We start from the raw sequence: 115,343 nt of genomic DNA on the forward strand, positions 1-115,343 counted from the left end.
ACACTTAGCTAAAATCGGTGTTGAATTAGATGTATTAGATCAACAACAAGCTGATTATATCGGTGTACCAGTTGAAGGTCCTTTCAAACCGGAAGCTTACAGATACTAGTCTTTTTAAACCCTTTAACAGGTTTTGACTATATAAAAGGGATGCACCGAAAAGGTCAGCATCCCTTTTTCTATGATTTATGATTACCAAATTCGTCTTCCAGGCTTTCGGTCAGGTCATACATCAGCCACTGCTTATTAGTTACATCGGCAGCTTTACTCTTTAAAAGTTTAATAAAATCAGCCACCCCTACCGGTTCATTTCCATTTCCATGAATCAGCACAATACTGCCGGCAGATGGCTTCTGACCTTTAGCCAGCCAGGCATCACTGCCTATCGGGATAATCCCATAAGCAAGTACTTTATCTACCATCTGCTGATCAGAAACCAGTCCTGGAAATCTGAAGAATACGGATGGGGTCAAACCATGCTGCAGCATAGCCAGTTCAGTACCTAATATCTCAAAATTCATATCTGTCCCAGGTTCCAGTAAAAAATTAGTCCTTAAAGGAGCTGTAGGACTTACATGATGATTAAAAGAGTGGTCTATCCAGGTGATATCAATTTCTTTTTTAGCGACCAGCTCTTTCAGCCAGTTTAAATCATCAATATGGGTTAACATCCACCTCCCGGTAATTGAAAGGGCAATGGGTACAGGCTGTTCAATTTTTGCAAACTCTTTAATCAATGAAGTGAAAATAATACGATCCAGAGGTTTGTGTGAAGGACAGAGATCTATGGTCAGTGTGATGCCCTTATCTTTAGGGAAACCATGCGTCACACCAGCATCCTGTAAAGCAATAGCTTGTCTGGCAGCAGCCGAATATGCTTTAAAATAGGCCGTCTGCTGAAAATAAGTTTTCGCATTCTCCCAGCTCATTTGTTTGAAACCGACACCCGAAGCAGGTAATAATTCTGTTGACAGCGTTTGAGGGTTCACGGTCAGATAAACTAACTGCTCATCTTTTTCCATTTTACGGATCACCAAAAGTTCAGCGTCTTTCACTTTAGCAACCCCGGTATAGACTGTGTAATTTTTAATTACCTGCTGTGCCACACAGACAGCTGACTCAAAAAACAGAAAACAACAAATAATTACACTTAATGTTAACCTGTTTACAATAATATTATACCTCTTCATCATTTATGGATTATCTTTGTACATGGCAAAACTATCAGTAAATATCAATAAAATAGCCACGTTACGCAACAGTCGCGGGGGAAACAATCCAGATCTGGTTAAGGTAGCACTTGACTGTGAACGTTTTGGTGCGGAAGGAATCACTGTACATCCAAGACCTGATGAACGACATATCCGTTATCAGGATGTATTCGATCTTAAAACAGCCATTTCAACAGAATTCAATATAGAAGGTAACTGCAGAGAACAAAAATTCATTGACCTTGTACTGGCAAACAAGCCTGCACAGGTTACACTGGTACCGGATACTGAAGGACAGATCACTTCCAATCATGGATGGGATACGATTAAACATCAGGCCTATCTTAAAGAAATGGTACAGCTGTTTCAAAAAGAAGGTATCAGAGTTTCTATTTTCACAGATCCGGTAAGAGAAATTATCGAAGCTGCACAAACTACAGGAACAAACCGTATAGAACTTTATACAGAATTTTATGCAGCTAATTATTCAAAAGATCCGCTTAAAGCAATAACGCCTTATACACAAGCAGCACATACAGCCAATAAATTAGGTTTAGGGATCAATGCAGGACATGATCTTGATCTGCATAACCTGAAATATTTTGCCGATAACATCCCTAATCTACTGGAAGTTTCTATCGGCCATGCTTTAATCAGCGATGCACTGTATTTAGGCCTTGAAAACACCATTCAGCTATATCTGAAACAATTGTAGAATATATTTAGTTCAGGCCATTCCATTGGAATAAAACTGAATTTTTAATACCTTTGCGCAAATTTATTGTTAACCGTCATGAGTTTAAACATCCATTACAAAGAAGACTTTAAAAACCGCCATATTGCTCCAAATCCGGAGGATACTGCGGCGATGTTAAGCACCCTTGGTCTGGGTTCTGTTGCCGAATTGATCGAACAAACTGTTCCTCAAAAAATCAGGTTAAAACAGCCCCTTAACTTACCTGCAGCGAAGTCTGAAAAAGAATACCTGGAAAGCCTTAGACAAACGGCTTCTCTAAACAAGGTTTTCAAATCTTATATCGGACAAGGATATTATGACACCACGACTCCAGGAGTGATTCTGAGAAATGTGATGGAGAATCCAGGATGGTATACTCAATATACTCCATATCAGGCTGAAATTGCACAAGGCCGCTTACAGGCTTTACTGAATTTTCAAACTATGGTCATTGACCTGACAGGTATGGAAATTGCAAATGCTTCATTGTTAGATGAAGGTACTGCAGCTGCCGAGGCTATGTTTATGCAATTCAGTTTGCGTAAAAACCAGCAGGCAAGAAAATTCTTTGTTTCAGAATTATTATTCGCACAAACTATAGATATCTTAAAAACCCGTGCAAATCCTTTCGGAATTGAACTGGTAATCGGTGATCACCAGACATTCGGGGCTACTGAAGATTTCTTTGGTGCTATCGTTCAGTATCCTGCTGGAAACGGCCAGGTATTTAACTACGCTTCATTTGCTGAAAAAGCACATGCTAAAAACGTTAAATTAACTGTTGTAGCTGATATTTTAAGTTTAACCTTGTTAACACCTCCCGGAGAATGGGGAGCTGATATCGTTGTAGGTACTACACAACGTTTTGGTGTACCAATGGGCTTTGGTGGTCCTCATGCTGCATTTTTCGCTACTAAGGATGAATACAAACGTTCTATTCCAGGCAGAATCATCGGTGTAACAATCGATAGTCATAACAACTACGCTTTACGTATGGCGCTGCAAACAAGAGAGCAGCACATCCGCAGAGATAAAGCAACATCAAATATTTGTACTGCACAGGCTTTACTGGCTATTATGGCTGGTTTCTATGCGGTATATCATGGCCCGAAAGGTCTTAAATTAATTGCTGAAAGAACTCACGGTTTAGCGGTAGCACTTTCACAATCCATTGAGCAAATCGGCTATAAACAATTAAACGACGTTTATTTTGACACTATCCGTGTTGATTTAGGAGATTTAAAAGATTCAATCCACAAAGAATGTATTGATAACGAAATCAACCTGAACTACAACGGTACTGTAGCAACGATTGCATTAGATGAAACGACTTCTATTGCAGACATTAAATTACTGAACAAAATCTTTTCTAAAGTAAAAGGCATCTCTGCTGACAGCGTTGAGCTGGCTGAAGAAAAAAACATTGAGACCGTAATCCCTGCTGCACAACAACGTACCTCAGCTTATTTAACTCACCCGGTATTTAATTCGCATCATTCAGAACATGAAATGCTGCGTTATATTAAATCTCTGGAGGCAAAAGATCTTTCTCTTTGTCACTCTATGATTGCTTTAGGTTCATGTACCATGAAATTAAATGCAACTACAGAAATGATTCCTGTGACCTGGCCTGAATTTGGCAGGGTCCACCCATTTGCTCCGGCAGATCAGGTAGCTGGTTATTATACTGTATTTAATGAGATTGACCGCTGGTTAAGTGAAATTACTGGTTTTGCAGCAATGAGCTTACAGCCAAATGCTGGTGCTCAGGGTGAATATGCTGGCTTAATGGTTATCAGAGCTTATCATCAGGACCGTGGTGACGATCAGCGTAATATCGCTTTAATTCCTTCTTCTGCACATGGTACTAATCCTGCATCAGCAGCCATGGCCGGTATGAAGATTGTGATTGTTAAATGTGATGCAAACGGTAATATTGACGTAGCTGATTTAAAAGCAAAAGCCGAAGAGCATAAAGCAAATCTTTCATGCTTCATGGTTACTTATCCATCAACACATGGTGTATTTGAAGAAAGTATCATTGAAATCTGTGAGATTATCCATGCTAATGGCGGACAGGTTTATATGGATGGTGCAAATATGAATGCCCAGGTAGGATTAACCAGCCCTGCAAACATTGGCGCTGACGTATGTCACCTGAACTTACATAAAACATTCTGTATCCCGCACGGTGGTGGTGGTCCTGGTATGGGCCCGATCGGTGTAGCTGCTCACCTGGTTAAATATTTACCCGGACATGCTGTTGTTGATATCAACAATGAAAAATCAATTCATGCGGTATCTTCTGCGCCATGGGGTTCTGCCTCTATCCTGATCATCTCTCATGCTTATATTGCAATGATGGGTGGCGAAGGATTGAAAAATGCTACTGAATACGCAATCTTAAACGCTAATTATATGAAAGCGCGTTTAGAGCAACACTATCCGGTACTTTATTCAGGAAGCAAAGGACGTTGTGCACATGAAATGATCCTTGACTGCCGTGAATTCAAAAACTTCGGTATTGAAGTAGTTGATATTGCGAAAAGATTAATGGATTATGGTTTCCACGCACCAACAGTATCTTTCCCGGTTGCTGGTACTTTAATGGTTGAACCAACAGAAAGTGAGCCTAAACATGAGCTGGACCGTTTCTGTGATGCATTAATTGCAATCAGAAATGAGATCACCCAGGTAGAAAAAGGTACACTGGATAAAATTGATAATCCACTGAAAAATGCACCGCATACTGCTGCTAAAGTTACTGGGGACGAATGGTCACATAGCTACAGCAGACAAATTGCAGCTTTCCCGTTAGCTTATGTTGCAGAACATAAATTCTGGCCTTCGGTAGGAAGAGTGAATGATTCATTTGGTGACAGGTCATTAGTTTGTGCCTGCCCTCCAATAGAAAGTTATATGGAAGAAGAAGTGGCTTCGTAAGCATTTCTTATTCCTTTTATTGAAAAGGAGGGTCATTTTAAAAGATGACCCTCCTTTTGTTAAATATATAAATTGTCAAATATTTACTTTACGTTTCTATTTTATATCTTTATATTAATCCTTGTGATCTTTTTATAACCTTAAGCTGATGAATACTAAAATTAACCTGCTGGTAATTGATGATGATGATATCAATATCTTCATTATTAAGAAAATCGTAGAGAAAACAGGCTATGAAGCTAAAATGGTTGCAAAGACAAATGGGCTAATGGCTATTGACTATCTGAAAGAGTTGATAGAAAGTGATCAGATATTACCACATCTGATTCTGATTGACATCAATATGCCAGTTTTAAATGGCTGGGAATTTTTAGATGCTTATGAAAAATTAGGCATTCAGAATGATATAGATATGTATATGCTGTCATCTTCAGTTTATGAGAATGATATTGAGAAAGCTAAAACCTATAAAACAGTAAAAGGGTTTATTTCTAAACCCCTTTCTATTGAACGTTTGGTTGAACTTTTTGAAGGTAAAAGTTCAGGCGCTATACAATCTTAAACTGCCCCTCATCTCCTGGTTCAATAAAGCCTGTAGCTTTACTCTTACCATGATAAAAAAGACAATTCCAATGTTCTTTCACGGCCTTATGCCCAAATTCTTCTCTTAATTCCATGGACTTGCGCCCATCATAGTCATATTTCGCAATAAATTTTTTAAGCAGCTCTTCTGGTTCAGGCAAAACATCACCACCAAAAAACACCATATCTTCTCCATCATCCAGTAACCATGCCTGGTGAAAAGGAGTATGTCCGCCAGTTAAGATATGTCTGATCCCTGGCATAAAATCTCCAGTTTCATCAACAAACTGCAAAGTGGCATTCCGCTGCAGAAAATCAAAAATCTCTGTTCTGTAAGAGGAAGAAGGATTGGTAAACGCCCCCTCCCATTCTCCACGCTGAATAACATAGGTTGCATTTGGAAAGCTAAGTTCCATTCCATTATTTTCTTTATGAACCATACCACCGGCATGATCAAAATGAAGATGCGACATTAAAACATAATCAACATCATCAGGATCAAAACCAGCTTTTCTGATATTTTCATGTAAAATCAATTGTCCCCCGTTGTTACTGTATCCCAATCCGGTGTCCAATACCAATAGCTTATCTCCCAGTTTAACAAGAAAAGGATTGACATTTATAAACAGAGATCCCGGTCTGTCTTTAGGGTTATCTGTCTGAGGATTAAAGGGAACAAATTTTTTGTCGGCTGCTACAGAATAAGAACCTTCATATAAAGTGAAAACTTGCAATGGCGTAGGTATTAGTCAAAAGAATAATTAATGATATATTTACAATCTGCTGCAAAGATAGGTAACCTGCTTGAAATACCTTCATGTTAACGTCATTACCGCTCTTGAAAGGGGCTTTGCAGCTAAAACAAAACAAAAATCAAAAAAACTAAATGAAGAAAAGATGGGTGCAAGCCGTAAAAGGTAAGACAGAAATAACAGATTCGCTTGCACAGCAATTAAATATAGACCTCAGTTTAGCGGAAATCTTAGTCCAGAGAGGGATTACTTCTTTTCAGGAAGCCAAAGATTTCTTTCGTCCGCAACTAACTCAGTTATATGATCCTTTTTTAATGAAGGATATGGATAAAGCTATAGCCAGGATTGATCTTGCATTAGCCGCCGGCGAGCATATCATGATTTATGGCGATTACGATGTGGACGGAACTACTTCAGTAGCACTTGCCTATAGTTTCTTCGGCCAGTTTACAAAAAACATAGAATACTATATTCCTGACAGACATAAAGAAGGATATGGGATTTCTACTGCAGGTATTGATCATGCAAAAGCTCAGGGGATTACGCTGATTATAGCTTTAGACTGTGGCATTAAATCAAATGATAAGATTGATTATGCCAATACGTTAAATATAGATTTTATCATTTGTGATCACCATTTACCTGGCGATGAACTACCCGCAGCAGCAGCTATACTTGATCCGAAACGCTTAGACTGTTCTTATCCTTTTAAAGAACTTGCAGGTTGCGGAATAGGCTTTAAACTGGCTCAGGCCTACTGTCAGACGCATCACCTGCCGGCAGAAAATTACGAACGATATCTGGATTTAGTCATGGTTTCTATTGCTGCAGATATTGTACCTATAGTAGATGAAAACCGTACCCTTGCCTATTTTGGACTGATCAAATTAAATACAAATCCCTGTACAGGATTGAAAGCTTTAATGGATAGCTGTGGTAAGAACAAGGATTTTACAATTACTGATGTCGTTTTCACCTTAGCCCCGCGCATTAACGCTGCAGGCCGTATGGATCATGGCAATCAGGCTGTTAAAATGCTGTTATGTACAGCGGATACCCTTGCAGCAGAACAAAGTCTTTTTATTAACCTGCAAAATACAGACCGTAAAACATCTGATCAGAGTATCACCGCAGAGGCATTGGCATTAATTGATGAGTCTGAGATTCTGATCAATAAAAAAACCACAGTCGTTTATAATGACCATTGGAACAAAGGTGTAATTGGTATCGTTGCCTCCCGTTTAACAGAGAAGTATTACAGACCAACAATCGTATTAACACTTTCTAACGGAATGCTGACAGGATCGGCCCGTTCGGTACCCGGTTATGATCTGTATGAAGCCTTATTAAGCTGTGCAGATTTACTAGAGCAATTTGGCGGACATAAGTTTGCCGCGGGTATGACTATCAAACCTGAAAATATTGAAGCTTTTGCCGACCGCTTTGAAAATATAGTAGCCGCAACCATAACAGAAAATTTACTTTGTCCGGAAATTTTAATTGACAATGAAATTTTATTGACGCAGATAGATGGCAAATTTCAGCGTATTCTTGCCCAAATGGCGCCTTTCGGGCCGATGAATCCTGCACCGGTATTTGTCAGTCATGATGTATATTATACAGGAAGACCTTATATTGTAGGTACAAAACATTTAAAGTTGAGTATTAAACAACAAAATTCCCCTATTTTTGAAACCATTGGATTCGGAATGGCAGAATTTGAACAACTATTACAACCTGATCAACCTTTCTCTATTTGCTATACGATAGAAGAAAATGTGTGGAAGGAACAGAAACGTTTACAACTGAATATTAAAGCAATAGAGATTAATAACCAATCATATAAATGATATTAAGAGCTGATAATCTTATAAAAAAGTACAAACAGCGGACTGTCGTTAATGACGTTTCGTTTAATGTGAGCCAGGGTGAAATCGTGGGTCTGTTAGGACCTAACGGAGCGGGAAAGACAACTTCCTTTTATATGATTGTGGGATTGATCAAGCCTAATGAAGGTAATATTTACCTGGGTGATGAGGATATTACCAAAGATGCCATGTACCGCAGGGCACAAAAAGGAATTGGGTATTTAGCACAGGAAGCTTCTGTTTTCAGAAAACTATCTGTTGAAGACAACATTCTCTCTATTCTGGAGATGACCTCCATGACCAGGGTAGAACGGGAAGAAAAACTAGAAGAATTAATTGATGAATTCAGTCTTCATAAAGTAAGAAGAAACCGGGGGGACCTTTTATCAGGAGGGGAACGCCGGAGGACAGAAATTGCCAGGGCACTGGCTGCAAGTCCTAATTTCATTTTACTGGATGAACCATTTGCAGGGGTAGATCCTATTGCTGTAGAAGAGATCCAGACTATTGTAGCAAAACTCAGAAACAAAAATATAGGTATCCTGATTACCGACCACAATGTTCAGGAAACACTTTCCATTACTGACAGAGCTTATTTATTATTTGAAGGCAAAATACTGGAGTCTGGTACTCCGGAAGTTCTTGCCGCTAATGAAATGGTAAGAAAAGTCTATTTAGGTTCCAATTTCGTACTTCGCAGTAAAAACTTATAAGCTAATAACATGGCAATTGTAAATTCTATTTTTACCTGGTATATGAAAAAGCGTGTCCATCAGATAGAGCTTTTCATGAAATATCCTATAGATGTCCAGGAAGAATGGTTCCATAACCTGATTTCGTCCGCTGAAAATACAGAGTGGGGAAAAAAATATGATTATAAGTCTATTGAAAACCTGGAACAGTTTAAACAGCGTGTTCCGTTACAAAACTACGATTCTTTAAAACCGTATATCGAGCGGATGCTTCAGGGTGAACAAAATATTCTCTGGCCATCTGAGATTAAATGGTTTGCTAAATCATCCGGAACAACCAGTGACCGGAGTAAATTTATCCCTGTCTCTCCCGAAGCATTGGAAGAATGCCATTTCAAAGGCGGAAAAGACATGATTTCCATCTTCTGTAATAACAAACCATCTAACCAGATCCTGACAGGAAAAGCATTGGTATTAGGAGGCAGTCATCAGATAAATCAGTTAAACGAAGATTCTTTTTACGGTGATCTTTCTGCTGTACTGATCAAAAACCTTCCAATGTGGGCCGAGTATTACAGGACACCGGATATTTCAATTGCCCTGATGGATGATTACGAACAAAAGATGGATAGAATGGCAGAAGCCACCATTAAAGAGAATGTAACCAATATATCAGGTGTACCTACATGGACAATCGTTCTGGCCAAGAAAGTTCTGGAAATTACCGGAAAGAAAAATCTGCTGGAAGTATGGCCTAATCTGGAACTTTATTTCCATGGAGCAGTTAATTTCAGCCCATACAGAGCGCAGTTTAAAGAATTGATCCCAAGGAATGATATGTATTATCTGGAAACATATAATGCTTCTGAAGGCTTCTTTGGTATTCAGGATCAGGTAAATTCGGAGGAGATGCTGTTAATGCTTGATTATGGTATCTATTATGAGTTTTTACCCTTAGAACAGCTTTGTGATGATAACCCGGTCACACTTAGTCTGGGTGAAGTAGAATTGTATAAAAACTATGCAATTATCATTTCTACCAATGCGGGTTTATGGCGCTATATTATTGGTGATACTGTTCAGTTTACCTCTCTGTCTCCTTTCAGAATCAAAATTACCGGCCGTACCAAACATTTTATCAATGCTTTTGGTGAGGAAGTAATTATTGATAATGCTGAACAGGCGATCAGTAAAGCATGCAGGGAAACCGGCGCCGCTTTCAAAGATTATACAGCCTGCCCTATTTATTTCAAAGGAAATGACGCAGGCGGACATGAATGGATTATAGAATTTGATCAGCAGCCTGATAACTTTGAGAAATTCGTAGATATCCTGGATCAGACACTCCGGGAAATTAATTCGGATTATGATGCCAAACGTTTTAATAATATGGCCCTTTGCAGACCTAAAGTCCACAATGCACCAAAAGATACTTTTTATAACTGGCTGAAATCAAAAGGTAAGTTAGGCGGACAGCATAAAGTCCCAAGACTGGCTAATGAAAGAAAGTATGTGGATGAAATTTTACCCTTATTAAGCGCTTAAGGAAAAGGTTGCATAGAGCCACAAGAGCATTTCCTGGAGTCAGTTAATCCGAACAACTGTAAATAGTGCTGATAATAACCAGCCCTGTTTTTCATTGCAGGTAACGCATCACCATGATTGCATTCGATTGCCCCATTGACAATATTGGTTACCATACCAAATCCGGCAGTCCAGCCCTTCGCCTGATCGGCGGCTGAGGGTTTCCATTTCCCAATAATTACATCATGTGCTGAGGGCTTAGTCCCCTGTGGGGTCATCCAGAAATAAATAGCCGTTTCGAAAGCAATCACGGGATCTTTAAGGATCAGGTCAGGATCAGCAAGTAATTTATTTTTGTCCCCGAAAATACAGTCTGAGGCAAAACCATAATTCCCATTATAACTCAGCTGAAGCGGCCCGCGGCCATAATATCTCTTACCTGCTATGGCAGGATAAAATACATTGGCAGCCACATAAGTATTCGTAGTATCCAATTCCCGTTTGAGCATTAAGCCATCATTGAAACGCCCATCCTGTCCATCCCTTGTTTCATGGGCAGCTTGTGCAAAAAAGGCTGCAAGCTCTCTCTGATTAATTTTCTGATCGCTGTGATTACAGAACAAACCGTAATCAATTATAGTACTGGTATATTCTTTTTGCTGCGCCCAGGGCTCATTCCAGTCCTTATCCTGACGAACAACAACTTGTTTTCCTGTATGTTTATCAAATCTGGTGATCTTATAAATAAACGGGCCTCTTTTCTCTATCTGAATTTTTATCTGTGCTAAATTCTGAACAGCCTGTACTAAAGAATTGTAGCTATAAAACTTATTTCTCAAAGGAAAAAGCTTATTAAAAACTATAGGAGAAAGCAATGAAGAAAATGAAACAGGAACTGCTTTGTGAATAGAATTGTTTAATTTGAATGCGGCACTTACAGGAAGCCCGGCACACAAACAGATTAAAAAAACAACAATAAGTTTAACGCTTTTTTGTTTCATCATATTCTTTCAGATTTGAACATGCATAGTTAAATACTATGCGGGTTCTTACACCTGAGAGAACAAAAATTTAATAAATCCCAGGCAAAGTCTAATTATACTCATAATTTATAAAAATGAATAATATTTATACATAAACATACACGGAGCAGTCATTATAAATGACCTATTATTATAGTCATCCAGAGGTTTATCCGGAAGACAAATGGTTTTAGTTCTATAGCTAATCAACATCATATTTATAAAACAACATTTTATACAACAATCAAACCAGTTTTTTGTTTAATACATAATATTATTCTCAAAACTATTTTCCTGGCCAGGCTGAAAACAGATAAAAGGGGTTCTATTATGAAAGAAAACAGATTCTGAAACAAAACTGATGACAAATATTAATACCCCGGACAATATTATTCCCGATAATGATGAGATAAGGTTAAAGAAACTTTATCAATATGAAATTCTGGACACCCATTCTGAAACGGATTTTGATACTATTGCTTTAATGGCGGCCGAAATATTTGGCACAAAGAAAGCTTTTGTAACTTTTGTTGACAAAGGACATGTTTTTGTCAAAGCAAGCAGCAGCAGAATTGAAGCAGACCATATATCAAGGGCTTATGGTCTCTGCTCCCTTAGTATTATGGAAGATGACTTAACAATATTCTATGATACGCATGAGTTTCCTGAATTAATGAAAAATCCATATATCGCAAGGGACGGTGGTGTAAGGTTTTATGCTGCAGCCCAGATCAGAACTGCTGACGGATTTGCGCTGGGGACAGTATGCGTACTTGATGCAGAACCCCGGACAACGGTTACAGAGCATCAGTCAAAAATGCTGCTGCTACTTTCCAAAATGGTTATGGAAAAGCTGGAAACACGGATGATCAATAGGAAAATAGTGAGAGCTTATGACGATCGGCTACATCGCCTTGCACATGATATGAAAAACCCGGTAACTTCGATTTCCCTATATGCACAATTGCTGAGCAGCAGAGAAATGACTAGCGAGAAAGTGTTTTCTATGGCAGCTAAGATCGAAAACTCTTCTAAAGGGATAGAAAAGAAACTAAACAACCTGCTGACAGATGCCAGGAGCGAGAACGCTGCGCTGGAATTAGTTCATGAACCAGTAATTATTACGAATCTGCTTTTACAGATGCAGCAGGCATTTGAACTTTCATTAGCCGCAAAAAAACAAACCCTTATAATCAACAATGATTTATCTGTTTTAATCTATGCAGATAAGGAACGTATTCTTGATGTATTGGACAACCTGTTAAGCAATGCAATGAAATATTCTTATGAAGGTGCCACAATTACAGTTAATACTTCGCTGGTAGAAGATGAACTGATTATTGAATTCAAAGATGAAGGATTGGGCCTGAGTGAAGAAGATAAGAAAAAACTCTTTTTTAAGTTTGCCAAGCTAAGTGCGATTCCCACTGCACATGAAAAATCTTATGGACTGGGTCTTTTCATCATTAAAATGCTTGTAGAAAGTCATAAAGGCAGATTATGGGCAGAAAGTGAGGGTAAGAATCTTGGAAGCTCCTTTTTCATCTCCCTGCCCGTATTTACACAATAGTTTTTACAGGATTCCGGCCATATAAGGATCTGTGATAGACTCTTCACCAGTTTCCACATGTCCGGCGTATTGTCTGCTATAGGTGTTATTTCCGGCAAATACAGTAAAATCATACCAGCCCGAATAGTTTTTAAGATTTAAAACTACTTGTTCTTTACTTCCCGGTTTCAACTGAATTTTACGGGCTGGTTCAGAGGCAGCATATACACCTTGTTTAATTTGTACATCTAAAGGTTTTGTACCTTTATTTTCCAGCAGGATGATTACATTGCCACTAAGTTTCTCTTTCAATAATCCCGATTTCTCTTCCATACAGGAGACACTAAATTCAGGGTCATTTTTATTGCCCTTAAAATGTCTGAAAAATCCATTAGGCCCTCTTAAAAGCAAATCATAGCTTTCAGTTTTGAATTTATTCAGTTCAAGCTGGTGGCTCACCTGATCCCCTGCATTTACCGCATAATCCCAATTTTTACCTGCTACTTCTGCATATGGATTTAAGGAAGTTACATTAAATGCAGCACCGACAGGTTCCAGTAATTGTCCAAAACCTGTTTTTCCGGATTCAAACCTTAATTCTACTGCCGTTTTATCTGAGTTCAGGTTGGCTTCTGCATACAACCGGTAGGGCAAAGCACAAGCCTTTCTTGTTCCTTTTTCCTGTACCGGCATAGCCACAGGAGATGCAGATGCAAATGGTAAATGATTATTGATTGCCGCTATTTCTGCTGGAGTTAATGCATCTGGTGTGACTTGTGCAGGTTTATTCTTCGCATTTTGTATACTGGTAACCACTTCATCTTTTTGCAATGATTTAGGGTTAACTATTTTTTCTCCATTATAAGGTCTGAATACAGAAGTCAGGTCGCCGCAAACCGCTCTTCTCCAATCGCTGATCTGATGGCTCCTGATTTTTTTACCCATCTTTTTACTAAGGAATTTTTCTAAAAATTGCTGTGAAGAAGTATGATCAAATACCTGTGAATTCACATAGCCCCCTTTACTCCATGGTGAAGCAATCAGCATAGGTACACGATATCCTAATCCTATAGGGCTTCCTTTTTTAGATTCCCATTCCACGTCAATATTCATTTTGGAAGAAACTTTTCCTGTATCCTGATCATTAGGGTTAGGCGCAACAAATGGTGGAATATGATCGAAGTAACCATCATTTTCATCATAGGTCAGCACAAAGATTGTCTTTTTCCAGACTTCAGGGTTCTTAGTCAGAATATCAATTGCCTCTGAGACGTACCATGTTCCATACAATGGAGAACTGGTATGGTCAGAGAAACGCTGAGGCGCAACCAGCCACGAAACAGTTGGTAATTTACCCTGATCAACATCAGTCCTGAACTGGTGAAAAATATCATTTTTGGGAATCTCTACAGTTTCCTTAACTCCCAGATCATTGGTATAGGTAAAAGGTTCCAGTTCCAGATAATCACCAGGTATATTGATGTTTGTAGCAAATGCCTTATCAATCAGATTCTTCTCCTTTTGACTTAGCTTATTGTATTTTGCGGTTACCTGTTCGGCTGTTAATATTTCTTTTTTATTGGTCCGGTCTCCATTCTTACGGAAATAAGCAGATAATTTAACATTGTAGCGTTTGATGTATTCCAGCGCATTATCCCCATAATTATCAACCCAGTCACCTACTCTTTTGTCCTGTAAATTGGCAGTCCAAAGTTCATTCTGATAAACCTTCCAGGATACATGATGATCTTCCAGCAGTTCAGGAAAAGTATCCCAGTCTACGAAAGTATTGGAATGTGATTCTGCCTGTGAGTTATCTACAGCAGCAATAGCTTTCCCATTTTGCTCAGGACGGATAGTTCCGGTCCAAAAAAACAATCTGTTTGGCGTTGTACCAGTTAATGAAGAACAGAAACTATGGTCACATATCGTAAAAGCATCTGCTAAAGCATAATAGAAAGGAATATCAGTACGCTCATAGTGACCCAAAGTCATTAAACTCTTAACTGGGACCCATTTATCGTACTTCCCTTTATTGCGTGCAGCAACCTGATCATTCCAGGAATGAGGTAATCCTCCCTGCCAGGTAATTTTGGTCTTATTAATATCAATATGGAATGGAGCAAAGGTATTTCCCGAAGCATCCTGCTGCAGCCATACTTTATTTTTATTAGGCAAAATAGCCGCACGGGGATCATTAAACCCGCGTACACCGCTCAATTTACCAAACATATGATCAAAAGAACGGTTCTCCTGCATCAGGAATACCACATGCTCTGCATCATAAAAAGTAGTTCCCGGATCAGCTTCAATTGCCATTGCCTTTTGTATAGACATCGGAATTACATTGGCTAAACCCGCTGCACCAGAAAACATTGCTGCTTTCTTCAAAAAATCTCTTCTGGAATTCATTATTGTTAATCAAATTATGTGTGTCACTCTTACCCGAAACGCATTTAGGTATTTTTATAATATTATAAATAATAGCTAAAATTAATACGTCTGTAACAAAGATATTGCCCGCATAATTCTTAATTGTAAAGCCTTTGTTAAGCAATAAGAATCAGTTATAAATTTCATTTTAAGACTGATTTCGGTTTGAATTTTAAATGAAATAATTATCTTGGTGCATTAATAGAGATACAACTAAAAGATAATATGGAATTACAAACGTTAATCAGCTCGATGCTGACTAAAAGAAGAACAAGAGTAACAGTTTTCACTATCCTCTTATCTATATATATGATTTATAAGTTCGGCTACTCAGTCGGAGAGTTTTTCTACTCTATTACAAATTAATTAAAACGGGCCTTTCTTTAGCCGAAAAGCCCATTTTTAATTTAAACTTCTGCCAGATATTTATGTACAAAACTTATAGCCATTGAACCTTCACCCACTGCTGAAGCAACTCTGTTCATTGCTCCGGAACGGACATCGCCTGCAGCAAAAATACCAGCACAACTGGTCTCCAATAAAAAAGGATCTCTTTTCAACTTCCATGTTTTATTGAAACCCTCGTAGCTTCTCAATTCACGGCCCGTTTCAATAAAGCCTTTTTCATCTTTCAGAATATCCAGTTTCAACCAGTCTGTATAAGGTTTTGCCCCTATAAAAATATAAAGTGCAGTCGCATCTTTTTCCGTTGTTTCTTTTGTTTTAACATTAATCAGCACCAGTTTTTCCAGACAGTTATCTCCCTTCGCTTCTATCACCTCTGTATTTCCTAAAACATGAATATTAGGAGTATGACCAATCTGATCAATCAGATAAGAAGACATCGTCGGGGTTAAATCATCTTTACGGATGACAATACTTACATCACACGCAAACTTAGAAAGGTACATTGCCGCCTGACCAGCAGAGTTGCCCCCGCCTATTATATAAACACTTTTACCTTTGCAGGCAGCAGCTTCTGTTGTTGCCGCACCATAATAAATACCTGCACCAGTTAGCTCTGAAACTCCCTTTACTTCCAGTTTCCGGTAGTCCACACCTGTGGTGATGATCACCGAACGGCTGATAATTTCAGGTCCGTCTTCCAGTATAATAGTTTTATAGCCATCTTTCTGTTTAATATCACTAACGGATTGAGGCGATAAAAATCCGGCACCTAAACGTACGGCCTGGCTGATTGCCCTTCTGGTCAGATCTGCTCCGCTTAATCCGGATGGGAAACCCAGATAATTTTCTATTCTTGAACTTGTCCCTGCCTGTCCGCCAGGCGCTTTACGCTCAATCATTAATGTTTTTAACCCTTCGGAAGCCCCATATACTGCTGCCGCCAGTCCGGCCGGGCCAGCACCAATAATCACCACATCATAAATATCATGGATGACTTCTGGGTTCTTACCTATTTTAGAAGCGATTTCCTTAATAGATGGTTTGGTTAAAAATGTCCCATCATCCATTAATACGATTGGCAAATCATCATTGGACAGCTTATTGAGTGTTAATAAAGCAGCTGCATCAGAATTTGTCCTTATATCCATCCAGCGATATGGGATCAAATTGCTCGCTAAATAATCTTTAACCACATGTGATAAAGGGGAAAACTGGAAGCCCACAACCCTTATCCCTTTAAACTCCGGAATATAATCCCCCTGCCAGTCATCCAGCAGATCATTGATTACGGGATATAGTTTGTCTTCTGGCGGGTCCCAGGGTTTAATGAGATAATAATCCAGTTTTACCTCATTGATAGCCTTAATTGCGGCCTCAGTGTCAGAATAAGCAGTCAGCAAGACACGTTTAGCATCCGGATAAATCAGCATTGCTTTTTCCAGGAATTCAACCCCCTCCATTTCAGGCATCCTCTGGTCACATAAAAACAAGGCAACTACATCAGCGCTGTTTTTCAGCTCTGTCAGCATATCCAGGGCCTCCCGGGCAGAAGTTGTACTTAATATTTTATATTCTTTACTATATTTTATTTTCAGGTCACGGCTGATAGAGCGCAAGACCTGCGGATCATCATCTATAGAAAAAATTATGGGTAGGTTCATTTTTTATAATTGTTTAAAATTTATTTAACAGCAGGATACTGCCGTTAATTCTCCAATGGAAAACATACCGTAAATTCCGTACGGCCCGGGACAGATTTAACTTTAACATTTCCATTATGCTGATGGATGATTCTTTGCACTACTTCAAGCCCCATTCCTGTGCCTTTTCCCATTGGTTTAGTGGTAAAAAAAGGATCGAATATACTAGACAGCACATCTGCCGGAATCCCCGGCCCGTCATCAATAATTGAAACATTCACAAATTCTCTGTCCTTTTCAGTTTTCAGGGTTAAAGTACCCTTAAGATTAGGTTCCATTGCATCTATAGCATTATCAATCAGATTAGTCCATACCTGATTAAGTTCACCAATCATTCCTTTGACCTGTGGAAGTGTTTCATCATAATCTTCCACTACTGTAATATTTCCTTTTTTGATTTTATAACCCAGCATGGTTAGTGTGTTACGGATACCAATATGAATATCTGCATATTCTTTTTCCATTCCTCTATCCATATGCGTGAATGTTTTCACAGAATTAACCAGATCGGCGATTCTTTTAGAAGATTCCTGAATATCTTCTACCATACGTTCTGTGACCAGTAAATTACTGATCCAGTTAAAAACAGGAGATAAATATTCTGCAATTGGTTCCGCACAGGCTTCCAGATCAGCAACACTGAAATTAAAGTCAACAAAATTCTCTGCAATAGTATAACTATTCTCTACATTCTTCTCTTCGAACCAGTCAGCAATCTCATCTTCGAGTACCATACGTTGTTTCAGAGATAAAAGAGGCTGTTCTTTTACACCTATGATCCTAAACAGTACTTCATTTAATTTGTCTATCTGCTCTTCTTTAATGGTAATGCCCACCACTTTCTTAAATACCTGCGGTCCCAGTCTTAAATGCTCTTTCAGCGAAATAGAATCACGAACAATTGCCGAGGCAGGATTATTTAACTCATGGGCCAGTCCGGCACTCAGTTTACCCAAAGCCATCATTTTTTCATTCTGCTGCTGCATTGCTGTAAATTCCCTGACCCGGTTATTCATCACATGCACAAGAGACTGTGTAAGCTCGAAATGATCTTTAATCATTTCCTGCATTTTTTCTGTCCGGAAGCTCAGTAACTGAACCTCACCAATTGCCTGTGCATAGCCCCCGGAAATTTTCCCTCTGGAATAAGGCAGGTATCCTGAAATATCTCCTTTTGTAAACATGACAAATTCCCGTTTTGATCCGTTCTGGAACATATGAAGGCTCAGTTTACCTTCGACAAGTACATGCGGCCCTTTGATCGGATCGCCTGGTTCAGTGAGATATTCACCATCACCGAGCCGCTGGTCATCACTATGATCAATGAACCATTGTAACTGACCATCAGGAACATTACTAAAAACCTCAAGCGACTTAAGCCATAAAACAGTTACGATATGCATGGTATAAATTTAGCTAAATTTAGTTTCAGATTATATGCCTTTAAAATTTATAAATCGGTTGTTTACCAAAGCTTAACATTGGGATAATTTGATATTAATAAACAAAGTTTAGTATTGCTAAACAAAAGATAAGCTTTATGAGTCTTATAAAACTAGCAGTATTACGCGCCAAAGTTGCCACATTACCTTATGCTGTAATCTCGATACTCGCTGCGCTTTCTGCATTTGGGACCTATACGGCAATGTATTCTTTCCGTAAGGCTTTTGCAGCCGGTACCTTCACAGACCATCAGTATCTGCACGTTGATTATAAAGTATGGCTGGTAATTGCCCAGGTTTTAGGCTATATGTTAAGTAAATTTTACGGTATCCGTTTTATTTCTGAAATCAAAGGCAATAACAGGGGGAAAAGTATTCTGATCCTGATTGGCATCTCCTGGCTGGCATTACTTGGATTCGCCCTGGTACCTGCTCCCTGGAATATTGTATTCCTGTTTATCAATGGTTTTCCGTTAGGCATGATCTGGGGATTGGTATTCGGGTATTTAGAAGGCCGGAAATCTACAGAATTTATGGCAGCGGTTATGTCTATCAGTTTAATCTTTGCTTCTGGTTTTGTAAAAACTGTTGGCCGTACTTTACTGACCGTATTTCATGTGAATGAATATCATATGCCTTTTTTAACAGGGGCGATATTTGTAATCCCGCTTTTATTCTTTGTATTTTGCTTAGAGCTGATGCCCCCCCCTACTGCAGAAGATAAAAAATTAAGAGTAGAACGTACCCCGATGAATGCCCGGGAGAGAAGAGATTTCCTGATCCGTTTTTTGCCAGGCATTATTCTGACCTTAATTATTTATGTGCTGCTAACGATTATGCGTGATGTGCGGGACAACTTTGAAGTAGAAATCTGGGCTGATCTTGGTGTAAAGAGCAATAGTATTTATACACATATCGATTTATTTATTTCCATTATTGTTCTGGTAGGAATGAGTTTACTCATCCTGATCAGAAAAAATCTTAAAGCATTCAGTATTATTCACCTGTTTATTATTGGCGGATGTTTACTGGTTGGAATATCAACCTATCTTTTTGATCATAAAATGATTAGTCCTATTGCATGGATGACTATGGCAGGACTAGGTCTTTACCTTGCTTATGTACCCTATAATGCTATATTTTTTGAAAGGATGATCGCCTCTTTCAATTACCGGAGCAATGCTGGTTTTATTATGTATGTAGCCGACGCTGCCGGTTATTTAGCAAGTGTCAGTATTTTAGTAGTGAAAGAATTGGGCAAACCCAATATTAGCTGGGGCAATTTTTTCAGAGAAGGTATTATGCTCGTTGCTGTAATAGGTGGAATCAGCGCTGTACTGTCACTTATTTATTTTTTACAAACTGCTCAGAGGAACCGCAAAAAAGAAAAAAAAACTGAAGAACAAAAACTGGAAGAGCAGCAATTTAATATCGTATCATTATGAAGAACGCAATAGTAATTGGCGCAGGCATTGTAGGTTTGGCTACTGCCCGTGCATTAGCAATAAGAGGTTATCAGGTAACAATTATTGAAAGGAATGAGCGCGCCGTTGGTGCATCTATACGTAATTTTGGTATGGTATGGCCTATTGGACAAGCTACAGGCCCCATGTTTGACCGGGCCATGTTATCCCGTAGTATCTGGAAAGAGATCTGTACAGAGGCTAAAATATGGCATGAAGAGGTAGGCTCTTTACATATCGCATACCATGCAGATGAGTTACAGGTCATGAGCGAATATGCAGACATTAACCATCAGCATCGCAATTGCAGCTTATTAACTCCTGAACAAGCTTTAGCAAAGTCACCTGCTATTAATGTAAATGGCTTAAAAGGCGCTTTATGGAGTGGTGATGAAATGATCATAGAGTCGAGGGTTGCCGTTGGACAGGTAGCTGCTTACCTGGCAGAAAAATATGGTGTAATTTTTCATTGGAACACAGCGATCAGCCGTATAGCGCATCCCAAAGTAAGTTCGGGAAATCAAAGCTGGGAAGCAGACGAAATTTTTGTTTGCAGCGGAGCCGATTTTGAGACTCTTTATCCAGAATTATTTGCTGCTACAGCTATCACTAAATGTAAATTACAAATGATGCGTTTGGTTACTCAACCGGATGAATGGCGCATCGGACCGTCTTTATGCGGTGGCTTATCCATGATTCATTACCCTGGTTTCCAGGCGGCAGCTTCTTTACCTGCATTAAAGAAAAGATATGACGAGCAATATGCCACACAGCTTAACTGGGGTATCCACGTCATGGTTTCTCAAAATGGAAGCGGTGAGCTGACTATTGGAGATTCTCATGAATATGGTTTGGTTCATGATCCTTTTGATAAAGAGTTTATCAATACCATGATCCTGGAATACCTGCATACTTTTGCCGATTTTAAAGATTGGAAAATGCTGCAATCATGGCATGGCATTTATCCTAAGATGACTAACGGTGCAACAGAATTCATCGCAGAAGCAACACCGGGAGTAACGGTCATCAATGGTTTAGGTGGTAATGGTATGACTTTGTCTTTTGGATTATGCGAGCAGTATATTGCTTCAAGAACTTAATAATTCTCCGCATTATTGAGATAGTTTACAACAGAAAAGGGCAGCTCAGGCTGCCCTTTTTCTATTATTTTATCTGGATTGTCTCATATCAACAATCCTGTTGTCATCATTGTATCTTAAGAAGGTAACCTCATTCTTGTTTTTTCTAAAACTGTAATTCGCAGTGATCCACTTATAGATGGAAGCTATATCTTTAGGACTACCAGGTGCAATAGGCTCATTCAAATCTTCATTGGTCCGGTAACTCACCTGATACAGATAGTCCTGAACTGCAAAAACAATTGTCTGTTTATCAGGAGATAATAATAATATCTGCCCCTGAATTCTTTCGTCAGGATGCTGTCTTTTAAGCAGGTAAACTTTAGATGTTACATTCGTTATAAAGAAATCATTGTTTACCAGGTAACCGGTTGCACCAACTCTTTCTACACCTCTGCTGAATTTCCGGTCGTCTTTACCATTAGAAGGACGATATAAACTAATTACCTCCAGTTTACCAGAATTGGTTGCAATTAGAAACGGACGTGGAACCAAACCAGAGCTATCAGCCAGCTGAACCAGTAAACATGTTTTCTGATTATTGGTAAACTGGGCAGATACAAATTTATACGCCGCTTTAGCAGTATCAGATTTCTCTGTTTGAATACGCACAGTAGTATCCCTGAATTTTACTGTAAGATAATCTTTCTGTCCTTGTTCATTGACCCTGACAACAGAAAGAGAATCTGATGCGTCCTTAGGAAAATCATTAAAGACTTCATTTTTAGTTAAAATTCCGGGAATATAGTTTTTAACTTTTTTTTCCTGCTGATTACATCCGGCAGCAAGAATAATTAAAGCAACGGCAAATAAAGGTAATTTCATAATTGACTGGTCAGGTTTTTTTTACAAATATGAGATAAATCCTTTAATACTAACTTAAATTTCACATCTCATCTGCGTGAAAAGTTTAGCAAATCCAGCTTTTTCGTAAGCTTTAACCGCAACAGCATTAGCTGAATAGACTTCCAGTCTCAGTTCTGTAATACCCTGTGCTTTAGACCATGCCGATAAATCATGAAGAATAGCCTTATTCACACCTCTTCCACGATGTAGTGGCGTAACATACATAAACCCCAGATAAGCATACCTGTCATATTTCATATAGGGACTCGCATTTTCTATGCGTGCATATCCTGATCCAACAACTTCATTTCCTGATAAAGCAACCAGCAATTGAATATGATCGGCTTTGATCATTTCAGGGATATTGTAATAATGTACATCCGAGTCTTTTAATTTGGGATTAAAAGGACGTTCCGCTTCAACTATACCCTGTTCAAATTCCAATAATATATCCAGATCACTGCGCGTCGCTTTTCTAATTGTAATTTGTTCCATGTTTAATGATATTCAGAATTTCAAAACTAATAAAATATCAGTTGAAGGGTTTTAATCAACCGCCTTTTTCTTTTTCTCTATATTAGGCAGGAATCCTGTAATCACACCAATCAGTGGTAAGAAAGCACAAACCTTGAATACATATTCAATACTGGTATAATCGGCAAGTTTACCCAGAACAGCAGATCCTACCCCGCCCATACCAAAAGCGAACCCAAAGAATAAGCCTGCAATCATACCTACCTTTCCAGGAATAAGTTCAGTCGCATAAACCAGGATCGCGGAAAAAGCAGAAGAGATAATTACGCCAATGATTACAGCCAGCACACCTGTTAAAAATAACCCGGTATAAGGAAGCAATAAGGTAAATGGGGCAACGCCTAAAATAGAGATCCAGATAATATATTTTCTGCCAAAACGGTCACCCAATGGCCCGCCTATCATAGTTCCCGCAGCTACTGCCGCTAAAAATGCGAATAAATAAAGTTGCGACTGCTGAACAGAGATATGAAATTTATCAATCAGATAGAAAGTAAAATAACTGGTCATACTGGCCATATAGAAGTACTTAGAAAAGGTCAGTATCAGTAGAATTACAATAGAGCTAACTACTCTTGCTTTTGACAGGTTATGCTTTACTTCATCTAAAGCCGGAGCCTTTCCTTTAATTCTAAGGTCCAGATGATCTTTATACCATTTACCAATTTGTATTAAGATCAGGATACCTGCGACAGCTGCTATTCCAAACCAGATAATATAAAATTGCCCGTAAGGAATAACAATTAATGCGGCCAGTAAGGGGCCAATGGCACTCCCCGCATTACCTCCAAGCTGAAATATAGATTGAGCCAGTCCTTTTTTACCTCCCGAAGCAAGGTGAGCAACCCTTGAGGCCTCAGGATGAAATATCGAAGATCCTATTCCAATAAAACCAACTGAAACCAGGATTGCTGCAAAGCTGGATGCCATAGCAACGAAGATCAAACCGATGAGTGTAAACCCCATTCCAACCGCCAGAGAATAAGGCTTTGGTTTTTTATCAGAATAGTGCCCTACAAAAGGCTGTAAAAGTGAAGCTGTCAGCTGATAAGTCAGTGTGATCAATCCAATCTGAGAAAATGAGAGATTAAATTCAGTCTTAAAAAGTGGATAAACAGACGGAATTACCGCTTGTAGCATATCGTTTAATAAATGCGTGAAGCTGATTGTAAAAAGGATCGGGTAAATCGTTTTCTGAACGATGTCCTTTTTTGTAGCGGGATCAAGTGTAGCTGTATTGGTTTCCATAAATTAGATCAGTTCATCTTTGCGATGATTTATTATTGAGAAATATGTCCTATTATTTTTGCGGAGTTATTCCATGCCTTTTTTGCATCTCCGGCTTCAATACTTTTAACAAGCTGTTTGTGCTGATGACTGGTTTCTTTAAATATTTTAGTGTCTTTATAGACTTCCAGAAACCAGTTTCTCATGTGAATTGCGACCGATTTATACAGATCGATCAGGATTTCATTTCCTGAGGCTTCTGCAATAGAAATGTGAAACTGGATATCCGCATCAATACATTCTTCAAGCAGCTCATTTTTCGCGGCTTTATCACGCTTTTTTAACCAGTCATATATTTTTACCACATCAGCTTTGGTTCTGTTTAATGCTGCCTTTTCTGCAATTTTCATTTCGAGCAATTGCCTTACTTCGTCCAGGTCTTCCCAATCTGCACGCTTTAAACGTTGGGATAAAGGTTCTTTTATACCTGTTGCATTCTCCACAAAAGTACCAATACCCTGCTGGACCCTTAATAGACCACAATTTGCCAGGATTTTGATGGCTTCTCTGATTGTAGAACGTCCAACCCCAAAGGACGACATCAATTCTGGTTCTATAGGCAGCTTTTCGTCTACTTTATAAGTGCCAAAGGCGATTTGCTGCTGTAATTTTTCGGCAACTTCGTCGGCTAATGATTTGCGGGAGATTAGTGTAGTTGTATTCATCATATCATCTGATGATTCAAATGTATTATAAATATTTTTATTCCCAAAAAAAGATCAGCAATAGTTTTATTATTGTAAATTTTATCCCCTTTTGTTTGAATACTAAAACATCTCAGTAAATTGGTTTAAACAGAATCAACTTATGATGACTATAATTGCTGCTACCGATTTTTCCATTCTTGCTGACAATGCAGTGGAATATGCTGCTGCGATTGCAAAACATAAAAATGCAAAGCTGATCTTGTTTAATTCCTTTGTTATCCCGTTTCATGCTGCCAATACGCTTTTACCTGCATCGAGTATCCAGGCATTAATGATTGAGAATGAGATCCGTTTATTAGAGCGCTCTTTTTCTCTTTCCTACGATTATGAAATTGAGGTAGGACATGAATCTGCCTTTTCGTTTATTGAAGACGAATTGAAAGAAGTAATTCAGAAATATAAAGCTGAACTTGTTGTTTTAGGAATGCCTAAGAAAACACTGGAACAGGATCTTTGGGGAAATACAACTTCCTTTGCCATTAAGAATTTAAAAATCCCGGTACTGGCCGTACCGCAGAATGCCAGGTTTGAGGGAACAAAAAAAGTACTTTTTGCCTGCGATGTATTGCGTGGGTTATCTAAAAAAGCATTAGCAAGTATCAAAGAGGTAGCCTTAGACCTGGAGGCACAGGTAGAGGTTTTCAACGTCGATCAGACATTGGAGGTATTAAGATCAGAGCAGGAACATTCAACAGTTGTCAATGCACTGGATGATGGATTAGATGGGATTACCTATTACTATAAAAATGTGAAATCATTTATGGTTATCCGGGAAATAGAAAAAGAGATTATTGAATTTCAGGCCGATCTGCTGATTATGGTTCCAAAAAAATATGGCTTCTGGGCCAATATTATTCACCGGAGTAAAACACGTGTAATGGCCTCAGGATTGAACATCCCTTTACTTTCCATCCCTCTATAAATCAATCAGTCCGATCAATCGGTTTTATCAATCAATACTATTAAAACAATCAATTATAACAATCGAAAAGCAGTACCGATATTTGAGTATGAAAAAGATACTATTGGGCTTAAGCTTTATTGGCCTGTTATTTTACTCCTGCCAGAGTAAGGAGAAACAAAAAATACAACCGTCAACAACAGATCACAAGGTTTCTCAACAAGTTCACCACAAATTGCAGACGGATTCAGTTCATACCAGCAATAAAGTTGATTACCTGAATGAAATCCCGTAAGTCTAAAAGGATCTTCAACTGAATAACCTTTTAGACTGAAGATATTTTTTAGGTTTCGATAGCGTATGTTGATAGGGAAATACAGCTACCATCAGGCTGATAGGCAGTAATAATGATCGGAACATGTACTCCTCCCTCTATTCTTTTCACTGCTATATCAGAGAAATTTGCTTTCAAATAAGCATATATAGCGGTAAACTTATTTGCATTATCCACCATATAGTGATCTCCCGGATCGGCCCTTTTCACCAGGTAGGCAAAGAATTCATCAGGATCCAGTGTTTTTAAAGTGCCGGGATTTTCACTGTTTAATTCAATAAGCTTTTTATCCAATTGATCTTTTGGCAACTGTCCGAGATTTTCTATAAGCAGAGGGGCTTCAGATTCACTGAAAAACAGCAGGTCCTTTGTTTTTTCTGATAACCCTGATAAGATTTGATTTTCCATTTCGGTGAGATTATATTCTAAAATAACGTATTAGTATCAATTAAAATATATGATGGTAAAGAATAACAAAAATTTCATCTTTGGGTAACAGCCATAAAAAAGGCATCTGATCATTTAGGATCAGATGCCTTTCCCGGGCCAATTAACATTTGATTTAATTATTTTACAGGATAAAGTGCTTTGATAGCAATGATATCATTTGCAGTAAACGGACGGCTTGAAGAACCAGCACAGGCCAGCATCCATGAATCCGGATCTGCACCTGCCGGTGTGCCAGGAATAAGAACGGCGCCATCAGTGCCTTTTCCTTCATCCCATATAGAACCTGCATCGTAAGCATCTTTATCACAACTATAGTTTCTATTTGCATAGTCTGTATGCCTGAAACCAATCGCATGACCAATTTCATGCGCAATTACAGTCGCTAATAACTCGTTTTGTTTATAGTCTTTGTTATAATACGTATTACTCAACTTAATTGGAGTTGCCGGATTTCCATTTTTCGGGAAACCTGCCGATTGACCAAGTACAGTATATACTTTACCATTCTGAGTGATAGTCCCTAAATTTGCACCATTGATTAAGATATCAGTTTTAGTTTTAGATGCTGAATCCAATAGATTAAAAGTAAGTTTTACACCCAGATCATTATAGCGTTTAACGGCTGCCTTTGTTGCATCAGTAAAGACTTTTTGTGATGCTCCTGCATCAACTCTTACATTGATTACTTTGGGTAAACCTGTTACAATATTAGTAGAACGGTATTGCTCTGTTTTGGGACCAGATTTTAGTTCTGCTATATAGTTTTGCTGTGCAGCAAGGTCTTCCATCGTCAGAAAAATATCTCCTTCAATTAAATAACCGCCATCTTTTTTAATAGCGCCTTCGGGAGACAGACCTGCTTTGGCTATAGAAGACTGCTCGTCTTTAGTTAAATTTGAATTTTGTTCCGTCGATGGAACATCTGATTTGCCGTTTTTTTTACAGCTGATAAATACCGTAATCCCTAATATCAGGATAATCAGGCTTAAATAGGATTTAGTTTTCATAGGTAGATAGGTTAGTAGTTAATTGGCCCCGTTAATCAAAATCGGTTAGATTTTTTTTGCTGGTAGTAAAACCTTCTATTAAGTTTGGGGCTTATCAGAAGATGAGAGACGTTAAATACTTGATATCAACAGTCGTAAAAATAGGAGAACCACCTATATGTCTTATTCCTTCGGCCTTTTTTTTACGCGAACTATTCCAATATCGCCGCTAAATCCTGTTTGAGGACAGTTATAATAATAAAAACTTACGTTAATGCTTACCTAAATAGGTTTAGCTTTTTCAAAAAGATCTTTTATCCTTATTTAATTTTCAGATATGCACCTCTTAAAGTTGCATTGGTACCGCTAAAACCACAAGCACCAGGATCATCATCTACCGCACTGATTTTTAAAAACCCATCATAAAAATCAACTCTGAACCTGCAGTTTTTATTGACTTCAATAATAAATTCATCATTATTGAGGGTCAGGCCACTACCGCTGGCATTGGCTGTATCTCTTATTTTTTCACCAGTAACCGTGCCTATAACATAGCTGTAGGTACCATTTTTTTCTTTTGTAATCTTAATCACGCCATCAAATCCTGTTTCTGCATAATGATAAGCATACTCTCCTTCTACATTTCTATTTGCAGAGATTTCCTGTTTAATGCTTTCATGAGATTTAAAGACCACGTTAATAGGGTAGCTGTCATCAGATTTTGTTGATCCCCATTCCCCATCAATATTCAGGTTTTTCAAATCTGCACGGATTACACCACTGACATTTCCATTTTTCTGGAATTCTGCTAATGTAAAATCATTTCCATTTTCAGAATAAACACCAATAATTTTAACCGGTAAGACAGGTTTAGCATCTAAATATTTTATTTCCCCAAAAACGGTATGATCCCCCAGAATAGTAAGGCTAAGTTCTACCGGAATATTTTTGTTAATAAAGCCTGCATAGTTAAACTTATCCTGCGCCGATGTTCCTGCTGTCTTCTCTTGTGCATTGCAAAAACTGATGGTAAATAATAAGATGACGAATAAATTTTTTATAGTGGACATTTTATTTAACAGATTTAATTCTCCCTGGAACAAAAGTATCAGTTTCTAAGCAGACAAATGAATCATTTAAAATGAGATCACTGCTATGACTTACCTATGATTTTCTGTATATTTAGATAAATCAATAAGATATGGTTAAGAATAATTGGCCGGAACTGAAATTTGAGAACCTGAAAGATACACTTGCCACTGTACAGTTATGGACGCAGATAGTTGGAAAGATCAGACTGGTAAAAACACCATGGTTAAACCATTCGTGGCATGTAACACTATATGTATCCGGAATGGGGCTCACTACCGGAAGCATCCCCTATCACAATGGTCTGTTTCAAATAGATTTTGATTTTACGACTCATCAGCTGATTATCACTTCCAGTGCTAATGGACAGCAGCATATGAACTTGTATCCACGTACTGTAGCCAGCTTTTATGAAGAACTTTTCGAGAAACTTCATCTTTTAGAAATTGATGCAGAAATCTATGCGAAACCAAATGAGATAGAGGTTGCTATTCCATTTCAAAAAGATGACATTCATTGTCATTACGATGAAAAGCAAATAGTTGCTTTTTGGCAGGCGCTGGTCAGAATAGACGCTGTCTTTCTCGGCTTCAGGGCAAAGTTTAGTGGAAAATGCAGTCCGGTTCATTTCTTTTGGGGAGGATTTGATCTTGCCGTAACCCGGTTTTCAGGGAGAACGGCTCCTAAGCATTCTGGTGGGATGCCTAATATGCCATTGGATGTTATGCAGGAGGCTTATTCTCATGAGGTAAGCAGCTGTGGTTTTTGGCCTGGCAATGAGAATTTCCCTCATCCGGTTTTTTATGCCTATTGCTATCCAACACCAGAAACTTTCAAAGATCAGCCTGTTAAACCTGAAAAAGCATTCTTCAGCCATGATTTAGGTGAATTTATTCTTCATTATGATGAGGTGAGAAATGCCCCCGATCCGGAAAAATTTCTAATGGATTTTCTGCAATCTACTTATGAAGCAGCAGCGATAACCGGAAACTGGGACAGAACTGCCCTTGAATGCGATTTTTCATATTTAGAACCGTAGCTGGCCGACATAACTAATTACCTGGCCCTGATTTGATTTGAAACCTTCTCTGAATACCTTAACTTTGTGATCATCTTTTATAACCGGCCACAATGCATGATAAACTAAGGGAACATATAGAAAAAATAGTACCGCTTAGTGATGATGAATTTGCATTTGTCTGTACTCATTTTACTCCTAAAAAGTTTAAGAAACATCAATTCCTTATCCAGGAAGGGGAAGCAGTTAAGTATTCTTATTTTATAATTACAGGACTTTTAAAGCTTGTACATACTGATGAGACCGGAAAACAGCGCATTGTTTCTTTTGCGATGGAAGACTGGTGGGAAAGTGATTACTATGCGTTTTATACGCAAACTCTGGCCACCATGTCTCTGGAATGCGTTGAAAACACTGAAGTCTTATGTCTCTCGTTCGAAGATTATAGAAAGTTATGTGATGGTCTTCAGAAGATGGAACGTTTCTTTCTCGAAAAATCGAATTTTGGCTTTATCGCGTCACAGCGGCGCATCATATCCTGGCTGACTTCTAATGCAAAAGAGCGCTATGAGCAGCTGCTTAAACAATATCCTGCACTGATTCAGCGCGTCCCTAAAAGCCTCCTTGCTTCTTACCTGGGGGTTTCCCGCGAAACATTAAGCCGGTTATCTCCTTAGTGTGATAAATATCACTTGATAATCGTGCGGTTTGTCAAGCCTCTATTCCAGCTGTTATTCACAAATTGCAGGGTAAATTTTAAACACTGTGTCTGCAAGGACACAAAATAAAACCCTAAGATGGAAATAAGAAATATTAATCCCTGGAAATGGCAGGATGAACGCAGTTATTCGCAAGCTGTTGAAGTAAAAAATGTAGAAAGCACATTATATTGTTCAGGTCAGGCAGCTATAGATGCTGACGGAATATCAAGTAATGAAGACATGAAATCTCAAATAATTCTGGCGCTGCAGAATTTGGAACAGGTAATCAGTGAGGCCGGATATGAGTGTAAAGGTATTGTCCGGTTAAATATCTACACTACTTCTACAGCAGAGCTTTGGCCTCATTTTAATATTTTTCAGGATTGGATAGCCAGGCATGGTATTAAACAAGCCCTTACTTTACTGGAAGTGAAAAGCCTTTTTGAAACATTAAAAGTTGAATTTGAAGCTACAGTTGTGAAATAATCAGCTGTAGAACAAGGGTCTGTATCATCAATGATGATCAGGCTCTTTTCCCATCAACTCGTTAACCTTTGCAGAAGTCTGATAAATAATTAAATCCATTTCTTTTACACAGCTATTTATCATTTTATAATATTCTTCCTTCTCTTGCTGATCTGTTGTGCTTTCAATTAAGGATGATAATCCTAATATAGAAGCAACGGGTTTTCTTATCTCATGAGAATAGATCCATGCAATCTCTTTTAAAGTCTGATTCTGTTCATTAATCTGTTCTTCACGCTTTTTCCGTTCCGTTATCTCAGTAACAATATCAATATATCCCGAATGACGGTCTTCTGCATCAAAAATTGGAGTGCTGTGAACCTCTACCCAGTAAGGATTACCACTCTTAGAATAATTAATAATTTCAATATTAAAAAAATCATTTACCTGGATTGAGGCGGTAACAAAGTCTTTAGTGACTTGTTTGGTTTCAGGCCCATATAGTAAATCAAGTGGTAATTTACCTTTCAGCTCGTCCAGAGTATATCCTGAAAGCTGTTCAAATGAAGAATTGACCCAGCTTATTTTCGCATCTGTGTCTTTAATAACTACGCCACTTTTAACCTTACTCACAACATCTGCCAACTGCTTGTTTTCTTCGTCTCTTTTTCTGAGGTCATCAATATCTTTAACTGCACCAATGATACGTTTAGGTTTACCATCATCTTCGGTCAGTAAATAGGCCTGGTCAAAAACATATCTATAAGTTCCATCTGCACACAATACCCTGTAAGTAGCATCCCAACGTTTTTTAGCTTGCTTAACAAATGATCTTAAACTGTCAATCACCCTTTTACTATCAGATGGATGCATTTTCTCCATCCACCATTCGGGTGCAAAACCAGGTTGATGATCATAACCAAATAGCTGCTGTAAACCCGAATTCCAGGTTACCTGATTGGTAGTGAGGTCCCAGTCCCATATCGCATCATGTGTAGCTTTATTAACCAATTCATACCTTTCCAAGGTATTATTCAACATTAATTCACGGTTAAAGGTGTCATTAATATCTTTTAATACGCCACTTATTTTATAAGGTTTCCCATCCTGATAAACTACCGTTCCGGCATGCCGTACATAGTGCCATTCATTATCTATTTTTAAGCGATGGATATAATCCATCTCACCATCGATTACAGTTTTATCATGCTGTGCAAGGAATCCAGCCAAATCATCAGGATGTATCTGCTCCAGAAAAAATGACGCTGGTGTAATTGCTGCATTCGGCTCCAGACCAAACAATGCATACAAATTATCAGACCAGATAACTTCGTCTGTTTGCAGGAAGTACTCCCAGCCTGCAACTTTAGCCATTTTTTGCGCATAATACCATTGTTGCTGCTGCTTCCTGCTATTTTCCAAATCCTGCTGAAGATAAGACAACTCACGTTTTTTGCCTTTATTATAAAGATTGACCAGGTAATGCAAAAGTAAAGCACTGAATCCGATGAATATAAATCCCTTCAGGCTATTGATTATAGCACGGTCTTTAACAGGCATTCCATCTATCAAAAAGGCAATTATCTGATCACTTAAGACAACCCAGATACAACCTATAATAACGTACAGTAGTACGATGTGATTTTTATTTTTCAATTGACCGGGCTTATAAATTCAAGAGCCTGCTTTCATTAAACAGACTCTTAAAAATAGCTATAAATATCGGTAATTTGTTGTTGTTAAGGCTTCACTTTAATCCTTACACCTTCAGAGTGTGTAGTGAATTCCGGAGCATACATACATTGCAAAGAAGTTATTCCGTTAGAAAAATCTCCTGCATGAGTCACTCTTAATGCATACTCAAATACATACACCCCTTTACGTAAATAGCTGATAAAGAAATTTGTTGAAGCGTCTTTAGTACTTTCATAATACCCAAGCCCATCCTGATACTTATACCGGGAGATCACATTTACGGGTTCAAAACCAGATGATCTCATATCTTTTAAATGTACATATTCCATATCTCTGTCCGCATAAATTTCTATCCTGACTTTTAACAAGTCGCCAGGTGTAAGAACATTATTCGCATTAAGCGGGGTAAGTACATCTCCTTTTGTTGTCTGCTTCTGTATAAATAATTGTTTTTTAATTCTAACGCCTGTCTGAGCAGGTGTAATTTTATCCAACTGCTCAAAATATTGCCAGTATACACCACCCCAGGCTATTGTTTTATTATTGTTTTTGACTTTAACAGTACCCATTTCCGGTTTGACATTTACTCCGGTTATACTGACTTTCTGATAGCCTGTCCCAGCTTCTTTGGGAGAATCGGCAAGACCTGTTTCACCGAATGTTTTATTGCCAATTAATATTTCCGGTTCTGCAGATTCTTCCAGTAAATTATAGCCCTTTCTCAAAAGTGCATAACAAGCCGCAGCAGTCGCTTTAGTCGTTTTCCAATCGTTAGTTTGCTTATTTTTTAAAAGCCATATTTTCATCTCCTCTACCGATCTGGAATCCTCAGCCACTTCATCAAATGCCTCTATGAGCAGTGCCTGTGTTTCTATTGGGTTTTGATACCACCACCAGCCATTGCGGTTGTTAGCCCAGTACATTCCCAGTTCATCATTTTGCTGAGCACGCTCTTTTAATAGGTTAATGATTTTTAAAGCCTCGGTTTTATTCCCGTTTCTACTTAAGACCAATGCTGCCTGCCCCTGCTGATAGGGTTCCATAGTGTTCCAGTTATCAGCTACTTTTTTCAGATAAAAAGCAATCGCTTTCCTGAATTTCGGATCATCATTCTTCTGAGCTGTATAACTACGTCCATATAAATAATGCAGTGGCAGATAAGCTATCCCTTTACCTTTTACCTCTTTTTTGAAGTCATCCTTTAATTGATTATCAAGATAGATAATCGCTTTATTCAATGTCACATTAAATGCGGGAAATACTTTCTCATCAATGAGTTTCAAATGTTTAAGCTGCCCCATTCCCAATACAATATGCTGGGTAATGTACCTGTCATCACTCATTCCGGTAAACCAGGCAAAAGAGCCGTTTGGCTTTTGCATTTTTTCAAGCTTCTCAAAATTGGTTTTCAGCTCATAACTCATTCTGTTCAGATCAAATAAAATAGCGAGTCTCTTTTTCTGTTCAGTTTGTGAAGCCGCTGCGCTTACCCAGGGAGTTTCTTCTAATAAGATTGACTTCAGCTCCTGGTTCTTCTCTAAATTTGAAAGTAATGCTTCTCCATTATTCGTTTGCTTCCATTGGTTAAATACCTGTTTTATTTTCGGAGAGCTATTAATGATTCCAGTTGCAAAACTATTCGCGTAAAAACGGCTGAAAGTCTGTTCTGCACATTCATATGGGTATTCCATTAAATATGGCAGTGATTGTATCGCATACCAGATAGGGTTAGCCGTAAATTCTAATGTTAATGCCTGGTTCTTTAATGTTTTTGAAGATCCTGATTTCAGTAATTTATCGAATGTAAAAGTCTTTGACGTATTTCCTCTTACATTCAACGGCATCGTTTCGGTCACCAGCATTGCATTGGATAAAACCGGAACTGTCATTTCTTCTCCATCACTGTATTTTCCGGATTGGGCAAGAACTTTATAAGTTATCGCATTAACTCCTGATGGGATAATTAATGGCCATTTTAAAATTTCATTACTTTTATCTGCGACTTTAAATTCTTGTGCAGATTTCCCTCCTGCTGCCAGGATCTGGATAATCTTTCCTGTTAACGCATCTCTTAATTCCAAAGAAGCATTTCCATTAAGGGCCTTCCCCGACAAGTTATTTAGCTTTCCAATAAGCAAGATAGTATCCCCTTCACGGAAGAAACGTGGTGCATTTATTGAAATAGCCAATTGTTTCTGAGTAATGAGTTCCCTTTCAATAGTTGCGGTTTTTAAATCTTTTGTATGTGCAAAGCCCATCATTTTAAAGCGTGTTAACGATTGAGGAATCGTAAACTCAATATTAATTTCACCCGCTTCATTGGTTTTCAACTGTGGATAAAAGAAAGCTATTTCATTAAAGTTTGTTCTGGGAATAATTTTTGAGGTCCCTCTTACTGGTTTTCCATTGATAATATAGATATCATTTTTCGCGTCATAAGTATCTGCTATAGATACAAAATCATAAACTTTTGAGTCTTCTGCAATACGTTCAGTTCGGATTTCATGAAGCGTCGCACGTTCAGTACTCAATCCAGCAGAGGCCGATGATAATCCTCTGATCATTACCGCAGAACTAGTTATCTCCTTTTTCTGCTTTGGTGAAGGCATAACAGAAATCTCACTCAAACCATTCGTCTCATTTTCTAAAATAATATCTTCCCTTCTGATCTGGGTTAATTTTAGCGTAAAAGTTTGATAACCTATAGCACTAACTTTTAACTCATCACCCAATTGTCCTTTCATGTTATAAATGCCATTCGCATCAGTAAAGACCTTTAGTTTTCCTATACGCACAAGTGCTCCCGGTACAGCATAACCTTCACTATCGCTGATGACACCGTATCTCTCCTGCCCACTTTGTAATTTCTCTAATTTCCTGATAGCTACCGCCGAATTGCCCATTCTTTCTTGTCGGGCCAGCCCCTGTAAATAACTCCGATAATTGTATGCACCTCCACCAGTCTCAAATCCAAAGGCATTCAAATGTTCATAATTACGTTGTTTTGCCCGAAAATAATCTGGATACCTTCTTAAAAACCAAAGTTCAGTACCATAACCTATTTTATTTACGTTAAAATCCCATTGATAAGCCGTATAGTTGTAATATGGTGCATTGATGTCTGCCCAATCCATCTTCTTGAGTTTATCCAATGATACATCATATAACGTGGCTACCATTTCTGCCATTTGTTTCTCCCCTTTTTTATTGCTGATTTTCAGTTTCCAGCTTTCTTTTTCTCCAGGCTGTAATTTATTACGGAAGGTCAGAAAACTAATACTCAGCTCTTTGGAAGGATCAATAATATTCACATTTTGCAGGGAGTTATAAACCTCTCCATTTTGTATCATCGTAAACTGAACAGCAAAACTATTTTCAAATCCTGGTTTTTGTGGCACTTTAATGATCGTCTGTTTCTGAGATGTTTTTATCCATACTTTTTCTATTATTTTATCTTTATAATAAATCTCATAATATGCTCTCGCACCTGGCAAAGCTCCCGCGATTCTGAAGATGGCACTTTCTGAAGGTGCTATAGTGGTTTTCTCCGCAACCAGCCATTCATTCATACGCAGTATAGCTGTCCTTTCATCTGTATAAATACGAACTATACTGGTTTGGGAAAGCGTATCGTTCTGACTATTCTGCGCGATTAACTTAACCTTATAATAACCAGGAGACAGACTCTTTTCATTTAAGGCCAATGCACCTTTTCCTTTACTTACAGCTATATTTTGAATAAAACTCTGCTTAAGTGGCCCCCAATTTTTGGGATTACCGTCTCCTTTATATTCTTCATCAGGAAATATTTTTAAAAAATTCTCTTTGTTAAGTGTATAATTTTCTGCTATAGATGCAAATACACTTCTGTTTATTAATCTGCCAGGGTATTTAAGGGCTGTCCATTCTGCTTGTACTTTTGCCGCTATTGGTTCCCCATTCAGATTTTGTATAATAAACGGTATACTGTCTGTTTTTGATTTCAGAAACAATTGATCAGGTAAAGCAGCATTTAAGACCAGATCAATTTTACCTGCATTAATACTTTTAGAAGCTGTTCTGGTCTCTCCGTTCAGGTCAGTAATATCAGCTGTGATTCTAAAAGTATAATTAACATATGTATTAGGGTCACCCGCTGCAAAGAAGGTAATCTCAAAACCTCCCCCTTCTTTAGTTTTAGTAGTTCCTATGGCAATTTGTTTAGGGGAATCAGTCTGATAAGACCGGAAATAATCTGTGATTCTGCTTCTGTAAACCTTATAGTTTACTGTTGCGCCCGTTACCGGATAGCCCGAAAAAGATGAAGCTTTTCCTTGTACTTTTATACTATCATTTAATTTGTATTTCTGATTTAACGGATCAAAAGCAATCTCAAAAGCCGGCCTTTTATATTCTTCTACCTGGACAGAAATACTTCCATAGTCAGTAGATAATAGCATACTACCGTTTAACTTTCCGGCAGGAATCACAAAAGACCCTTGAAAAGTTCCGTAATCATTAGTAGTTACCGTAACCTCTTCTATGTCCTTATAGTTGGCATCCTTAAATTTCAGTGCAATACTCTGTGCAGGGATGATACTATTTCTATCAAGCTCAGTTTGCATAAAAAGCCCCTTATAGAATACGGTTTGCCCGGGACGATAAATAGACCGGTCTGTAAATAGAACTACCCTTTTTAGTTCAGGTTTATAATTGTTTCTATAATTATTGACAGACATACAAAGCGTATCTGAACCATTAATAATCCGGGCATACTGCACCCCTCTGACTTCTTTGGATATTGCATAACCCAACCCGTCAGTTTTAACTTTCTCACCATTATAATTGATTCCCTGATTCCCTTTAAATTCTGTTACTATTTCCTGAATACTTACATCTTTCAAAGGAGTACCAGTTAATCTGTCAGCTAAGAAATATTCATTTGTATTATGGATAAATCTATGGGTTGCAGCAATTGAGGTTACTTTAAAATTAGCACGCTGAATAATGCGATCGGCCCGACTGGTATCCATTGTATTCTGAACAAGTACAATATAGTTGCCTTCAGGAAAGCCATCCATCTTGTCTATTAAAGTATGTGGCTGATAATCGACCAAACGAGGTAAAATAACTGACCAGGATTTCACAGCCTTATGGTTTTGTAGAAACTCCTGATACTCTTGTTTTCCTTCATATCCTGAATAATAACTAAACTCAGCAGGTACTTTGTAAACTTGTAAATGTATCGTGTCTATGTTTTTGTAGCTAAAGAAAAGTTGAGATGGACGGCCGGGCTGGCTAAATTCTTTTAACTCAATACCTAACGTTTTATCTTTAATATCTTTAATCAGATTCGCTGCATTTATAGCCCCGTTACTTTTAGGAAATGCTGCAATAGCTTTATTTGCAAGTTCTACTGCTTTAATTAAATCTGGATTTCTATCGTATGGGCTGCTTGCTGATAACTGTCCATATAAACGAAATTCGTCATTTTTATAAAACAGGGCCTGCTCGTAGAGTAGATCAGCATATATTTCTGTCTTAGTTGCCTTTGTAGCCAATAACCGGATTGCTTTGAGATAATCTGCTCTTTTATTGAGCCCCGTACTTCTTTCGTAGATAAATTTGAGTCTTTTAAGATCTGCATCAGCCAGGGCTGCTTCATTATAATGACTGGAATGGTATTGAAGCAGATTTTGGAAGATCTTTATCTTTTCTGCTGCGAAAGAAGTACTATCATTTACAGTCAGTTTAATAGACATAAAAGTTTTATAATCACCAAATAATACAGGATTTGTAAAATCAACACCAGTATCAGCAGTTTTTGCCAGATCAACTTCTGTATTCATCAAAATATCCAAAGCACGATGTGCCAGCAAATCGTAAAGTGTCGGACGCAGAGACCTGGTTGTTGTATCACCAAGTAATAGATTATTTAAAACTCCTATTTTTGTATCTTGTAATAACTCTTTTTTAGAGAGCGATAGAAGAAGGGTCTTTACAATTTCATCGGCTATCTTCTTAGCTGACCAGAGATTGATATCATTATCAATATTTGCCTGTACCTCTGTGCGTCTGAATATTCTATACCTGTTTTGCTGGTAATATCTCCAGTAAGTTTCTGCAAGCAAAGATTGCAGTACACTTTTTTCAGGTTGTTTTGCTCCCCGGATGTCTTCTTTCAGATCTATGAGGATTTTCGTGAGGGCGTCTTCTGCCAGATAGCTTTGAAACATCATCCTGTACATTGCTGATTTAATCAGCAGGACTGTGTTTCCATCTTTTCTGGCTTGTATATTCAAGCTGTTAATAATCGCTAAAGCTTCTTTAGGTTTTGCCTTATTAGCTAAGGAATCGACTTTAATAAAATCGTTATTGCTGATTTTTGGCCGTTGCTGAGAGAAGCTTTTTGCCGTAAATAATAGAAGGGAGATTAAAAAAAGTACAAGACGTAAAATGATTTTCATGTGCAACGGTTTTAAGAGAAGATGGAATTATAGATCAAATTCCATAACCCGTAGTAAACTACTGCAAATGTCTAAATATTACCGTACAATTAATTTGATTTATTTAACTGACACCAAATCATTCCAATTGTTAAATAGCTGCAGCTAACTTAAAAATTTCATCATCAGGAGTTATTCTATATTGATCAAAGGATGGATAGAATTTGGCGATGATTAATTGAATTAAGGAAAAGCTTTTGGGTGACTGTATTCCGGGAGAAACTAATTCATCAATTAATTTACTGATTAACTGAGTTTTCTTTGCCTCATACTGATCAACCATAAATCGGGAATCATCAAGGTCCTGATGTAATAAGATCATTGAATCTATCTTTTTCACCTCATCAATAAGATCAACTAATTTATTCAACTCTGTATCTTTCATAACAACCAAATTAGTAAATAATTTCAAGAAACCCTTTGGGTAGTTTCTTACCATTCCTCCCGCTCTGGGTTTTATCAAAGCTATTCATCCAATACATTGAATCTCCAATATATAGCGGATATTTTTTATCTTCTCTTCGATACGTTTTAACCAAATAGGCATCAACCCCATAAATCTCCATAGAAAATGGATATTTAAATTGCTCAATAGCCCCTCCAAGCAAGTTTACACTCCTATCGTCAATAAATGTCACCAGATCTATGTCACCGGGCGCGGCTTTTTTTGTTACAAATGATCCATCTATCCATTGCAATAATGGAAGTTCATTTAGTACGGCTTTGAGACTGCTGGAATAGTGATTATATTTAGCAAAAAGCTCATATCGCCTGGGGGTATTAATTTTATCAACAAACTCAACCTGAAATTCAAGCAGGTTAGATTTGATATTGGTATTGGGGATCAGGTGTCCATGATGATTGAAAACGAGCATCTAATTTTATTTAAGTTGAACTGACTAGAACAAAACTAATCCTGATTTTTCGAATCAAGTTAATTTATTTAGGATAGATTTCCCGGAGTCTCATATAAAATACATTCCCTCAGCCTTGCATCATTAAGTAATAGCGGATGATCAAAAGTCCTTACCTCTTTCATTCCCAGTTTTTTCATCACATTTATCGAAGGCAGGTTAGCTTTGGGAGCCATTGCATTTATCTTTTTCAGTTTTAAATGATTAAAAGCATAATCCAGGCACTTCTTAGCACCCTCAGTTGCAAATCCCTTATTCCATGCAGATTGTTTCAATCTCCAGCCAACATCTATACATGGATTAAAATCAGCTTCAAAGGTTTGAACTGATAAACCGATAAAACCAGTAAATTCCAGGGTGTCCAGTCTGTCGACAGCAAAATAACAAAACCCTTTTTCTTTGAATTGTAAAGACATTCTATCAATAAATATCTTTGTCTGTTCTCTCGATTGAGTTGCAGGAAAGAACTTCATCACTTCAGGATCAGCATTAATTTCAGCCAGTTTCCCCAAATCTGTATCCTTCCAATCTCTAAAACCCAGTCTTTCTGATTTGAAAATATAATGTTTATCAGATTCTATTTCAATGATTTTGGCTGCCTCCATGTGATTACAAAGATATAAAACATATAAGTGCAATATCCTAAGCCGCTTTGATCAAATGGTCAGTTTTCAAAAATTAATATTTATCATTGTCCCCTATATTCATGGACATACCTCAATTAGATAAGCTGCAGAACACAGACTTGCTGATCAAACTCAGAGAGGGTGATGAGTCTGCGTTTATACAAATTTACAATCAGTACAGAAGCAAAATCTATACTTATGCTTATCAATTGTGTAAGTCATCAGATACTGCGGAAGAGATTGTTCAGGAGGTATTTATCAAAATATGGCAAAAGAAAGATCAGCTGAATCCTGAGTTATCATTTAATGCTTATATTAAAAAGATCACCCTGAACCATGTCCTGAACCACCTTAAAAAGGTAGCCCGTGAAAGGGTGCTGCAAGAACAGATTTTTCATACGATAGAAGTCAGTTCCAACCGGACAGAAGATCAGATGCTGGAAAAAGAACTTCGTAAAGTCTATGATGAAGCCATTGCCCGTTTACCGCAGCAAAAAAAACTCATTTACCAATTAAGCCGCATAGAAGAGTTAAGCCATGATGAAATTGCATTAAAACTCAATATTTCCAAAAACACAGTAAAAAACCATATGGTAGAAGCCAGCAGATCTATCCGTGATTATGTCAGTAAAAACGGTGGTATTATCTGTTTTATCATTGCTTCTTCAAATTATTTTCATTCCAGCTAGTCCTTCGGTCTCCGGCAGTTGTATAGTATGTATAAATGGGATAGCATACGTCCCGTTTTTAAAATACTATGGACAAAAAAGAGGAATTAAAGCTATTATATCAGCTGTATTTAACGAATCAATGTTCTTCAGCCGAACTTGAGCGTTTCTTTTCTTTAATTAGAGAAAATCAGGATGATGACGAACTTATTGGTTTGCTATCTGCCACCTGGGATCGTACAGAAGCTATACCTGAAACCGGATTAATTCCTCCTTTCCTTCCTGAAAAAGAAATTACACAATCGAAACCAATGCTGACTCGCAGGATTAGTTACAGCCTGAGGCAATTTGCCGCAGCCGCAGCTATCCTGCTTGTTTTGGGTGGAGCTTATTTATATCGTGCTCAAATATCTCAAATTGTTAATCCTGTACAGCAACTGGAAACTTTCAGTAAAAATGCTGAACGTAAACAGTTCATACTGGCAGATGGGACTAGGGTCTGGCTGAGCCCGAATAGTAAATTAACCTATCCTGACCGGTTCAATGATGACAAACGGATAGTTAGTTTGGATGGAGAAGCCTTTTTTGAAGTTACCCACGATGCCGCACGCCCCTTTATTATTCAAAGCGAACAGATTAGTACAACTGTATTAGGAACAAGTTTTAATGTTAGCGCTTACAAAGACCAGCAGGAGATTAATGTAACGCTGGTGACAGGAAAAGTTGCTGTGGCTTTAAAAAGTTCAGTTCCGGTTATTATCACCTCCAATCAAAGAATTACTATAGACAAGTCTTCAGAAAAAATCACTAAAACAGATTTTCCGGATGCAGAAGATTTTCTGAACAGGCGTTTAGGCCTTTTTGATTATAAAGGCATCCCTTTCAGAAATGTGATTACAGATCTGGAATCACAATATCATTCGAAAATCAGCTTGAGCCCGGATCTTGACCCTGGTAAATTTTATGGTCAGCTGGATATGACTGTACCTATTGAACAATGCCTGAATAAATTAAGCACAGTAATGGAGGTAAGCTGGAAGAAAGAAGGAGGGCAATATGTTATTGTAAGATAAATGTCCGGCTTCTGGGTCTAGAAAACCGGACATCATACAGATCAGTTAAAAAATGCCCGAGCCTTGAGAACTATAGGGCATATCAAATCAATATTTAAATATAAAGTTATGAAAAAATACGAACCGATAAGGTTCCTGGCAATTATTGCCTTATTGTTACTGCTCCTGGTATTTGTACAGATAGAATCCTATGCCCAAAGTCCATTAGGGAAAAAGTTAAGTATCAGCCTGAAAAATGAACCATTAAAATCTGCACTAGATAAAATCAGCCTTATAAGTGGAATTAAATTCACTTATAATGACCAGGTTGCGAACAGTAAAATAAAGATAACTGTTTTTGCACAGGATAAAAGCCTGAATGAAATATTGAATACAGCATTAGCTGATCAGCCTTTCAAATTCACAGAACTAGGCAAAGAGGTATATATCAAATCTGATCCTGCTAAAGAAAAAAAGGTTCTGGCCGACCCGGCGGCCAATCCGGCAGAAGGTCAGGAAAGACATACTATAAGTGGTACGATTTCTTCTTCTAAAACAGGAGAAACCTTAATTGCAGCTACGATCAGAGTTTCCGGTACAAAACAAGCTACTTTAAGTAATGAGTATGGTTTTTACTCCATATTACTTCCAAAGGGAAAATACACAATAGAGGTGAGCGCAGTAGGCAGCCAAACCAATACGCAAGCTGTTCAGGTAAATAAGAATTTAAAGCTGAACATTGCTCTTGATGATAGTGCCAATGAGCTGGAGACCGTAAATATTACGTCTTCTTCGGCCAGAAGGGCTATTGATAACCCTCAGATGGGGATGGAACGTTTAACTGTGTCAGAAACTAAAACTATTCCTGTCATATTAGGTGAAAGGGATATTATCAAAACACTGCAGCTGTTGCCAGGTGTAAAAGCTTCTTCAGAAGGGACCAGCGGTTTTTTTGTAAGAGGAGGAAGTGCAGACCAGAATATGATCCTGCTGGATGAAGCACCGGTTTATAATGCAAGTCACCTGCTAGGTTTCTTTTCTACATTTAATTCGGACGCTATTAAAAACGTAACCCTGTATAAAAGTGGAATGCCTGCACAATATGGTGGCCGGTTATCCTCTGTTATGGATATCAAGATGAATGACGGAAATAATCAAAAAGTCAGTGTAAGTGGTGGAGTTGGAATGATTGCGGCCAGACTGAATGTCGAAGGCCCTATACAGAAAGGAAAATCATCTTTCTTAATTTCTGCAAGAAGGACTTATCTGGACCCCTTTCTTAAACTTTCTTCTGACACATCGGTTAAAAAGATTAAACTCTATTTCTATGATGTCAACGCCAAAGCAAATTATATACTGGGAGATAAAGACAGGTTATTTATTTCGGGATATCTTGGTCGCGATGTACTCCGCTCAGACAAGTTAACCGGACTGGACTGGGGAAACGTGACTTCTACCCTTCGCTGGAACCATGTATTCAATAGTAAGCTCTTTTCTAATACCTCTTTGATTTTCAGCAATTACGATTACACAATCCAGAGTACAGAAGAACAGAATTCATTATCACTGTTTTCACAAATCAGAGATTGGAATTTCAAAGAAGATATACAATGGTTTGCTAATGAGAAAAACACAGTAAGTTTTGGTGTAAATGCGATTTATCATACCATCAAACCAGGTGAGGTCCGTGCGGATGGGAATACAGGATTTATTCCACAGGATCTGCAAAAAAGATATTCGTTGGAAAATGCGGCTTATGTGAGCAATACATGGAAAGCCAATGACTTGTTTAGCCTGACTTATGGATTGCGTCTTTCTGCTTTTTCTATTTTAGGAAGTGGTGATTACTATGACGTAAACAGTGCCGGACAGGTAACCGGAACTACAAGTTACAAAAAGGGCGAAATTGTAAAAACGTATTTCAATCTGGAACCCCGGATTGCCGCCGCACTTCAGTTAAACGAATCTACTTCAATTAAGGCTTCTTATGTACGTAATGCACAAAATCTGCATTTGATTTCGAACTCTAATTCTATTTCACCGACAGACAGATGGCTCGCGAGTACGAATATTATCAAACCAGAGATTAGTGACCAGGTATCTTTAGGTTATTATAAAAACCTGGCAGATAATGCCTATGAATTTACTTCGGAAGTGTATTATAAAGACCTTAAAAATCAGATTGACTACCGTGATGGTGCAGATATTTATACCAACAGGCCTATCGAAACCCAGTTACTTTATGGTAAAGGAAGAGCTTACGGGATAGAAATGCTGCTTAAAAAGAAGACTGGAAGACTAACCGGATGGATTGGCTATACACTTTCTAAGTCTGAAAGACAGGTGGATGGAATTAATAACAATCAATGGTATAATACCCGTCAGGACAGAACACATGATATTTCTATTGTCGGAATGTATGCATTGAATGATAAATGGTCATTATCTGCCAACTGGGTATTCTCTACAGGCAGTGCAGTAACTTTTCCAAATGCAAAATACAGATTATTAGGAGAGAGTTATTTCTACTTTTCTGAGCGCAACGGAGAAAGAATGCCATCTTACCACAGGTTAGATCTTGGTGCAACCCGTATCCTGAAGAAAACAAAAACATATTCTTCTGAGCTCAGCATGAGTTTATACAATGCTTACGGAAGATCAAATGCCTACGGGATCCAGTTCAGAGATAATCCGTATGACGCTAACCGGACTGAGGCTGTACAAACAAGCTTGTTCAGATTTGTTCCTTCTATTTCTTATGATTTTAAATTTTAACCATGAAACCATTATGTGCAGCAAAACACAAACCCGAATTAACAAAACCTGGTCGCACATGATAGCTTCATTACCATTAAAGAATAATTAATATAAAATGAAAATATATCTTTTGATAGTACTTGCAGTACTCCTTGTATCTTGTGAGAAGGTGATACAATTAAAACCTGCCGATAAACAGGATAAATATGTGATTGAAGGAACAATTACCAATGAACCGGGAACCTGTTCAGTTTTAATCAGCAAAACCAAAAATTTTGATGACGACAATACTTTTAATGGGGTTAGCGGGGCGGTTGTCAAAATAGAGAACAATGGCAACAGCATCACGCTTCCCGAAACCAGTATGGGTGTCTATAAAACCAGTGCAATTAACGGAACTCCTGGTCAAACCTATCGCTTAACTGCTACGGTCAATGGAGAAACATTTACAGCAACCAGTACAATGCAGGATCCAATACCTTTTTTAGATTTTTATCTTAAACCAAAAGACTTTGATAGCCTCAGAACAGTTGCCTATGTAAAATATAAGGACTCTGCTGAGATTAAGAATTACTACTGGTTTGAATTATTCGTTAATGATAAAAGGCAGGATAATTATAGTTTAGCAAATGATGATTTTACGACAGGACAAGTAATAAATTCGGGGGTTATATTTCAGAATACAACTAAAAACAGAGCAAAAGATATTAAAAGGGGGGATAAATTAGGTGTGGAAATGCATAGTATTGACGCTTCGGTTTATCTCTATCTTTTTAGTCTGACTGGTGCAAAAGGAAGCGGAAATAATGCTGCACCGGCTAATCCGATCAGCAATATTACTGGTGGTGCACTAGGCTATTTCAGTGCCCATACTACACAAAGAAAAAGTCTGATTATACCTTAACTGTTATTCTTTCCATCTGCTTTTATTTGACCCTTAATAATATGGTATCCTTATTGTTAGATAAACTGAACAGACTTATATCTGACCAGTTTATCTAACAAAAAAGCGAACATATGAAGCAGCTCTCCACAATTATTTTTTCTTCAATCCTGCTGATTTCTTGTAACGGACAGCATAAAGAAAACCGGAAAACTACACTTACAAAAGATACCAGCACTCTGGATTCAACCCATAAATCCCCTTCAATTACTAAAAAAGAAGATCTTCCGGAAATTTCAAAGGCAAAAACCTGGCTGACTACAGCGATAGAGAATTCTTTGAACAAGGCAAATGGGAATATGGAAAACTCCAATACAGAAGCTGAAGGAAATGTGAACACTATTTATACAAAACAGTACTATGATTATAAAGACGATGCCATCAATGTGGATTTGGATGATGGACTAACCAATGAAGAATTTTTTCTGAAATGGAAAGACAAATATAATCCGGAGCTTGCAGGAGTTGGAACAGGTTTTTTAATTCCGGAACAAGATTATGGGCACATCAGTGTGTCACAATGCGAATTAAAAAAGAAAATAGCTAATGGGTTTATTTTCAATCTGGTTATAGCAGATCCTCAGTATAAAAAGAAGTATAAAATGGATATTAAGGTTATTCGTAACGCTAATTCATTTCTTATTGATGATGTAATGGAGCACTGATTTATATTCCGGAAAAGAGTATTTACTACTCAAAGAATAAAAGGACATTCTGTTTAGAACTATTCTAAATTACTTTGGTATATTTGTGGATATCTTGAAAAAAGAACTTTCCGAAAATATTATAGTAAATTACCCTTAATAATGATAGAATTAAAAACAGAATTTTCAGAATACATCAAGAATTTCGAAGAGAAATTAAAAATCTTATTCCGGGGGAAAGACAATACTGAACAGTTTGACTTAGCAGCTAAGCTACCTCCTTCAATTATGAAGGAGATCCTTGCTGAACAGCCTTTAGCTGCAGCAATTCCTGAAGAATACGGAGGAAATGGAAGTATCGTAAAAGAATGTCTGAGCGTGTTATCAGCAGCTTCTTATGAATCTTTACCACTCTCTCTGACCTTTGGTATTAACATCGCACTTTTCCTGGAACCTCTTTCTAAATATGCAGAGGAATCTGTTAAGAAAGAAGTATTTGACCGTTTCCTATATGAACAGAATATGGGCGGACTGATGATCACTGAACCTGATTATGGAAGTGATGCACTCAATATGAAAACCCGTAATAAGGAAACCGCAAACGGATATCAAATCAAAGGGACAAAGCATTGGCAGGGACTTACAGGTCTGGCTGATTACTGGCTGATTGCCTCCCGGGCAGAACTTGCTGATGGTGGCCTAAGCAGAGATATTGACTTCTTTTTATGTGATAATACACAAGAAAAGCAGCATGTCTTTGTGGATGAATACTTCGATACGATGGGGCTTCATATGATCCCTTACGGACGCAATGTTTTAAACATTGAAGTACCAAAAACGTTTAAATTAAACCCTGAAACCACTGGTATCAAAATGATGCTGGACATCCTTCACCGAAGCAGAATGCAGTTTCCAGGGATGGGTATGGGCTTTATAAAGCGTATGCTTGATGAAGCTATTCTGCAATGTAAGAACAGGATTGTCGGTGCTTCAAATTTGTTATCAATGGATCAGATCCAGTTCCAGATTTCTAGAATCCAGTCTGCTTATACGATCTGTTCAGCTATGTGTGTAAGAAGCAGTCAGATTAGCGGGATTGAACATAATTTAGCATCCGAAGGTCTGGAAGCGAATAGTATGAAAGCAGTAGTTACTGATCTGATGCAGGAATCTGCTCAAATTTTAACTCAGGTTTCTGGTGCTAAAGGATACAAGACATCACATATTGGCGGACGTGGTATTATGGATAGCAGGCCTTTCCAGATTTTTGAAGGTTCTAATGAGATGCTTTATGCACAGATCTCAGAAATCATTATACGCCAGATGAAAAAACAGAAGGAGTCAAATTTATTTGATTTTCTGACGACATTGAAACAAACTGCAGAAGCATGCCATTATTTCAAAAAGGAACTGAGTTTCACGTTAAATAATACCCTTTCACAACGTAAACTATTTGACCTTGGAAAAGTAATAGGAAGAATTGTCTCTTTAGGTTATGTATTAGATCTGGAAATTAAAGGTTTCAGAAAAGACTTGATTGACAACTGTATTGTAAACGTGAAACAGGAAATCCGTACACTGATCTGTGCTTTTAATTTTGATAACAGTTCTCAGGTAATAGAAGATTATACTGCAGAAAGTTCGTGGTTTAATTTCGCTTAACCGAATTAGTAAAATTAAAGAACAATTGATAAAATGACCTGAAATGCTCCCGGATTAAAATATCCGGGAGCATTTCAGGTACTTAACCGGATATTAAAAATCAACTTTAATCTTAGCTCTTATACCCCATTTAGAGATATGAGGATTATCCAGATATGTAAGTCTTCTAACCAGGTCAACCCTTAATATTTTGAATATATTGGATAGCCCTACACTTCCTTCCATATAAGGAGCAGAACCCAATCCAGATGACATAATACGACCATGTCTGTCTTGTGGAAATTGATATAAACCAGAATTCTGAGTTGGATCATTTTTGCTGGAAAGTGAACCGTACAATACCTTTAATGTTATAATTTCTCTTAACTGAAGTCTTTTGACCAGTGGGACTTTGTTCAGGATGAATCCATTAAAATTATGTTCCAGATTAACGCTGGCATATTTATCACTCAGGAATTCCATAAAATTCATCAGGTTATAGGATGGCAGTTCATAAGCATAACTCTGGTTCGCTCTATGTATCGTCAGTAAGGGAAAAGGAACTTTTCCAAACACCTTCCCTGCTTCCAGAATAACATCCGAATAACCAAACTGAGAGAAATAGGCTCTTTTAAAAACATTAAATGTCAGATTCTGATAATTATAGTCTCCATTTAAAAAGCCCTTAACTCCTATAGATCCACGTAAGGTGAAGATAGGATATTCATTCCTGATTGGTCTCCTGAAGCGTTTTCCCTGGTAAAATTGTTCGTGGGGCGCCCATCTCACCTCTCCGGTAAATTCAGAATTGGTGATATCCTGCACTTCTGCAGGGCCAGAACTATTCAGCGCAATGAACCGCAGCCCTCCGGCAGGATCAAGAATCTGGTTTTTATAGGCAACTTTAAAAGAGAAGTGATCTTTTGTTTCGTGAAGGTACTCCAAAAGCCATTTTCTATTGTATAGCCACTTATCATTAATTCCTCTTTTGAATGATAAAAGGAAGTTATCATCTTCCAGGAAGTTAAGATCCTGCCCCGGTATCTGTGTTTCATAGCTATGCCTCAGTGTTAATGACTTTACAGGGAATTCATAAATAGAACCGGGCGAAAGAGAAAGAACAGTTCCCAGTGAATACTTCCATTTCCTGTCACGGGTACCGTAGGCAACATGACCATCAAAGAAAACCCTTTTACTAAACAGATCTGTAGTACGGCCACCAACCTTAAGTCTCAGCCCCTCTACCGGATTAAAACTGTAGAATGAGTTAAATGGCCCTACTTCTACTTTGCCTTGTCCTATATAGCCGGAAAGCAAAAATGAAGCAATGCCCATAGCACGCTTAAATGGTTTTGAATTCTTAAGACTATCTATATTTTTATAAGCCATCTGCTCAATGGGCGTAAGTTTTTCAGGCCTTAATTCTTCCATGGCTATAGGCTTTGCTGACCCACCGGGTTTCAGCTTTAGCGTTTGATTTAAAGCAGTCGCGCTACTCACAAAGTCATTAATAAATAAGGTTCTTTCTCCGTAAAGACTTGCGCCTTCCTTAAAAAGGCCAAGATCCATAGCCATTATACTTTTTCCTAAATAATAGTGCCCGGTTTTATCCTGATGATAGTCAAGAGATATATTCATATCCTTTACCCAGTTGATATTGATTTTGGAATTAACAGAAAGAGTAGCTTTTTGAACCGCATATTTACCATCCAGTGAAACATATAAATATCCCAGGAAAAGCACATCTTCTTTGTTACGGGGAGCAATCATCAGCTTGATTTGCATAGGGGAAACATCTTTCAAAGTATCAATGATAAAATACTTATAAAACTGTGGGGCCAGATCAGAAATAGGGCTCATAAAACTCTGATTTCCAATCCCAATATCATTTTGATAAATATCAACCCGCTGATAGATCTTATCTAAATATTCGTTGATACCATCTTCATCAATAAATTGGTCTATCCTCGACTGGTTTTCTGCCAGAACAGTTGATTCCTGTTTAAATGGATTCTGATAGACCAGGTTATGGCTTATCTTTTCTTTCATAAAAATGGGAGTCAGCACTCTTCCGGGCCGGGTTATTGAATCTGAATTATCCTTTAAAAATGATAACTTTTTAAGCAGTTTTGATGTCTTTGCTTTTTCAGTAGCCATACTTAAAGAAATATTCAGTTTTTCATATTCCTGGTAGGAAAGATAATTCTGAAGATTTGCAGCATTTGATTTTTTATGCTCAATAACCTGCCTGATCAACTCAACAGCAGGATTATTCTTATTTTTATATCTTGGTTTATGCGCTACGGAGATACTAACCTCCGAAAGATCCTGAGCATTAGGCTCTAATTGGATATCTATCTGGTGGATCTGGCCCGCAGGTATTTGTAATCTTAATTTATGATAACCTATACTGTGGAAAATAATATGTTTTACCTTATCCCCCGACTGGAGATGGTATAATCCTTTAGCATCACTGGAAGTTTTAACAGAACTATGTTCAAATCCAATGGTTACTCCGTGAACTGCTTGTCCTGTTGATTTGTCTGTAATCTGACCTTTAACCTGTATGATCTGGGCTTCTGCCCCAAAAAAGAAAAAAAAAGAAATTATTAAAATAGAAAACCTCATAAAGCCTATAGGCTGTCATTGAATGGGATAACAGAATAATTCAAATTACAAACTGCCCATTACCCAAATCACGGGCAGTTTGTATGATTTCTAAATCATTAAAATGGTATTGCGTAACCAATTGTGGCCATAAAACCACGATTTTTAGCTTTTGCAGGACCTTTGTTTACATCTGTTAAACCCAATGCATATCTGCCGTCAATCAGCACACTTCCTTTACCAACAGGGATAGCTATGCCACCCCCCATCTGGACACCGAAATTGAACCTTTCCACTTTAGCTCCATAAAGGGACTCCATCTTTTTCGTACCGCCTATTGCCATTCCAATAGATGGGCCCGCATTAATGTATACCGGACCGAAAGAGTATTTTAGCAGCACCGGAAGTTCAAGGTAATTCAGGTTATACTTATTATTATCATTTTTAATCTTTGTACCTGCTCCCACGTAATTCAACTCAGGCTGAATTGAAAATGCTGAACTTTTCACCTTAAAATTAACACCTAACCCTGCAGTAAAACCAGTTTTCGATTGTTCTCCATCTACATTACTTATCGCTTGTTTTGAGAAATTCAAACCAGCTTTCGGAATTAATTGTACACTCTGTGCTTTTACAAAATGTACTGAGGCAAGCAAACCTGCTACCAATAGTATTTTTTTCATACTCAAATAATTAATTTTTTAATGTTCTTTATGATGCAAGTTTACTTTGTCCTGCAGGCTCCCCGGGTTACAAAGTCACTGAGACAGAAATTTCCAATACTGAAACGACATTTATCTCTATCCAATGGAATTTCAAATTACCTGTTTTCAGCCCTGCATATTTAATCAGGCTAAATTCTTAAAACTGAAAAGTGCCCTTTTAAATAATAAATACATTCTCCTATAATAGTTCATTTGTGATTATTTGACTGATAAACGCAGAATTTATCAAGACCCCTATTCCAGACAACAAATTATTAAGCATATAGATATTTTCACAGGACGTCAAAAACAGCCTTTTCAATTGATAAGATGAGATAAAAGCTATTGAGATATTTTGACTTTATAACTCAAAACATAAAATTAAAAATGGCGTAGGGGTATAATCCAACTGAGACGTACTATAAATATATGGGTAAGATAAATACTTAACATATTATAAAACATGGTCCTATGGTAACTCTTATTATATATCACTTAAAAAATGCAGTTATTCTTTATACACTGTTGATCTTTTCCCTGGCAGCAAATACTTATGCACAGGAAAAAAGAACAAAATATAACATATTAAGAAATGGCAATATTATCGGACAGATGCAATTCTGCCAAAAAAATGATGGCGATGATTTGTATTTGAAAATGACATCACAAGTTAAAACTCAATTCATTATGAGTATTAATGTAAATATTGAAGAGGATGCCCATTTCAAAAATGGTAAACTCATCAGCTCTAAAGTAGTACGCCATGTAAATGGTAAAAAGAAAGCAAATAATCAAACCATGTTTATCAATAATGTTTATCAAACCCAATCGGATGATAAAATTAGTCAGATCAGGGAATCAATCAATTACAACCTGATGCTTCTTTATACTAACGAGCCAATCAATCTATCACAGGTTTATTCTGATAATTACCTCCAATTTCTAAAGATTAAACAAACTGAGCCACATACTTATCGTATCATTTTACCCGATGGCAATTACAATGATTATTACTTCATCAAAGGTATCTGTCAGCAGGTGATCGTACATCATTCATTATATACCATTAAAATTCAGCTTGCCTGAACCAGATCCGCAAACACTAACTAAGTTCTATAAAACGATTCAAATCATTTAAACAAGATATCCATGTTGATTATCAATAGTGTTCAAGACCAGCTCTCTACTTTTTTTGGTGCCCCTCAAATCGCAATAGCAGATATTGGGCTGGTAGAAAAAAGTGCACCAAACCTTATTGTGTATGCCCTTCCAGCAGTCCTCGCGATTACTGTACTGGAATTTGTTTTGTCTTATTTTTTGGAAAGAAAGAATTATGAAGGAAAAGAGGTCCTGGGATCAATATTCGTTGGTGCTGGTAATCTTATGATCAATCTGGTCATGAAAACAGTGATGTTATACGCGGTTGTATGGTTATACAACCTTATTCCTTACCGGATGCCCCTCAACTGGTGGACACTTATACCCTGTTTTTTAATCTATGATTTTTGCACTTACTGCACGCATTATGTATCACACTTCTGCCGTTTTTTCTGGGCCTCACATGTAGTACATCACTCAGCGGATCATTATAATCTTACGGTTAATTTCAGGCAAAGCTGGTTTCAGTATACAAAAATCATCTTTTTCATTCCACTCATGCTTACTGGTGTACATCCTGTGATATTCTTTGTAGCGAATCAGCTGAGTATCTTATATCAATTTTGGGTACATACTGAAGCAATTGGTAAACTCCATCCTTTTATTGAAAAACATTTCGGTACTCCTTCTAATCATAGGGTACATCATGGCAGTCAGGAAAAATATCTTGACAAGAATTTCAGTGCGGTATTCATGGTATGGGATCATTTGCTGGGAACTTTTCAATATGAAGAAGAGCCCCCGGTTTATGGTATTACCAGTCCGTTAAAAAGTAAAATCAATCCCTTATATCTCAATTTACATGAATTTCAGGATATCATAAAAGATGTTAAACAAGCTGATACGTTAAAAAGAAAACTATATTATGTTTTTGCCAGTCCCGACAACATCGCCAAAAGTAAATTAACAGTTAAAGAAAACACAATAAAAACATTGACCATTGAGTAAATAATTTATTTTTAGTGTAAATTCATCAAACAAAACAGAACATGAAATATCCTAGCTAGTGAATGGAATATAGCCACAATCAGATTATTAATTTAATAAAAGAAGGAAATAAAGATGCATTTGAACAAACGTTCAGGACGTTTTATAAAATGCTGCGGGCTTATGCTTATACTTTTATAAAAGATAATGAAGGTGCCGAAGAAATTATACAGAATGTATTCTGCAGGATATGGGAAAGGAGGGATCAGCTAAAAACTGATGGTTCTTTACGCTCCTATCTCTACAGAGTAGTACATAATGAAAGCCTAAGCTATCTGAGACATCAGAAAGTGAAAAATTCATTTCAGGATTATTATAAAGAAAATACGGAAGAAGCTAGTAATGAGGTTGTAAATAAAATATTAGCCAATGAATTAGACCGTCACATTCAGTGTGCAATAGCAGAACTACCCCAACAATGTCGTATCATTTTTCAAATGAGCCGTTTTGAGCAGCTTAAGTATCAGCAAATAGCAGATATTCTCCAGATTTCTATTAAAACAGTTGAAAATCAAATGGGAAAAGCACTAAAAGTATTACGCCTTAAGCTTATAGAATTCCTCCCTGTTATTATAGTTTTACTTCATTTAACACAAAAAATGATAGGTTTAGAAACCCTGCAATAATTGAATAGAAGATGATCATAAATTTAACAGTTAACCACGGGATGCTCCTGGGAGCAATTAAAAAACAATTATAACTAATAAAAAACAATGAGCCCTAATATGAATGATGATGTGCTGGTGAAATATATGCTCAATGAGGCTAATGCCAGTGAAGTAATTGAAGTGCAGGCCTGGTTAAATGCCAAAGCCGAAAACCAGAAGTATTTCAATGATATGAAAAAAATCTGGGAGGATAGTCTGCGGCTTACTGAGCACAGTGAGGATAATGAATCGGCTACATGGAGTAAGATTGAAGACCGTTTGAATTTTAATACACCTGTCATACTCAAAAGAAAATCTTTAATTAATAAAAGCTGGTTACGCTTAGCAGCTTCGATTGCCATGGTTTGCGGGCTGAGTTGGCTTGCCTTTAACCATTTCAAAAGTCCTGCTATAATGAACATAAAAACCAAGGAGCAGGTACTCACACAGATCTTACCAGACGGATCTCAGGTTACACTCAATAAAAACTCTCTGATTTCTTATGCCAGCAAATTTACCGGAGCCACCAGACCAGTAAAATTGCAGGGAGAAGCTTTTTTCAAGGTTGCTCCTAATTCAGCCAAACCATTTATAATCAGCGTAAATAATATAACAGTAAAAGTAATTGGCACCTCATTCAATGTTAAAAACAGGAACGGTAAAACCGTTATTGTAGTCGAAACCGGAATTGTAAAAATTAGCAGATACCAAAGTAGTATCGAATTGCATCCTGGAGAACGCGTAACTATAAATCAGGATCAAAAAACATTATCCAAAGAAAGCAATCCTGGAAAATTGTATAATTATTATCGCAGCAATCAACTGGAATGTAAAAATACCACGCTACAGGAACTAGTTGACGCGCTGAATGAAATATACCATACCAACATAGTTATTGCTAATCATACTTTAAAAAACAAGCAGATTACGGCTAGCTTCAGGAACTCCTCACTGGAAGAAATCCTGGATGTAATTTCTTTAACCATCAATGTCCGGATTCAGCATAAAAATCAACAGATAATATTGAAGTGATCACAACCCTATGAAGCGCTTTACCTCTAAGATATTTTTTATAATTCTTGCCATATGCATTTGTAATAAGACAAATGCTCAGTCGATACTTGCACGTAAGATCTCACTCAACATTGTTAATCAGCGACTGGGAACTGTAATGAGCCTCATGGAAACAAAAGGTTCATTCGGGTTTTCTTACACAAGTAAAATAGTTCCTCAGGATAGCATTGTTAACTTACAAGTCGATGGAATAACAATTAAAGAGGCATTGGATCTGTTATTAAATGAGCATTATGAATATAAGGAAACTAAGAATTTCATTGTTCTTCGTTACGCACCTCTCCGGCTTTCATTGATTACTGATAAAGCATGGGGAGATAAAAATACTTATATAATAAGTGGTTATGTGGCAGATGAGCAGCATAAGAAAATGCATAATGCAAGTGTTTATGAACATGACCTTGCACAGGCAACACTTACCAATGAAGATGGATATTTCGAAATTGTATTACATCATATTTATCAACCCATTGCATTAACTGTAAGTAAAGAAAACTATAAAGATATCACAACCTATTATTTATCAGAAGTTAACATTCAACAAAAAAAACAGGATGAAGACAGCAATTATTATACTAGTGACTTTGAAGATATTGCCAGTCTGGGTATTGCCAGGTTTCTTACTTCTGCAAAACAGCAAATTCATTCATTGAACCTTGGCCGGGTTATTTCTCAAGCTCCTTATCAGCTTTCATTAACCCCTGCAATAAACACGCATGGCACTTTTAGCGGCCAGATTGTCAATAAGATTTCCCTCAATTTAATGGGGGGTTATAATGCCGGAGTTAAAGGGATAGAAATTGGTGGATTTTTTAATATCAATAAGATGAATATTAAAGGCTTTCAATTGGCCGGATTATTTAATATATCAGGAGGTTCAGTAAGAGCTGTTCAGCTATCTGGTATTTATAACGATGTCCGGGGTAATACTGACGGTGTGCAACTTACCGGGATTAAAAATAATATTAAGGGAAACAGAACAGGTGTTCAGATAGCAGGTATTTTTAATAACGTTAAAAAGAACTCATCTGGTGTTCAGATAGCAGGACTTTTTAATAGTGTACATGGGAAAGCCAGCGGGATACAGCTTGCCGGAATTTTCAATCAGGCTAACCAGTTTGATGGTTTACAGATCGGATTGATCAATGTTGCAAAATCTTCTACAGGTTATAGCCTGGGCTTATTAAACTTTATTGGAAATGGTTATAACAAAGTTAGTTTGGGTTATAATGAAACAATTGATTTGAACATCTCACTGAAAACAGGAACTAAAAAACTTTATACACTTTTGCTGGGTGGTATGAATGCTAAAAAAGATGACAAGTTATATGCTTTGGGTTTGGGTTTGGGGAAATCAATAAATATTACAAAATGGCTGACTTTAAATCCAGAATTAAGCTGCAGATATATCTATCAGGGAAACTGGAAAGATCGGAATTTGTTGAATCGCTTTGATCTGGGCTTTAACTTCAAATTAGCAGATGGTCTGAGGATTACTACAGGACCATCTGCTAATATATTTTATTCTACTCAGGGGGCACAGCTGGAAAACTATGCTTACATACAGAACAGAACTGACAGGTTTAATCTGAATGATAGTAAACTACGGGGATGGATTGGCTGGAGTGCAGCATTAACTATTTTTTAATGTGCAGGAATATTTTCTGTATCTTATTCTAGAATTTAATCAATAGCTTTTCGGCCATTAATTTATCCTCTTTATAGTATTCAAAGAACCATTCTCCGTTCTTTTTCAACACAATTCCATTAGAAGTCCCATTATCAGCAATAAAATAATCCTGAACAGAAGTTCTGGATAACGTTAAAACTTTTTTCGGTGTAGTATCTATCAATTGATATCCGTTAGTTGTTGGCTGAGCATACAAAGTTCCCGCTGGCTGGGTTGCTATTGCTGTACCCGTTAAAATTTTTGCAGCAGGCTGACCTGCAGCAGCAGCAACTGCTGTACTTGAAGGTATACTTGCCGAAGCAACAGCTACTGGTGTTGTAACCACCGCCTGCTCTTGTACATTGGTAGTTCCATTATAAGCATACTGAATCTCATCCAGTGAAGTAAATGCATCTCTTAGAGCAAGATTATAAGACGTTTTAAATTCTTTCTCTCTGCTCTTTCCTTCCTTGCTTTTAAAAATTATGTTTCCTTTGCAATCTTTCAGCAGCAGTGTAAGATTGGTAGTAAACATTCCGTTTTTTTCCAATACTTCAACCTGCAGCGCACTGCATTTATTATTAGCAATTTCAGTAGGCAATTCAGAATTATCAAAATAAGGTGTAAAACCTTTATCTTGTAAAAGGTATTTGGTCAGCGTATTTAATCTATACTGATCATTCTCTTTAAGGAAACTGAATTTTTCCGGTACTAACACGTATTTGTAGTTATTAACCGAAGTCTGTGCAGAGCCAGAAAAAGAAATAAATAAAAGAAATAACACAATGTATCTTTTCATATTAATATTGATTTTATAAGAAATTCAGGGAGTAATAAGTATCCCTTACAGGACCCTAAGATATGAATATAGTTTTTATTGTTTCAAGCCTAAGAAAGCCCGCATTCAATTTAAAATCATTTTATCACTTCTCTGAATGAAATTATGAATTTTGGTGATAATATTGCAGTAGTCAATCAAATCAAACAGAAGAATGGAAGCGAAAGAAATATTAAAGCAGCATATCGCCAAAACTGCCACACTAACTGACGAACAGTTCGATTACTTTTTTTCACATTTCAAGCCGTTGTCATACAAAAAAGGCCAGATCGTTATCAGTGCCGGTGAAAAAGTAGATCACGAATATTTTGTTATTTCCGGCTGCCTCAAAGCCTTCTTCATCAATGATGAGATCAAAATGTACATCCTTCAATTTGCCATGCCAACCTGGTGGACTTCTGACTACGGGGCCTTATATAATCAGACAGATGCAACCATTAGCGTAGATTGTATAACCGATGCAGAGATACTTTGTCTTTCCAATCATGACCGTGAAAAAATATGTAATGAACTCCACCAGGCAGAGCATTTTTTTAGATGGAGAACCAATAGAGGGTACCTCGCTTCACAAAAGAGATTACTATCCTTTATGAATAACGACACCAAAGTACGTTATGAAGAATTACTATCCTTATACCCGCAACTTTATAACCTTGTTCCAAAACATCTCATAGCTGCCTACCTTGGCGTTTCGCGGGAAACACTCAGCAGGCTCTATAATGCCCATAAATAAGCTTCAGCCGAATGTGATATACATCACGTAACCAGCCGGAATTTCCTGCCGTCCTTTGCTGTGTCAAATCATCAGCGATTGACAATATAAACGAATGGAAATGAAAAAATTTAAAGTTGCTGATACGCAGAGCAGCATCGGCTGGACCGGAAAAAAAGTAACCGGCGCACATTATGGTACCATATCCATCAATAATGGTACACTTATACTGAATGACAATAAACTCAGTGGTGGAAACTTTATTATTGATACAACCTCTATAAAAATAGTTGATATTACTGACCCGGCCACTAATGCACAATTTGCGGGCCACCTGTTTTCTGAGGACTTCTTTGCTTCGGAAAGTTTTCCTGAGGCCATATTTACAATTACTGGTTCTGATCAGGTTAGTACGTTAAGCTATTCGATTACAGGGGACTTAACAATTAAAGGCATCACGCATTCAATAAGTTTTCCTGCAGACGTAGTTATAACAGAAGGTGTGATTACCGCCACTGGTAAAATCGTGGTTGACCGTACCAAATACGACATGAAATTCCGCTCCGGTAATTTTTTCACCAATCTTGGCGATACACTCATTTATAATGAATTTGAACTGGATGTGAAATTAACTGCATTAGCAGCCCTTTAATCTATAGCCATGCCATATGTAAAAATAGAGGTGACACGCGAAGGTGTTACCAGGGAGCAAAAACAATCCCTGATTGCAGGAATAACAGAATTAATCACAGAAGTATTAGATAAAGACCCTAAACTAACCCATGTCGTCATCCAGGAAATTGAGCTCGATGACTGGGGTTATGCCGGTGAACAGGTATCTGTGCTCCGTGAAAAAGGAATAACAGCTAAAAGATAATTATTAATAATATTTTAAATCAAGATCATGAAAACACAAACTGTAATCGTAACAGGCGCATCAACAGGTATTGGTAAAGCTATCGCAGGTTTATTTCTGCAACAAGGATATAATGTAGTCATTAACTCAGCCAATCAGGATAATTTAGAGGAAACCTTTAACGAATTAGGCAATCACGAGCGCTTAGCGATGATAACCGGAGACATTAGCAATCCGGCAACAGGACAATTACTTGTTGATACTGCCTTAACCCGCTTTGGCACTGTCGACGTATTGATAAATAATGCTGGAATATTTGAGCCAAAACCCTTCTTAGATGTTGATGAGGCACATCTCGACCGTTTTTTAAACATTAACCTGAAAGGCACTTATTTTACAAGCCAGTCGGCTATCAGACAGATGCTGAAACAAGAAGGAGGTTCAATCATTAATATTGGCACTGTGCTGGTAGATCATGCAATTGGTGGATTTCCTGCTACTGCGCCTATTTCAAGTAAAGGTGGTATCCATGCATTAACCAAACAGCTGGCTGCAGAATTTGGCCTTAACAATATCCGCGTCAATGGTATCGCCCCCGGAATTATAAGAAGTCCTCTTCAAGCTAAAACTGGTGTCAGCGATGCGGATAGCTTAGCCGGGCTTCATCTACTGAACCGCATTGGTGAAACTACCGATGTTGCTGCACTGGCTCTTTACCTGGCAGAAAGCAACTTTGTAACTGGTGAGATTATTAACCTGGATGGAGGTCATGTCTCAGGCCATCATATCGGATAACGACAAAAAAATGGAAAATAATTATACAGATAATGCGGCGGCTATAGCAGCCGTATTATCTACTTACTTTCAAAGCGTTTTCATAGGGGATACAGCAAGTCTCAGAAAAATCTTTCATCCACAGGCTCTGGTAACCGGTGATATTAAAGGAGTACCATATTTTAAGGCTCTCGATCAATATCTTGATGGTGTTCAAAACCGCAAAAGCCCATTTGAATTGAATGAACCATTTCAAATGGAAATATTAGCTATAGAAATTATCAATTCTATAGCAATTGCCAAAACACATTTGCCAATGCTTGGTTTTAATTATTATGATCTGCTTTCTCTGAATAAAATTAACGGGGAATGGATTATAATTAATAAATTACTAACGCATGTAAATCTTTAAATAATGTGGCATAAAACTAAGATAAGCGAACTTTTAGGTATCAGTTACCCTATATTGTCAGGTCCCATGGGAGGAGGTTTTTCAACTCCTGAACTTTTAGCTGCCGTATCAAATGCAGGTGGATTAGGGAGTTTTGGTGCATATACCCTTAATCCTGAAGAGATATTTGAAGCAAATAAAATTATAAAGACAAAAACAGATAAACCTTACAATATCAATCTATGGGTATCTGACGTAGATAAATCTTTAATTGATTATCCTGCTGAAAACCTTGAAAAAGTAAAACAGTTGTTAAAGCCTTATTTTGATGAATTAAGTATTCCCCTTCCAGATCTGGATACGCATATCCCCTCAAGGTTTTTAAAACAGGTTGAAACCATTTTTGAGATCAAACCGGCTGTATTCAGCTTTATATTTGGTATACCGGCAAAGGAAATACTTGATGAGTGCCGCAGGCTTGGTATTAAAACCGTTGGAGCTGCAACCACACTTGACGAGGCTTTAGCACTTGAAGAAGCAAACGTTGACGCCATAGTTGCTGCAGGCTTTGAGGCCGGAGGGCACAGACCTTCATTTCTACGCCCGGCACAGGATTCATTAACAGGGACATTTGCCTTGATCCAGCAGCTGAAATCCAACATAAAAACCCCTGTTATCGCGGCAGGAGGTATCGCTGACGCTAAGGGTATTGCCGCTGCATTAACTTTAGGCGCAGATGCAGTGCAGTTAGGAACAGCATTTTTAGTCACAGATGAATCAAATGCAACCCCTATTCATAAAGCAAAAATACTTTCCGGGGAATCCAGATATACTGTACTTTCTAAATCTATGACTGGCAGAATGGGCAGACTGATCCGAAACCGTATTTCGGAAGAAATTAAATATGAAACTGAAGTACTTCCTTTTCCCTTGCAAACGCGTTTAATGGGCCCTTTAAGAGCAGCAGCACTTGCTCAGGGAAAAACAGATCTGATTAATTTTTGGTCCGGACAAAATGCAGTGAGTTTAAAACACACCAGCGCAACTGAACTTATGCAAGCGCTGATCGCTGATACAAATGCTATATTTAATGATGTCCGTTAACAGAAAATCTGGAAAAGCAGATGTTAATATCTGCTTTTCCAGATTTAAAACAATGATTAAAAAACGCTGTCTTTAACTGTCAGCTTCTTCAGCGCCGGAAATTAGTGCATGGTCACTTGCAGACTTGAGCTGCGCATTCTGGAGTTTTGCACGGATAGACCATCCGCTGAATACATAGATCACACTAATTACCAGGTATATCCAAACCGGGATATTTTTCCCTGCAATGATTAAATAGAGGTAAGGCAGACTGTAGCCTAAAGCAGCAAACAACAAAGGCAGCAGGACCGACTTTTTTTTTCTTAATTTTTTGATGGCCTGACCTATAAAAGTAAGAAACAGAATTTTGCTTAACAAGTACAGAACACCAAATAACCAGGGATTAACCTGATGCAAATAAGCCTGATGAAACAGGTAATCTTTTATAGTGATAAATAGTGCCATGAATTTTATCAAAAATGGGTGATGCTTTTTCTATTAGTCGAAACTTCACATTAATCCTTACAAAGAAAATCAAATTAGATAAAGAGAAAGAATCATATAAAACAAAAGAGCCCTTCATTCACTAAAAGAGTTAATTCAACAGGCTTTTCTAATCAGGTTCTAATGTTGTGGTCACGATTTCGTCAAATGCTTCCCGAAATCACGAAATTTGTTTAGCGTAATCTCCGCAATAATATATTTGCGGCCAGATGGTAGCCGTTTTTAGATATAAAATTGTGATTTGCTTATTCAGTATGGTGTTGTTTTTGGCTTTTGGCTTTAAAGCAACAGTTTCCATTGGTAAATGGTCGGCTTTTTATCTGACAATGGAAGACGAGTCCCTAACTGATGCAGAAAAGAATACAAAGAAGGAGAAATCTGATAGATCCGCAAAAAAAATGTGGTATTTGGAATCGACAGAAACGGATCAGCTTTGGTCAAAAATTTCCATAGCTACGGAAGCCCACAATAAAGTCTATCTATTGGCTAAACTCTCAGAGCCCCATATCGCAATATCCACTGAGCCGCCCGAAAATGCGGCAGACTTTCTACACGTATAAAATACGGGTAGGTAATCCTATTTTTCCTGACACTTAAATTTTAAAGCCTATCATGAGCAAAAAACATGATGTGCCAGCGCTTAGGCCCTGGCAACGCCTGGTTGGAATACTCCATTTTGAGCGATCCACCATTAATTACATATTTTTTTATGCGGTATTGATCGGATTGCTAGGATTGACCCTGCCTTTAGGTACAACAGCAATCTTCAATTTGCTGAGCAATGGTTCAATGTACAGTTCTACCTATATTTTAATCGGGGTAGTGCTGATTGGCATATTGATCGGTGGTCTGCTGCTCATTGGCCAGTTAACCCTTGTTGAGCTTGTCGAGCAAAAGATATTCGCAAGAACCGCCCTGGAGTTTGCGTACCGTTTGCCACGTATCAAAAAGTCTGAATTATCCGGAGAATATCCACCGGAACTGGTAAACCGTTTCTTTGATATCCTGACGATCCAAAAGGGACTTGCCAAATTAGTCGTAGAAATGATATCCTCAGCGGTGCTGATTTTTTTCAGTGCTATTCTACTATCATTTTACCACCCGGTGTATATGGCCTTCGGAATCTTTATTACATTGGTACTGGCTATTGTGGTCGCACTTTACTATAAAGACGCTGTGCGGACTAGTATAGAGGAATCCGGGCATAAATACGAGGTCGTAGCTTACTTAGAAGATGTAGCGGCAAACCTGGATCATTACCGTGGCAACAAAAGCAGAATGAAGGAGGCGATGGAAAAGACAGATGATATCACTTCCAGATACCTCAAAGCGCGTACTGGTCACTTCAGGGTTTTACGTAAATTTTTTGCCAGTTCTATAATCATACGGGCGGTACTGATGGGCGCCCTGCTTTTGATGGGCTCTTATTTTGTCATTGACAGGCAAATGACCTTCGGTCAGTTTGTGGCGGCCGAAGTGATTGTTGTTCAGATCAGCTATGCGGTAGAAAAACTAATGACCAATATGAATACAGTATTCGATATGGTAACCAGTGCAGAAAAGCTGGCGGTAGTAACCGATCTGGATCTGGAAGACGGACAGGAGGTAAACCATGGGTAATCATCGTCAGGTAAACCACCAGGCCAATTGGGAAAACCTTGGAGATAAGACCAGTCGGTCTTTACTGCGCATGCGTAAAGTACTCGTATTAGAAAGGATTATGCTCGTTGCTTTTTTACTTTCGCTTGGTATTTTATTTCTGCCATGGCGGCAAACTATTCCGGGTAAGGGTACTGTTACCGCTTTAAGACCCCAGGATAGACCTCAGACCATTCAAAATCAAATTGGAGGCCGGATAGAACGCTGGCATGTTAGTGAAGGGCAAAAGGTACGGCAAGGCGATACCATATTGCTGATATCAGAGATTAGTCAATCTTACTTTGATACTGAGCTTCCGCTTAGATTGAAGGAGCAGCTAAAAGCAAAGCAAGGTAGCGAAGCAGCAGCAAGACAAAAAAAGCGCGCTACTGAAGATCAAATCGGCGCTCTTGGCCGCGGATTAAACTTTCAGCTGGTAACCGCAGAAAATAAAGTAAAACAGAGTATGAACTATGTTCAAAGCGACAGTGCCGACCTACAGGCCCTGCGTCAGTTCTATCGCGTCAGTCAATCCCGTTTAGCGCGTTACGAACAAGGATTTAAAGATGGCCTGTTTTCTCTTACTGATATCGAGACCCGTCGTCTGAATGTGCAGAATGATCATGCGAAGCTTATTGCGCAGGAGAATAAGCTGAACAGTTCGAAACAGTCGATGCTTAATGCACAGATCGAATTAGATAACATCAGAGCTAAATACCAGGAATCTCTGGCTAAGGCACAATCTGATATGGGAACTGCCCTATCGGGAGAGGCAAGCGCCCAGGGCGATATCGCAAAATTACGCAACGAGATTGCAAGTATTGATTTTCGCAGAGGTTTGTATGTCGTTCGTGCACCTCAGGACGGGTATGTGATTAAAACCATGAAAGCCGGGATTGGTGAGCTTATTAAAGAAGGGGAATCGGTAGCTACACTGCAACCTGAAAATCCTTTGGTAGCGGCAGAAATTTACGTGAATGCAATGGATGTACCGCTAATGCAAGAAGGAAGTGAGGTTCGTTTACAATTTGTGGGATGGCCCTCGGTACAGTTTTCTGGCTGGCCTTCGGTAGCTGTGGGTACATTTGCCGGCAGGGTATTTTCAATAGATAGAATGATTAGCGCAAATGGTACTTACCGCGTACTGGTTAAACAGATGGTTCCGGTTCCTCAGACTGATGAGCCATGGCCAATTCAGCTTAGACAGGGATCAGGGGTATTTGGCAGGGTCATTTTAAATTCTGTACCAGTTTGGTACGAGATATGGCGACAATTAAATGGTTTTCCTCCAAGTCTGGAGAGAGAACCAAAAAGTATTGGTAATCAGGGTAAATAGAGACATTTATGAAGTTGTTATTAATCTTAATTATATCGTTATCCGGTTTGCTGAGCTCCCGTGCACAATCGCAAACTGATACTGCCGATATATTTATGTTACAGGATCTGGAGGTAATGGTATTTCGTAATCATCCTATAGTTAAGCAGGCAGCGCTGCTGAGTGAATCAGCACGCGCAAATGTGATGCAATCGCTTGGCTATTTCGATCCTAAAATCAAGGCTGGTTTCGACAGCAAGATGTTTGGTAATAAGACATATTATAATCGCTGGGTGAGCGAACTGAAAGTACCGCTCTGGCTTGCTGGTGCGGATCTTAAAATAGGATACGACCGTAATGTTGGCGATTATGTAAACCCGGAAACACATACTTCTACAGCTGGTTTAGCGGGTATTGGCCTCAGTATTCCTTTGGGGCAGGGTTTGTTGATAGATAGCAGAAGAAATACCCTAAGGCAGGCAAAGATTATGGTCAGCTATGCAGAAGCCGAACGTGTAAAGCAGATCAATGCCATTTGGTATAGTATTGTTAAGGACTACTGGAACTGGTATTTCTTTTATAATCAGTTTCAACTGATCAATGAAGGACTGGAACTTGCACAGACAAGATTTAATGCAATCAGCAGGCAAACAAGCCTGGGCGATAAGGCGGCCATTGATTCGGTTGAAGCAGCTATTACAGTGCAGGATCGAATGATCCAGTATGAAAAGATGAAAATAGAACTTCTAAATGCCAGGCTTACTTTATCTAACCATTTATGGAATGATGAAGCACAACCCCTGGAATTGCCCGAGAAGGCCCGCCCGCTTCATGTCATACAATTACATGATAAACCTCAAAGGCAAGTATTAGATACTTTGCTGGAATTTGCAGCAGGGAGCCACCCTGAGCTGATCAAGCTGCGTATAAAAGGAGAGCAGCTCGCCGTGGAGCGCTCTTACAGAAAAGAAATGCTGAAACCTAAACTTAATGTTAGCGGATCATTATTGTCTACCCGTAGAAATTTCAACAGCTACATTCCTGATAATTATGATTTTAAGATGGGTAATTATAAGCTCGGATTCGAATTTGCACTACCTCTTTTCCTTCGTGCAGAGCGGGGTAAGTTAAGAGAGGTGAAAATCAAGCAGCAAGAATTAGAATATGATATGCAGCGATCCAACCGTGAAATCAGGAATTCGGTACTGACCAGTTACAATCATTTAAATGCCTACAGTGAACAGCTTGCCGTCCAGGTGAAAAGCATTTCAAACCAGGAAGTACTGTTGAATGGTGAATCTTCTAAGTTTGATCTGGGTGAAAGTACATTGTTTTTGATAAACAGCCGTGAATCTAAGTTGATTGACATGAAAATCAAACGGGAAGAAATGATTTCAGGTTATCAGAAAACATTGGCAGAGCTTTATTATAAAGCGGGTAGCAGGATGTTGTTTCATTTATAGCTGGAATTCATATAGGATAATAATTGGCAGATTTCTTCAACCCGTGTTCCCGTCGCGGGTTGACACAGGGCGAAGGTCAAACTTCCAGGATGGTGCACATAAACTTTAGCTTCTACTGTGCCATTCTTCAAGTTTAAAATTGCATTTGCGGAAACCGGAGGCCCCAAATCGCAGGATTTTTCTTGTTAAATACTTGTAGAACATTTGCGTTTAGTCCAGCAATTTTGGCTGTTGAACCTGATGAAAAAGGATCAAGTCATAAACTTGTGATTTACCCGTTAAACTTCCCATAATAAATACCTTTCTACCAATGTAAGCTATTCGCGTTAAAGATTATCCTGATGCGTAAAAAATGTCCGTAATTGTCCGCAGCTGTCTGCAATTGTCCGCAATTGTCCATGGGTTAGTCAAAGGGAAAATTATAATTTCATTAATCTTCATCCGGTTATGATTTGGTTGTGCCTGAGTGGTGGTCGGTGTAACACCAGGTTGTAAACAGCCTTTAAGCATAGGAACTCTATGTCATTTCAACTAGTTGTTTTTACTTGGACTTGCCATGCTCTTACGTTACTTTAACACTGCTCTTACCCTAACGAGTACCCGGACAGTACCCGGGCAGTACCCGGCCGATATAGATTGATTATTTAGCTATTTTGAATTTATTTACTAACAGCCCGACCTTGTTTCGGCTGAGTCATTCCCATGCAAATTGAAAGCTTTCAGCGCAACTTCCAGAGGCATAAGAGCATCAGTGATATCAAAGACTTGTTTAGCGTGTCAAAAATTTATGCTTAAAAAAGAGCCTGATCCACAAGTTTATCACTTGATCCGTGAAAATGGCAATTGAAAAATTTTCCGGAAGTAGGATACTTCCTATTATGGAAATAAAAAACCCCATCCTAATAGTTAGAAATGGGGTTTTTACGTGATTTTCATTCCTGAAAATCTTTGCTCCCTCTGCTGGGCTCGAACCAGCGACCCTCTGATTAACAGTCAGATGCTCTAACCAGCTGAGCTAAGAAGGAGTGCTGGTTTTTAAAAAAAATAACGCTTTTTTTAAAAGGTTAAGCGTATTATAAAAGGCAATGCCCTCTACTTTAACAGAAAAAACCGTTCAACATGACATTGAACGGTTTTTTACCTGCTCCCTCTGCTGGGCTCGAACCAGCGACCCTCTGATTAACAGTCAGATGCTCTAACCAGCTGAGCTAAGAAGGAGTACTCTGGTTATCCGAAAACGTCTTTCTGCTTTAATAAAGAACATAAAGCTTCGTTCGTTTTGGGAATGCAATATTAGGGCTTTTAAATTATTTATGCAATATTTGTAGACAATATTTTTCAAAAAAAATTAAAAAAAAACATATGAGCCTGATAATCATAGGTAGTGTAGCATTCGATGCAATCGAAACTCCCTTCGGAAAGACTGATAAAATAGTGGGTGGAGCTGCAACTTACGCAAGTTTAGCTGCATCTTACTTCTATAAAAAGGTAAAAATAGTCGGAGTTGTAGGTGATGACTTCCATAAAAAAGACATCGACACCTTTACAGAACACGGTATTGACACTGAAGGACTGCAAATAAAAGCAGGTGAAAAATCATTCTTCTGGTCTGGAAAATATCATAATGATATGAACAGCAGAGATACTTTAATTACAGAATTGAACGTATTAGGAGACTTTGATCCGATTATCCCTGAGAGCTACCAGGACTGCGAATACCTGATGTTAGGTAATCTGAGTCCACAAGTACAGCAAACAGTCATCAAACGTCTTAAAAACAAGCCTAAATTAATCATTTTAGACACAATGAATTTCTGGATGGACATCGCCTTAGATGATTTACTGGAAACGATTAAATTGATTGATGTGTTAACTATCAATGATGAAGAAGCCCGTCAGCTTTCAGGAGAATACTCATTGGTTAAAGCAGCGAAGAAAATTCTTGCTATGGGACCTAAATACCTGATCATTAAAAAAGGTGAGCATGGTGCATTACTTTTCAATGAAGATAAAGTATTCTCTACCCCTGCTCTTCCGTTAGCAGATGTATTTGATCCAACAGGTGCAGGAGATACTTTTGCAGGTGGTTTCATTGGTTACATGGCAAAAGCCGGAACCATCAATTTTGAGACGATGAAAAATGCAATTGTCTATGGATCTGCATTAGCATCTTTCTGCGTAGAAAAATTTGGTACTGAAAAAATCGTCAACCTTACAGAAAAAGAGGTTGCTGACCGTATCCAGGAATTTGTGAACTTAAGCGCTTTCACACTTACTGAAGCCTAATTATTCAGGTCATTCCCGAAATAAATATTTATAAAAGCATCAGCCTTCGGGCTGATGCTTTTTTTATTTAAGTTTTAAGTTTCCCAATAGCAGTAAACTTTTCAAACACAGTTTCAGAATGCGGCGCATCCGCCAGTTCATCGGTAAGATCCTGCCCTGCCCAATGTTCATAATGTTTTCCATTTTTCCACAAGCGGCTCTCACTTACGTCATAGATCAAGCCCAGAAAAGCAACCCATATCTGTGGTTTATCCTGCCCGTTCCTCAGGGCAAGCTGTTGTTTGGTAAATTCCGGCAGTTCCATTAACGACGTGATCTTAATTTAAAGAATTCAAAAAGATAAACAGTCAGTAATAACATCGCCATAAAATAAAAAGGCGTTTCAAAAGGAATATTAAACTGATTAAAGCGTAATGTTTCCACGCTGTTATACTGTATTACAGGAAGGTTAACTATAACACTATAAACGATATAAAATGGAATTAAGGTAACGAGGAATGCTCTATAAAACCGGTACATAAACCTGATTTTATTCACATATTCTATATAGAGAATGAACACCAGCAATATCGAAAACGTAAACAATGTATATAATTTCTGATGACCAAAATAGAGCATCGCTATGCATACGCCAAGCATAATATTACTTAAAGCAAGACTATACTTATCATGGCTATTATCAGGAAAACGATAATTTAAAAAAAGATAGATAGCAAGACCAGATAAGGGCAGGATAAATGAAAACAGCAGCTCTTCTATAGGTAATTGCCATAAGGTCATACCACTCAGGTAAGGTGGATTAAATACGATTACTTTAAGTTGTGTCAGGAACTCTGTAGGTATAGAAAAAGCAAAAACATTAATCAGCACAGCAAGAATAATGAATTTACTATTATTGGTAAAATCGAGTTGTCTGATAGAAAATAGTAGGACAGGCAATAATAAAAGAGCCAGATTGACGAATAAATAAGTATAGTTCATTTAGCAGGATAAGTCTGAAGATCAAAAATATACTTTTGATCCCATTAAATCATTTTCTTTTTCCCGGCTGTCTCATCAAAAAAGTTGACCGCTGCATCATTGCAGCGATCAACCAAGTTTAATATTAATTAATAACCAGCATTTTGCTGTCCGGCTAAATTAATATTCGCACTAATCTCAGCCTGTGGGATCGGCGCTATTGTTTTTGGGTCTGTAGCAGTCAAACTACATCTGGTTACCGTAATTTCCAGCGGATCATTACAGAAATTTCGCTGCATAGTAATACCATTCCTCATCAGATCAAAGAAAACCTGCCCCTCGAACATTAGTTCTCTTCTTCTTTCTAATAAGATTTCTTGTAATAAAGCCGCTCCGGAAAGCCCGGAAACAGGCGCTAAACCACGATTAGTCTTAATGATATTCAAGTCAGCCAGAGCCTGGGTATCCTGACCACCAATTTTATTTTCAGCCTCAGCCCTATTTAAGATAACCTCTGATAAACGCAATACCTTAGGACTGTACATTCCCTGGGCACCGTCCTGTTGTTTATATTTATTATTCTGAAATTCTGCAGGACTATTGCTAAAAGGACTAATAAAAAGCTTATATCTGTTATCATTAGTTTTATCAAATACTGCAACAAGATCAGGAGAAACGCGTATATCACCATATCCAGGTTTCAAATAGATATTCCCAATATTATCAGACCCCTGACTTTCTGTTGGTAAAAATTTGATAGTAAAAATATCTTCAGGGGCTCCCGGTGTAGCATAATAGGTTGTCAGAGAACCTGCAGGAGTAATCACATAACCCGCACCAGTCACAGTATTAGCCTCAGCTATAGCATTTGCATTATCACCTTTGTATAAATAAACTCTGGAAAGTAATGCAGAAGCAGCATATTTACTAGCGGTTACCTTATCTGAAGCCGAAGTTGCAGCTAATAAAGTTTTCGCACTTACAAGATCATTTATAATTTGTGTATAAACCTCAGCAACAGTGTTTCTGCCTGGATAATTGCTAACGTCAGAGACTAAGACAACCGGAACTCCCAGCTGAGATCCATTTCCCTGGTTATAGGGCTTAGCAAATACCCTTACCAGATCAAAGTACCCTAAAGCCCTTACAAACTGGGCCTGACCTTTTGCCAGATCTTTTTCCGCCTGGCTGGCCTCAACTTTATCAACCTTATTAATGATATTATTAGCTCTCGCTATAGTAGAATACATAGCTGTCCATATACTGGTAATACCTGCATCATTTGCAGCATAGTTTTTCTGAAAAGTAGACAAATAACGATTACTGTTTGCTTTTGAAATATAAACGTCACTTGCACTTAAATCACCATATATATAAAGTGATCTGCCATAATAGTCTACATCCCGCATACTTGCGTACATCCCTAAAATAGCTGTATTTATTCCTTTTATTGTTCCCAGTGCAACATCTGTACCCAATGCATCTTTCGGATTTAAATCCAGCTGCTTTGTGCAGGCCGAAAAAATCACAGTGAATGCCGTTAAACCTATGATTAGAATCTTTTTCATATTATATTTTATATTATATTTTTTATAATGACACCTTTACACCCGCCGTAATACTCTTACTCACAGGGTATTTAAAAAACTCATTTGCTGTAAGTGCGCCCTCAGGATCAACACCTTTATACTTGGTAATCGTTAATAAATTTATTCCCGTTACAAAAACTTTAAGAGAGGATAATTTCATTTTCTGAGCTACAGAAGCTGGCAATGTATAACCCAGAGTTACATTTCTCAGACGCAAAAAGTCATTACTTTCAAGAAAACGTGTAGAGAGCCCGGCAGAGTTTTGATTACCACCAATAACCGGCTTTGGTCTTTCAGCATTCTGACCCGGGGTAGTCCAGAAATTCTTATCTGCATCAATAAAATAACCACCTTGCCAATTCGCTCCATCCGAGTCAATGATAGATCCGGCCTGGTTATATGCTTTTGCTCCTGTAGAAGCATAAATAGTAAAAGCAAGCTCGACTCCCTTATAACGGAATGTATTACTTAATCCATATATATATTTTGGCAACGATGTACCGCTATACTTTTTGTTTTCATTTCTGTTAGCGATCGCATAATTATTAGTTGTTGTTTTCCCGTCAGCCAGATACCACAAAGGATCGCCGTTACTCGGATCAACACCTGCCCATACTGGTAAGAACCAGGCATTAATCGGTAAACCTACTCTGGTGATTCCCAAACTGGTAATAATATCCTGATCATTAAATAGTTTGGTCACCTCATTGTTATTATAGGAGAAATTAAAATCTGTTGTCCATGAAAATCCCGATGACGATTTAATATTATCACTGCTTAAAGTTGCTTCAAATCCTTTATTGGTTAGTGAAGCTGCGTTCTTAAAGGCAGTAGTAAACCCACTCGTTCTGGAAACCGGTACTCTTAAAAGTACATCAGTTGATTTTCTATTGTAGAAGTCAAAAGTACCTCTTAAACGACCTTTTAAGATTGCAACCTCCAATCCCACATCAAACTGCTTATTTTTCTCCCAGGTCAGATTCTCATTGCCCGGCGTTGAAGGACCGCTACCACCTACACCATTGTAAGTAATATTTTTATAGGTATAAAGTGGTTGCGCCAGATAATTGCTATTTTCAATATTAGGGACAGAAGCTACCCCTGATGTTCCAAAACTTGAACGAAGACGCAGGTCAGAAAAAAGATGCTGTGTTTTCATGAAATCCTCATCAATAATTTTCCAGGAACCGCCTATCGAATAAAAATTAGCATACCTGTTGTTTTTACCAAATCGTGAAGATCCATCTCTTCTAATAGACCCTGTCAGTGAATATTTACTATCAAAAGTATAATTAACCTGCCCTAAATAAGATAAAAATGAATATTCAGATTGCCCGCCACCAACAGCATTCGGCGTACCAAAGGTACCTAGTTCCTGTAACCTCGGATCTGAACTTCCAAGCGCATCTGCATAAAAATTAGAAGAATTATATCTCTGATATTCTGTTAAAATCATATACCCTAATTCATGACGGGTATCTTTTAAACGGAAATTACCATAAATAGAGGACTGAGAAGTAAATGTATAGACATTAGTCTGGGTTTGGGTTAACTCACCACTTTTAGCAGGTGTAGCGCCAAGACCATTACCAGTTGTCGGGTCAAGATAATTCTTAAGTGCAGCATTAATCAAGTCAATACCTATGGTCTGTTTTACATTTAACCAGTCTTTAATCTTAACTTCAGCATAACCATTTCCCAAGCCCCTGAATTGCTTCATTTTAGTATAATTCAGTGGATTAGAGTACAGGAAATTATCCGAAAAGTTACCTCCGTACTCAGGTTCTGAACCTGTAAAAAGAGAACCGTCCGGTTTATAAGGATAAACATGTAAAGGGCTGTTTGCCATAGATCCATAAAGCGGACTTGAATAATAACCACCCCCATCAGCATTAAGTGCATTAGAAAAAGATGTATTCAGGGACATTCCCACCTTCAGCCAGCTTTTAGCTTTACTATCTACATTCAGATTAGCATTTATCCTTTTAAAGCCAGAGTTTATAACAGTTCCATCCTGATCAAAGTATCCCAATGATATCGCGTGAGTAGTTTTCTCATTTCCACCACTAATTGACAAATCATAAGCTTTTGTAGATCCATGTCTATATGCAGCTTTAACCCAGTCAAACGTTTTATCTAATAAAGATGCAGGATAAGCTGCATCGATTTCTGCGGGAGTACTACCATTTACAGCCAATACAGACCTTTCGTAATCATAAACCTGTTTACCATCCATCATTTTCCATTTACCGAAGCTAGGTCTGACTGTACCCATCTGTGCACTGAAATTAATAACAGATTCACCTGCTTTACCTCTTTTAGTTGTGATCACAATCACACCATTACCACCTCTTGAACCATACAAGGCCAGAGCAGATGCATCTTTTAAGACTGTCACACTTTCCAGATCATTAGGATTTAAATTGGACAAGATATCATTGCTCTGAGCTATCTGGTTGTAGTCATTAGCAAATTGTCCTGTTTCAACAATAACTCCATCTATTACATAAAGTGGTGAAGCAGAGGCTGAAATAGAACCAACCCCCCTAACCCTCACATTGGATTGTGCTCCAGGCTGGCCCGAAGTACTCAGAACAGTCACGCCTGCAGCTTTACCCTGAAGAATATCATTTACATTTGTCAGTGGAACGTCCTGAATATCTTTAGCCTTAATTAATGACGAAGATATCGCCGACTTTCCTTTTACCTGATTACCATAACCAGTAATAATGACTTCAGACAAGCCTTTTACGTCCGAAACCAGTTGAAGATTCAAAAGACCGGAACTGCCAGCTATCTTAGTCTGCGGGAGATAACCTATAAATGAAAATACAATTTCCGATGTAGCGGATGGAATGACCAGAGAATATCTGCCGCTTGAATTAGTAAAAGTGCCTTTTCCAGACCCTTTAATTTTGACAGAAACACCTGGTAAAGGCAATCCATCTTCCTGACCTGTAATTGTACCTGTAATAGTTCGTTCTTGCGCCATCGCTGATACAGCGAGAAACATGAGTAAAAACAAACTCAGTAGAAGTTTTTTCATAAATAATTGTTTTAGTTAATTGATAACCCAATTTACTAAAACAATTTACTGAACAGCAGACTCCTAACAGGAATTATTTTATCAATTCATTAAATCTGTATTTCTGGTGAAATAAGCTTATTTTACATTGAATTAACAAGGAAAAACAGCATGTAACATTTATGATATTATAACTTTTTACTTTTCCATAAAAAACATATAGCTTTCCCAGAAAAGATCAAGATCTCATAAAAAAAGCTGTTGTTTTCTTAAACAACAGCTTTTAGATAAAAAAAACAGTTTGTTAAACGATCTCTGTTCCTAAAATTTCTTTAGAATATGTTTTAAGATATTTTTTTAATATCTGACGTGCTACGTGAATCCTGGTTTTTACTGTTCCAATTGGGATATCAAGTATATCAGCTATTTCATGATACTTATAACCTTCAAAATATTTAATAAAAGGGATATAGTATTCCGGCTGTAATGTTGCCAGAGCTTTATTGATATCCCCGATAATAAATTTACTGTCTATTGTATTTTTTGTGGCACTGTAATGCAGGTTGGCTGATGAAATATCCTCGGATTTTGTAATTAAAGCATTTGTTTTAACCAAACGTCTGTAATTATTAATAAAGGTGTTTTTCATAATAGTAAACAACCAGCCTTTTAGATTTGTACCTTCTTTAAATTTGCTGTAATAGGTAACCGCTTTCAGCATTGTATCCTGAACCAGGTCGTTTGCGTCTTCAATATCTTTAGTAAAATTTAAAGCGAATGACTGTAAGGAAACCGAGTGGTTGTGAAGCTGAAGGTTGAATTCATTTTTTGTCATAGTGTTTAAGTTTTAAGGTTAAAAAAGCAAGCAAACAAGACCTTTTAAAAGTGGCGTTATCGAGTTTGTTTAATCTTGTATATTAACACTTATACAACATATGTACCAAAAAAACAATTCATGGTTAAACACATAGATTTGTATGTTTAACCATGATAAAACTAGCTATAATGATGTAAATCACATCATTGTTACAGAATATTTACTTCCCGTTCCAATTTAACACCAAATTTTGAGGAGACAGTGTCTATAATCTTTTCTGAAAAACTATACACTTCTTTACCGCTTGCACCGCCATGATTAACCAATACGAGCGCCTGATTTTTCCATGTACCGGTATGACCTTCAGTTATTCCTTTAAAACCACATTGTTCGATTAGCCAGCCAGCTGCTAATTTAACTTTTCCTTCACCAGCAGGATAACTGATCACTGCAGGAAAGGCATGCTTCAATTTTTCAAATTCAGCACGTTCAATAATCGGATTCTTGAAGAAACTTCCGGCATTACCGATAGTTGAAGGATCCGGTAATTTACTGACCCTGATTTCAGCAACAATTTTAGAAATATCTGTAATCGTAGGATGAGTTATTCTCCTTTCAGCAAGCAAGGATTGAATAGCACCATACTGAGAGTTGATACGAATACGGGTAAATAATTTAAAATTTACACGCGTAATAATATACTGGCCTTTTAATTCATTTTTAAAAACACTGTCTCTGTAGGCGAAATGACAAGCTGAATAATCGAATTTCTTAAATTCTCCCGTAGCGATCTCAAAAGCTTCACAGGATTCAAAAACATCTTTCAATTCAACACCATACGCGCCAATATTTTGTATAGGAGACGCACCAACCGTTCCGGGAATAAGAGTTAAATTTTCCATTCCTGCGAAACCATTTTCAACACAATAATTAACCAGATCATTCCAAATCACCCCTGCCCCAGCCGTAACAACAACCTGACTATCTGAAATTTCTGTCACAATACCCGGAATACTAACTTTAAGTACCAAACCTTCGTAATCTTCCGTAAAAAGCACATTACTCCCACCACCAAGTATCAGTAGCTTATTTTCTTTAAAAACTGCACTGTTCCTTAATTCCACTAAATCTTCAGGAGTGAAAATTTCAGCAAAAAAACGGGCTTTGACGTCAATACCAAAAGTATTGTAAGGTATAAGGGATATATTTTCTTGTAATACAAGCATAAGAATTGATGGAATTATTTAGCGCAAATGTAATTGTTACCCTGTGTAATAAACATGTTAATTATAATATTTAATAAATTTGCATAATTTACATGCGATTCTAACCTTATTCAAGCCCAAACCCCAATAGAAAAAAAAGCATTGCTCATTCACAATGGAAAATCAAGATAGAAAAAGACTTTTAATTATAGACGCCGCATTAAAAAGGTTCGCACATTACGGACTTGCAAAGACTACTATGACCGAAATTGCAAAGGACATTGCCTTTTCAAAAGCCCTGCTTTATTATTATTTCCCAGATAAACTGAGCCTGTATGTAAGTGTCATCGAGCATATGATGCACACTGTCAGCAGAGACCTTGTCAAATCAGTAGAAAAAACCTCTACGGCTACAGAAGGAATCCTGATGCTGCTGCAAAAAAGACAAACATTCACTCAGAAATATTATAATCTTTTGGAATACACCCAAATGATTGGTCCGGACCTGCCAGAAGCACTCTATGAAAAATTTCAGCGCGCCAGGGCATTTGAACTAAAGATTATTACCGGTTTATTTACCAAAGGAGATTCATCAGGCGAATTTGCAATCAGAGACATCCCATTCACTACCGAAATATTCGTTGAAGCAGTTTCAGGCATACATTTCAACATACTTAACCGTGCTAAAAACATCTTTCCAGGCAAAGAACAGTTTAAATTAATTTTCCTGAAAGAAAAGCGCTTCGCTGAAATCTTTTTGGCAGGCTTAAAGCCAATAGATTAAGTCATAGAATTACCATTTATTTTGACAATCCCCTCATAAGTCGTATTATAAGTTATTAACAGCCTAAATTTAGTCATGAAATTGTCATTTCTACATTAGAAAGACTTGTTTTATAGGGAAAATTTCTTTAATAGAAACGCTTGCCATACTTTTGACTTTACAAATAATAAAGTCAGAAGGTAAAAAAGTAAAATGGCAGAAACGGATAAAAAAAGAGAGCTAATTATAGAGGGTGCAATAAAACGTTTTATACACTTTGGCATCAATAAAACTACAATGAATGAAATAGCAGAGGACCTATCTGTCTCTAAACCTTCATTATATTATTATTTCCCAGATAAAACCAGCTTAATTCTTGGTGTAGTAGAGCGAATTTTTAAAGATTATTTTGACGTACTCTATGCAGATCTGAAACAGTCATCTAATATTGAAACCACATTATTAAATATTGTGGAAATCAAACATCGTTTTTTTCTGCGCTATTATATGCTGCATTTATCTAACGGAAATCCGGATTCTTCGTTAAACTCGGTAGAATTAAAATCATATTTAGAAAAAATGTTAGAAAAAAATGTCCAGTTTCACGAAAAAATATTTGAGACAGCTGTGGCAAACAAAGAAATCGCTCCGCAAGAAGACATACCTAAACTCGCTGAATTGTATTTATCGTGTCAGTCTGGTTTAACTTCATTGTGTATTATGCATGGAAATAAAGAACTTTTCCCAGGTAAAAAAGAATTGAAACTAATGAAGGAAAAACAAATAAGTCTTTCCAAAATATTCATTAAAGGACTAAAATATTAAATCAGCCCTATTACAAGAAAACCACGATCATGATTAAAAGAGTAAAATCAATTCCCATCTTAATGTTATGCCTGCTGCTCGCAAACCTTGCGGATGCACAAGAGCAGCTTAAACTAAAAGATGCACTCAATTTTGCCATACAAAACAACGTTAACGCGCGTAAAGCAAAACTGGATATAGACGGCGGGAAATACAAAACGCAGGAAATAAGAGCAAAGGCCCTTCCCCAAATCACAGGAAGCGGCAATCTGACCTACAACCCTATTATTGGTCAGCTTGTCGTTGGGAGCCTTTCATTTCCTATGGGCAGAAGCTGGAATGTAAATGGCGGTGTTCAATTAAGTCAGCAGCTTTTTAATCAACAGGTCTTTACAGGTCTGCAGGCTGCAAAAAAGAGCGAACAATACTACAATCTTACTTCCGATTACACAGAGGAACAAGTAATTGAAATGGTTGCTAACAATTATTACCAGGTTTTGGTAAGCAGACAGCAACTGAACGTAATTGACACCAATATTAAAAACGTTAAAGTTGTAGAAAAGATCATTTCAAATCAATATAAGAATGGTCTGGCCAAAAAAATTGACGTAGACAGGATTAAAGTCAACCTAACTAACCTGGAAACTCAGCGTGAGCAGACTGTTAACGCTGTTGTACAGTTAGAAAATCAGTTAAAATATTCAATGGGCATGCCGGTTGCCACCACAATTACATTACCACCGGATGAGTTCAGCAAAGTGGAAACTTTACCTGCTATGGCAGATAGTATTAATGTTACTGGCAGAACTGAAATCAGGTTACTGACCATTCAAAATGAATTACTGGGTTTACAGCGCAAAGCATATGTTTCAGAGTACTACCCGCAGCTTTCTTTAACAGGAAATATTTCCAGAACTGGTCTGAGTGATAAATTTGATTTGCTTTCCCGTCATGGACTAGCTACTTACTATAACTCTTCTGCAATTGGATTAACATTGAACATCCCTATATTTAATGGTTTTGCGACCCGCTCAAGAATACGTCAGGCAGATGTGGATATCAAAAAGAACAATGAAGATATCAGACAAGCAAAAAATACATTGAACCTGGCTTATGAGAATGCTAAAATTCAATTAAAAGACAACATCAATACGATCAGATCACAACGTCAAAATGTTCAGCTGGCACAAGAGATCTATAACAGTACTCAAAATAACTACAATAACGGGCTTGCTGCATTGACAGATCTCCTTGATACTGAAAATGCATTAACTTCAGCACAAAATAGCTATACCCAGGCATTACTGAACTACAAAATTGCCGAAATACAACTAATCAAATCAAACGGAAATATAAAATCACTATTAAAATGAAAAGAGGAATTATAACAGTCATTCTAATTATAGTTGTTATCGGGGCTATTGCTTTGGTACTCAAAAACAATAAGAAGAAAAATGACGCGCAAACGGCTTTGGTAGCTCAGGGAAGTGGTGCTATCAGTGTACGCGTGGCTCCAGTGAAAAAAGTAGACGTTGATTTGGATTTTAGTGCAAATGGTAATTTCATTCCTAAAAAAGAGCTAAACTTTTTATCAGAAAATGCAGGTCGTATTACTAAAATCTATGTAGAAGAAGGTGACCGCGTACATAAAGGGCAGGTTTTGGCTCATATTGATGCAGAGATTATCAATACAGATAAAGAAACTGCACAGGCAGCACTGGACAATGCAATCAGAGATGAAGCAAGATATGCAAGTTCTTTCCAGACAGGCGGTGTTACACAACAACAGCTTGATCAGGCTAAACTGGCTACAAGAAATGCAAAACTAAGATTACAAAGTTCTGCAAGAAGAGTAAGTGATGCAAATATCAAATCTCCGATTGATGGTATAGTGAATAAAAAATATATTGAAACCGGTGCTTTTGTTACTGCACAGGGTACTCAATTATTTGAACTGGTTGATGTTTCTAAATTAAAACTAAAAGTAAATGTAAACGAGGGTCAGGTGGCGAACCTTAAAGTTGGTGAAGCTGTACAGATTAAATCCAACGTTTTCCCTGCTGATAATTTCTCTGGTAAAATTACTTTCATAGCTCCCAAAGCCGATGAAACATTGAATTTCCCTATTGAGATCGAAGTAGATAACAACCATAAAAACACGATTAAAGCAGGTATGTACGGTACTGCGATCTTCAAATTCCCTGCTCAGGCAGCTACAATTACGATTCCACGCGGTTCATTTGTGGGTAGTGTAAGCAGTAACGAGGTTTTTGTACTGGGTGAAGGAAATACCGCGAAACAACGTAAAGTAGTTGCAGGCAGAATTATAGGTGATGAAGTGGAAATCCTTGATGGCTTGAAAGAAGGCGAAACAGTGATTACCAGCGGACAGATCAATTTAGTTGACGGCAGTCCGGTTGCAATTATAAAATAATATCAGATCAGCATATAAATCTATATATAGATGAAATTAACAGAAATATCAATAAAAAGACCTTCACTTGTCATCGTTGTATTTAGCGTATTGACATTGCTGGGTTTATTGAGCTACTTCTCTTTAAGTTATGAGTTGCTGCCCAAATTCTCGCAGAATGTTGTGTCTATTTCCACGGTATATCCGGGTGCTTCGCCAAGTGAGGTAGAAAATACGGTAACCAAGAAAATTGAGGATGCCGTATCCTCCATGGAGAATATAAAGAAACTGAATGCAGTTTCTTACGAAAGTTTATCCGTAGTAACGATCACATTAAATGACAAGGCCAATGTCGATTTATCATTGAATGAGGCACAACGTAAAGTAAATTCAATTCTTAAAGATTTACCTACCGACGTAAAGCCACCTTCCCTGAATAAATTCTCGTTAGATGATTTACCGGTTATTACCATGTCGGCCTCAGCCAAAATGGATGATGCCTCTTTCTACGATTTGATTGACAAACGTATTGCACCGATTATCTCCAGGGTAAATGGTGTTGCACAGGTCAACCTCGTAGGCGGACAGGAACGTGAAATTGAAGTAGGTCTGGATGCAGATAAAATTCAGGGTTATGGCCTGTCTGTTTTACAGGTACAGCAGTCAATTTTGACTTCGAATCTTGATTTCCCCACTGGTAGCGTAAAAACACATGCACAGGATATCTTAATCCGTTTATCTGGTAAATATAAAAATGTCGATGAACTTCGTAAACTAGTTGTAGGTACAGGAAAAGACGGTGCTCAGATTCGTTTGCAGGATATTGCAGATGTGAGAGACGCACAAAAAGAGGTAGAAAAACTAGCACGTATTGACCGTAAAGGAGCTATCGCGATACAGATCATCAAACAATCTGATGCAAATGCGGTAGAGGTAAGTAAAAGTGTTCATAAGGTTATTGCAACCTTGCAAAAAGACTACGCTAAAAACGACTTAAAAATAATCATTGCGAATGACAGTTCAATTTTCACTTTAGAATCTGCAGACGCGGTAATCCACGATTTATTACTTGCTATTGTTCTGGTAGCTTTCGTGATGCTTTTCTTCTTACACAGTATTAGAAACGCACTGATTGTAATGGTCTCTATTCCTGCTTCACTGATTGCAACTTTTATTGGGATCAGCGTATTAGGATATACTTTAAACCTGATGTCATTGCTGGGATTATCCCTGGTAGTTGGTATCCTGGTCGATGATGCAATTGTGGTCTTAGAGAATATATACCGTCACATGGAAATGGGTAAAAACAAAGTCCGTGCTGCATATGATGCAACAAGTGAAATTGGTTTTACAGTTGTTTCCATTACCCTGGTAATTGTCGTTGTATTCTTTCCAATTGCTGTAAGTACTGGTCTGGTATCCAATATCCTCCGTCAGTTCTGCGTGGTGGTAATTATCGCTACCCTGCTCTCCTTACTGGCCTCATTCTCTATCGTACCTCTTTTATCATCCCGTTTTGGAAAATTAGAGAAGATAGAAGGCAAAAACATATTCGGCCGTTTCATCTTGTGGTTCGAAAGTCAGTTACGCAAATTCACCGTATGGATTACAAGTATTCTGACCTGGTCACTGGCCAATAAAGGAAAAACAATTCTGATTGTATTAGTCATGTTTTTTGGTTCATGCGGATTAATCCCGGCAGGTTACATAGGAACAGAGTTTTTCCCAAAAAGTGATAAAGGAGAATTTCTTGTTCAGATTGAGCTTCCTAAGGACGCTTCCATAGAACAAACGAATTTGATGACGCAGAAAGCAGAAGCCTTTCTAGTTAAAAAACCAGAAATCCTGCAATTAATTACTACAGTAGGACAATCAAGTGGTGACTTTGGAGGAACACAGGCTACTGCCTATAAGTCTGAAATTAACGTAAAACTGGTTGAACGCGACAAACGTGAGGATGTCTCCAGCATCTACGCAACTAAAGTAAGCCGTGAATTATCTAAAGTACTTGTTGGTGCTAAAGTAAAAACCGTTCCGATCAGTATTTTAGGGATTGCAGAAAATGCGCCTATTGAACTGGTTGTAATGGGTTCAGATTTAGACAGTGCAATGAAATATGCAGAAGGCGCTAAAGCTGTTCTGGCTAAAATTAAAGGATCGGCAGAACTTAAATTATCAGTTGAGAATGGTAGTCCTGAGATTAACGTACAGGTAGACCGCGATAAGATGGCTTCATTAGGCCTTACACTACAAACTGTAGGTGCAACTATGCAAACTGCATTTAGTGGTAATACGGACGGTAAATTCCGTAGAGGAGAATATGAATACGATATCAATATCCGTTATCAGACCTTTAACCGTAAAAACATTGATGATGTTAGAAATCTGATTTTTGTGAATACAGCGGGTAAACAAATCAAGTTATCTCAATTTGCATCGATTACAAATGGTTCAGGTCCGAGTCAGCTGGAAAGAAGGGACAAGAGTACTTCTGTATCAGTAAGAGCACAGTCAATCGGCCGTCCAACGGGTACAATCGTAGCTGAATTCCAGCAGCAGTTATTAGATCTGGAGAAATCCGGTAAACTTAAAAAACCTGTAGGGGTAAGTTATGTATGGGCAGGAGATGCCGAAAACCAGGGAGATGGTTTCGGAACTTTGGGTATAGCCCTATTAGCTTCAATTATTCTGGTTTACCTGATTATGGTAGCCCTTTACGATAGTTTTGTCTATCCATTTGTGGTGATGTTCTCTATTCCATTATCAGTTATCGGAGCCTTACTTGCCCTGGCACTGACCAATAATGCCTTAAACATATTCACCATTCTGGGATTAATCATGCTAATCGGACTGGTAGCCAAAAATGCGATTATCCTGGTCGATTTCACCAACCAGATGAAAGCTGAGGGTAAAACTACACATGAGGCACTTGTTTTAGCTAACCATGCACGTTTACGCCCAATCTTAATGACAACCATTGCGATGGTAATCGGTATGTTGCCAATTGCCCTTGCAGCTGGTGCAGGAGCAGAATGGAAAAATGGACTGGCCTGGGTAATTATCGGAGGTTTATTAAGTTCATTATTCCTGACACTAATTGTAGTGCCGGTAATGTATCAGATCTTTGACGGCATTCTTGATCGCCTTGGATATAATAAAAAAGGAGTTACCATTGAAGAATTAATGGTAGAACCTTATGATCATAAAGACGTTCACGAATACGATTTAGATCATCAGCATTAAGATGATTTCATATAAATTCAAAAAAGGAATCCATTGTGGTTCCTTTTTTGCGTTATAAAGATTTATAAACCAATGATCCCTATGGCAGCCATTAAATATACTTTAGCATTTATCCTGTTTTTAACCTGTTCATTTATCGCCAGGGCGCAGCATCCTCCAGTATTTGAAGGTATGACCACAGACAGTACCAGAATCATGTTAGGCGACATGGAATTAGGCCTCATTAAGTATAGTTACCATACACCCGGCACCAACTTCCTTGCTATACATGATAATGAGGACACCGGCGTAAAAGCGGCGTTTGACTATATCGCAATAAATGGGGGGAGCATATTAGATTGTCAATATGGAGGTGCAAGAAATTTCAAGTTCATACAAGACGGGATCACTTATCAAACAGACCCGAACAGTATTTATACAGATGAAGGAATTCCAATAGGACTGGAAAAATATGGAAAGTCCAGCGAAGCTGTAGTTGCCGAACTCAAAAGCACTGGTAAAACTATTCTTAAAACCTACAATCCTAAAAACCCAGCTTACATATTTACTTTGCATAACAACGCAGACGGCGGATTTGGCATTCAGAGTTATCTGCCAGACAACGAATTGGGCAGTACCGCAGATTCAGTACATGTAAACTATGAAATGGATGAAGATGATATGATACTGGTTACCGAGTTAAAGCTCTTCAACCTGCTGAAAAAAGCCGATGTAAATGTTGTCCTGCAATCAGAAGAAGCAGTAGATGACGGTTCACTATCCATTTATGCCATGCAGAATCACATTCCTTACATCAATGTAGAAGTACAGCATGGTCATCTGGAAGAAAACCTCAGACTAATTCAGCTGGGTGTAAAAGCAATGGCCGAAGCTTATCCAAAACTGGGCATAAAAAAACCCGCAGCAGAAACCGCGGGTTTTTAATCATTTACAGAACTGATCCTAGATATGAATCGCTCTGTTTGCAGTTGCAGCCATAGCCGCTTCTTTAATAGCTTCCGTATAAGTAGGGTGAGCATGACAAATTCTTGCGATATCTTCTGCAGAAGCACGGAATTCCATGGCTACAACAGCTTCAGCAATCATATCAGCAGCACGCGGGCCAATCATATGAACACCTAATATCTCATCAGTAGCCTCATCAGCTAATACCTTTACAAAACCATCTGTATCCATACTTGCTTTAGCACGTCCGCTGGCTTTGAATGGGAAAGATCCTGCTTTATATTTAACACCTTTTTCTTTCAGCTGCTCTTCAGTATAACCTACCGATGCAACCTCTGGCCATGTGTAAACAACACCTGGGATCAGGTTATAATTAATATGCGGTTTCTGACCAGCAATAGTCTCTGCGACAAAAACACCTTCATCTTCTGCTTTATGGGCAAGCATTGCGCCTGTAATTACATCACCAATTGCATATACACCTGGTACAGCAGTTTCTAAATGCGCGTTTACAGGAATTTTATTACCACGTTCTTCAGTTTTGATACCAATGTTCTCTAAACCTAAACCAGCAGTATAAGCTGTTCGGCCAACAGCTACGATACAGTAATCAGCTTCTAAACTCACTTCTTCGCCTTTAGCGTTCAATGCCGAAACAGTTACAGTTTTACCTTTTGCAGTTGCACCAGTTACTTTATGGCCCATAAAGAACTCCATACCCAGTGATTTTTTCAATACACGTTGCAATTCTTTACCTAAACCAGCATCCATTGTAGCAATGATTGATGGTAAGTATTCAACTACAGAAACTTTAGTTCCTAAACGTGCGTAAACAGACCCTAATTCCAGTCCGATTACACCACCACCGATAACGATCATCGTTTTCGGAACTTCTTTGATATTTAAAGCTTCTGTTGAAGTAATGATTCTTTTTTTATCAATTGGTAAAAATGGTAAAGCAGTAGGTTTAGAACCGGATGCAATAACTACATTTTTAGCAGTGATATTTTCAGTTGTTCCGTCAGTTTTAGTAATCTTGATTGTATTTTTATCTACAAAAGATCCCACTCCTTCAAAACTGTCAATTTTATTCTTTTTAAACAAGTAAGTGATACCCGCTGTATTTTGTGCAACCACATCATCTTTACGCGCGATCATTTGTGACATATTCACGCTCAGATTCTTCAGTTCAATCCCGTGGGTAGTGAAAGTATGTGCAGCATTATGATAATGCTCTGAAGAGTCTAACAATGCTTTAGATGGAATACAACCTACATTTAAGCAAGTTCCACCAAAAGTTTTATATTTTTCTATAACTGCTGTTTTTAACCCCAATTGTGCACATCTTATTGCGCTAACATAACCACCAGGACCAGAACCAATAATAACGACGTCGTATTGCATAATGATAAAATTTTGTTGTACAAAGTTAATAATCCCCAATAGAAATAAGGCATCACAAGGGGTGTTTCTTGTTAATCTTTCAATTAATCAACACTACTTCGGTAGTGGACAATACGCCCTTCCGTGTAGCATGATTCAAAAACTTCCCGTTTACCTTCGTAATCCGGTAACCTTCAAAGGTTTTTAAGCGCTGTACCTTCACCCCTTGTTTAATATACTGATCAATAAGCTCAGTATCTGCATAAAGCAAATAAGGTTTTGCAGGTAACAGAGACTTATCGCCATCTGTTAAAAAGTAAAGCGGGGCGTTAAGATAAAAATCCATACCAAAGGCATAGCCAATACGGCTCCTTACTACCGGCAAATCCTTTTCATTATGTGCATTAATCCAGAATGCAGCCTCACTGTCTGCCTGGTATTTAACTAACCGTGGATAATAAGCCAGGTTAAAATACAGATTGACAAAAAATGCGACAGCACAAACCTGGAAGAACACTTTATAGCGGCCATTAACAGGTGTAAAAGAGACCATTACAAATAAAACAACGGCTCCCAATAACAAGACAGATGAAAACACAGTCAGGTTATCCGGCCGGAAAAAGTAATGCAGAACAATAATCAGGAACATCATAATCCCTCCTACAATAAGCTGCATTAACCTGATTGCTTTCACAGAACTCTCCAGTTTAAGGTTACACAGATATTGTGCACAAAGAATACTAAAAAAAGGAAATACGATAGTAATGTAAAAAGGAAGCTGAAACTTTGATAAAGAAAAGATCAGTAAAGTAAGTAAAGAACCCGAAATACAGTACCATTCAGCCTGCACAGGCTTTTTGAAATTCTGGCGAAAAAACTGGAACACTGCAGTATAAAAAAGAAGGCTCCAGGGTAAAAATGCCCATAAAATGGTATGTAAAAAGAAAGTAGGGTCACCACTTGACTTTTTAATCGGCCCGTTGTTAAAAAACCTTCCAAACTGACTGTCCCAAAAGAAAAACCTGATTCCTGATACCCCCTGACGTCCAAAAATGATTTTCTCAGGATGAATATCAAACTGGTTGTACAACGTATAAAGTTCAGGGAGCATAAAGATCAGGATAAGCACCAATGCAAGCAGCCATCTGAAATTAAACACCATTATCCAATCTTTTCTGATCAGTAAATGCCCGCCAATTGCACCCCCAATAGGAATTAATGCAAATACGCCCTTAGTCATAACCGCACAGGCAGCAAATACAGAGGCTATCAATAAATGTAAAAACCATTGTTTACCCAAACATTTATAAAAATGATAAACACTTGCGATAATCAACCCCGTCAAAAAAGGCTCTGCACGAACATCCATAGTACAGATCAGAATATGCTGTGCCGTTAACAAGAATAAAGCCGCCCATAAGGCAATCTGTTTAGTATAAAGTTCCTTCGCAAACTTATAAGTATAAAAAGCAGCTAAAAGCACAAATAATATACCCGGCAATTTATAAGCCCAGGTATTGATTCCAAATATTTTAAAGAAAACAGCAGTAATCCAAAAAGGGAAATGCGGTTTATCCAGCCAGTCTTTTCCTTCCACCAATAAATCGCTGAAATTATTGTGCTGTGCCATCCCTTTGGCTATAGTAGCATATAAAGCACCATCCGGGCCAATTACCGTAACAAATAATCCAGTAAAATTTAACAGTACAGCGAACCCGATAAAAAGGTAAAGCCATTTTGTAGTCTGATCTGCAAGTACTTTCTGCATAGTTATTTTTAGATTGATTTTTCTTTGTCAGGAGCTTTAAAGACAAAGAAATAGTTGGCACTGAAATTCCAGAAAAAAACAATAAATATAGCAGCTGCTTTACTGATATAAAAGTTAACAGAGAACATATTGTTTAATAGAAAAATGATAGCTGAATTTAAAAGCAGCCCAATTAATGAAACTGTAAAAAATGCTGTAAACTGCAATCCGGATTTCGATTTGTTATCCTTAAATGTCCAGTTACGATTAATGATATAATTACAAATTACAGCTACCGAAAATCCTATTCCATTGGCAAGGAATTTATTAAAATTAAGTTCGTCCTTAAAAAACCAGGTCAGCGAAAAATCTATAATCAGTCCGCATGCCCCTGTAATTCCAAATTTAATAAACGCCAGAAGTTTTGGCGTTAATAAAGAGGAAACAGAAAATATACTAAATCTATTTTGCGGCATGATTGATTATTAGATGAGCCAAAGGTACAATCATTTTAGAATTGAGGGTCAAAATCCGTAACATTTTAGATTATATCCCCTGTTGTCATATAAAAAATACGCCATATCCCTTATATTTATCCCATCTAAACTTTTCATATGAACCCTTCTTCTAAAATGTTCTGGGTAGCACTCTGCTTCCTCTTAACAACCTATTCTTCAATCGCTCAGGTAACGGATTCGGCCTATATCCGTGAAAACTATATTAAAATTGAAAAACAGATTCCTATGCGGGATGGGGTTAAACTTTTCACTGCCATTTACATCCCAAAAAATAAAGATCAGAAGTATCCTTTTCTGATTAACCGCACTCCATATACCAGCTCTCCATATGGAGAAAACAACTTCAAAACATCTTTGGGACCTGATGGACTATTCCTCAGAGAAGGCTTTATTTTTGTTTACCAGGACGTTCGCGGCAGGTGGATGAGTGAAGGAGAATTTGTGGATGTACGTCCTCATATTGCCAATAAAAAAAGTAAAGAAGATATAGACGAAAGCTCGGATACTTACGATACTATTGACTGGCTGATTAAAAACATTCCCAATAACAATGGCAAAGCCGGTATCTATGGCATTTCTTACCCGGGATTTTATTCAACAGCATCTTTACCTGGTGCCCACCCCGGTCTGAAAGCAGTATCTCCTCAGGCTCCCGTAACAGATTGGTTCAGGGGAGATGACTTTCACCATAACGGTGCATTTATGCTCGCAGATGCTTTTAACTTTTATTCTGTATTTGGTGTTCCAAGACCACATCCAATTACTCCTGATAAGGGCCCTAAAGCTTTTAAGTTCCCGATAAAGGATAATTATCGCTTTTTCTTAAGTGTTGGGGCATTAAAAAATGTTCAGCTTAAATATTTTGGGGATACCATTAAATTCTGGAATGACATGATGAACCATGGCACCTATGATTCATTTTGGAAGGCCATGGATATCCGTCAGCACTTAACCAATGTCAAACCGGCAGTTCTGGTTGTTGGTGGATTCTTTGATGCTGAAGATGCCTATGGTGCTTTGCATACCTACAAAGCAATTGAACAGCAAAACCCAAAAGCTAAAAACAACTTAGTTATGGGCCCGTGGTTTCACGGAGGCTGGGTAAGAAGCACAGGAAGCAGTTTTGGTGACATACAATTTGGACAGCCAACAAGCATCTGGTTTCAGCAAAATGTAGAATTCCCCTTCTTTATGCAGTACCTCAAAGATAAAAAAGATGCTGATTTAGCAGAAGCTACAATCTTCCTGACCGGCAGTAACGAGTGGAAAAAATTCAGCAGCTGGCCTCCTCAAAATACAGAAGAGCAAACCCTGTATTTTCAGGCAGATGGAAAACTGAGTTTTAAAGCACCAGAAACAGACACCAGTTTTGACGAATACGTGAGTGATCCGAATAATCCTGTTCCTTATCAGCAGGGCATACAAGAAAAAAGAACCCGCGAATATATGATCGACGATCAGCGTTTTGCTGCACGCAGACCAGATGTAAAAGTTTATCAAACCGACATTCTTACAGAAGACATCACTTTAACGGGCCCATTAATGGCTAAACTCTCTGTATCCACCACTGGTACTGATGCGGATTATATCGTTAAATTAATTGATGCTTATCCAGAAGATGAACCTCAGCCAGCCATTAACCCAAAAGACATTATCATGGGTGGTTATGAAATGCTGGTTCGTGGTGAAGTGATGCGTGGTAAATTCCGTAACAGCTTTGAGAAGCCAGAAGCTTTTGTTCCAGGTCAGGTGACAAAAGTAAACTATAGTCTTCCGGACGTAGGCCATACTTTTAAAAAGGGCCACAGAATAATGATCCAGGTTCAAAACTCATGGTTCCCGCTGGTAGACAGAAACCCTCAGAAATTCCTGGATATTTATCATGCAGAAGATAAAGATTTCCAGAAAGCGACACACCGTATTTACCATGATAAGGCGAATACCTCTTCCTTAACAGTGACCGTATTAAAACCATAGTTACAGGATGAACCTGACAAAGGCCCATCTGAAAAAAATAACATATAAATAGATGAAAAGATTATTTCTAAGTACACTTATTGTACTAAGCGCCCTAATCAAGACAGATGCACAACTCTTAAAAGGGAAGCATAACTTTACCCGCGCAGATACTTTAAGAGGGATGTTAACCCCATTGCGTACCTGTTATGATATTAATTACTACCATCTGGACGTCAAAGTTGATATTGATAACAAATCAATCAGCGGAAGTAATGAATTCAATTTTACAGCTACAACAGACTTCAGGCAACTACAGTTTGATTTGTTTAGTAACCTTAAAATTGAAAAAGTAATCTATAAAAACCAGGAGTTACCTTTCAAAAGAGAATTCAATGCCGTATTTATCACCTTTCCCTCCACTGTTAAAAAGGGGGTAAAAGACAAATTTGAGGTCTTTTACTCAGGCAGTCCGGTAATCGCTAAAAACCCGCCATGGGATGGCGGTTTCATTTTCAGTAAAGATCAGGCCGGAGATCCATGGGTATCAGTAGCCTGTCAGGGCTTTGGTGCAAGTTCATGGTGGCCAACCAAAGAACACCAGAGTGATGAAGTAGACAGTGTGCTCATCAGTATTAGTGTTCCTAAAGATTTGCAGGAAGTATCCAATGGTCGTTTGCGTAATGTAGTAGATAAGCCGGACGGCTATAAACAATACAACTGGTTTGTCAGTAATCCGATCAATAACTACAACATTACCTTTTATATTGGAAAATATGCCCATTGGACAGATGTCTATAAAGGAGAAGACGGAGATCTTACTTTAGATTACTGGTCATTAAAAGCTGACAGTGCAATAGCAAGACCACATTGGGATGCCGATGTAAAACCAATGCTCAAAGCTTTCGAACATTGGTTTGGTCCTTATCCTTTCTATAAAGATGGTTATAAACTGGTTCAGGCACCACATCTGGGCATGGAACATCAAAGTGCCGTTGCCTATGGTAATCATTTTAAAATGGGATATCTTGGCAATGACCTGTCAGGTTCTGGCTGGGGATTGAAATTCGATTTCATTACCGTGCATGAAAGCGGCCATGAGTGGTTTGGCAATAATATAACTGCCAAAGACATTGCAGACATGTGGACTCATGAAAGTTTCACTAATTATTCGGAAGCATTAATGGTTGAATCTCAGTATGGAAAAAAAGCATCTACAGCCTACGTGGAAGGCATCAGAAAAAAAATTCAGAATGATATTCCTATCATAGGCACATACAACGTTAACAGCGAAGGTTCTGGTGATATGTATTATAAAGGTGCAAACATGGTCCATACCATTCGGCAGCTGATTCAGGATGATGAAAAATTCCGTCAGATCTTAAGAGGTCTGAACAAAACATTTTACCACCAGACAGTAACCACTGCACAGATTGAAGACTATATCATTAAAGAAAGCGGTTTAAAATTAGCTAAAGTATTTGATCAGTATTTAAGAACGACAAAAGTACCTGTATTGAGCTATTATATTAAAGGCGGTCAATTAAACTACCGCTGGACAGATGTTGTTGAAGGATTTAACATGCCGGTTAAAGTAACCCTGGGTAAAGATAACTTTAATTTTATCTACCCCACAACTACATGGAAAACCATAGCTATCAAAGATATAAGTGAAACAGATTTTAAAGCAGACCCAAATTTTTATATCTTACTAAAGAAGAGTAAATAATATTACAATTCTTATGCAACGAAACAATCTTTTGAGTGTCCTATAAAAAAACCTAACAGCAATGAAAAAACTAAGTAGCTTACTCCTATTAGCCTTCCTGGCGTTTAATTATAACGCTAATGCGACCGGCCCTATAAAAACCACCAGATCTTTCAATGAAGAAGAAAGACCAATCGGAAGCTTTAAAGGCGTTGCTACCGGTGGTTCGCTCACTATAAAAATCACAATGGGCAATAAAGAATCCCTGCGTCTGGAGGGTGATCAGGAAGCAATTGCTAATTTAGTTACTGAAGTAAATTCCGGTATATTGACCATCAAACCAAAAACCAAATGGAATGACTGGTCAAGAAGATATAACCGGGCGCAGGTAACTGTTTATATTACTGCCAAAAAGCTCAGCTCCTTAACAATGAGCGGATCCGGTAATATGGAAGTTGAGAATGCAATTAACTCACCAGAACTCGTGGCTACCTTGAGTGGTTCAGGAGGGATTACAGCCATTGCCAATCTAAAAACATTTACCGGCACCATCAGCGGTTCAGGATCAATCAAACTTAGCGGCAAGGCTGACAACTCAAACCTTACCCTAAGTGGCTCAGGCGGTTTTAAAGGAAAAGATTTCGCAGTAAATGACCTGTCTGCACAAATCAGTGGTTCTGCCAATATTTATATCACTGCAAACAAGACTATCGAGGCAGTGATCAGTGGTTCAGGTGGTATCCGTTATGCAGGCAACGCAACCGTTAAAAAAACAATCATAGGGTCTGGAAGTGTCAGAAAAGAATAGCATTGGAGCTGCAGCTGTGATTACAAAGCATCAGCAAATCAATATTATAAAAAAATTAATCCAAAATAAGAGGGCCGGTATTGACAAAATACCGGCCCTTTCAATAGGAAACCTACATCAGAATCAAAATCTATAAACAACCCTTATAAAGGCAGATTAAAGATATGGACTGATTGATCTTTAAACTTCTGATAAGATGGCTGATCAGATTTCGCTTTATCAGAAACCACTACGATCTGTGTATCATTAATGAAGGAAACCCCTTCTACATTAGCATACAACACGTTATTCCCTGAACCCACTACCCCATTGCTATTTCCTGTAGGGAAAGCATAAGTTTTACCTCCGGTAATTGTCCATTCGGTGCTACTAAGTGTTCCTATCCATAATCTGGAATCCTGCTGAGAAGTAATTGCGACCTTATTCCCATAAACAGTAATATCAGAATAATCAGTAAAGCTGGCAGAAGCAGGCAAATTGATTTCCCCGACCTTTTGCCATTGGCTGGCCGTCTTTTTCAGGACTGCGATTTTTCCGGTCCCTTCAACAAGGCCCAGCATATAATCGATCCCATCACGTGACACCCATGCAATACCTTCAAATCCCTTATTGCTATTGGCTTCCGTAAAATAATAATCCGCCCACAAGCTATTCAGATATCCCATATTGGCGTTATACTCCCGAATACGGGGCTGATACTGGCTACCATTCTTTACAGCCTCCTCGACCACAAAAAATCCAGGTGTACTTTTGGCTGCATAAGTAATACCTTCAAAGCCAGAATCTCCGGAACCAGCGCCCAGTAAACTATTCTCATTACTATTTTCAGGTAGACTCTGCTTAATCTTAGCGATCTCATAGCGATTATCAGAAGCCACATAAAAATAGCCATTCAGGTAATAAACTCCGCTTGCCTCAAATTTATCGTCCTTATTATAGCCCTTAAGCAGCTTATAAACTTTCGCTTCAGCAACCGGGGCTCCCAATACAGTAACCCCGCCGGCATTTAATGCACTATTGCCTCCTGAAACTGCCTGAGAAGAATTAAGCTGACCTAAAGAAGAACCTTCAGGTGAAAGATTGTTACCGGCCTTATTACAGGCAGTAAAAAAAGACACCGCTAACAAGGCGGTGTACACAGGTAATTTAATGTTTTTCATCATAGTAGATATAATTATAGATATCCTGCAATATCAACTATAACTACCATTACCACAACACGTATATATTATTTCTGAGTTAATAATATAATGATCCTCCAAAAAGGCTATCCCCCCTGCAGCAGACAAACCCCTGAGGGGTTGACAAAAAAAGAACATTGATGTTCTTTTTTTGTCAACCTAGAACTGATACCCCAGAGCCCACATATTCTGCACATAGTTAATCTTCTGGCTGGCCTTATCCAGATCATCTCTTCCAGTTGTATGAACGTTTTTCAAATTCGTTGCCCCAACCTTCGTTGTATTCTGAATATATAATCCTTTACTTACATAAAACTTCAAACCAATCTTAGCTGAAAAACCATAACCAGAAACGTTCCAGTGGTTATTTCTTCCCTGTTCGAATAAACGTACATCAGATCTTGGTACCAGCATACCACCACCAAGACCAGTTTCCAAAGTTAAAGAAGTCTGTCTTGAAGGTGCAACCCAAATATCATCATAACGTTCAAACTCGATATTTGCATAATTGAATCCATCCGTATGCTCATAAGTAAGCATCTTATCCGTTACATTAATCATCTGTCCATTATACGTTCCCGCCATTGCACCGGTAGGTACTCCCGGATCAGAAATAGTTTCTCCGATAAAACCAGTAATTGCCACTTTTTGTGGAATATCCATTACATATTTCATATGATCCCAGCCAATGGAAACACTATAATTATCAGCGATAAAATATCCTACCCTAAGATTATACTGAGGTTCAGAAATCTTTGCAGGGTTTAAGTAATTCCATTTTAGCGGAGACTGTCTATCATGGGCAACTACATCTTTCAATGTAAAATCATAGTTTGGCCCTTTAAAATTGATATCACTTTTTCCATACCAGGAATGATTATAACCCCAATGAACAAAAAAATCTCCCTTTCTTGAGAAATTCCTTTTGATCTCATTAGAGAATATACTCTTTCCAATCTTAACCGGGTTATCGGTTGTATTTGTAGTTTCTTGCGCCTTCATCTTTTTACCAAGAACAAGGAACAACAGTAATAAGTAGCTTTTTTTCACAGTGTAAAAGTACAGAAATCCTGTCAAAAACTAATTAGAGTAAAACAAATGACATGAACAAGACGCAATAAAAACAAAAAAACCTGCTATAACGAAATAGCAGGTTTTCAATATATTTTAGTTTACCTATACGCCTAACAACAAACGTGCAGGATCTTCTAATAGTTGTTTTACTCTCACTAAGAATCCAACAGATTCTCTACCATCAATGATTCTGTGATCATAAGATAAAGCAAGATACATCATCGGGCGAACAACAACTTCACCTTTTTCTGCGATAGGGCGCTCAATAATATTGTGCATACCTAAAATAGCAGATTGGGGCGCATTGATAATTGGCGTAGACATCATTGAACCAAATACACCACCATTAGTGATTGTAAAAGTTCCACCAGTCATTTCTTCCAAAGTCAATTTGCTGTCACGCGCTTTAGTAGCCAGTTCAATAACAGATTTTTCAATCTGGGCAAGCGTCATGCTTTCTGCATTTCTGATAATTGGTACTACCAATCCTTTAGGTGCAGAAACTGCGATAGAAATATCTACGAAGTCATTGTAAACAACAGAATCACCATCAATACGTGCATTAACAGCAGGGAAATCTTTCATTGCTTCACAAACAGCTTTTGTAAAGAAACTCATGAAACCTAATCCAACACCATATTTCTCTTTGAACTGATCTTTATATTTTCCACGCAGGTCCATAATCGGTTTCATGTTTACTTCATTAAAAGTAGTTAACATGGCCGTTTCATTTTTCACAGCAACTAAACGTTTTGCAACAGTTTTGCGCAGTGGGGACATTTTTTCTTTGCGTTCATTTCTAGATCCCGCAACCGCTGGTGCCGCTACTGCTGCCTTCTCAGGAGCTTTAGCTGCTGGTGCTGCTGGTTTCTCTGCCTTAAGCGCATCTTCTTTAGTAATTCTGCCATCAACGCCAGAACCTTTAACAGAACCTGCGTCAACACCTTTTTCTGCAAGAATTTTACCTGCTGCCGGCGAAGGAGTACCAGTTGCATAACTTTCCCCATTTCTTTCCGCTACCGGAGCAGCAGACTGAGTGTTATTTACAACTGTTTTTTCTTCTGCAGCTGGTGCTGCCGCTTTTGCCGGAGCAGCCCCACTAGTTTCGATAGAACAAACTACAGCACCTATAGCCAGTGTATCGCCTTCGGCCGCCACTATTTTCAAAGTTCCGGCTTGCTCAGCAGTTAATTCAAAAGTTGCTTTATCAGACTCTAACTCGGCGATTACTTCATCCATTTCTACGGCATCACCATCATTCTTCACCCAACGGGATAAAACAACTTCGGTAATTGATTCGCCTACTGGCGGAACTTTTATTTCTAGACTCATAATTGATGTATTATATTTTCCTAATCTACGTTATATGCTTTACTCACTGATTTCTTGGCAATTTTATGATCCACCTCAGTTACAGGGACTTCAAAAGCTTTTGCCAGGATACTTGCCTGCTCATCTGCATGTTGTTTCGCAAATCCAGTTGCAGTACTGCTGCTTTCTTTTCTTGATATCACTTCGATATCACTAAATATTGTTTTTCTTGTTTTACGCAAGAAATAAGGCCATGCACCCATATTTTCAGGTTCTTCCTGAACCCAGATAGCTTCTTTCGCATTTTTATAACCTTTATAAACCTCTTCCATTTGTTTTAATGGCGTAGGATATAACTGCTCAACACGAACGATGGCCACATTTTTGATCTGCTCTTTTTGTTGTTTCTCTAACAACTCATAATAGATCTTACCACTGCAGAACAATACTCTGTTCACCTCATTAGCTTTAACATTCTCGTCATTGATGACCTCCTGGAACTTACCTTCAGTAAATTCTGTCAGTTTAGATACACATGAAGGATGACGCAATAAGCTTTTAGGTGTGAAAACGATTAATGGTTTTCTAAAGTCACGTTTAAACTGACGACGGATTGCATGGAAGAAGTTAGCAGGAGTAGTACAGTTGGTTACCTGCATATTATAATCAGCACACAGTTCCATAAAACGCTCAATCCTTGCAGAAGAGTGCTCAGGTCCTTGTCCTTCATAACCATGTGGTAATAACATCACTAATCCATTTTCACGCTGCCATTTAGTTTCCGCACTTGCGATATACTGATCCACAACAATTTGCGCCCCATTGAAGAAATCACCAAATTGTGCTTCCCAGATAGTTAAGGCATTAGGGTTAGCCATTGCATAACCATATTCAAATCCTAAAACGCCATATTCTGATAAATGTGAATTGTAGATATCAAATGGAGCCTGCTGATCAGAAAGGTTACTTAAAGGGATGTACTCTTCTTCAGAATCTTCTAAAGTCAATACAGCATGACGGTGTGAGAACGTACCACGCTCTACATCCTGGCCGCTCAAACGAACCCTTTTACCTTCTGTAAGCAAAGTAGCGTAAGCAAGCTGCTCACCCATTGCCCAGTCAAAAATATGAGTAGACGTTGCCATTTTGTTACGCTCAGCGAATAGTTTTTCAATCTTCTTGAAGAACTTCTTATCTGAAGGTAAAGTACTGATTCTTTTAGCAATTTCTAATAAAGTAGTTTTTTTAACAGAGGTATCCGGAGAAGTCAGGAAATCTTCTGCACTGGCAATTCTCATATCTGACCATGCACCGGCAAATTTCACTCCCTTATAAGTAGAAGTGATCTCTTTAGCTTCGTTTAATCTCTCCTGTAAAATACCACGGAATTCAGCTTCCATTTCTTTTGCCAGGCTTGCTTCCAGTTTACCTTCACCAATCAGTTGTTTGATATAGATATCTCTTGGATTAGCATGCTGCTCGATACTTTTGTATAATAAAGGCTGAGTGAATTTAGGCTCATCTGATTCATTATGTCCAAATCTGCGGTAACACAGAATATCGATGAACACATCATTTTTATATTTCTGACGGTATTCCATAGCCAGGTTGATGGCATAAACCAAAGCTTCCACATCATCTCCATTAACATGGAATACAGGTGAAAGTGTAACCTTGGCAATATCAGTACAGTAAGTACTGGTACGTCCGTCTTTATAATTTGTAGTAAAACCAATCTGGTTATTAATTACCAGGTGAATCGTACCACCGGTTTTATAGCCATCAAGACCAGCCATTTGAATCACTTCATAAACGATACCCTGTCCGGCAACTGAAGCGTCACCATGAATAAGGATAGGTGCAATTCTTGAATTATCACCTTCGTATTTGAAATCAATTTTAGAACGTGTCATTCCTTCAACCACACCATTCACTGTTTCCAGGTGAGATGGGTTAGGGCATAAACTCAAGTGAACGTTTTTTCCGTCGTTTGTGGTTACATCCGTAGAATAACCAAGGTGGTACTTCACATCACCTCCAAATGGAGATTCAGCGCTGTAACCTTTACCTTCAAATTCAGCAAAAATATCTTTATAAGTTTTCTGCATGATATTGGCAAGAACGTTCAGACGTCCTCTGTGTGCCATACCGATTACAAATTCTTCAATACCCATTGATGAACCTTTTTCAATAACTGAATCCAGTGCCGGGATCAAAGCTTCTGCTCCTTCTAAAGAGAATCTCTTCTGACCAAGAAATTTAGTTCCCAAAAAGTTTTCAAAGCTAACGGCCTCATTTAACTTCTTCAGGATTCTTCTTTTCTCTTCGATTGAAAAATTTGGCGTGTTCTGTACACTCTCCATCTTATTTTCAATCCAGCCTAATACTTCAGGGGTACGTACGAATTTATATTCCGCACCAATAGATCTGCAATAAGTCTTTTTTAAGAAGGTTACGATGTCGCTAAGTTTAGCAGCACCAATTCCAAGTTCTACACCAGAGTTGAAAACGGTATCCAGATCATTCTGGTTTAAACCGAAATTCTCTATGTCCAGAGTTGGTAAATGATGACGTCTTTCTCTTACCGGATTTGTTTGGGTAAACAAATGACCACGCTGGCGATAACCATTGATCAGATTTAAGACATTCACTTCTTTTAAAAAATGTTCGGGAGTTGCTTCACTGGCTACGCCGGCATCTGCTCCTCTTCCAAAATCAAACCCTTCAAAAAACTTTTGCCAGCCGAATTCAACCGCATTAGGATCTTCTTTATAAGCTTGATAAATAGAATCGATGTATTCGGCATTTGCGCCGTTGAGATAAGATAAATTATCCATTGTTTAAGAATTGGTATAAGTATGGCAAAATTAGGATTTTACCTTTAAAAACAGCTATAAATCCTCAAGAAATTCTACGATTTCACAAACCTTTTTCAGTGGTGTCAGCCTATCGTCAAGAAGTATGTCAAATTCAGAGATTAAACTACCTGCAACCAGCAGAGGGACATCCATATGGTCCAATACTTTAGTCAATATTTTATTGATATCTTTTCCAAGGTTTAAGGAAGTAAGCACAATAAAAGCATAATCAGGTTTATAATGCAAAATTACCTTTTTCAAATCACTATATGGGATTTCCTGGCCAAGATACAGCGTGTCCATGCCACAACGTTTTAGTAAATAACGTGCAAAAAGTAACCCCGTCTCATGCATCTCTGCTTCGGGAAGGAATAACAAAAATCTTTTAGGATCTTTTCTCTCCGGTTTTTTCACCCGGTCAATCTCTACAATAATTCTATCCCTGATCAGATTTGAGGCAAAATGCTCTTGAGAAGGATCAATTGCCCCTGTCTGCCATAACATACCAACTTTCTTCATAAAAGGAAAAAGCACAAGATCCATTGTATTGACCAGTCCTAACTCATCAATACAGCCGGATAAAATCTCTGCGAATGCAATTTCATCATATTTAAGTGTAGCATCCGAAAGACGGAGCACCTGTACAGTATCGTTATTGAAATCAGATTGTAACTGCAATACCAGATCATTAATCTGCTCTTTGCTCATTTTTGCGATCCTGCTGATTTTGTATCCTTTTTCATTCAGGGTTACAATATTGAGCAGGTGTTTCAGATCCTCCTCCTCATAATACCTGATATTAGTAGGAGTTCGTTTTGGAGGCACAAGATTATATCTCGCCTCCCATGCGCGGATTGTATGTGCTTTAATGCCGATTAGGCCTTCTATGTCACTGATGGAGAATCTTTTCACGTGAAGTGAGAACAATTGTTAAACAAAAAAAGTTTTAAATATTTTTTCTGTTTAAGTTAACGCCAAAAAGCATTCCTTATTTTATCAGTAAAACAAAGATTTTGTTAAAGATCCTGAACTTCGATATCCAGCAGTTTAATCTGTTTATCTAAATCAAATGCATTTTTAGAACGCGGATCTTTCCCGCCTCCTGCAACATAAGCCCAGTTACCCCAATTACTTGCCGGCGAATAGTCAATTAATTTCTGTTCAAAGTATTCTGCACCATCTACCCAGTTTAACTTTAAAATATAAATCAGATAAGTAGCTACCAGTAAACGTCCGGTATGGGTGATGAACCCAGACTGATTAAGTTCAGCCATATACTGATCGACAACAGGATTACCTGTATCACCATCTTTCCATTGCTGCAGGCTTAACAAATACACTTCAGTTTGCGGGAAATCAGTCACTTCCGCCACGATATCCCTAAAGTAATTCACACTATGTTTTTTAAACATAAATCTGAAAAAATCTCTCCAGAGCAAACCTAATATCAATTGTGTAAAATGACTGTTGGAACCAAATTTTTGTTCAGCTTCTTTTACAGCCCAATATACTTTTCTTGGAGATAAGGCCCCTACTGCCAGCCACGGAGAAAGCTTAGATGAAAAACTATGTTGGGCAGCATGTGCTTTGCTACTGCGGATATAAATATCCGAACCGACAGCAAATAATTCCTGTAAATGTTTTATCCCATGCTCTTCGCCTCCTGCAGGAACAGCAGAAAATGCCCCTGCACATTCCGGTAATTCACCCCATTCTTCTGCTTCTACAAAAGAAATATGTTCGGGAGAAGGAAAGCAGTCTTTGACTATTGCATCTCTCTCTGTTTTTTTCTTAAACTGAGAAAAGACATCAGGAATATCTTTAATTGGAAATGGCAAATCCTCTTTATTATAAAGTGTATGGCCAATAAAATGTTTCAGATTGATTCTCAATTTCCATAAAAGGTCTTCAACATTCGAAGAAACAGTAGTCTCTTCAGTTGCCACCTCTCTATGATGATAGACCTCTGCGATTTCATATTTTTCAGCCAATACAGGAATATGATCTTCTGGAGTACCTGAGATAATCAGCAGATTACCACCCATTTTTTTCAAAGATTCACGCAGGGCGATTACACTTTCTGCTAAAAATTGAAATCTGTTATGTTTTTCTTGCGCATTTTCATCAACTTTGTTTTCGAAGTGGCGTGGGTCAAAGAAATAAACAGGCAGGATACTATCGGACTTACTGATCGCTTCTACTAACATTTCGTTGTCGTGTAACCGCAAATCATTTCTAAACCAGACGAGTATTTTCCGAGATTCCATTTATTTAGACTAAAGTTTTTGTTGCAATTACCAAAAATATACCATTTTTTTCCTAACATCTAATACACAAAGTAATATTTACATAAGCGAAACAAAAGTTTATGTTAAAACTGCTTTTTACACCTCTTATTTAGAAACAAAACGCTCTTTTAATAGTTAATCTAAAATGAACCAGCATATTTTACTCACAGGTGCAACCGGCATGCTCGGCAAAGAGCTAATAAAATCCCTCTTATCACAAGGTCATACCATTTCTATACTCTCCAGAAAACCTATTCAGATCAACCGGGTAAAAGTTTTTTTGTGGGATGTATATCAACAGAAAATTGACACGAACTGTCTTGAAGGAGTAGATAGTATCATACATCTGGCCGGAGAAAACATATCCAAAGGCAGATGGACCGAAAAACGCAAAAAAGAAATTATTGACAGCAGGGTCTTATCCACACAGCTTTTATATCAAGCCATGGCTGAAACTAAAAATCAGGTCAAAAACTTTATATCTGCTGCCGCAGTTGGTTATTATGGTACCCGCGGAGATGAAATGCTGACAGAAGAAAGTAACCCTGGTCGTAACTTTCTTGCAGAATGTTGTATCCAGTGGGAAAAAGCTGTCGATCAGGGTCAGCAAACTGGTTTAAGAATTGTAAAAATCAGAACAGGCGTTGTACTCGCAAAAAAAGAAGGTGCACTTGAAGCTATGGCCAAACCAATCCGCTTATTTGCAGGTGCTCCTTTAGGAAATGGGAAACAGTGGACCCCATGGATCCATTATCAGGATATGACCCGCATCTATCTCTATGCATTGGAAAATCAATCATTAACCGGCGCTTACAATGCAAGCGCGCCTTTTCCTGTGACCAATAAAGTGATGACCAAAGCCATTGCCAAACAATTGAATCGTCCTGTATGGCCATTCAGTGTACCAGAAGGCCTGCTAAAATTGATCTTAGGAGAAATGAGCTCGCTGGTTATGAACAGTACAAATACATCCGCACAGAAAATATTATCCAGTGGATTTAAATTCAACTATACACATATTGAGCAGGCTTTAGCCGATATTTACGGCCAATGAAAACAGAAAAAGTAAATATTTGCTGGTTAAGAAGAGATTTAAGATTACAGGATAACGCTGCATTATACCATGCACTAAAAAGTAATATCCCGGTTTTGTTGCTTTTTATATTTGACAGGAATATTCTGGATGATTTAAATGATCCAAAAGATGCCAGGGTAACCTTCATTTACAAAAGATTAAAAGCGCTCGAAAAGGAATTAGAGCAAAAAGGGTCTTCTCTGCTAATCAGGTACGGTGTACCCGAACAAATCTGGCCAGAGCTTCTCCAGGAATATAGCATCAACGCAGTCTATACAAATCACGACTACGAACCTTATGCTAAGGACCGTGATGATACCCTTGCAGAATATCTGCGTTCAGAGGATATTTCATTTCACAGCTATAAAGACCAGGTAATTTTTGAAAGAAAAGAGATTCTAAAATCTGATGGAAAGCCATATACCGTTTTTACGCCCTATTTCCGTCAGTGGAAAATGAAGCTGAACGACTTTTACGTGAAGTCTTATCCGGTAGAAAAATATGATCAGAATTTCTTTCAAACCAAGTCATTACTTTTCCCTGAACTAGCTGAACTGGGCTTTGAAGAATCGGAACTCTCTTTCCCTGCAGTAACTTTTGAAGAAAAACTGGCTGCATACGAAGAAAGAAGAGATTTTCCTGCAGACGATGCAACTACCCGCCTTGGCATCCATTTAAGATTTGGGACTGTCAGTATCAGAGCGGCTGCAAATTCAGCAATACAGGCAGGTGCAGAGAAATGGCTATCTGAGCTGGCCTGGAGAGATTTCTACATGATGATTTTATATCATTTTCCACATATTGTTACACACTCATTTAAACCAGCTTATGATCAGATTAAATGGCTGAACAAAGCAGAAGACTTTGAGGCATGGAAAAACGGTAAAACGGGCTACCCTATTGTTGATGCAGGAATGAACCAGCTTAACCAAACAGGATATATGCATAACCGGGTCAGAATGATCGTAGGGAGTTTTCTGACTAAACACCTGTTGATTGACTGGCGCTGGGGAGAAACTTATTTTGCGGAGAAATTACTGGATTATGAGCTGGCAAGTAATGTAGGTGGATGGCAATGGGCCTGTGGTTGTGGAAATGATGCAGCCCCTTATTTCAGGGTATTCAACCCCGAATTACAGGCAAAGAAATTTGATCCTGAAAATAAGTATATCTACAAATGGGCACCTGAGTATAAACAGGGAAAGCATGTTCAGCCTATAGTTGACCATGCTTTTGCAAGAGAAAGGATTCTTAAAGTATTTAAAGAGGCACTTAAAGATTAACATTATTCATTTCGGACGCCTTGTCAGAACCTAAATTATAACACGCAAAAAAGCCGTCTCTTAAAATTAAGAGACGGCTTTTTTTATGCTTAAACAATATATTTAATTGGTTACATCTACAATTTCGATATCAAAATCCAATACCGCATTTGAAGGAACAGAACCTTTTCCAGCAGAACCGTAAGCACGGTCAGAAGGGATAAGGATACGTATTTTACCGCCTTTAGTTAGTTTACCCGGGATAACATCACCCCATCCAAGAACCAATGAGTTTAATGTAGTCACAAATGTGCCATCAGTATTCGAGTCAAAGACAGTACCATCCAGGAATCTACCTGTATATTTAGCCGTTATTGTTGAAGTCAGACTGATCGGAGTTGTACCGGTTCCCGCTGTTGAAACATTATAATAAACTCTTGTAGGACCTTTAGTCATCGTTAAACTATTCTTTTTAATGAAATCGTTGATTAAACGGTCATCCAATACATTTTGTGACTTCTCTGGAAAAGTATTGATCAAAAGATCAATATTTTCATTAGAAGGAACCACTCCGACACCATTTTTACCATAAGCCAGGTAAGAAGGAAGTAAAATACGTGCAGATCCTCCTGGTTTAAGTCTTAAGACCACATCACGTAATGCTGGTATATTAGCAGACATAGTTCCATCAGATGAAGTCAATCCATTCACATATCCGGCAAGTGTCCCTCTGTTCCCCTGTATTGCTGAAGCCCAGTAAACGTTTCCATTTTCCAGTCCTTTTACCGTAACATTATACAAAACAGTGTCACTGGTTGCATAATTTACAGTACCAGCCCCCTGAGTCAGGATTTGATAAAAATATCCTGATTTTAAAGAATCTTCTGTGACAGTCAATTTATTTGCCGTAATATAATCCTGTATCTTTCTGCCATCTACAACCTGTATAGATTCATAATCCTTTTTACATGAACTAAAAAGAACAGTTAAGCCAATCAAGGCAAGAGTAAATTGTGATAACTTTTTAAGCATTGTTTATTTTAGTTGGACGTTTTTGGTGGAATGACTTTTTTTACACTAATTAATTTAATCCTGAAATCCAATATTGTATTTGCAGGCAGGAACACAGGAGTATTATTTGCCCCCGGCAATGCACTGACTACCGTATTCTGGTAAGCAAGTGTTGAAGGGATAATCAATCTGATCGTTCCTCCGGGTCTGATAAATCTGAGACCTTCCTGCCAGCCTATCATTGCTGTATTATAAATAAATATAGGCGCCAGGCTATCTATCAGGGTAAGCGTGGAATCATATACAATACTTTTTGGCGGAAGCGTTCTGCCAACATAACGCAATTTTATCGTATCAGTAGGATTATATACAATATCACTGGTTCCGGTTCCCTGTTTGATCACTTGATAATATAACCCATCAGGCGTTTTACCGGCCACGATATTACTATCTGCTAAAAACTTTTTAATTATACCATCATCAATTGCAGCTTGTGTAGCCTGATCATAGGCAGGATCTGTCTTACAGGCTGCGAAAGAACAAGCTGCTGCAATAAACAACAGTATGATTTTGCTTTTTAACATATTGCACAAAAATAGTCTTTTATTAGGGATGGAACAATATTTAACCAATTTTAACAAATAGAACGAAAAAAGGCCGGATCACAATACATGTTCCGGCCTTTTCTTTGTTAACCATATGCCTGTCTAAATCCAGGTTCAAACAGGACTTCAGGGTTAAAAGCAATATTTATTTTCGGCAATTAATTGTTGTGCAACTTTCTGACGGACATCTTTTACATTAAATGCTTCCATTTTAGTAAATCTTTTCAATCCTACCAGCATCATACGCTGCTCATCACCTTCTGCGAAAGCCCATAAAGCCTCTTTTCCAGCTTTTTGTAAAGCATCAACAGCCTCTACAAAATAAATACGCATCATATTCAATTGTCCTTCACAAGCCTCAGCACCTCTTAAACTAACCAGTTTTTCAGTTCTTAACATCACCGATTCAGCTACGTAAACATAACTTGCCATATCTGCAATATTCATTAAAATTTCCTGTTCTTTAGAAAGACTTAACATTAACTTCTGAACCGCAGCACCAGCTACCATTAAAGTCGCTTTTTTCAGGTTTTTAATGATTTTCTTTTCAGCAGCGAAAAGGGTATCATCTTCTTCCCCAAAATCAGGAATAGACATTAGTTCAGCAGCAACAGCAGTAGCTGGAGTCATCAGGTCCAATTCACCTTTCATAGCTCTTTTCAACATCATATCCACAGTTAATAACCTGTTGATTTCGTTTGTGCCTTCAAAGATTCTGTTGATCCTTGCATCACGGTATGCCCTGTCCATTGGTGCATCGGCCGAGAAGCCCATTCCACCATAAATCTGAACACCTTCATCTACTACATAATCCAAAGCCTCAGAACCCCATACTTTCAGGATCGCACATTCTACAGCAAACTGCTCCGTAGATTTTAATTTTGCTTTACTTTTATCCATTCCACCTGCAACCAATGCCTCATAAGCATCATCAATATTCTGACCTGCACGGTAATTAGCTGATTCTACTGCATAAACCTTTGTCGCCATTTCGGCCAGTTTATAGCGGATAGCACCATATTTTGAAATCGGACGTTCAAACTGGATACGCTCATTTGAATAATTAATTGCAGTACTGATTACAGCTTTTGAAGCTCCAACGGCTGCAGCAGCCAGTTTAATCCTGCCAATATTCAAGATATTTACAGCAATTTTAAATCCATTTTCACGCTCAGAAAGCATGTTTTCCACAGGAACTTCACAATCGTTGAAAAACACCTGACGGGTTGATGATCCTTTGATCCCCATTTTATGTTCTTCAGGGTTCATCGTTACCCCTCCAAATTCACGCTCTACAATAAACGCAGTCAGATTTTTATCATCATCGATTTTTGCAAAGACAATAAAGATATCTGCAAAACCACCATTGGTAATCCACATTTTCTGTCCGTTAATCACATAATGTTTACCGTCTGCTGATAACTTAGCTTTGGTTTTACCAGAATTAGCATCAGATCCCGAGTTTGGTTCTGTTAAGCAATAAGCTGCTTTCCATTCTCCTGATCCCAGTTTCGGTATATATTTTGCTTTCTGCTCTTCATTTCCATAATAAAGGATAGGTAAAGTACCAATTCCCGTATGTGCAGAAATTGCTACTGCAAATGAATGACCAGCACCAATTACATCAGCAACCAGCATTGAAGTATTAAAGTTCTTACCAAAACCACCGTATTCCTCAGGAATAGAAACACCAAGCAAACCAAGTTCACCAGCCTTAGTAACCAGTGAAGGCATCAGGCCTTCTTCCATTTTATCAATACGATCCAGGTTAGGATACACTTCCGCAGTTAAAAAGTCCCTGCAGGTTTGTGCAATCATTTGCTGTTCTTCATCAAATTCTTCAGGAATAAATACATCCTGGTATGTGGTTTCCTTTATCAAAAACTCGCCACCTTTTACTTTTGTTTTGTCTGTAGTTTCCATATTTTTTGTAGCTGATCTCTACCGGAATATTTCCGGAGATTCCATTTTTAAATTTTATAATTAAGCGCCCGATCTAAAAGCACTATAACATTTCAAAAATACCGGCAGCACCTTGTCCGCTACCCACACACATCGTTACCATTCCGTATTTACCATTTCTGCGTTTCAGTTCATTAAACAACTGTACAGAGAGTTTTGCACCAGTACAGCCCAGTGGGTGACCTAAAGCAATAGCTCCACCATTCACGTTCACAATATCCTGGTTGATACCTAAAGTTCTCACCACAGCAAGTGACTGAGAGGCAAAAGCCTCATTCAGTTCGATCAGGTCCATTTGCTCCAATGTCAACCCTGCTTTCTTCAAAGCCAGAGGAATAGCATCAACAGGGCCTATACCCATAATTCTTGGCGGTACACCTACCACGCCATAACTTACCAGGCGGGCAATAGGTTCAACCCCCAGTTCTTTCAGTTTACTTTCAGAAACCACAATCACGAAAGCTGCACCATCTGATGTCTGAGAAGAGTTACCAGCAGTCACACTGCCGTCAGCAGCAAAAACAGGTTTAAGTTTAGCTAATTTATCCAATGTAGTATCCGCACGCGGCCCTTCATCTGTATCTACCACATAACTCCTTGTTTTCTTTTTCATCTGACCATCCAGATAATTTTCAGTAACCGTAATTGGGGCTACACCGGCTTTTAAATGACCATTTTTGATCGCTTCTACAGCTTTCATATTAGACCTGAAGGCAAATTCATCCTGATCTTCTCTGCTCACTTTATATTCATTAGCTACAGCCTCGGCAGTAAGCCCCATTCCCCAGTACCAGTCCGGGTTCTTTTTCGCCACCTCATAGTTAGGCACTACTTTCCATCCGCCAAAAGGCATTCCGGACATCACTTCAACCCCGCCGGCAATGATACAATCTGCCATTCCGCTTTTAATTTTAGCAACAGCAGTAGCAATAGTATCCAATCCGGATGCACAATACCTATTCAGGGTTACACCCGGAACTTTATCGGTATCCAATCCCATCAGGGAAACCATACGGCCTATATTTAATCCTTGTTCTGCTTCTGGTGTAGCATTCCCAACGATAACATCATCTATTTGTTCTTTATCCAGATTAGGTACTGAGGCTACCAGTTGTCTGATGACTTCAGCAGCCAGATCATCGGCCCTTGTAAAACGAAATACGCCACGTGGTGCTTTGCCCACTGCCGTACGTAAACCTGCTATAATATATGCTTCTTGCATTTTTTGATGTAGTTAAGGAAACTCCGCGGAATAAATCCTGACCGTCGTTTGCTGTTAAACATTATATTTTTAATATCCTCTGGTTAGCGTCTCTATATATTTAGTTACGAAGTGGCTTACCCTTAGTCACAATACTCTGAATTCTTTCCAGCGTTTTTCTTTCACCGCAAAGTGACAGGAAAGCTTCTCTTTCTAAATCCAGTAAATACTGTTCCGTTACCTCTGTTGGTGAAGATAAATCTCCGCCACACATTACATAACCCAGTTTTTCTGAAATCTTCTTATCATGTTCAGAAATATAATGACCCGAATACATCGTATTAGCACCTGCATAAACAATTCCTAATCCTTGTTTACCCAATACCCTGATATCATTTCTTCTTACCGGCTGCGTATAACCAGCATCTGCAAGCTCAATTGCTTTTGCTTTAGCATCTGCAATTAGCCTGCTGCGGTTCATCGTCACAGAGAACTTATCTTTTTGTAAATAACCCAGTTCATAGGCTTCCAGTGCAGAAGTCGAAACTTTAGCCATTCCTATCGTCAGGAAACGATCCTTTAATACATTCTGCACAATCTGATCAGCTTTATATTCATCAGAAGCACGTAAAGCGAATTCTTTTGTACCTCCGCCACCAGGAATCACCCCAACGCCAAATTCTACCAGTCCCATATAGGTCTCTGCATTCAATTGTACATGATCTGCATGCAAACTAAATTCACATCCACCACCTAAAGTCAGGTTATGCGGAGCAACGACAACCGGAATAGAAGAATATCTGATTCTCATGGAAGTATTCTGGAAAGCACGGATAGCCATGTTCAATTCATCCCATTCCTGCTCCACAGCCATCATAAAAATCATCCCTACATTAGCTCCTGCCGAGAAATTAGCACCATCATTTCCAATAACTACTCCTCTGTATTCTTTTTCCGCCAGATCTATAGCCTTATTGATAGCCTGTAGTGTATCACCACCTATAGTATTCATTTTTGAATGGAACTCTACATTCAGTATTCCATCACCCAAATCAAGAATAGAAGCACCTGAGTTCTTCCAGATTGTTTTAGTAGTGCGGATATTATCCAGGATAATGAATGAATCAGCACCTGGCAATGCTTTATAACTCTTAGAAGGAATATCGTAATATTTTTTAACCCCATCTTCTACTTTATAGAAACTGGTATGGCCGGCAGCAAGCATTTCATGTACCCAGGCAGCAGCCTCATGTCCATACTTTTTCATGCCTTCGAGCGATTCAGTGATTCCTACTGCGTCCCAGACTTCAAACGGGCCTAAATCCCATCCGAATCCTGCACGCAGGGCATCATCAATCCTATACAGTTCGTTTGCAATTTCAGGAATTCTGTCCGATACATATTCAAACAAACCAAAGAAAGAATGTCTGAATACTTCTGCTGCTTTATCTTTACCTGCAGCAAAAACCTTCATCCTGTCTCTGACATTTTCGATAGGTTTTGTCAGATCAAGCGTAGCCGATTTAACTTTTTGCTGTGTACGATATTCCAGTGTTTTTAAATCCAGTGCTAAAATTTCTGTTTTACCATCAGCAGTTTTTGTTTTTTTATAAAAACCCTGCTTAGTTTTATCGCCTAACCATTTATTCTCTTCCATTTTGACTACATAGTCCGGAAGTTTAAATAAATCGTGCGCTTTATCGTCAGGACAGTTATCATAAAGACCTTTTGATACTTTAATCATGGTATCTAATCCGACCACATCAGAAGTACGGAAAGTAGCAGATTTCGGTCTGCCCAAAGCAGGCCCGGTGAATTTATCTACTTCCTCTACAGTGAGGTCTAATTTTTCTACCAGATGTAATAAAGCCATCATCGAATATACACCCACGCGGTTAGCGATGAATGCAGGAGTATCTTTACATAAAACAGTTGTTTTACCTAAAAATTTGTCTCCATAATGCATTAAGAAATCTACCAGCTCAGGTTTAGTGTCCGGAGTAGGTATAATTTCCAGCAAACGCAGATAACGTGGAGGATTAAAAAAGTGGGTACCACAGAAATTAGCTTTAAAGTCATCGCTTCTTCCTTCAGTCATTAAATGAATAGGGATACCAGAAGTATTGGAAGTGATCAATGTACCGGGTTTACGGAATTGTTCAACCTGCTCAAATACTTTTTTCTTAATATCAAGATTTTCAACAACGACCTCAATAATCCAGTCTACACCAGCAATTTTTGACATATCAGCTTCAAAATTACCTGTTGTAATCTTATTGACTACCGTTTTGGTATAAACCGGAGAAGGATTCGTTTTAATGGCATTCTGTAATGCTGCATTGACAATACGGTTCTGAACTGCCGGATTATCCAGCTGTAAACCTTTTGCTGCTTCCTCTGGACTCAGTTCCTTTGGTGCGATGTCTAACAACAATACTTCTACACCTATATTCGCAAAGTGACAAGCAATGCGTGAGCCCATGATACCGGAGCCTAATACCGCTACTTTATTTATCTTTTTGTTCATCATTTCCTGTAGTTACTGTATATGCTAAAGTGAGTTTATTTAATTTCTGCAGGCCTAGTACCAGGCTATTCTTTTCTGCTATAGTCAGATGTTCGTTGAGGTATTCATTGAAAGAACGGACAACGCTTTTAGCGACCTGTCTCTTCTCCCTGCCAAAATCGGTCAGGAAGACTTTTACGGATCTTTTATCCCCGGAAGATGCCTCACGATATATTAACCCGGATTCTTCCATATTGTTTAGCATTCTCGATAAACTGGTTGCCTTTACGCCCAGCAGTCCTGCAAGCTGCGAAACAGCCGTACCCTCTTTATCAATATTAATTAACACATAACCAATTGCTTGTGTGATATCAAAACCCGAAGCGATCTGGTTATAAGTGTTAGACATGTTCTGCCAAACCACTTTCAATAAATAATCTATAGTTTCCTGTTGTTTCATTAATTACTATGCTTGCATAACAAAGCTAAAGAATATAAAACTAGAATCCAAGAAACCATTATGATTTTTCAATTCCCGTAACGAAATGAATATCAAAATCATGATCGCTTTATAACCGCTAAAAAACAATCACATACCGGTAAAAAAAAAGAGCACAAAAAAAGCCGCCAGGTTTGACCCTGGCGGCTTCTCAAATATTGGTTTCAGACTAGTATAAAGTAAATTCTACTCTTCTGTTTTTCTGACGACCAGCTGCAGTTTTGTTAGTTGCAATTGGTTGGTTTTTACCGTAACCAGTAGCTTCGATTCTAGATGCATTAGCACCTTGAGAAACTAAGTAAGCTTTAACTGACTCAGCTCTGTCTTTAGATAATCTCATGTTCAAATCTGCTGAACCTGTGTTATCTGTGTGACCAGCTAATTTCAAGCTAAAGTTTTTAGTTACTAATAAGTTAGCAACACGGTTTAATGAAGGATATGATTTAGCTCTGATAGTAGCTTTAGCTAAATCAAATTCTAAGTCTTTAATCGCTTGTTTAACAACTTTACGATCTGCTTCAGTAATGATTACTTTTTCAGTAACAACCGGAGCAGGAGTAACTAATGGACAACCAGCACCATCAACAACAGTTCCAGATGGAGTGTTAGGGCATTTATCCAATTTATCAGCAACACCGTCACCGTCAGTATCTCTCAATAAATCGCTCATTTCAGTTCTTAATTTAGCATTTTCAGATTTCTGAGCATCTAAATCGCTTTTCAAAGAATTTGCAAGGTTTTTAGCCTGAAGAGCTTCGTCATAAGTAGCAGCTACCGGATTGTGGAAAGCTAATTGTTTTCCTTTACCCAATGCAAACTCTAAACCAGCACTAGCATAGTTAAATTTATCGCTATGACGAGGACCACGACGAGTTCCGTCTAAGTTATCGCCATCAACAAAATAAACAGACCATCCTAAGTTAAAGTTAACTTTTTCAGAAACTTTGAATCTTGCACCTAATCCTACAGGAATGATTAATTCTTTAACATCTTTTGGATATTCACTAGTTCCAGAAGCGTTAGTAACTTTTGGTTTATAACCAGCTAAACCAGCACCACCTGTTACGAATAACTGTAATGCATCTTGTTTTCTGAACATGTCAATATTGAACATATTTACTTCAGCGCTTAATGAAGCAGCATAGTTTAACTGAGTTTCGAATGCAGTATTTCCACCAACAATAGCAGCTCCTTTACCATCATTAAATGATTTAGAGTTATCGCCTTTTAATTTACCTCTGATTCCGTCTAATTTCAAAGAGAAATATGGAGTAAATTGTTTTTTAATGTAAAGACCATATCCTAAGTTAGAACTGTTCTTAGAGAAATCATTGTGACCACCCAGTGGAGAAGTTGGAGTTAAAACACCAGCATTTACACCGATAGACCAGGTACTGAACTGCTGAGCAGCATTAGAAACTGGTTGCTCTTGTGCCTGTGCAGCACCACCAATGAAAAGGGCAGCTAATGCTACCGGCAAACTTTTAAATAATTTTTGTTTCATAATATGAGTTTAATAAAAAATAGTTCTGGTATTTTTTTTGATACTTAAGCAATATCTATACCAAATTAATTTATATCGCTCTAAGCACTTTCGAGGCAGGTTTTCCTCCATAAACTGTATGTTTAATGAAGCAAAATCTGCCGTTTTAAATGAACAGAAAGCTTTATAATGGCGCCAAGGTATGGATTATAAAGAAACATGACAAATAATTTTCACCTCTGGAGATTATATATTACCATATAAATACAATTAATTAATTTTTTTCAGGTTTATAATCTTCTGCCTCTTTATACATTTTCTCAATCAGATCTTTATTTTTCTCCAGAATAATTTTTCTTTTTAAACTTAACTTAGGCGTAAACTCACCTCCTTCTATACTCCATGGCTTAGTTAACAATACAAATCGCTTCACCTGTTCCCATTTACCAAATTCTTTAGACCCATTGGCGATCTCCTGGTTATATTTCTCCAGCACCTGAGGGTTTTGAACCATTTCTTCGTCAGTAGTGTAACTGATACCTTTTTTCGTACACCACGATTTCAATGCTTCAAAATTAGGGACTATTAAAGCAGAAGGAAATTTACGGTTTTCGCCAAGTACCATAATATGATCGATCAATACAGACTCTTTATACTTATTTTCAAGCATCTGCGGTGCAACATATTTACCTCCTGCGGTTTTGAAAATTTCCTTTTTACGATCTGTAATTTTCAGAAACCTGCCATTCACCAGTTCTCCTATATCCTCGGTATGGAACCAGCCATCCTTATCAATTGCTTCTGCAGTCAGGTCTTCTCTCTTATAATATCCTTTCATTACATTGTGCCCCCTGGTGAGCACTTCTCCGTCCGCAGCAATTTTGACTTCTACGCCATCAATCACAACACCAACAGTGCCGAACATCGCATGATCAAAATGGTTAACAGTAATCACTGGTGAAGTCTCTGTCAATCCATATCCTTCAAAAACCGGCATACCCGCTGCCCAGAAAATACGTGCCAGACGGGGGTTTAATGCTGCACCTCCGGAAACAACTACGACAATATTTCCACCCAGGGCTTCCTGCCATTTTTTAAACACCAGTTTTCTTGCAATACCCAGCTTCAGGTTATAAAACCACCCGCTTTTCATATCAAATTGCTCTGCAAGTGCTACAGACCAAAAGAAAATGCCTCTTTTAATACCAGTAAGAGCCTTCCCTTTTTCCATGATCTTGTCATAAACCTTTTCAAGCAGTCTTGGAACTGTAGAGAAAACATTTGGTTTAACAAATTGAATATCTGCAACAATAGTGTCTATACTCTCCGCATAATAAACAGACACCCCCATATACAGATAGAGATAAATAATCATTCTTTCAAAAATATGTGACAGGGGCAGGAAACTAAGGCCCTTGTCCAGTCCAGGCGGTACAACTACAGAAGAATTAATAAAATTCTGAACCAGATTATTATGCGTAAGCATTACTCCTTTAGGAGTTCCGGTTGTACCCGATGTATAAATTAAGGTTAACACATCATCAGGTGTCACAGCAGCACGATAAGTTTCCAGGTCTATGCCTTCGCTTTTTGCTCCTGCATCAACAAGTTCCATCCAGTGATTTGCTCCCGTTACTTCATTAAAGGTGTAAATTTTCAATTTTGGATTAACGGCTTCACCTATAGGTTTTATTTTTCTGAACAACTCTTCATCTTCAACAAAGAATATACTTACTTCTGCATTTTCCAGAATAAATTTAATATCATGTTCTGCCAATGTCGGATATAGCGGTACATGGTAACCACCAAACTGATTTACCGCAAAATCAGCAATATTCCATTCAGGCCTGTTATGCGACATGACGGCAATCCTGTCTCCTTTAACCATTCCGAGCTGAAGTAAACCTTTGCTCAGGTTATCTGCTGTCTCAGAAAATTGCTGAGTGCTATATTTTTTCCATACCCCATTACTCTTTCCACTAATAAACTCGTCTTTTGGGAATTTCTCTAAGTTGTATTTAAGTAAATCAAATACTCTTGTTACAGTTACAGGCATAATATTGATTTTATCAGTTTAAATATTTTATACAGATGAACCTGACAAGGTTCGAAGAACGAAATTAGTTCCGGATTACATTGTTATTCCCAAATCTAACAAATTAATTATTGTAATAAAACCAATTTTAATTTCGGTATGTTTTATTCCCGTAATCTTTATAAATACATAAAA

93 protein-coding genes and 2 tRNA genes (1 of these 95 only partly in view) are annotated in these 115,343 nt (G+C 38.1%); 48 read left to right on the forward strand and 47 right to left on the reverse strand.

The features are described from left to right. A protein-coding gene (gene ahcY, locus HDE68_RS11105; protein WP_183881867.1) for an adenosylhomocysteinase crosses the window boundary here: on the forward strand, positions 1–109 show its final stretch. The gene continues 1,208 nt to the left of window position 1, outside the view; only the last 109 of its 1,317 coding nucleotides appear in the window; its start codon lies off the left edge, out of view; its stop codon occupies positions 107–109. Between the two features lie 70 nt (positions 110–179). Here the strand turns inward: ahcY and HDE68_RS11110 are convergent, their stop codons facing one another. After that, the gene (locus tag HDE68_RS11110; RefSeq protein WP_183881869.1) at positions 180–1,193 is read right to left on the reverse strand and encodes a polysaccharide deacetylase family protein; all 1,014 of its coding nucleotides are present in this window, start codon (positions 1,191–1,193) and stop codon (positions 180–182) included. 19 nt (positions 1,194–1,212) lie between these two features. Here HDE68_RS11110 and HDE68_RS11115 point away from each other — a divergent pair, with 19 nt between their 5' ends. The 3 genes from HDE68_RS11115 to HDE68_RS11125 all read left to right on the forward strand — a co-directional run bounded on the left by HDE68_RS11115 (position 1,213) and on the right by HDE68_RS11125 (position 5,452). Beyond that, a complete protein-coding gene (locus HDE68_RS11115; protein WP_183881871.1) occupies positions 1,213–1,926 on the forward strand; it encodes a pyridoxine 5'-phosphate synthase in 714 nt (237 codons plus the stop codon). A gap of 78 nt (positions 1,927–2,004) precedes the next feature. Further along, positions 2,005–4,890 (forward strand): aminomethyl-transferring glycine dehydrogenase, encoded by a 2,886-nt coding sequence (gene gcvP, locus HDE68_RS11120; RefSeq protein WP_183881873.1) that lies wholly within the window; start codon positions 2,005–2,007, stop codon positions 4,888–4,890. A gap of 148 nt (positions 4,891–5,038) precedes the next feature. Further along, the gene (locus HDE68_RS11125) at positions 5,039–5,452 is read left to right on the forward strand and encodes a response regulator (protein ID WP_260171749.1); all 414 of its coding nucleotides are present in this window, start codon (positions 5,039–5,041) and stop codon (positions 5,450–5,452) included. On the opposite strand, the gene HDE68_RS11130 is transcribed toward HDE68_RS11125, so the two are convergent. Further along, complete coding sequence (locus tag HDE68_RS11130) at positions 5,439–6,206, reverse strand: MBL fold metallo-hydrolase (RefSeq protein ID WP_183881875.1); 768 nt, start codon at positions 6,204–6,206, stop codon at positions 5,439–5,441. The two genes, HDE68_RS11125 and HDE68_RS11130, sit on opposite strands and share 14 nt — an antisense overlap. A 152-nt stretch (positions 6,207–6,358) precedes the next feature. Between HDE68_RS11130 and recJ the strand changes: the two genes are divergently transcribed. From recJ to HDE68_RS11145, 3 genes are read left to right on the forward strand one after another with little or no spacing between them, the layout of a single operon-like run. Next, complete coding sequence (recJ, locus tag HDE68_RS11135) at positions 6,359–8,074, forward strand: single-stranded-DNA-specific exonuclease RecJ (protein WP_183881877.1); 1,716 nt, start codon at positions 6,359–6,361, stop codon at positions 8,072–8,074. Next, on the forward strand, positions 8,071–8,805 hold the full coding sequence (gene lptB / locus HDE68_RS11140; RefSeq protein ID WP_183881879.1) for an LPS export ABC transporter ATP-binding protein: 735 nt from the start codon (positions 8,071–8,073) through the stop codon (positions 8,803–8,805). Before recJ ends, lptB begins: the two co-directional genes overlap by 4 nt. 9 nt (positions 8,806–8,814) lie before the next feature. Then, positions 8,815–10,329 (forward strand): GH3 auxin-responsive promoter family protein, encoded by a 1,515-nt coding sequence (locus HDE68_RS11145; protein ID WP_183881881.1) that lies wholly within the window; start codon positions 8,815–8,817, stop codon positions 10,327–10,329. On the opposite strand, the gene HDE68_RS11150 is transcribed toward HDE68_RS11145, so the two are convergent. Then, complete coding sequence (locus HDE68_RS11150) at positions 10,326–11,312, reverse strand: chitinase (protein WP_183881883.1); 987 nt, start codon at positions 11,310–11,312, stop codon at positions 10,326–10,328. The two genes, HDE68_RS11145 and HDE68_RS11150, sit on opposite strands and share 4 nt — an antisense overlap. 379 nt (positions 11,313–11,691) lie before the next feature. Here HDE68_RS11150 and HDE68_RS11155 point away from each other — a divergent pair, with 379 nt between their 5' ends. Then, the gene (locus HDE68_RS11155) at positions 11,692–12,900 is read left to right on the forward strand and encodes a GAF domain-containing sensor histidine kinase (RefSeq protein WP_183881885.1); all 1,209 of its coding nucleotides are present in this window, start codon (positions 11,692–11,694) and stop codon (positions 12,898–12,900) included. Positions 12,901–12,903: 3 nt separating this feature from the next. Here the strand turns inward: HDE68_RS11155 and HDE68_RS11160 are convergent, their stop codons facing one another. The 3 genes from HDE68_RS11160 to HDE68_RS26645 all read right to left on the reverse strand — a co-directional run bounded on the left by HDE68_RS11160 (position 12,904) and on the right by HDE68_RS26645 (position 18,823). Continuing rightward, positions 12,904–15,291 carry a phosphocholine-specific phospholipase C gene (locus tag HDE68_RS11160; RefSeq protein ID WP_183881887.1) on the reverse strand — a complete coding sequence of 796 codons (2,388 nt, stop codon included), beginning with the start codon at positions 15,289–15,291 and terminating at the stop codon, positions 12,904–12,906. Between the two features lie 428 nt (positions 15,292–15,719). Next, positions 15,720–17,381 carry an FAD-dependent oxidoreductase gene (locus HDE68_RS11165; RefSeq protein ID WP_183881889.1) on the reverse strand — a complete coding sequence of 554 codons (1,662 nt, stop codon included), beginning with the start codon at positions 17,379–17,381 and terminating at the stop codon, positions 15,720–15,722. Positions 17,382–17,425: 44 nt separating this feature from the next. Beyond that, positions 17,426–18,823 (reverse strand): ATP-binding protein, encoded by a 1,398-nt coding sequence (locus HDE68_RS26645; protein WP_183881891.1) that lies wholly within the window; start codon positions 18,821–18,823, stop codon positions 17,426–17,428. A gap of 137 nt (positions 18,824–18,960) precedes the next feature. Here HDE68_RS26645 and HDE68_RS11175 point away from each other — a divergent pair, with 137 nt between their 5' ends. Together HDE68_RS11175 and HDE68_RS11180 are read left to right on the forward strand one after the other, a co-directional pair. Further along, complete coding sequence (locus tag HDE68_RS11175; RefSeq protein WP_183881893.1) at positions 18,961–20,307, forward strand: DUF5690 family protein; 1,347 nt, start codon at positions 18,961–18,963, stop codon at positions 20,305–20,307. Next, positions 20,304–21,425: a TIGR03364 family FAD-dependent oxidoreductase gene (locus HDE68_RS11180; protein ID WP_183881895.1), complete on the forward strand. Its 1,122-nt coding sequence runs from the start codon at positions 20,304–20,306 to the stop codon at positions 21,423–21,425. The genes HDE68_RS11175 and HDE68_RS11180 overlap by 4 nt, the downstream gene beginning before the upstream one ends. Positions 21,426–21,494: 69 nt before the next feature. On the opposite strand, the gene HDE68_RS11185 is transcribed toward HDE68_RS11180, so the two are convergent. The 4 genes from HDE68_RS11185 to HDE68_RS11200 are packed head-to-tail and all read right to left on the reverse strand — an operon-like array spanning position 21,495 to position 24,799. Continuing rightward, positions 21,495–22,289 (reverse strand): hypothetical protein, encoded by a 795-nt coding sequence (locus tag HDE68_RS11185; protein WP_183881897.1) that lies wholly within the window; start codon positions 22,287–22,289, stop codon positions 21,495–21,497. A gap of 54 nt (positions 22,290–22,343) precedes the next feature. Then, the gene (locus HDE68_RS11190; protein ID WP_183881899.1) at positions 22,344–22,805 is read right to left on the reverse strand and encodes a GNAT family N-acetyltransferase; all 462 of its coding nucleotides are present in this window, start codon (positions 22,803–22,805) and stop codon (positions 22,344–22,346) included. A 51-nt stretch (positions 22,806–22,856) separates the two neighbouring features. Further along, a complete protein-coding gene (locus HDE68_RS11195) occupies positions 22,857–24,092 on the reverse strand; it encodes an MFS transporter (protein ID WP_183881901.1) in 1,236 nt (411 codons plus the stop codon). 32 nt (positions 24,093–24,124) lie between these two features. Next, positions 24,125–24,799, reverse strand: coding sequence for a FadR/GntR family transcriptional regulator (locus HDE68_RS11200; protein ID WP_183881903.1), 675 nt, complete (start codon positions 24,797–24,799; stop codon positions 24,125–24,127). A 139-nt stretch (positions 24,800–24,938) separates the two neighbouring features. Here HDE68_RS11200 and HDE68_RS11205 point away from each other — a divergent pair, with 139 nt between their 5' ends. After that, positions 24,939–25,760 (forward strand): universal stress protein, encoded by an 822-nt coding sequence (locus HDE68_RS11205; protein WP_260171750.1) that lies wholly within the window; start codon positions 24,939–24,941, stop codon positions 25,758–25,760. Between the two features lie 88 nt (positions 25,761–25,848). Further along, the gene (locus tag HDE68_RS11210; protein WP_183881905.1) at positions 25,849–26,034 is read left to right on the forward strand and encodes a hypothetical protein; all 186 of its coding nucleotides are present in this window, start codon (positions 25,849–25,851) and stop codon (positions 26,032–26,034) included. Between the two features lie 48 nt (positions 26,035–26,082). On the opposite strand, the gene HDE68_RS11215 is transcribed toward HDE68_RS11210, so the two are convergent. The 3 genes from HDE68_RS11215 to HDE68_RS11225 all read right to left on the reverse strand — a co-directional run bounded on the left by HDE68_RS11215 (position 26,083) and on the right by HDE68_RS11225 (position 28,579). Next, positions 26,083–26,481, reverse strand: coding sequence for a nuclease A inhibitor family protein (locus HDE68_RS11215; protein ID WP_183881907.1), 399 nt, complete (start codon positions 26,479–26,481; stop codon positions 26,083–26,085). A gap of 158 nt (positions 26,482–26,639) precedes the next feature. Further along, complete coding sequence (locus HDE68_RS11220; RefSeq protein ID WP_183881909.1) at positions 26,640–27,530, reverse strand: M57 family metalloprotease; 891 nt, start codon at positions 27,528–27,530, stop codon at positions 26,640–26,642. A 299-nt stretch (positions 27,531–27,829) separates the two neighbouring features. Next, positions 27,830–28,579, reverse strand: coding sequence for a hypothetical protein (locus HDE68_RS11225; protein WP_183881910.1), 750 nt, complete (start codon positions 28,577–28,579; stop codon positions 27,830–27,832). A gap of 131 nt (positions 28,580–28,710) precedes the next feature. On the opposite strand from HDE68_RS11225, the gene HDE68_RS11230 reads away from it, so the two are divergent. The 3 genes from HDE68_RS11230 to HDE68_RS11240 all read left to right on the forward strand — a co-directional run bounded on the left by HDE68_RS11230 (position 28,711) and on the right by HDE68_RS11240 (position 30,803). Continuing rightward, a complete protein-coding gene (locus HDE68_RS11230) occupies positions 28,711–29,637 on the forward strand; it encodes a DUF5996 family protein (protein ID WP_183881912.1) in 927 nt (308 codons plus the stop codon). A 92-nt stretch (positions 29,638–29,729) separates the two neighbouring features. Further along, complete coding sequence (locus HDE68_RS11235) at positions 29,730–30,293, forward strand: Crp/Fnr family transcriptional regulator (protein ID WP_183881914.1); 564 nt, start codon at positions 29,730–29,732, stop codon at positions 30,291–30,293. A 120-nt stretch (positions 30,294–30,413) separates the two neighbouring features. After that, entirely contained in the window at positions 30,414–30,803 is a 390-nt protein-coding gene (locus HDE68_RS11240; protein ID WP_183881916.1) for a RidA family protein, read from the forward strand. A 27-nt stretch (positions 30,804–30,830) separates the two neighbouring features. Here HDE68_RS11240 and HDE68_RS11245 read toward each other — a convergent pair whose 3' ends face one another. From HDE68_RS11245 to HDE68_RS11265, 5 genes are all read right to left on the reverse strand, one after another. Beyond that, positions 30,831–32,438, reverse strand: coding sequence for a PAS domain-containing protein (locus HDE68_RS11245; protein ID WP_183881918.1), 1,608 nt, complete (start codon positions 32,436–32,438; stop codon positions 30,831–30,833). 83 nt (positions 32,439–32,521) lie between these two features. Beyond that, on the reverse strand, positions 32,522–38,923 hold the full coding sequence (locus tag HDE68_RS11250) for an alpha-2-macroglobulin family protein (RefSeq protein ID WP_183881920.1): 6,402 nt from the start codon (positions 38,921–38,923) through the stop codon (positions 32,522–32,524). A gap of 130 nt (positions 38,924–39,053) precedes the next feature. Next, on the reverse strand, positions 39,054–39,347 hold the full coding sequence (locus tag HDE68_RS11255) for a hypothetical protein (protein ID WP_183881922.1): 294 nt from the start codon (positions 39,345–39,347) through the stop codon (positions 39,054–39,056). Positions 39,348–39,357: 10 nt separating this feature from the next. After that, a complete protein-coding gene (locus tag HDE68_RS11260; protein ID WP_183881924.1) occupies positions 39,358–39,837 on the reverse strand; it encodes a DUF6932 family protein in 480 nt (159 codons plus the stop codon). Positions 39,838–39,905: 68 nt separating this feature from the next. Further along, positions 39,906–40,481 (reverse strand): GNAT family N-acetyltransferase, encoded by a 576-nt coding sequence (locus HDE68_RS11265; protein ID WP_183881926.1) that lies wholly within the window; start codon positions 40,479–40,481, stop codon positions 39,906–39,908. Positions 40,482–40,582: 101 nt separating this feature from the next. Between HDE68_RS11265 and HDE68_RS11270 the strand changes: the two genes are divergently transcribed. The 6 genes from HDE68_RS11270 to HDE68_RS11295 all read left to right on the forward strand — a co-directional run bounded on the left by HDE68_RS11270 (position 40,583) and on the right by HDE68_RS11295 (position 48,228). After that, positions 40,583–41,191, forward strand: a complete 609-nt coding sequence (locus tag HDE68_RS11270; protein WP_183881928.1) for an RNA polymerase sigma factor — start codon at positions 40,583–40,585, stop codon at positions 41,189–41,191. Between the two features lie 68 nt (positions 41,192–41,259). Further along, the gene (locus HDE68_RS11275) at positions 41,260–42,243 is read left to right on the forward strand and encodes a FecR family protein (protein ID WP_183881930.1); all 984 of its coding nucleotides are present in this window, start codon (positions 41,260–41,262) and stop codon (positions 42,241–42,243) included. 108 nt (positions 42,244–42,351) lie between these two features. Beyond that, complete coding sequence (locus HDE68_RS11280) at positions 42,352–44,997, forward strand: TonB-dependent receptor (RefSeq protein ID WP_183881932.1); 2,646 nt, start codon at positions 42,352–42,354, stop codon at positions 44,995–44,997. 97 nt (positions 44,998–45,094) lie between these two features. Next, on the forward strand, positions 45,095–45,883 hold the full coding sequence (locus HDE68_RS11285; RefSeq protein WP_183881934.1) for a DUF4249 domain-containing protein: 789 nt from the start codon (positions 45,095–45,097) through the stop codon (positions 45,881–45,883). A gap of 113 nt (positions 45,884–45,996) precedes the next feature. Continuing rightward, on the forward strand, positions 45,997–46,587 hold the full coding sequence (locus HDE68_RS11290) for a hypothetical protein (RefSeq protein WP_183881936.1): 591 nt from the start codon (positions 45,997–45,999) through the stop codon (positions 46,585–46,587). Between the two features lie 141 nt (positions 46,588–46,728). Next, complete coding sequence (locus HDE68_RS11295; RefSeq protein ID WP_183881938.1) at positions 46,729–48,228, forward strand: acyl-CoA dehydrogenase family protein; 1,500 nt, start codon at positions 46,729–46,731, stop codon at positions 48,226–48,228. Positions 48,229–48,321: 93 nt separating this feature from the next. On the opposite strand, the gene HDE68_RS11300 is transcribed toward HDE68_RS11295, so the two are convergent. Together HDE68_RS11300 and HDE68_RS11305 are read right to left on the reverse strand one after the other, a co-directional pair. After that, entirely contained in the window at positions 48,322–50,835 is a 2,514-nt protein-coding gene (locus HDE68_RS11300) for a DUF5686 family protein (RefSeq protein WP_183881940.1), read from the reverse strand. 98 nt (positions 50,836–50,933) lie between these two features. Further along, positions 50,934–51,497, reverse strand: coding sequence for a porin family protein (locus tag HDE68_RS11305; RefSeq protein WP_183881942.1), 564 nt, complete (start codon positions 51,495–51,497; stop codon positions 50,934–50,936). A gap of 492 nt (positions 51,498–51,989) precedes the next feature. Here HDE68_RS11305 and HDE68_RS11310 point away from each other — a divergent pair, with 492 nt between their 5' ends. The 5 genes from HDE68_RS11310 to HDE68_RS11330 all read left to right on the forward strand — a co-directional run bounded on the left by HDE68_RS11310 (position 51,990) and on the right by HDE68_RS11330 (position 57,032). Continuing rightward, entirely contained in the window at positions 51,990–52,604 is a 615-nt protein-coding gene (locus HDE68_RS11310) for a DUF6134 family protein (RefSeq protein ID WP_183881944.1), read from the forward strand. Positions 52,605–52,667: 63 nt separating this feature from the next. Further along, positions 52,668–53,624, forward strand: a complete 957-nt coding sequence (locus HDE68_RS11315) for a sterol desaturase family protein (RefSeq protein WP_183881946.1) — start codon at positions 52,668–52,670, stop codon at positions 53,622–53,624. Positions 53,625–53,686: 62 nt separating this feature from the next. Beyond that, positions 53,687–54,289 (forward strand): RNA polymerase sigma-70 factor, encoded by a 603-nt coding sequence (locus tag HDE68_RS11320; RefSeq protein ID WP_183881948.1) that lies wholly within the window; start codon positions 53,687–53,689, stop codon positions 54,287–54,289. Positions 54,290–54,376: 87 nt separating this feature from the next. Next, positions 54,377–55,342, forward strand: a complete 966-nt coding sequence (locus HDE68_RS11325; RefSeq protein ID WP_183881950.1) for a FecR family protein — start codon at positions 54,377–54,379, stop codon at positions 55,340–55,342. Positions 55,343–55,490: 148 nt separating this feature from the next. Beyond that, positions 55,491–57,032 carry an STN domain-containing protein gene (locus tag HDE68_RS11330; RefSeq protein ID WP_183881952.1) on the forward strand — a complete coding sequence of 514 codons (1,542 nt, stop codon included), beginning with the start codon at positions 55,491–55,493 and terminating at the stop codon, positions 57,030–57,032. Between the two features lie 28 nt (positions 57,033–57,060). On the opposite strand, the gene HDE68_RS11335 is transcribed toward HDE68_RS11330, so the two are convergent. Next, positions 57,061–57,852 (reverse strand): hypothetical protein, encoded by a 792-nt coding sequence (locus HDE68_RS11335; RefSeq protein ID WP_183881954.1) that lies wholly within the window; start codon positions 57,850–57,852, stop codon positions 57,061–57,063. A 193-nt stretch (positions 57,853–58,045) separates the two neighbouring features. Here HDE68_RS11335 and HDE68_RS11340 point away from each other — a divergent pair, with 193 nt between their 5' ends. The 6 genes from HDE68_RS11340 to HDE68_RS11365 all read left to right on the forward strand — a co-directional run bounded on the left by HDE68_RS11340 (position 58,046) and on the right by HDE68_RS11365 (position 61,728). Beyond that, positions 58,046–58,624, forward strand: coding sequence for a Crp/Fnr family transcriptional regulator (locus tag HDE68_RS11340; RefSeq protein ID WP_183881956.1), 579 nt, complete (start codon positions 58,046–58,048; stop codon positions 58,622–58,624). 100 nt (positions 58,625–58,724) lie between these two features. Further along, positions 58,725–59,255, forward strand: coding sequence for a YceI family protein (locus HDE68_RS11345; protein WP_221300715.1), 531 nt, complete (start codon positions 58,725–58,727; stop codon positions 59,253–59,255). A 9-nt stretch (positions 59,256–59,264) separates the two neighbouring features. Then, complete coding sequence (locus tag HDE68_RS11350) at positions 59,265–59,480, forward strand: tautomerase family protein (protein WP_183881960.1); 216 nt, start codon at positions 59,265–59,267, stop codon at positions 59,478–59,480. A gap of 27 nt (positions 59,481–59,507) precedes the next feature. Continuing rightward, positions 59,508–60,254, forward strand: coding sequence for an SDR family NAD(P)-dependent oxidoreductase (locus HDE68_RS11355; RefSeq protein WP_183881962.1), 747 nt, complete (start codon positions 59,508–59,510; stop codon positions 60,252–60,254). 10 nt (positions 60,255–60,264) lie between these two features. Continuing rightward, complete coding sequence (locus tag HDE68_RS11360) at positions 60,265–60,645, forward strand: nuclear transport factor 2 family protein (RefSeq protein WP_183881965.1); 381 nt, start codon at positions 60,265–60,267, stop codon at positions 60,643–60,645. A 3-nt stretch (positions 60,646–60,648) separates the two neighbouring features. Next, entirely contained in the window at positions 60,649–61,728 is a 1,080-nt protein-coding gene (locus HDE68_RS11365; protein WP_183881967.1) for an NAD(P)H-dependent flavin oxidoreductase, read from the forward strand. A gap of 72 nt (positions 61,729–61,800) precedes the next feature. Here the strand turns inward: HDE68_RS11365 and HDE68_RS11370 are convergent, their stop codons facing one another. Next, entirely contained in the window at positions 61,801–62,172 is a 372-nt protein-coding gene (locus HDE68_RS11370) for a hypothetical protein (RefSeq protein ID WP_183881969.1), read from the reverse strand. Between the two features lie 275 nt (positions 62,173–62,447). On the opposite strand from HDE68_RS11370, the gene HDE68_RS11375 reads away from it, so the two are divergent. Genes HDE68_RS11375 through HDE68_RS11390 form a run of 4 tightly spaced genes read left to right on the forward strand, consistent with a single transcriptional unit; the run spans position 62,448 to position 66,627 of the window. Then, positions 62,448–62,771 (forward strand): hypothetical protein, encoded by a 324-nt coding sequence (locus HDE68_RS11375; protein WP_183881971.1) that lies wholly within the window; start codon positions 62,448–62,450, stop codon positions 62,769–62,771. 52 nt (positions 62,772–62,823) lie between these two features. Next, complete coding sequence (locus HDE68_RS11380; RefSeq protein WP_183881973.1) at positions 62,824–63,831, forward strand: ABC transporter ATP-binding protein; 1,008 nt, start codon at positions 62,824–62,826, stop codon at positions 63,829–63,831. Next, the gene (locus HDE68_RS11385; RefSeq protein ID WP_183881975.1) at positions 63,824–65,185 is read left to right on the forward strand and encodes an HlyD family secretion protein; all 1,362 of its coding nucleotides are present in this window, start codon (positions 63,824–63,826) and stop codon (positions 65,183–65,185) included. Before HDE68_RS11380 ends, HDE68_RS11385 begins: the two co-directional genes overlap by 8 nt. Positions 65,186–65,193: 8 nt before the next feature. Continuing rightward, positions 65,194–66,627, forward strand: coding sequence for a TolC family protein (locus HDE68_RS11390; RefSeq protein WP_183881977.1), 1,434 nt, complete (start codon positions 65,194–65,196; stop codon positions 66,625–66,627). 951 nt (positions 66,628–67,578) lie between these two features. On the opposite strand, the gene HDE68_RS11395 is transcribed toward HDE68_RS11390, so the two are convergent. Further along, positions 67,579–67,652, reverse strand: a tRNA-Asn gene (locus tag HDE68_RS11395). Positions 67,653–67,771: 119 nt separating this feature from the next. Next, a tRNA-Asn gene (locus HDE68_RS11400) sits at positions 67,772–67,845 on the reverse strand. A gap of 144 nt (positions 67,846–67,989) precedes the next feature. Here HDE68_RS11400 and HDE68_RS11405 point away from each other — a divergent pair. Continuing rightward, the gene (locus HDE68_RS11405; protein WP_183881979.1) at positions 67,990–68,913 is read left to right on the forward strand and encodes a PfkB family carbohydrate kinase; all 924 of its coding nucleotides are present in this window, start codon (positions 67,990–67,992) and stop codon (positions 68,911–68,913) included. A gap of 67 nt (positions 68,914–68,980) precedes the next feature. Here HDE68_RS11405 and HDE68_RS11410 read toward each other — a convergent pair whose 3' ends face one another. From HDE68_RS11410 to murB, 6 genes are all read right to left on the reverse strand, one after another. Next, complete coding sequence (locus HDE68_RS11410; RefSeq protein ID WP_183881982.1) at positions 68,981–69,217, reverse strand: cytochrome b5 domain-containing protein; 237 nt, start codon at positions 69,215–69,217, stop codon at positions 68,981–68,983. Further along, positions 69,217–69,894 (reverse strand): lycopene cyclase domain-containing protein, encoded by a 678-nt coding sequence (locus tag HDE68_RS11415; RefSeq protein WP_183881984.1) that lies wholly within the window; start codon positions 69,892–69,894, stop codon positions 69,217–69,219. Before HDE68_RS11415 ends, HDE68_RS11410 begins: the two co-directional genes overlap by 1 nt. Before the next feature lie 128 nt (positions 69,895–70,022). Continuing rightward, on the reverse strand, positions 70,023–71,441 hold the full coding sequence (locus HDE68_RS11420; protein WP_183881986.1) for a RagB/SusD family nutrient uptake outer membrane protein: 1,419 nt from the start codon (positions 71,439–71,441) through the stop codon (positions 70,023–70,025). A 22-nt stretch (positions 71,442–71,463) separates the two neighbouring features. After that, the gene (locus HDE68_RS11425; protein WP_183881988.1) at positions 71,464–74,508 is read right to left on the reverse strand and encodes a SusC/RagA family TonB-linked outer membrane protein; all 3,045 of its coding nucleotides are present in this window, start codon (positions 74,506–74,508) and stop codon (positions 71,464–71,466) included. 283 nt (positions 74,509–74,791) lie between these two features. Then, positions 74,792–75,322: an RNA polymerase sigma factor gene (locus HDE68_RS11430; protein WP_183881990.1), complete on the reverse strand. Its 531-nt coding sequence runs from the start codon at positions 75,320–75,322 to the stop codon at positions 74,792–74,794. A 191-nt stretch (positions 75,323–75,513) separates the two neighbouring features. Beyond that, positions 75,514–76,530 (reverse strand): UDP-N-acetylmuramate dehydrogenase, encoded by a 1,017-nt coding sequence (gene murB / locus HDE68_RS11435; protein ID WP_183881992.1) that lies wholly within the window; start codon positions 76,528–76,530, stop codon positions 75,514–75,516. A 154-nt stretch (positions 76,531–76,684) separates the two neighbouring features. Here murB and HDE68_RS11440 point away from each other — a divergent pair, with 154 nt between their 5' ends. The 6 genes from HDE68_RS11440 (at position 76,685) to HDE68_RS11465 (ending at position 84,656) form a co-directional block, all read left to right on the forward strand. Next, positions 76,685–77,293: a TetR/AcrR family transcriptional regulator gene (locus tag HDE68_RS11440; protein WP_183881993.1), complete on the forward strand. Its 609-nt coding sequence runs from the start codon at positions 76,685–76,687 to the stop codon at positions 77,291–77,293. Between the two features lie 192 nt (positions 77,294–77,485). Further along, complete coding sequence (locus tag HDE68_RS11445) at positions 77,486–78,097, forward strand: TetR/AcrR family transcriptional regulator (protein ID WP_183881995.1); 612 nt, start codon at positions 77,486–77,488, stop codon at positions 78,095–78,097. A 29-nt stretch (positions 78,098–78,126) separates the two neighbouring features. Further along, entirely contained in the window at positions 78,127–79,449 is a 1,323-nt protein-coding gene (locus HDE68_RS11450; protein WP_183881997.1) for a TolC family protein, read from the forward strand. After that, a complete protein-coding gene (locus HDE68_RS11455; RefSeq protein WP_183881999.1) occupies positions 79,446–80,510 on the forward strand; it encodes an efflux RND transporter periplasmic adaptor subunit in 1,065 nt (354 codons plus the stop codon). Before HDE68_RS11450 ends, HDE68_RS11455 begins: the two co-directional genes overlap by 4 nt. A gap of 30 nt (positions 80,511–80,540) precedes the next feature. After that, entirely contained in the window at positions 80,541–83,732 is a 3,192-nt protein-coding gene (locus HDE68_RS11460) for an efflux RND transporter permease subunit (protein WP_183882001.1), read from the forward strand. Positions 83,733–83,813: 81 nt separating this feature from the next. Continuing rightward, complete coding sequence (locus HDE68_RS11465) at positions 83,814–84,656, forward strand: hypothetical protein (protein ID WP_183882003.1); 843 nt, start codon at positions 83,814–83,816, stop codon at positions 84,654–84,656. A gap of 18 nt (positions 84,657–84,674) precedes the next feature. Here the strand turns inward: HDE68_RS11465 and lpdA are convergent, their stop codons facing one another. From lpdA to HDE68_RS11480, 3 genes are all read right to left on the reverse strand, one after another. Continuing rightward, positions 84,675–86,081, reverse strand: coding sequence for a dihydrolipoyl dehydrogenase (lpdA, locus tag HDE68_RS11470; protein ID WP_183882005.1), 1,407 nt, complete (start codon positions 86,079–86,081; stop codon positions 84,675–84,677). Between the two features lie 79 nt (positions 86,082–86,160). Then, positions 86,161–87,828 (reverse strand): ArnT family glycosyltransferase, encoded by a 1,668-nt coding sequence (locus HDE68_RS11475; RefSeq protein WP_183882007.1) that lies wholly within the window; start codon positions 87,826–87,828, stop codon positions 86,161–86,163. Between the two features lie 8 nt (positions 87,829–87,836). Continuing rightward, positions 87,837–88,283, reverse strand: coding sequence for a GtrA family protein (locus HDE68_RS11480; RefSeq protein WP_183882009.1), 447 nt, complete (start codon positions 88,281–88,283; stop codon positions 87,837–87,839). A gap of 156 nt (positions 88,284–88,439) precedes the next feature. Here HDE68_RS11480 and HDE68_RS11485 point away from each other — a divergent pair, with 156 nt between their 5' ends. From HDE68_RS11485 to HDE68_RS11495, 3 genes are all read left to right on the forward strand, one after another. Continuing rightward, positions 88,440–90,302, forward strand: coding sequence for a CocE/NonD family hydrolase (locus HDE68_RS11485; RefSeq protein ID WP_183882680.1), 1,863 nt, complete (start codon positions 88,440–88,442; stop codon positions 90,300–90,302). A gap of 52 nt (positions 90,303–90,354) precedes the next feature. After that, entirely contained in the window at positions 90,355–92,010 is a 1,656-nt protein-coding gene (locus HDE68_RS11490) for a M1 family metallopeptidase (RefSeq protein WP_183882011.1), read from the forward strand. A gap of 61 nt (positions 92,011–92,071) precedes the next feature. Then, positions 92,072–92,797: a head GIN domain-containing protein gene (locus tag HDE68_RS11495; protein WP_183882013.1), complete on the forward strand. Its 726-nt coding sequence runs from the start codon at positions 92,072–92,074 to the stop codon at positions 92,795–92,797. Positions 92,798–92,940: 143 nt separating this feature from the next. Here the strand turns inward: HDE68_RS11495 and HDE68_RS11500 are convergent, their stop codons facing one another. The 6 genes from HDE68_RS11500 to HDE68_RS11525 all read right to left on the reverse strand — a co-directional run bounded on the left by HDE68_RS11500 (position 92,941) and on the right by HDE68_RS11525 (position 101,488). Next, positions 92,941–93,960: a hypothetical protein gene (locus HDE68_RS11500; RefSeq protein WP_183882015.1), complete on the reverse strand. Its 1,020-nt coding sequence runs from the start codon at positions 93,958–93,960 to the stop codon at positions 92,941–92,943. A gap of 177 nt (positions 93,961–94,137) precedes the next feature. Then, on the reverse strand, positions 94,138–94,980 hold the full coding sequence (locus HDE68_RS11505) for a hypothetical protein (protein ID WP_183882017.1): 843 nt from the start codon (positions 94,978–94,980) through the stop codon (positions 94,138–94,140). 174 nt (positions 94,981–95,154) lie between these two features. Next, positions 95,155–96,384, reverse strand: coding sequence for a 2-oxoglutarate dehydrogenase complex dihydrolipoyllysine-residue succinyltransferase (odhB, locus tag HDE68_RS11510; RefSeq protein WP_183882019.1), 1,230 nt, complete (start codon positions 96,382–96,384; stop codon positions 95,155–95,157). Positions 96,385–96,404: 20 nt separating this feature from the next. After that, complete coding sequence (locus HDE68_RS11515; RefSeq protein ID WP_183882021.1) at positions 96,405–99,200, reverse strand: 2-oxoglutarate dehydrogenase E1 component; 2,796 nt, start codon at positions 99,198–99,200, stop codon at positions 96,405–96,407. Between the two features lie 54 nt (positions 99,201–99,254). Then, entirely contained in the window at positions 99,255–100,148 is an 894-nt protein-coding gene (locus HDE68_RS11520) for a MerR family transcriptional regulator (protein WP_183882023.1), read from the reverse strand. 89 nt (positions 100,149–100,237) lie between these two features. Then, positions 100,238–101,488 (reverse strand): DASH family cryptochrome, encoded by a 1,251-nt coding sequence (locus HDE68_RS11525; protein WP_183882025.1) that lies wholly within the window; start codon positions 101,486–101,488, stop codon positions 100,238–100,240. A gap of 166 nt (positions 101,489–101,654) precedes the next feature. On the opposite strand from HDE68_RS11525, the gene HDE68_RS11530 reads away from it, so the two are divergent. Next, entirely contained in the window at positions 101,655–102,563 is a 909-nt protein-coding gene (locus tag HDE68_RS11530) for a TIGR01777 family oxidoreductase (RefSeq protein WP_183882027.1), read from the forward strand. Continuing rightward, positions 102,560–103,867, forward strand: a complete 1,308-nt coding sequence (locus tag HDE68_RS11535; RefSeq protein WP_183882029.1) for a cryptochrome/photolyase family protein — start codon at positions 102,560–102,562, stop codon at positions 103,865–103,867. Before HDE68_RS11530 ends, HDE68_RS11535 begins: the two co-directional genes overlap by 4 nt. 102 nt (positions 103,868–103,969) lie before the next feature. Here HDE68_RS11535 and HDE68_RS11540 read toward each other — a convergent pair whose 3' ends face one another. The 8 genes from HDE68_RS11540 to HDE68_RS11575 form a co-directional block, all read right to left on the reverse strand. Then, a complete protein-coding gene (locus tag HDE68_RS11540) occupies positions 103,970–104,878 on the reverse strand; it encodes an FKBP-type peptidyl-prolyl cis-trans isomerase (protein ID WP_183882031.1) in 909 nt (302 codons plus the stop codon). A gap of 8 nt (positions 104,879–104,886) precedes the next feature. Next, entirely contained in the window at positions 104,887–105,441 is a 555-nt protein-coding gene (locus HDE68_RS11545) for an FKBP-type peptidyl-prolyl cis-trans isomerase (RefSeq protein ID WP_183882033.1), read from the reverse strand. Positions 105,442–105,594: 153 nt separating this feature from the next. Further along, positions 105,595–107,385, reverse strand: a complete 1,791-nt coding sequence (locus tag HDE68_RS11550; RefSeq protein WP_183882035.1) for an acyl-CoA dehydrogenase family protein — start codon at positions 107,383–107,385, stop codon at positions 105,595–105,597. 82 nt (positions 107,386–107,467) lie between these two features. After that, a complete protein-coding gene (locus tag HDE68_RS11555) occupies positions 107,468–108,646 on the reverse strand; it encodes an acetyl-CoA C-acyltransferase (protein ID WP_183882037.1) in 1,179 nt (392 codons plus the stop codon). A gap of 100 nt (positions 108,647–108,746) precedes the next feature. After that, positions 108,747–111,152, reverse strand: coding sequence for a 3-hydroxyacyl-CoA dehydrogenase/enoyl-CoA hydratase family protein (locus HDE68_RS11560; RefSeq protein WP_183882683.1), 2,406 nt, complete (start codon positions 111,150–111,152; stop codon positions 108,747–108,749). After that, complete coding sequence (locus HDE68_RS11565) at positions 111,133–111,591, reverse strand: MarR family winged helix-turn-helix transcriptional regulator (protein ID WP_183882039.1); 459 nt, start codon at positions 111,589–111,591, stop codon at positions 111,133–111,135. The genes HDE68_RS11560 and HDE68_RS11565 overlap by 20 nt, the downstream gene beginning before the upstream one ends. A gap of 208 nt (positions 111,592–111,799) precedes the next feature. Beyond that, positions 111,800–113,134 carry an OmpA family protein gene (locus tag HDE68_RS11570; protein WP_183882041.1) on the reverse strand — a complete coding sequence of 445 codons (1,335 nt, stop codon included), beginning with the start codon at positions 113,132–113,134 and terminating at the stop codon, positions 111,800–111,802. Positions 113,135–113,387: 253 nt separating this feature from the next. Further along, on the reverse strand, positions 113,388–115,169 hold the full coding sequence (locus tag HDE68_RS11575) for an AMP-dependent synthetase/ligase (RefSeq protein ID WP_183882044.1): 1,782 nt from the start codon (positions 115,167–115,169) through the stop codon (positions 113,388–113,390). Positions 115,170–115,343: the final 174 nt, after the last annotated feature.

The organism is Pedobacter cryoconitis, assembly GCF_014200605.1.
GTDB classification, from domain to species: domain Bacteria; phylum Bacteroidota; class Bacteroidia; order Sphingobacteriales; family Sphingobacteriaceae; genus Pedobacter; species Pedobacter cryoconitis_B.

Coding starts and splice junctions, on each gene's coding strand:
- HDE68_RS11110 (WP_183881869.1), bottom strand. CDS start 1,193: ATGATGAAGAGGTATAATATTATTGTAAACAGGTTAACATTAAGTGTA.
- HDE68_RS11115 (WP_183881871.1), top strand. CDS start 1,213: ATGGCAAAACTATCAGTAAATATCAATAAAATAGCCACGTTACGCAAC.
- gcvP (WP_183881873.1), top strand. CDS start 2,005: ATGAGTTTAAACATCCATTACAAAGAAGACTTTAAAAACCGCCATATT.
- HDE68_RS11125 (WP_260171749.1), top strand. CDS start 5,039: ATGAATACTAAAATTAACCTGCTGGTAATTGATGATGATGATATCAAT.
- recJ (WP_183881877.1), top strand. CDS start 6,359: ATGAAGAAAAGATGGGTGCAAGCCGTAAAAGGTAAGACAGAAATAACA.
- lptB (WP_183881879.1), top strand. CDS start 8,071: ATGATATTAAGAGCTGATAATCTTATAAAAAAGTACAAACAGCGGACT.
- HDE68_RS11145 (WP_183881881.1), top strand. CDS start 8,815: ATGGCAATTGTAAATTCTATTTTTACCTGGTATATGAAAAAGCGTGTC.
- HDE68_RS11150 (WP_183881883.1), bottom strand. CDS start 11,312: ATGATGAAACAAAAAAGCGTTAAACTTATTGTTGTTTTTTTAATCTGT.
- HDE68_RS11155 (WP_183881885.1), top strand. CDS start 11,692: ATGACAAATATTAATACCCCGGACAATATTATTCCCGATAATGATGAG.
- HDE68_RS11160 (WP_183881887.1), bottom strand. CDS start 15,291: ATGAATTCCAGAAGAGATTTTTTGAAGAAAGCAGCAATGTTTTCTGGT.
- HDE68_RS11165 (WP_183881889.1), bottom strand. CDS start 17,381: ATGAACCTACCCATAATTTTTTCTATAGATGATGATCCGCAGGTCTTG.
- HDE68_RS26645 (WP_183881891.1), bottom strand. CDS start 18,823: ATGCATATCGTAACTGTTTTATGGCTTAAGTCGCTTGAGGTTTTTAGT.
- HDE68_RS11175 (WP_183881893.1), top strand. CDS start 18,961: ATGAGTCTTATAAAACTAGCAGTATTACGCGCCAAAGTTGCCACATTA.
- HDE68_RS11180 (WP_183881895.1), top strand. CDS start 20,304: ATGAAGAACGCAATAGTAATTGGCGCAGGCATTGTAGGTTTGGCTACT.
- HDE68_RS11185 (WP_183881897.1), bottom strand. CDS start 22,289: ATGAAATTACCTTTATTTGCCGTTGCTTTAATTATTCTTGCTGCCGGA.
- HDE68_RS11190 (WP_183881899.1), bottom strand. CDS start 22,805: ATGGAACAAATTACAATTAGAAAAGCGACGCGCAGTGATCTGGATATA.
- HDE68_RS11195 (WP_183881901.1), bottom strand. CDS start 24,092: ATGGAAACCAATACAGCTACACTTGATCCCGCTACAAAAAAGGACATC.
- HDE68_RS11200 (WP_183881903.1), bottom strand. CDS start 24,799: ATGATGAATACAACTACACTAATCTCCCGCAAATCATTAGCCGACGAA.
- HDE68_RS11205 (WP_260171750.1), top strand. CDS start 24,939: ATGATGACTATAATTGCTGCTACCGATTTTTCCATTCTTGCTGACAAT.
- HDE68_RS11210 (WP_183881905.1), top strand. CDS start 25,849: ATGAAAAAGATACTATTGGGCTTAAGCTTTATTGGCCTGTTATTTTAC.
- HDE68_RS11215 (WP_183881907.1), bottom strand. CDS start 26,481: ATGGAAAATCAAATCTTATCAGGGTTATCAGAAAAAACAAAGGACCTG.
- HDE68_RS11220 (WP_183881909.1), bottom strand. CDS start 27,530: ATGAAAACTAAATCCTATTTAAGCCTGATTATCCTGATATTAGGGATT.
- HDE68_RS11225 (WP_183881910.1), bottom strand. CDS start 28,579: ATGTCCACTATAAAAAATTTATTCGTCATCTTATTATTTACCATCAGT.
- HDE68_RS11230 (WP_183881912.1), top strand. CDS start 28,711: ATGGTTAAGAATAATTGGCCGGAACTGAAATTTGAGAACCTGAAAGAT.
- HDE68_RS11235 (WP_183881914.1), top strand. CDS start 29,730: ATGCATGATAAACTAAGGGAACATATAGAAAAAATAGTACCGCTTAGT.
- HDE68_RS11240 (WP_183881916.1), top strand. CDS start 30,414: ATGGAAATAAGAAATATTAATCCCTGGAAATGGCAGGATGAACGCAGT.
- HDE68_RS11250 (WP_183881920.1), bottom strand. CDS start 38,923: ATGAAAATCATTTTACGTCTTGTACTTTTTTTAATCTCCCTTCTATTA.
- HDE68_RS11255 (WP_183881922.1), bottom strand. CDS start 39,347: ATGAAAGATACAGAGTTGAATAAATTAGTTGATCTTATTGATGAGGTG.
- HDE68_RS11260 (WP_183881924.1), bottom strand. CDS start 39,837: ATGCTCGTTTTCAATCATCATGGACACCTGATCCCCAATACCAATATC.
- HDE68_RS11265 (WP_183881926.1), bottom strand. CDS start 40,481: ATGGAGGCAGCCAAAATCATTGAAATAGAATCTGATAAACATTATATT.
- HDE68_RS11270 (WP_183881928.1), top strand. CDS start 40,583: ATGGACATACCTCAATTAGATAAGCTGCAGAACACAGACTTGCTGATC.
- HDE68_RS11275 (WP_183881930.1), top strand. CDS start 41,260: ATGGACAAAAAAGAGGAATTAAAGCTATTATATCAGCTGTATTTAACG.
- HDE68_RS11280 (WP_183881932.1), top strand. CDS start 42,352: ATGAAAAAATACGAACCGATAAGGTTCCTGGCAATTATTGCCTTATTG.
- HDE68_RS11285 (WP_183881934.1), top strand. CDS start 45,095: ATGAAAATATATCTTTTGATAGTACTTGCAGTACTCCTTGTATCTTGT.
- HDE68_RS11290 (WP_183881936.1), top strand. CDS start 45,997: ATGAAGCAGCTCTCCACAATTATTTTTTCTTCAATCCTGCTGATTTCT.
- HDE68_RS11295 (WP_183881938.1), top strand. CDS start 46,729: ATGATAGAATTAAAAACAGAATTTTCAGAATACATCAAGAATTTCGAA.
- HDE68_RS11300 (WP_183881940.1), bottom strand. CDS start 50,835: ATGAGGTTTTCTATTTTAATAATTTCTTTTTTTTTCTTTTTTGGGGCA.
- HDE68_RS11305 (WP_183881942.1), bottom strand. CDS start 51,497: ATGAAAAAAATACTATTGGTAGCAGGTTTGCTTGCCTCAGTACATTTT.
- HDE68_RS11310 (WP_183881944.1), top strand. CDS start 51,990: ATGGTAACTCTTATTATATATCACTTAAAAAATGCAGTTATTCTTTAT.
- HDE68_RS11315 (WP_183881946.1), top strand. CDS start 52,668: ATGTTGATTATCAATAGTGTTCAAGACCAGCTCTCTACTTTTTTTGGT.
- HDE68_RS11320 (WP_183881948.1), top strand. CDS start 53,687: ATGGAATATAGCCACAATCAGATTATTAATTTAATAAAAGAAGGAAAT.
- HDE68_RS11325 (WP_183881950.1), top strand. CDS start 54,377: ATGAGCCCTAATATGAATGATGATGTGCTGGTGAAATATATGCTCAAT.
- HDE68_RS11330 (WP_183881952.1), top strand. CDS start 55,491: ATGGAAACAAAAGGTTCATTCGGGTTTTCTTACACAAGTAAAATAGTT.
- HDE68_RS11335 (WP_183881954.1), bottom strand. CDS start 57,852: ATGAAAAGATACATTGTGTTATTTCTTTTATTTATTTCTTTTTCTGGC.
- HDE68_RS11340 (WP_183881956.1), top strand. CDS start 58,046: ATGGAAGCGAAAGAAATATTAAAGCAGCATATCGCCAAAACTGCCACA.
- HDE68_RS11345 (WP_221300715.1), top strand. CDS start 58,725: ATGAAAAAATTTAAAGTTGCTGATACGCAGAGCAGCATCGGCTGGACC.
- HDE68_RS11350 (WP_183881960.1), top strand. CDS start 59,265: ATGCCATATGTAAAAATAGAGGTGACACGCGAAGGTGTTACCAGGGAG.
- HDE68_RS11355 (WP_183881962.1), top strand. CDS start 59,508: ATGAAAACACAAACTGTAATCGTAACAGGCGCATCAACAGGTATTGGT.
- HDE68_RS11360 (WP_183881965.1), top strand. CDS start 60,265: ATGGAAAATAATTATACAGATAATGCGGCGGCTATAGCAGCCGTATTA.
- HDE68_RS11365 (WP_183881967.1), top strand. CDS start 60,649: ATGTGGCATAAAACTAAGATAAGCGAACTTTTAGGTATCAGTTACCCT.
- HDE68_RS11370 (WP_183881969.1), bottom strand. CDS start 62,172: ATGGCACTATTTATCACTATAAAAGATTACCTGTTTCATCAGGCTTAT.
- HDE68_RS11380 (WP_183881973.1), top strand. CDS start 62,824: ATGAGCAAAAAACATGATGTGCCAGCGCTTAGGCCCTGGCAACGCCTG.
- HDE68_RS11385 (WP_183881975.1), top strand. CDS start 63,824: ATGGGTAATCATCGTCAGGTAAACCACCAGGCCAATTGGGAAAACCTT.
- HDE68_RS11390 (WP_183881977.1), top strand. CDS start 65,194: ATGAAGTTGTTATTAATCTTAATTATATCGTTATCCGGTTTGCTGAGC.
- HDE68_RS11405 (WP_183881979.1), top strand. CDS start 67,990: ATGAGCCTGATAATCATAGGTAGTGTAGCATTCGATGCAATCGAAACT.
- HDE68_RS11410 (WP_183881982.1), bottom strand. CDS start 69,217: ATGGAACTGCCGGAATTTACCAAACAACAGCTTGCCCTGAGGAACGGG.
- HDE68_RS11415 (WP_183881984.1), bottom strand. CDS start 69,894: ATGAACTATACTTATTTATTCGTCAATCTGGCTCTTTTATTATTGCCT.
- HDE68_RS11420 (WP_183881986.1), bottom strand. CDS start 71,441: ATGAAAAAGATTCTAATCATAGGTTTAACGGCATTCACTGTGATTTTT.
- HDE68_RS11425 (WP_183881988.1), bottom strand. CDS start 74,508: ATGAAAAAACTTCTACTGAGTTTGTTTTTACTCATGTTTCTCGCTGTA.
- HDE68_RS11430 (WP_183881990.1), bottom strand. CDS start 75,322: ATGACAAAAAATGAATTCAACCTTCAGCTTCACAACCACTCGGTTTCC.
- murB (WP_183881992.1), bottom strand. CDS start 76,530: ATGCTTGTATTACAAGAAAATATATCCCTTATACCTTACAATACTTTT.
- HDE68_RS11440 (WP_183881993.1), top strand. CDS start 76,685: ATGGAAAATCAAGATAGAAAAAGACTTTTAATTATAGACGCCGCATTA.
- HDE68_RS11445 (WP_183881995.1), top strand. CDS start 77,486: ATGGCAGAAACGGATAAAAAAAGAGAGCTAATTATAGAGGGTGCAATA.
- HDE68_RS11450 (WP_183881997.1), top strand. CDS start 78,127: ATGATTAAAAGAGTAAAATCAATTCCCATCTTAATGTTATGCCTGCTG.
- HDE68_RS11455 (WP_183881999.1), top strand. CDS start 79,446: ATGAAAAGAGGAATTATAACAGTCATTCTAATTATAGTTGTTATCGGG.
- HDE68_RS11460 (WP_183882001.1), top strand. CDS start 80,541: ATGAAATTAACAGAAATATCAATAAAAAGACCTTCACTTGTCATCGTT.
- HDE68_RS11465 (WP_183882003.1), top strand. CDS start 83,814: ATGGCAGCCATTAAATATACTTTAGCATTTATCCTGTTTTTAACCTGT.
- lpdA (WP_183882005.1), bottom strand. CDS start 86,081: ATGCAATACGACGTCGTTATTATTGGTTCTGGTCCTGGTGGTTATGTT.
- HDE68_RS11475 (WP_183882007.1), bottom strand. CDS start 87,828: ATGCAGAAAGTACTTGCAGATCAGACTACAAAATGGCTTTACCTTTTT.
- HDE68_RS11480 (WP_183882009.1), bottom strand. CDS start 88,283: ATGCCGCAAAATAGATTTAGTATATTTTCTGTTTCCTCTTTATTAACG.
- HDE68_RS11485 (WP_183882680.1), top strand. CDS start 88,440: ATGTTCTGGGTAGCACTCTGCTTCCTCTTAACAACCTATTCTTCAATC.
- HDE68_RS11490 (WP_183882011.1), top strand. CDS start 90,355: ATGAAAAGATTATTTCTAAGTACACTTATTGTACTAAGCGCCCTAATC.
- HDE68_RS11495 (WP_183882013.1), top strand. CDS start 92,072: ATGAAAAAACTAAGTAGCTTACTCCTATTAGCCTTCCTGGCGTTTAAT.
- HDE68_RS11500 (WP_183882015.1), bottom strand. CDS start 93,960: ATGATGAAAAACATTAAATTACCTGTGTACACCGCCTTGTTAGCGGTG.
- HDE68_RS11505 (WP_183882017.1), bottom strand. CDS start 94,980: ATGAAGGCGCAAGAAACTACAAATACAACCGATAACCCGGTTAAGATT.
- odhB (WP_183882019.1), bottom strand. CDS start 96,384: ATGAGTCTAGAAATAAAAGTTCCGCCAGTAGGCGAATCAATTACCGAA.
- HDE68_RS11515 (WP_183882021.1), bottom strand. CDS start 99,200: ATGGATAATTTATCTTATCTCAACGGCGCAAATGCCGAATACATCGAT.
- HDE68_RS11525 (WP_183882025.1), bottom strand. CDS start 101,488: ATGGAATCTCGGAAAATACTCGTCTGGTTTAGAAATGATTTGCGGTTA.
- HDE68_RS11530 (WP_183882027.1), top strand. CDS start 101,655: ATGAACCAGCATATTTTACTCACAGGTGCAACCGGCATGCTCGGCAAA.
- HDE68_RS11535 (WP_183882029.1), top strand. CDS start 102,560: ATGAAAACAGAAAAAGTAAATATTTGCTGGTTAAGAAGAGATTTAAGA.
- HDE68_RS11540 (WP_183882031.1), bottom strand. CDS start 104,878: ATGCTTAAAAAGTTATCACAATTTACTCTTGCCTTGATTGGCTTAACT.
- HDE68_RS11545 (WP_183882033.1), bottom strand. CDS start 105,441: ATGTTAAAAAGCAAAATCATACTGTTGTTTATTGCAGCAGCTTGTTCT.
- HDE68_RS11550 (WP_183882035.1), bottom strand. CDS start 107,385: ATGGAAACTACAGACAAAACAAAAGTAAAAGGTGGCGAGTTTTTGATA.
- HDE68_RS11555 (WP_183882037.1), bottom strand. CDS start 108,646: ATGCAAGAAGCATATATTATAGCAGGTTTACGTACGGCAGTGGGCAAA.
- HDE68_RS11560 (WP_183882683.1), bottom strand. CDS start 111,152: ATGAACAAAAAGATAAATAAAGTAGCGGTATTAGGCTCCGGTATCATG.
- HDE68_RS11565 (WP_183882039.1), bottom strand. CDS start 111,591: ATGAAACAACAGGAAACTATAGATTATTTATTGAAAGTGGTTTGGCAG.
- HDE68_RS11570 (WP_183882041.1), bottom strand. CDS start 113,134: ATGAAACAAAAATTATTTAAAAGTTTGCCGGTAGCATTAGCTGCCCTT.
- HDE68_RS11575 (WP_183882044.1), bottom strand. CDS start 115,169: ATGCCTGTAACTGTAACAAGAGTATTTGATTTACTTAAATACAACTTA.